This is a genomic window from Serratia sp. BFP-2025 (assembly GCF_050880365.1).
GTDB classification, from domain to species: Bacteria; Pseudomonadota; Gammaproteobacteria; order Enterobacterales; family Enterobacteriaceae; genus Serratia; species Serratia surfactantfaciens.
This window is the reverse complement of the sequence record NZ_JBPAFV010000001.1, coordinates 3,012,667-3,126,431: the sequence shown is the minus strand read 5'-3', so window position 1 is coordinate 3,126,431 and position 113,765 is coordinate 3,012,667. Positions and strand designations below refer to the sequence as shown.

Below are 113,765 nucleotides of genomic sequence, written 5' to 3'. Positions count from 1 at the left end.
AGTTCGTCGATACCGATCTGTTTATGCAGCAGGCGGCGCAGATGAGCGTGGCGGAAATGGTCGAGCGCGAAGGTTGGCTGGGGTTCCGCCGCCGCGAGACTATCGCGTTGCAGACCGTGACCAAACCGTCAACCATAGTTGCCACTGGGGGCGGCGCGATCCTGGCGGAGGAGAACCGTCAGTTTATGCGTCAGCATGGCACCGTTATCTACCTGCGCGCGCCGGCCAGCGTGTTGGCGCAGCGGTTGGAAGCCTATCCGGAAGATGCGCAGCGCCCGACGCTCACCGGCAGGCCGATCGCCGAGGAGATGCTCGAGGTACTGGCGGCGCGCGAAGCGCTGTATCAGGACGCCGCGCATTACGTGATGGATGCGGCGGCCGATCCGCAGCGGGTGGTGGAACAAATCCTCGCGGTGCTACCGCGTGAGACGGTGAAATAACCTTTTCTTCTCTTCGGGCGCCGTGCGCCCGTTTCCCTATTCCGTTAGCCGAACTGCCGCAAAGTAGGCGCCGGGCGTGACGCCGAAGCGGCGGCGGAAGGCGGCGATATAGGCGCTGACGTTGTCATAGCCACAGGCGTCGGCCACCTCGCCGACCGCTTCGCCGCGTGATAATCCCTCCAGTGAACGCAATACCCGCGCCTGCTGGCGCCACAGCGCGAAGCCGATGCCGGTTTCCTGCAGAAAGCGGCGGCTCAGGGTGCGCGGGCTGAGCCCGGCCCAGACGGCCCAGTCGCGCTGGCTGCGCAGGTTGGCGGGATCGTTCAGCAGCGCGCGGGCGATGTTCAGCAACCGGGCGTCCTGCGGGAGCGGCAGTTGCAAAGGGGCGCCGCTCGCCGCGTGCATTTCGTCCAGCAGCACCTGCAGCAGCCGCCGTTGCGGCGCACTCAGCGGGCCGGCAGGGAACTGCGCGATGCGTTCCACCAGCGCCTGCAACAGCGCAGAGGCCGTGAACAGCTGCGGCTGCAGCGGCATCTCCGGCGCGCTTTCCACCGGCAGATACAGACTCCAGCCCGCCACATCGCCGCAGGCCAGCGCCTGATGGGCGCACCCCGGCGGCAGCCAGCCCAGCGTGCCGCCGGTGATCGCCCATTGCCGGCCGGGCAGTTCCAGCGCCAGCATGCCGCGCGTCAAGAGATAGATCTGGCCGCCTTGGTGCTGATGCCAGGGCGTCAGGTGCTTTTTTTCATGCTGAAGGCGTTGGCTGCGGATCTGCATCGTGTTGGCCGTTTAACGTTATTGAAAGTCCTGATACGGTTATTATGCCATCACCCGACCGAGATAGGATCGCCATTCACCCTATTCGGAGAAACGTGATGACTCAACTTACCCCATTGAATCTGGTGCTCGATACGCTGCGGCAGATCGTCGCCAACCCGGAGCATCGGCCGGCCCAGCTCGCCGCCCGCTTCAGCGCGGACTACCGCCAGCAGGTGGATGGCAAGGTGCTGCACTTCGAGCAGTTTGAGCAGCATATGGCGCTGCTGAAGCGGCAAACCCGCCGCATGACGCTGAGCATCATCGCGGCGGCGGAGCAGGGCGAGGCGGTGCTGACCCACCATCTGGTCGAGGTGGAAAAGCGCGACGGCACCTGCAGCCGCGTGCGGGTGCTGGCGCACTTCACCGTGCGTGAAGGCCGCATTTGCGCCTGCGAAGAACTGACCGAGCTGCTGGCGGGCGATCCCAGCGATCGCGATCTTGGCTCGCGCGTGTCGGAATGAGGGCGGCTGCTATACTTGCTACTGTGTGAAACACACGGGAGAACGGCATGCGCGAAAATGATCAACCTGCTTATCCACGGAGTGCCCGCGTCGTAGAGGTGTTTCGAGGCGACCCGAACCTGCATCTGCGCCGCTTTGAGGTGCGCACCGACGACATTGAGCCGAATACGTTGCTCAGTGAACATGAAACCGAGCAGGAAGCGCTCGACGCCAAGCATCGCTATGAAGACGAGGCGTTAGAGCTCTGACCTGCAGCCCAGCGGAAACCGGCGTCAGGCCGGTTTCCTGTTTATCCCCGCCTTAGCACATATTTCCCAGAACAATATTGATAATGATAATCATTTATGTGATTTTTATCGCCCCTATTGGGTGTTTCACTTCTGGGAAAAGAGATGTCCAATTCCGAGTTGCAGGCGCTGTTTCTGCGCCATATGCGGCCGCTGCAAGCCTACTTGAACGCCAAACTGCGCGACCCTCAGCTGGCCGCGGATTTGGCGCAGGAAAGTTTTACCCGCCTCACCGAGCAATACCCGCAGGGCAATATTCTCGATATCGAGGCTTACCTGTATAAAACCGCCAAGAATCTGATGCTTGACCATCTTCGGCAACAGCAGCGGCGACAGACTGATGCGGTAGAGGATGACATTCTGGCGCAGTATCCCTCCGGCGAACCGGCGCTCGAGCAGCTGGCGATTGACAGCCAAATGCTGCAGCTGTTGCAACAGGCGCTGGCGGGCATGCCGCCGCGCACGCAGCAGATTTTCCGGCTCAACCGGCTCGACGGGCTGACCCAGGCGCAGGTGGCGGCTCAGCTGAGCGTATCGCTCAGTACGGTGGAGAAGCATCTGGCCAGCGCGCTGGAGCGGCTGATGACGTTGATGGACGATCAATAATGACAATTTTTTTACGGGTTTATCCGCCTTCAGACGTCTTAACCTATAACCAGAAAAAACAGGGGTCTATGCCATCATGAATCCGCTAACCGCGCAGTCGCGGCAACAGGCGGCCGCCTGGGCCGTGCGCCTGGCCGAAGGGGCGCTGGCCGCCGACCAGCGGCGAGCGTTGGAGGCCTGGCTGGCCGATGATCCGCAGCATCCGGCGGCGCTGCGTCAGGCTCGCTTGCTGTGGGCGACGCTGGGGCAACTGCCGCCAGAACAGCGACAGGCGCTGCAGCCGCAGGTAGCGGCGCTGAAAACGCCATTTCGCCGTAGAGGAGCCCGCTGGGCGATGGCGGCGGCGGTGGCGATCGCCGTTTCCTTCGGCGTTTATCGCGGGCCGGATATATGGATCGGCATGCAGGCGGATTATCAAACCGTTCGCGGCGAGGTGCGCGAAGTCACGTTGCCGGACGGCAGCCGGGTGGCGCTGGACAGCGGCAGCGCGATCGCGCTGGCCTATTCCGCCAACGAACGCAAGGTGCGGCTGCTGAGCGGCGCTGCCTATTTTATCGTCGCACCGGTGAACGGGCCGGAAAAGCGCCCGTTCAGGGTAGAGGCGGAAAACGGCGTCACCCAGGCGCTGGGCACCGAGTTCAGCGTGGCGCGCACCGGGCAGGGCGTCGACGTCAGCGTGCATCAGCACAGCGTGCGGGTGACGCTCGAGCGCGGTGAGCGCTCGCTGGTGGTCGCGCAACGCCAGGCGGCGCATTACCGCAGCGGCCTGCTGTGGCTGACGCGGCAAACGGCCGGCGATGATGCCTGGCGGCGCGGCTGGCTGGTGATCGACCGCCAACCGCTGACGCAGGCGCTCGCGCAGCTCAACCGCTATCGCGAGACGCGCATCGTGGCTGTCACCCCTGCGCTGAGAGCGCGCACGGTAAGCGGCGTGTTCGCGCTCAATAAACTCGACGACGGTGTCAGCGCCATTCGTCAGGAACTCGCCGCCCGCCAACTGAATCTCCCCGGCATCACGCTGCTTTACTGAGCGGCGCAGGTGGGCCGGGACGCCCGTTTCGCCGCTATTTTCACTTTCTGTAAAAAATCTTTACGGGTTTTCACCCTCCGGAACGTCCTTATGTTTAAACGAGATTGATTTCCATTATCACTTGGTTTGGCATTCTTTCGGGTGGAACACACACGCATGTTTATTCACAAGGGAACCACGCCGGCCGGCCGTTTGGCCACGGCGGTACGCGCTGCGTTGGCGGCGATGGTGCTGACTCAGCCTGTTGTGGCGATCGCCGCGCAGGCTGAAGCGAGCGGCGCGCAGGCCGCACAGCAAAAGAATTTCAACATTGAGGCGCAGCCTCTGCAGAGCGCCATGCTGCGCTTCGCCGAGCAGGCCGGCATGCAGGTGTTTTTCGACGAGGTGAAGCTCGACGGCATGCAGGCGGCGGCGTTGAACGGCAGCATGAGCGTTGAACAGGGCCTGCGGCGCTTGATCGGCGGCAATCCGGTGGCTTTCCGCCTGCAGCCGCAGGGGCAGATCGTATTGAGCCGGCTGCCGACGGCGAACGGCGATGGCGGCGCGCTGGCGCTGGATAGCCTGACGGTGCTGGGGGCCGGCGGCATGAGCGTCAACGACTGGGTTTACGACGAACCGCGCTCGGTCAGCGTCATCAGCCGCGAACAGATGGACAACCGCCCGGCGCGGCACGCGGCCGATATTCTGGAACAGACCACGGGCGCCTATTCCAGCGTCAGCCAGCAAGATCCGGCGCTGTCGGTCAACATCCGCGGCATACAAGACTATGGCCGGGTGAACATGAATATCGATGGCATGCGGCAGAATTTTCAAAAGAGCGGTCATGGCCAGCGTAACGGCACCATGTATATCGATTCCGAGCTGCTGTCCGGCGTAACCATCGACAAGGGCACCACCGGTGGCATGGGCAGCGCCGGCACGCTTGGCGGCATCGCGACGTTCAATACCGTCAGCGCGAGCGATTTCCTGGCGCCGGGCAAAGAGCTGGGCGGCAAGCTGCACGCCAGCACCGGCGATAACGGCACCCACTTCATCGGCAGCGGCATACTGGCATTGGGCAACGAAACCGGCGATATCCTGCTGGCCGCCAGCGAACGCCACCTCGGCGACTATTGGCCCGGCAATAAGGGCGACATCGGCAACATTCGTATCAATAACGACACCGGCAATTACGATCGCTACGCCGAGAGCATCAAGAACAACAAAATCCCCGACACTGATTACCGCATGCACTCGCGACTGGCCAAGGTGGGCTGGAACCTGCCCGCCAACCAGCGCCTGCAGCTGAGTTATCTGCAGACCCAGACCGCGTCGCCGATCGCCGGCACGCTGACCAACCTGGGCACCCGGCCGCCCTATGAACTGGGCTGGAAGCGCACCGGCTACAGCGACGTGATGGCGCGCAACGCGGCGTTCGACTATAGCCTGGCGCCGGAAGGCGTCGACTGGCTCGATTTTCAGGCCAAGCTGTATTACGTCGATACTCAGGACGACAGCGATACCTACAGCACCAGCACGCTGCTGAACAACGGCTACGCGACGCGCACTCGCCTGCGCACCTATGGCGCACAGGCGCAAAACACCTCGCGTTTCAGCCTGGCACCGGGGCATGACTTCCGCGCCAACTACGGGCTGGAGTTCTATTACGACAAGGCCACCAGCGACTCTTCCCGTCAGGGCATGGAAGGGGTAACACCGGCCGGCAACCGCTCGGTCGGCAGCCTGTTCGCCAACCTGACCTACGACTACGACGGCTGGCTGACGCTGGAAGGCGGGCTGCGTTACGACCGCTATCGCCTGCGCGGCCAGACCGGTCTGAGCTACGCCGACTTCCCGTATACGGCGGAGAATCCCTGTAAACAGCTGCGGCTGCGTAACTGTCTGGCGACCACCACGCAGCAGGAGTGGAACGTCGATCGCGATCAGGGCAAGCTGTCGCCGACGCTGGCGCTGGCGGTGCGTCCCGGCGTGGAGTGGCTGGAGCTGTATACCACCTACGGCAAATCCTGGCGGCCGCCGGCGATCACCGAAACGCTAACCAACGGCAGCGCTCACAGCACCTCTACGCAATATCCCAACCCCTTCCTGCAGGCCGAGCGCTCGCGCGCCTGGGAAGTGGGGTTCAACGTGCAGCAGCCGGATCTGTGGTTTGAGGGCGATCGATTGGCGGCCAAGGTGGCTTATTTCGACACCAAAGTGGATAACTACATCAACCTGGCAATTAACCGCGACAAGCCGGGGCTGGTGCAGCCGAGCATCGGCAACGCCGCCTACGTCAACAATCTGTCGAAAACCCGTTTCCGCGGGCTGGAGTACCAGCTCAACTATGACGCCGGGGTGTTTTACGCCGACCTGACCTACACCCACATGATCGGTAAAAACGAGTTTTGCTCCAGGAACGCCTGGCTGGGCAATCGCCTGCGTTACGGCGCCAACTCCCGGCCGGGCAACTTCTACGCGGAGCAGGATCCGACGGCGAATGACGCCGTGTCCTGCGACGGCGGCTCGCAGTTCGGCACCGCCGCTTACCTGCCGGGCGATCGCGGCTCGGTGACGCTGGGCGGCCGCGCTTTCGATCGCAAGCTGGACGCCGGGGTGACCGTGCGCTTCGCGCCGGGCTATCAGGACAGCTCGGTGCCGTCCAACTACCCGTATCTGGCCGACTGGCCGAAATACACCCTGTTCGATCTGTACGCCAGCTACAAACTGACCGACAGCCTGACGCTGCGCGGCTCGGTGGAGAACCTGACCAACCGCGCCTACGTCGTCAGCTACGGCGAGACGCTGGCCAATACCCTGGGGCGCGGCCGCAGCGTGCAGGGTGGGGTGGAGTACCGTTTTTAAGCAGTAAAAGGGCGTTGCTCATCGTTGAGCACAGAGGTCGCCTCGCAAGGGGCGCCGTTCATCAATGGAGATAGAGAAATGGCATTTTCAGTCAATTATGACAGCAGTTTCGGCAGCTACAGCATCCATAACTATCTGAACGAGTGGGCGTCGTCGTTTGGCGATATCAACCACACCAACGGTAATGTCACCGACTCCAACAGCGGCGGTTTCTACGGCGGCAGCCTGTCCGGCAGCCAATATGCCGTGACCAGCACCGCCAATAACATCACCTCGTTCGTGGCGGGCGGCAACCTGACCTACACCCTGTTCAACGCACCGGCGCACACCCTGTACGGTCAACTGGATTCCCTGTCGTTCGGCGACGGCCTGAACGGCGGCGGCTCTACGCCGTACAACATCCAGGTGCCTGACGTCAGCTTCGGCGGCCTGAATCTCAGCAGCCTGCAGGCGCAGGGCCACGATGGCGTGGTACACCAGGTGGTGTACGGCCTGATGTCCGGCGATACCGGCGCGCTGGAAACCGCGCTGAACGGCATCCTCGACGACTACGGTCTGAGCGTCAACTCCACCTTCGATCAGGTGGCGGCGGCGACGGCGGTGGGCGTGCAGCACGCCGACAGCCCGGAATTGCTGGCGGCCTGATCGCGGCCGTTTGCCCGCCGGCGCCGCGTGCCCCGGCGGGCGTTTTCTCGTTTTTAGCCGATGGAAAACGCCATGAAAAACGCCGTCAGGCGCGGAGAAGTGATGAGCGTGCTGGGCGCATACCGGCGCGGATTTTGGGGCATTGCGCTGTTTACCGCAGTGATCAACCTGCTGATGCTGGCCCCGGCGCTGTACATGCTGCAGGTCTACGATCGCGTGTTGCCGTCGGGCAACCGCATGACGCTGGCGATGCTGACCCTGATGGTGGTCGGCCTTTATCTGTTTATGGGGCTGCTGGAGTGGGTGCGCAGCCAGGTGGTGATCCGCCTTGGCGCCCAGATGGATATGCGCCTCAATCAGCGGGTCTACGACGCCGCCTTCGAAACCAACCTGAAAACCGGCAACCCGCTGGCGGGGCAGGCGCTGAACGATCTGACCAACCTGCGCCAGTTCGCCACAGGCAATGCGCTGTTCGCCTTTTTCGATGCCCCCTGGTTCCCGGTTTATCTGCTGGTGGTTTTTCTGCTCCATCCCTGGCTTGGCGCGTTGGCCAGCGCCGGGGTGATCGTGCTGGTGCTGCTGGCCTGGCTCAACCAGCGGGTGTCGCAGGCGCCGCTGGCGGAGGCCGGCCGCGTCGCGCTGAGCGCCACGCAACAGGCCAACGGCAACCTGCGCAATGCCGAAGCCATCGCCGCCATGGGCATGTTGACCGACTTGCGCCTGCGCTGGCTGCGGCAGCATCAGCAGTTCCTGCTGCTGCAGAACCGCGCCAGCGAGAAAATCGCCGCGGTCACTGCCTGGTCGAAAACCGTGCGGCTGGCGCTTCAGTCGCTGATGTTGGGCTGCGGCGCGCTGCTGGCGGTCAACGGCGACATTACGCCGGGCATGATGATCGCCGGATCGATCCTGATCGGCAGGGTGCTGGGGCCGATCGATCAGCTGATCGGCGCCTGGAAGCAGTGGTCATCGGCGCGCCAGTCCCTGCAGCGGCTGGAGGTGATGCTGGCCGCTAACCCGCCACGAATGCCGAGTCTGCCGCTGCCGGCGCCCGGCGGTACATTGGCCGTGAATCAGCTGACCGCCAGTGCGCCAGGCGGCACGGCGCCGGTGTTGCACGGCGTCAGTTTTCGTCTGGAGGCCGGCGAGGTGCTGGGCGTGATTGGCGCGTCCGGCTCCGGCAAAACCCTGCTAATGCGCCAACTGGTTGGCGCGCTGACGCCGCTCAGCGGCGACGTGCGGCTGGACGGTGCAGACATTCAGCAGTGGGACAAGCAACAACTCGGGCCGCATATCGGTTACTTGCCGCAGGATATCCAGCTGTTCGCCGGCACCCTGACGGACAACATCGCTCGCTTTGGGCAGGTCGACGCCGAGAAGGTGGTGGCCGCGGCGGCGCTGGCCGGCGTGCATCAGCTGATCCTGCATTTACCGAAAGGCTATGAGACCGAGCTGGGTGAAGGCGGCAGCGGCCTGTCCGGCGGCCAACGTCAGCGGGTGGCGCTGGCGCGCGCGCTGTATGGATCTCCGGCGCTGGTGGTGCTGGACGAACCGAACGCCAACCTCGATCGCGAAGGGGAAGGGGCGCTGCAGCAGGCGATCGAAGCGCTGAAGGCGCGTGGCACCACCATCGTGTTGGTGACCCACAAACCGGCGATCCTGGCGGCCACCGACAAATTGCTGGTGCTGAGCGCCGGCCAGATACAGCACTTCGGCCCCAGCGACGCCATCCTGAAAAAACTGCCTGGTTTTGCGCCCGCCGCTGCCGCTGCATCGGCCAATGCCGGGCGCAGCAACGGCGGCTTCAACGTCAATTACGCCAACTTCGCCAAAACGGCCAGCGGTGAACGAAAAGTATGAGCAATCAGAGTGTGATTCCCGGCGATATCGACACCCTTTCCCGGCAGTTCGACGAAGGTCGCTACCTGCGGCTGGGAGGCTGGCTGGTGGTGCTGGGGTTTGGCGGTTTCCTGCTGTGGGGGCTGTTGGCGCCGCTGGACAAAGGCGTGCCGGTTTCCGGCAGCGTGGTGGTGGCGGGCAATCGCAAGGCGGTGCAGCACCCGAGCGGCGGCGTGGTGTCGCAGATTCAGGTGCATGAGGGCGACCGGGTCAGCGCCGGGCAGGTGCTGTTGTTGATGGATACCGTCGACAGCCGCACCCAGCGCGATGCGCTGCGCAGCCAGCAGTTGAGCAATGCCGCACAGCAGGCGCGGCTGCAAGCCGAGCGCGACGGCCTGCAAGCGATCGCTTTCCCGCCATCGCTGCAAGCGCGGCGAGAAGAGCCGGAAGTGATGTCACTGATGCTGCTGCAACAGCAGCTGTTCACCAGCCGCCGTGCGGCACTGCAGAGCGAGCTGGCGGCGATCGCGGAAAGCATCGCCGGATCGCAGGCGATGTTGGAAGGGGTTCGGCAGTCTTATGCCAGCAAACAGCGGCAAAAGGCCATGCTGCAGGAGCAGCTGGGCGGCATGCGCAAGCTGGCGGCGCAAGGGTATGTGGCGCGCAATCGGCTGCTGGATCTGGAGGGGCAGCATGCGCAGATCGATGGCCAGGCGTCCGAGGACAGCGGCAATATCGGCCGTCTGGGGCGCCAGATCCTGGAGCTGAAACTGCGGGCGATCCAGCGGCGGGAAGAGTATCAGAAAGAGGTCAGCAGCCAGCTGGCCGAGGTGCGGATGAAACTGGACGAGCTGGATAACCGCCTGGCCAAGGCGGAAGCCGATTTGGGGCATACGCAGGTGAAAGCGCCGGTGGCGGGCACCGTGGTGGGGTTGAGCGTGTTCACCGAAGGCGGCGTGATCGGCGCCGGTCAGCAGCTGATGGAGATCGTGCCCAGCGATCGCGGGCTGCAGGTAGAAGCGCGCATCCCGGTCGAGTTGATCGATAAAGTGCAGGTGGGGTTGCCGGTCGAGCTGTTGTTCTCGGCGTTCAACCAAAGCACCACGCCGCGCGTCGAGGGAGAAGTGACGCTGGTCGGGGCCGATCGCCTGACCGACGAGAAAAGCGGCGCGCCTTATTACAGCGTGCGCGCCAAGGTCAGCGAAGAAGGATTGCGACGCTTGAGCGGGTTGGAAATCCGCCCGGGGATGCCGGTCGAAGGCTTCATCCGCACCGGTGAGCGTTCGATGATGAACTATCTGTTCAAACCGCTGACCGATCGCCTCCATTTGGCGCTGACGGAAGAGTGAGCATGTCGGTTTCGCCGCTGCCTTTCGCCGCGCCCGGTGCCACCATGCCCTGGCGCCGTTGTCTGGTGTTGGTGCTGGCGCTGCATCTGCTGGTTGTAGCGCTGCTTTGGCCCTGGCGAGACAAGGCCGAGCCGCCGTGGGTACCGCCACCGGCGGTGATGGTGCTGATGGCCGCCGCACCGCAGGCCCCGGCCGAGGCGAAACAACCGCCGGGACAAAGGACGCTGCCGCCTCAGGTTGAACCGCCGGCGCCACCGGAGCCGTTGCCGCTAGTGAAAGTGCCCGACGCCGCGCAGCCGAACATCGCCGTGCCGCCGAAACAGAAAAAACCGCCTAAGCCGGTGAAAAAAAACAACCTGCCCCGCACGCCGCCGCAGGAGAGAACCATCGCGCCGCCGAGGGTTCAGGATCACAACGTCGGCGCGCCGCCGCCGGGCCGCGCGGATAAAACGGCCGCGCCGCAAACTCGCCTGACTCCCTATGCTCAGGCGGGGGAGGACAACTGGCGCAGCCGCATCAGCAGCCGCCTGAATCGCTTTAAGCGTTATCCTAAAGACGCATTGCGGCTGAAGCGCCAGGGCGTCGGGCAGGTGCGTTTCACGCTGGACAGACAGGGCCACGTGCTGGCGGTGACGCTGGTCAGCAGCGCCGGGCTGCCGTCGCTGGATCGCGAAATCCAGGCGCTGGTCAAACGCGCTTCGCCGCTGCCCACGCCGCCGTCGGACGCCTACGTCAACGGCACGGTGGAATTGACGCTGCCGATCGATTTCAGTTTGCGCGGCGCGGGTTTTTGACGCGGTTGTTTCATGGCGATGGCCTGAGCGTGACGCACGGAAACCTTTGCCTCTGCGCCGCGATCGCATTTCGCGCGAAAAACCAGTGACAGATCAACCGCAATCCCCCAATATGGATTTTCCATCAAGATGATTACGCGGGTGCCAGTCTATGCTGAAAGTGAATGAGTATTTTGCCGGAAAAGTGAAGTCTATCGGTTTTGACAGTAGCAGCATCGGTCTTACCAGCGTGGGTGTGATGGAAGAGGGCGAATACACCTTCTCCACCGCGCAGCCGGAAGAAATGACAGTGATCACCGGGGCGCTGAAAGTGCTGCTGCCGGGAGCGCCGGACTGGCAAGTGTTTACGCCGGGCGAGAAGTTCTTCGTGCCGGGGCACAGCGAGTTCAACCTGCAGGTGGCCGACGCCACCGCCTATCTGTGCCGCTACCTGAGCAAATAAATTTTGTTCGCTAGGGGAACGCAGGGCTCAGCGGATGCTGGGCCCTAGTCATTTCTGAGGCGAGATTAACGCTGGGCTTCGCCGCCGAGCGCTTCGATGGTGTTTTTGATCAACGCCGCCAGCTCGCTGGTCATCAGGATAAAGTCGGCGTCAAAGCGCTGGGCGAAGTCGTCGCGATCGATGTCGTCGTTCTGTTCGCGCAGCGTGTCGGCGAACTTCAGGCGCTTGAGCGAGCCGTCGTCCGACAGCATCAGCTGGATGCGCTCTTGCCAGTCCACCGCCAGCTTGGTCACCAGCTTGCCGGCTTCGATGTGCACCGCGATTTCGTCGCTGATCAGATTCTGCTTCTTGCAGCGGATTACGCCGCCTTCTTCCAGAATCGCTTTCAATTCCGCTTCATCCTGAATGGCGAAGCCAGCCGGCATCTCACCGGAACGCACCCATTCGGTCAGCGTCAGTTCGATCGGGCTTTCCATGGTCAATGGCACCACCGGCAGCGAGCCGAGGCTCTTGCGCAGCAGCGCCAGCGTGTCTTCGGCGCGTTTGGCGCTGGCGGCGTCGACCATGATCAGATCGTTGACGGTGTCTATCCACATGAAGGTCTGGTTGAAGCGGCTGAACGCGCGCGGCAGCAGGCTGTGCAGCACTTCATCCTTCAGCGCGTCCTTCTCGGTTTTCTTCAGTTTGCGGTGTTGCTCCGCTTCCAGGCGCTCAATCTTGGCCTGCAGCTCTTGCTTGATCACCGGCGACGGCAGGATTTTCTCTTCCTTGCGCGCGCAGATGACGATCTGGCCGTTGACCGCGTGCGTCAGCGCATCGCTGTGCGAGCCCATCGGGGAGACCCAGCCGGTCTTCGCCATGTCCTGGCTGCCGCACGGCGTGAAGGCGAACGCGCTGAGTTGTTTTTCCATTTCATCCGCGTTTAACGCCACTTCGCGGCTCAAACGGTAAACCATCAAATTCTTAAACCACAGCATAATGTTATCCCTGGCTGGGCGTGCGTTCGGCACGCTGATTCGTCAAAAGCAGGGCGGCATGATAACGAATTGACGCTGAAAAATCGCCCCATTCTCTCCGAATTGCGTCGCTTTGCGCATCGGGAAAGGACGGGACGGAGAATGGGAAACAGGTGATTCATTCGCGCGCTTACATTAGGCTGTGACAACGCTGCGCGGCATCGAGGAGAAAAAATACGTGCGCATTGGCATCGACTTGGGTGGAACGAAAATTGAAGTGATCGCGTTGGCGAATGACGGGCGGGAGCTGTTTCGCCATCGCATCGCCACGCCGCGCCATGACTACCGGCAAACCCTGGCGGCGATCGCCGGACTGGTGAAACTGGCGGAGGATCATACCGGCGAACGAGGATCGGTCGGGATCGGCATTCCCGGCACGCTGTCGCCGTTTACCGGGCGAGTAAAGAACGCCAACTCGGTGTGGCTCAACGGCCAGCCGCTGGATAAGGATCTGTCGGCGCTGTTGGCGCGCGAGGTGCGTATCGCCAACGACGCCAACTGCCTGGCGGTGTCGGAAGCCACCGACGGCGCCGGCGCCGGCGCGAAAACCGTGTTTGCGGTCATCATCGGCACCGGCTGTGGCGCCGGCGTGGCGCTGAACGGCCAGGCGCATTCCGGCGGCAATGGCATCGCCGGCGAATGGGGCCACAATCCGCTGCCGTGGCAGGATGACGATGAGCTGCGCTATGCCCGCGAAGTGCCGTGCTACTGCGGCAAGCCGGGCTGCATCGAAACCTTTATTTCCGGCACAGGTTTCGCCACCGACTATGCGCGCCTGAGCGGCAACGCGCTGCAAGGGCATGAGATCATGGCGCTGAGTGAGCGGGGCGATGCGCTGGCGGTGCAGGCGATCGAACGTTACGAAATGCGCTTGGCGAAATCGCTGGCGCACGTGATCAACATTCTGGATCCGGACGTGGTGGTGCTCGGCGGCGGCATGAGCAACGTGGATCGTTTGTACCGCACGGTGCCCGCGTTGGTGAAAAGTTGGGTGTTCGGCGGCGAGTGTGAAACGCCGATCCGCAAGGCGGTCCACGGCGACTCCAGCGGCGTGCGCGGCGCGGCCTGGCTGTGGCCGCAACAGCAGCGCTAAGCGTTGCAACAAAGCGCGAGCAAGCTCGCGCTTTAAACCCTTCCCTGTACAAAAACTGGACGGCGCTTTATGCTTTAGCTAACTTAGCTAAGGAGGACGCGTATGGCAATTCAGGCCAATATGCACGAAGCAAAATCCAATCTGAGCCAGCTGGCGGACAGAGCCGCGGAGGGAGAAACCGTGATTATCGCAAAAGCAGGGAAGCCGTATGTACAGCTGGTCGCCATCAAGGGCGAAGCGCGCCGCCCTGGCGCCGCCAAGGGCAAGTTCACCGTGCCGGCGGATTTCAACGCGGGGGACGCGGCCATTGCGGCGCTGTTTGAGGGCGATGAATGAAGCGCTTGCTGCTGGATACCCACGCATTGCTGTGGTGGCTGATTGATGACGCCTGCCTGGGCGCGAACGCCAAAAGGCAGATCGCCGATCCGGGCAATGCGGTGTACGTCAGCGCGGCCAGCATTTGGGAGATCTCGATCAAGCAGGCGCTGGGTAAACTGGCGCTGCCGGAAGATATCTTTGCGATCATCGAGGCCGAAGATTTTCTGTCGCTGCCGATGGACGCCTTTCACTGCCAACAGGCCGGGCAGTTGCCGCCCTATCATCAGGATCCTTTCGATCGCATGCTGATCGCACAGGCGCAGGCCGAAGGGCTGACGCTGATCTCCGCCGACGCGGTGTTTCCGCAGTACGGCGTGCGGGTGGCGGACGCCCGCCGTTAAGCCGGCTTTTCCTCACTTTCGCTGCGAACCCGTTCGATATGAATGGTCAGGAACATCATCTCTTCCGTGGTGAGCTGATGCTGATAGTGCTTTTCGATGTGGCGGTTGATCTTGCCGGCGCAGGCGAAAGACTCGCGGTATTTCTCTTTCACCACCTGATACAGCGAGTCGTCGTCGCTGTCGACGTAGTTTTTCCCCAGCAGGCGCTGAGCGAAGAACTTCAAATGGGTGACGAAACGGTGGTAGCTCAGGGTTTCCTCGTTGTAATCAAAGCGGAAGTGGTATTTGACCAGGTTAAGGATCTCTTGCATCACGCGGGTGATGTGCAGCGTGTTGTGCATCTCGTCGTTAAGCTGGGCGTTGACCAGGTGCAGGGCGATAAATCCGGCTTCGTCTTCCGGCAGCACGGTATCCAGCCGTTGGGCGATCAGGGCCAGCGCCTCCAGCCCGACGGCGAACTCGGCCGGGTAGAGCTTTTTAATCTCCCACAGCAGCGCATTTTTGATATCCAGCCCTTGCGCATGGCGCTGCAGGGCGAAGTGGATGTGATCGGTCAGCGTGATGTAGACGATGTTATGCAATTTGCCCGGCAGGCGTTCGCGGGCGAGAGTGATAATCCTGTCGGCAGTGGTGACGCAGGCCAGCGGGATCTCGGCGAGCAGCTCTTTATAGCGCTCGGCGATTTCACCGCCGTTATGGGTGAATACCTTTTCGATCAGGCTTTCGTCCAGCGTATCGCCGGGCTTCTTTTTAAAGCCGATTCCTTTTCCCATCACCACCGTCTCTTCCTGACGGTCGTCCAGCGTAATCACCACGTTATTATTGAGTATTTTAGCGATTTTCATGGTTTTTCCCGGTGTTTCAGCATCCTGAAAACGAAAAAACCTGACGCCCGGAAGCGATCCCGGGCGTCAGGTTTTGCCTGTATTTTATGTTTCTGCCCTGCGGCCCTGAGCGGCGGAGGGGATACAGTAACAATCCTATTATGTTGGCATAATAACCCGTGCCCGCTGCGGCTCAACGCTTTTCACCGCGGAGTGCCGCCGCGGTCACACTTCTGCGCCGCGCGCCGCGGGATCATTCCAGCCTGAAGTGCGCTTCCAGCCGGCTGACGCCAAGCCCGTTAACCTTCTTCACCTTGATCTGCACCGGAATACGCTCTTTCATCGCCTCGACGTGGCTGATCACGCCGATGGTTTTGCCGGAGGCGTTCAGGCTGTCCAGCGCATCCAGCGCGGTATCGAGGGTTTCGGCGTCCAGCGTGCCGAAGCCTTCGTCGAGGAACAGCGAGTCGATGCTGGTTTTATGGCTGACCAGATCGGACAACGCCAGCGCCAGCGCCAGGCTGACCAGGAAGCTCTCGCCGCCGGACAGGGTGCGGGTATCGCGCAGCGCATCCGCCTGCCAGGTGTCGACCACCTGCAGTTCCAGCGCATCGCTGGTCTTGCGCTGCAGCAGATAACGTCCGTGCAGCCGGCCGAGCTGGTTGTTGGCCAGGTAAACCAGATGATCGAGCGTCAGCCCCTGAGCGAAGCGGCGGAACTTGTCGCCTTCTTTTGAGCCGATCAGCTGGTTGAGGTAGCTCCAGTCATCGTAGTCTTGCTGGCTGCGGGCGATCTGCTCGAACAGCGCCTGCTGATTGAGGCGGCGGGCGGCGTCGCTTTCCAACTGATTGCGCAGTTCGCCCTGGCGCAGCTGCAGCACCTTCAACTGCTGCGCCAGCTCGGCCAGCGATTGGGTGAGCGCGTCGATATCCGCGTTGGCTTCATCCAGCCCTTCAGGGCGGTTCTGCCGATGCTGCTCCAGCGTTTGCGTCGCCTGTGTCAGCAGGGCGGTGGCCTCTACCTGCCGCTGCTGCAACTGCTCTTTGCGCTGCTGCAATTCGCGGCGCAGGGCGTCGTCCAGCAGCGCGGCGGCGAAGGCGGTTTCATCGACGAATTCGCTGTCGGCCAGCGCCTGCTGCCACTGCTGCTGCGCCTGCTGCAGCCGTTCCTGCATTTGGGCGTATTGCTGTTGTAGCCCGGCCTGTTGGCCTGCCAGGCGTTCGCGCAGTTCCTGCGCCTTTTGCCACTGCTCGGCAGCCTGAACACTGGCCTGTTCGCAGGCGGTTTGTTTGGCGCGCAGCTGTTCGCGCACCTCGGCGATCCGCTGTTCGCCGAACAGCGCCAGCCGCTGCGCACGCCGTTCGGCGAGGATTTTCTCGCCTTCTTGCCAGCGTTGTTGCAGGTCTTGTTGCTGTTGCAGGCTATCGGCGTGGTTTTTTTGCAGCAGCGTAAAGCGCTCTTCGAGCAACGCCAGCTGTTGCTGCGCCTGCTGCTGCTGCGTTTGCAGCGCCGTGAGCGCGTCTTTCGCCTGCTGTACCGCCTGCGCCGATTGTTCATGCTGCTGCAGCGCCTGTTGCCCGCGCCGCTCTCCATCGTCGCAGCCACTCAGCCAGGCGCTGAGCGGCTCGTCATCCGCCAGCGTAAAGTCGAACGCCAGCGGCGCGCTGAGCTGCTGCCACTGCTGCTGTTGGCCGGCCAGCTGCTGTTCATCCTGCGCGATGGTTTGCTGCTGGCGCTGCTGCTGTTCCAGCAGGCTTTCGCAGCGGGTTCGCAGTTCGGTACCCTGGGTTTGCAGTTTCTCGGCCAGGGTGCGCATCTCAACCAACCGCTGCTCCGTCGCCGAAGGCTGCACCGCCTGATATTGCTCCACCGCCGGGTGGGTGGTCGAGCCACACAGCGGGCAGGGGGCGCCACTTTGCAGCAGGGCACGCTCCGCTTCCAGGCTGACGATGCGTTTTTCCAGCTCGTGGATCCGCTCTACTTCCTGCAGCTGCGTCTTGTGTTGTTTGAATTGATGGCGTGCGCTCTCCAGCTGTTGTTGCAGCTCGGCGAGTTGCGTTTGTCGTCCGGCGTGCTCCGCTTGTTGCCGGGTCAGCCGCTCGCGGGTCTGACGGTGGAGGGTGGCGAGCGTGGACAACTGCTGACGCGTTGGACGCAGATCCGCCAGGGCACTCAGGCGCTGGCGCAGCGGGGCCAGCGGCGTTTGCGCCTCCAGCGTTTGCTGCTGCTGCTGTTGAACGGCCAGCGCTTGGGTCAGCGCGTTCAATTGCTGCTGATGCTGTGCGCCCTGCGTCGTCAGTTGATTGCGTTGAACGGTGAGCTGCTCCAGCGCCGCCTGCTGTTGGGCGCACTGCTGCGCGGCAGCATCGCCGGCCTGTCGCCGTTCGGCCTGTGTCGATTGCAGTTGGGCGATCTGATGATCGAGCGGGGCGACCTGCTCATCGATCAGCTGTTGCTGTTGCCGCATGTGCTCGGCATGGGCTTGCTGCGCCAGGCGGGTCTTTTCTACCGCCTGCTGCAGCGGCGCCAGCTGCGCCGACTGCTGTTCCTGCTGCTGCGTCAGCAGGGCCGCTTGCTGCTGTATCGTCTGCAGCTCGGCGCGGCAGCGATCGCGTTCGCCGCGCAGCGGCCGCAATTTTTCGGCCGGTTCGCTGAGCGCCAGCCGGTGAAGCTGTGGGGCGGCCTCGGCCTGTTCGCGTTGGGCGTTTTCCAGCCGTTGCCGCCCCTCGTTTTGCTGTTGCCGGAATCGCTGCCATTGTTGTAACCAGCTCAGCGCCTGTTGCTGTTGCCGGGTTTGCTCGCCGAGAGCGCTTTCCTGCCCGCTCAGCGCCGTCAGCTGTTCGGCCAGGGAGTGGCGCTGTTCGTCGTTCAGCAGCTCGATACCGCTGGCGCGCTGATGCAGCCCATCCAGATCGGTTTTGGCCTGTTTGTGGGATTCGAACACCTGTTCGGACAATCGCCCGTAGATTTCGGTGCCGGTCAGTTCTTCCAACAGCTCGGCGCGATCGTTGGCGTCGGCGTTGAGGAAGGCGGCGAACTGCCCCTGAGACAGCATCATCGACTTGGTGAAGCGGCCGAAGTCCAGCCCGGTGATGGCGGCGGTGATCTCCAGCTTGTCGCGCACTTTGTCCGCCAGGATCTTGCCGTCTTCGCGGCGCGCCAGTTCGACTTTCGGCGCCTGCAGGTTGCCGTCCGGCGCGTTTTTGGCGCGGCGCTGACTCCAGAAGGCGCGATAGCCGACGCCCTTGACCTCGAACTCGACTTCCGCCAACGATTCGGCGGTATGGCGGGTCATCAGTTCATTCTGGCTTGGCGTGACGTTGAGGCGCGGCGTCTGGTGGTATAGCGCCAGGCAGATGGCGTCCAGCAGGGTGGTTTTGCCCGCGCCGGTCGGGCCGGTAATGGCGAACAGACCGTTGCTGGCGAACGGCTCGGCGGTGAAGTCAATCTTCCATTCGCCCTGCAGCGAGTTGAGGTTTTTTAAGCGCAGGCTGAGGATTTTCATGGGTTGTTCTCCTCGGCGTTGTGCTGCACCGCATCGACCACCTGGCGGAACATTTGGCGCATCCGCTGTTGGCGCGTTTCGGGCAGCTCAGTCTCCTGCGCCAGGCGCCGCTCGAACACCTCGTTGACGCTCAGTTCGTTGAGCGTTTCCTTATCCTGCTGTGCGATCGCCTGGCGGCGCTGTTCTTTGCTGCGCCGCAGCAGCACCACTTCCACCGGTAGCTCGTCCGCCAGCAGCTGAATGCGGCGCTGGATGTCGCTGAGGTAGTCCTGCGTCGCCACTTCGATATCCAGCCACACCGGCAGCTCACCGTCATAATCGGCAAACTGGCGCAGCTGCCGTTCGATCTCGGCCAGATCGCCTTTGATCAGCTGCATGGGCTGAAACTGCGGGATCGTTAACGCTTCCACCTGCTGCAAAGCGCCGTCGGCGAAATCGACCATAAAGACGCTTTTGGCTTTGCCCAGTTCATCGAAGCTGAGCGGGATCGGCGAGCCGCTATAGCGAATGTGCTCCGATTTGGCGACGTTCTGCGCGCGGTGGATGTGGCCCAACGCGATATAGTCGGCGGGAGGAAAGGCCTGCGCCGGAAAGGCGTCGAGGGTGCCGATATAGATGTCGCGCACCGAGTCGGAGGTGGTGACGCCGACGGTGGTCAGGTGGCCGGTGGCGACGATCGGCAGCGGCAGGCCCAATTGGTCGCGGCGCTCGCAGGCCGCCTGATACAGCGTTTGGTAATGTTCGGCGATGGCTTCCTGTAACGCCTGCTGTTTCTGCGCGCCGGATTCGCCGGCGCGGCTGGTGAGCAGATCGCGTGGCCGCAAGAACGGGATGGCGCACAGCACCGCGCCCGGCTGGCCGTCGCGCCGGTTCAGCACCAGGATCTGCTGTTCGGGGGCGCCTTGCGCGCTCGCGATCACCGTGGTGTTCAGGCAGGAGAGCAGTTCACGCGATTCGTTCAGCGTCGCCACCGAATCGTGGTTGCCGCCCAGCACCACCAGTTGGCAGCCGGTGCGCTGCAGTTCCACCACGAAGCGGTTGTACAGTTCGCGGGCGTAGCTGGGCGGCGAGCCGGTATCGAACAGATCCCCGGCGACGATCAGCGCATCCACCTGCTGCTGCTCTACCTGTTCGATCAGCCAGTTCAGAAAAGCCTGGTGCTCGGCGGCGCGGCTTTTGGTGAAAAAGTACTGGCCAAGGTGCCAGTCAGAGGTGTGGATCAGGCGCATGACACTCCCGGGTGCAAAGGTAATGGCGATGATTATAAAGGCCGCGGCGCCGGCTGTCCCGGCGCAATGGCGAGGGCAGCGGAATGATTTTTCTTTACTGCGGGAAATAATCGCTATGCTTACTGCCTATAACAGCCGCTTTTTTTCATAAAAGTGTCACAAAACTGACGCATAATGGCGCCCGCAAAGTCGCTAACACATTGGCAGGATTGACGATGGCAAGACGCATACTGGTGGTGGAAGACGAAGCGCCGATCCGTGAGATGGTGTGCTTTGTGTTGGAACAGAATGGTTACCAACCGTTGGAAGCCGAGGATTATGACAGCGCCGTGACGCGCCTGTCTGAGCCGTTCCCTGATTTGGTGTTGCTCGATTGGATGCTGCCCGGCGGTTCCGGCATTCAGTTTATCAAGCATATGAAGCGCGAAGCGCTGACCCGCGATATCCCGGTGATGATGTTGACCGCGCGCGGCGAAGAGGAAGACCGGGTGCGCGGCCTGGAAGTGGGGGCGGATGATTACATCACCAAGCCGTTCTCGCCCAAGGAGCTGGTGGCGCGCATCAAAGCGGTCATGCGCCGTATTTCACCGATGGCGGTGGAAGAAGTGATTGAAATGCAAGGGCTAAGCCTGGATCCGTCCTCTCACCGCGTGATGGCGAACGATCAGGCGCTGGACATGGGGCCGACCGAGTTCAAGCTGCTGCACTTCTTTATGACCCACCCGGAGCGGGTTTATAGCCGCGAGCAGTTGCTTAATCACGTCTGGGGCACTAACGTTTATGTGGAAGACCGTACCGTTGACGTGCATATCCGTCGGCTCCGCAAGGCGTTAGAAACCAGTGGGCATGATAAAATGGTTCAAACCGTTCGGGGCACCGGCTACCGGTTCTCAACGCGCTACTGATCGCGCCGCGCTGGAGAATATGCCGTGTTAGAACGTCTGTCGTGGAAGAGGCTGGCTCTGGAGCTGGCTCTTTTTTGTCTGCCCGCCTTACTGCTGGGGCTGATTTTCGGTTATCTGCCCTGGTTCCTGCTGGCCTCTGCGCTGGCTGCGCTGGTGTGGAATTTCTACAACCAGCTCAAACTCTCCCATTGGCTGTGGATCGACCGCAGCATGACGCCGCCGCCCGGCCGCTGGAGCTGGGAGCCGCTATTCTATGGCCTGTATCAGATGCAGCAGCGCAACCGCCGCCGCCGCCGCGAGCTGGCGCTGCTTATCAAGCGCTTTCGCAGCGGGGCCGAATCGCTGCCTGACGCGGTGGTGATGACCACCGTCGAAGGCAATATCTTCTGGTGCAACGGTCTGGCGCAGCATCTGCTCGGCTTCCGCTGGCCGGAAGACAACGGCCAGCACATCCTCAACCTGCTGCGTTATCCGGAGTTCAGCCACTATTTGCAACAGCAGGAGTTTTCGCGTCCGCTGACGCTGCAGTTGAACAACGAACATTACGTCGAATTCCGCGTGATGCCCTATTCCGAAGGGCAACTGCTGATGGTGGCGCGCGACGTCACCCAGATGCGCCAGCTGGAAGGGGCGCGGCGCAACTTCTTCGCCAACGTCAGCCATGAGCTGCGCACGCCGTTGACGGTGCTGCAGGGCTACCTGGAAATGATGGGCGACGAAGAGCAGGACGGCTCGCTGCGCAGCAAGGCGCTGAGCACCATGCAAGAGCAGACCCGCCGGATGGACGGGCTGGTCAAGCAGCTGCTGACGCTGTCGCGCATCGAGGCGGCGCCCAATGTCGACATGAACGAACGGGTGGATATCCCGCTGATGCTGCGGGTGTTGCAGCGCGAGGCGCAATCGCTGAGCGGCGGCAATCACGAGATCGCTTTCCGGGTGAACGAACAGCTCAAAGTGTTCGGCAATGAAGACCAGTTGCGCAGCGCGGTGTCTAACCTGGTGTACAACGCGGTCAACCACACGCCGAAGGGCACCCATATCGAAGTCAGCTGGCAGCAGACGGCACATGGTGCGCAGTTCCAGGTCAGCGACAACGGGCCGGGCATCGCCGCCGAGCACCTTCCGCGCCTGACCGAGCGTTTTTATCGCGTCGACAAGGCCCGTTCGCGCCAGACCGGCGGCAGTGGGCTGGGGCTGGCGATCGTCAAACACGCGCTCAGCCATCACGACGCGCGGCTGGAGATCCTCAGCGAACCGGGGATCGGCACCCGCTTTATCTTTACCTTACCCAACCGGTTGATTGTTCCGGCCGCTTTATCAGAGAATGCGGTGAAAAATTAACGCGAGACACCGGTATGACCCGAATTACCCGAGGGCTGTTGCTTTGCCTGGCGCTGCTGGCCGGACGTGGCGCACTGGCGCAGCCCGACGGCATGCTGGCGGGCAATCTGTCCAGCGTCGGCTCCGACACCCTGGCGAACCTGATGGCGCTGTGGGCGCAGGACTTCAGCCAGCATTACCCCAACGTTAATCTGCAGATCCAGGCCGCCGGTTCGTCGACCGCGCCGACCGCGTTGGCGGCGGGCGCCGCGCAGCTGGGCCCGATGAGCCGGCCGATGAAGGCGGCCGAGGTTTCGGCGTTCGAACATCGTTACGGCTATGCGCCGCTGGCGGTGCCGGTGGCGGTGGATGCGCTGGTGGTGTTGGTGCATCAGGACAATCCGCTGCGCGGCCTCAATTTGCAGCAACTCGATCGTATTTTCTCCGCCACCCGGCGCTGCGGTGAAAGCCAGCCGCTGACGCGCTGGGGCGAACTGGGTCTGAGCGGCGACTGGGCGACGCGCTCGCTGCAACGCTTTGGCCGCAACTCGGCTTCCGGCACCTACGGCTATTTCAAACTGCGCGCGCTGTGCGGCGGCGATTTTATGCCGCGCGTCAATGAGTTGCCCGGTTCGGCCTCGGTGGTGCAGGCGGTGGCCGGTTCGCTCAACGGCATCGGCTACGCCAGCATCGGTTTTCGCGCCAGCGGCGTGCGGCTGCTGCCGTTGGCGGAGTCGGGGGAGGACTATGTCGCGCCTACCGCCGCCAACGTGCGCAACGATCGCTACCCGCTGTCGCGCTACCTGTATATCTACATCAACAAAGCCCCCAATCAACCGCTGGAGCCGCTGACCGCGGCGTTCCTCGATCGCGTGCTGTCGACCGCAGGACAGAGCCTGGTCAACCACGACGGCTATCTGCCTCTGCCGCCGGCCGCTCTGCAGAAGACCCGCCAGGCGCTCGGGCTGCAGCCGCTTGCGCCGGCCATGATGCAATAAGCGACAAAAAGCGACGTAATTTTCGCCTTTTCTCACGCCGAAATGGAGCTTATGCCACGCGAAAACCGGGCTTTTATTGGCGTTTTCGCGCGGTAAAGTGATATATGCTTCACGTTTCGTGAATTGGCTGTTCAAAAATGATACAAATCATGTAGTGTATATTTATTGATAGCCAATATGATCGACTGGTGGCTAAAGTTTATATGGTCGATAGCTCTGCTTTTCGCCGTGCGTCTTGCCTAGAAGCGCTATAAACGTTTACCTTAGCCCTCGTTGTCGGATTAAACATCCATTTTTATAACTCCTAAAACTTTGCCCATCTTCATGAGCGGCCACTTTCGAATAGGGACATAAACGCCGGAACGATTGCGTTTAGGGTGCTTATTTGGCGCTGCGATGGTCGGGCATGCCGGCAACCGGGTGGGGCGTCACGCCACCACGCTATCGGACAATTTTTTTCATTTGAACAGGCAACACGACATCGTATGAGTCATCGTTTAACGTCAAAAGATATCCTGGCATTGGGCTTTATGACCTTTGCCTTATTCGTCGGGGCCGGGAACATCATCTTCCCGCCGATGGTCGGTTTACAGTCCGGTGAACATGTCTGGACTGCGGCGCTGGGCTTCCTGATCACCGCCGTCGGCCTACCGGTCATCACCGTCATCGCGCTGGCGCGCGTCGGCGGCGGCATCGACGCCCTCAGTTCGCCGATTGGCCGCGGCGCCGGCCTGCTGCTGGCGACCGTCTGCTACCTGGCCGTCGGCCCGCTGTTCGCGACGCCGCGCACCGCCACCGTCTCCTTTGAAGTGGGCATCGCCCCGCTGACCGGCGACGGCGCCATGCCGCTGTTCATCTACAGCCTGGTGTATTTCGCGCTGGTGATTGGCATCTCCCTGTATCCGGGCCGCCTGCTCGATACCGTCGGCCACGTGCTGGCGCCGCTAAAGATCGTCGCGTTAGCCGTACTGGGCATCGCCGCGTTGCTGTGGCCTGCCGGCGCGCCGATTCCGGCGACGGCGGCTTACCAGAGCGTGCCTTTCTCCTCCGGTTTCGTTAACGGCTATCTGACCATGGATACGCTGGGCGCGCTGGTATTCGGCATCGTTATCGTCAACGCGGCGCGCTCGCGCGGCGTGAAAGACGCCGGTCTGTTGACCCGTTACACCATTCTGGCCGGTTTGATCGCCGGCGTGGGCCTGACGCTGGTTTATCTGAGCTTGTTCAAGCTGGGTTCCGGCAGCGGCGCGCTGGTGCCGGACGCTACCAACGGCGCGGTGATCCTGCACGCTTACGTTCAGAACACCTTCGGCGGCCTGGGCAGCTTCTTCCTGGCGGCGCTGATCTTCATCGCCTGCATGGTGACTGCGGTAGGCCTGACCTGCGCCTGCGCTGAGTTCTTCGCGCAATACCTGCCGTTCTCCTACAAGACGCTGGTGTTTATTCTGGGCCTGTTCTCGATGGTGGTGTCCAACCTCGGTCTGAGCCACCTGATCCAGATCTCCATTCCGGTGCTGACCGCGATTTACCCGCCGTGCATCGTGCTGGTGGTGCTGAGCTTCACCCTGCGTTGGTGGCACAGCGCACCGCGCATCATCGCGCCGGTGATGCTTGTCAGCCTGTTGTTTGGTATCCTTGACGCAGTGAAAGCGTCCAGCTTCCAGCAGCTGCTGCCGGCCTGGACCACTCACCTGCCGCTGGCGGAGCAGGGGTTGGCATGGTTGCCGCCTTCGCTGCTGATGCTGGTGCTGGTCGCGATTTATGATCGGGTGTGCACGCGTTCTCAAGTAACCGCGCACTGATAATCCCCCGGCTTAATCTAGGGCCACGGACATGTCCGTGGCTTTTTTACGTTTAAAACTATGGGTCATCTTCATGCAACAACAGTCACCCACCACTGCCCCCGACAATAAGCTGAAACGCGGCCTCAGCACGCGTCACATCCGCTTTATGGCGCTGGGGTCGGCCATCGGCACCGGGTTGTTCTACGGCTCGGCGGACGCCATCAAAATGGCCGGCCCGAGCGTGCTGCTGGCTTACCTGATCGGCGGCATCGTGGCCTTTATCATCATGCGCGCGCTGGGGGAGATGTCGGTCAACAACCCGCAGGCCAGCTCGTTTTCCCGTTACGCGCAGGATTACCTCGGCCCGATGGCGGGCTACATCACCGGCTGGACTTACTGCTTTGAAATCCTGATTGTCGCCATCGCCGACGTGACTGCTTTCGGCATCTATATGGGCGTCTGGTTCCCGGAAGTGCCGCATTGGATCTGGGTGCTGAGCGTGGTGCTGATCATCGGCGCCATCAACCTGATGAGCGTCAAGGTGTTCGGCGAGCTGGAGTTCTGGTTCTCGTTCTTCAAGGTCGCCACCATCATCATCATGATCGCGGCCGGTATCGGCATCATCATCTGGGGTATCGGCAACGGCGGGCAACCGACAGGCATTCATAACCTGTGGTCGAACGGCGGCTTCTTCAGCAACGGTTTTATCGGCATGATCCTGTCGCTGCAGCTGGTGATGTTCGCTTACGGCGGCATTGAAATTATCGGCATCACCGCCGGCGAAGCCAAAGATCCGAAAAAATCGATTCCGAAGGCTATCAACTCGGTGCCATGGCGCATTCTGGTGTTCTACGTCGGCACGCTGTTCGTCATCATGTCGATCTACCCGTGGAACCAGGTGGGCACCAACGGCAGCCCGTTCGTGCTGACCTTCCAGCATATGGGCATCACCGTGGCGGCGGGCATCCTCAACTTCGTGGTGATCACCGCTTCACTGTCGGCGATCAACAGCGACGTGTTCGGCGTCGGTCGCATGCTGCACGGCATGGCCGAACAGGGGCACGCGCCGAAGATGTTCAGCAAGGTATCGAAACGCGGCATTCCTTGGGTGACGGTAGTGGTGATGATGCTGGCGCTGTTGCTGGCGGTGTACCTCAACTACATCATGCCGGAGAGCGTGTTCCTGGTGATCGCCTCCCTGGCGACCTTCGCCACCGTGTGGGTGTGGATCATGATCCTGTTCTCCCAAATCGCCTTCCGCCGCAGCCTGAGCAAAGAGCAGGTGAAGCAGCTGGCGTTCCCGCTGCGCGGCGGGGTGTTCACCTCGGTGGTGGCGATCGTGTTCCTGGTGTTCATCATCGGCCTGATCGGCTACTTCCCGACCACTCGCGTCTCGCTGTACGCCGGCCTGGTCTGGGTGGTATTGCTGCTGGCGGGATACTGGTTCAAGGTCAACCATCAGAAAAAACGCGCGCCGTTGGCGACGCAGCAAGACTAAATGGAAAACACCGGCTAAGGCCGGTGTTTTTTTAGGGTTTATCTTCCACTTCATCCTCCCCGGCGGCGCGCGCTTCGATGCGTATGCCGCCGTCGTTCAGGCGTTCCTCCTCTTCCTCGCCGGCGCAGCGCGCCAGCACTTCGCGAATGTCCTGCAGGTTGCTGCTCAGAGCGCTCAACGAAGGTTGCAGGTTGCGGGGCATGCGGCTTTCATCCAGCGAAGCGCTGTGCAGGCAGCCGATAAACAGCAGGGTGGCCATCAGGGTGAACAGCCGATGACGTAACCGTTTCAGCAAGGGCTTTCCCTCTCGGTGGTGAAGGTGATGGCGCATTAACGCCGTTTTCGCTGGGGAAAAGAAGGGGATGGAGATATCTGCTGGCAATTGAAAGGACATCATTACCAGCAGACATCTTTACGTCAGCCGATGTCAGGAAGCGTTCGCGCTTTGTAGCAGCATGCCGCGCAGATCGTTACCGGTTGGCGTCTGGTGCACGCGCAGGCCGAATTCGTCGATCACCGCCAGGATATGGTCGAAAATATCCGCCTGAATGCTTTCATACTCCGCCCAGACCGTGGTGTTGGTGAAGGCGTAGATTTCCAGCGGCAGGCCTTCCGGCGTCGGCGCCAGCTGGCGCACCATCAGCGTCATGTTCTGGTGAATGCGTGGGTGAGCGCGCAGATAGGCTTCCAGATAGGCGCGCAGCGTGCCGAGGTTGGTGAGGCGGCGGCCGTTGAGCGGCGAGGCCAGATCGATGGCGATCTCCTGGTTGTGCTGGCTCAGCTCCTGGGTTTTGTTATTCAGATAGCTGTGCAGCAGCGGGTTGCGCTGCAGGCGGCGCTGCTCTTCTTCCGACAGGAAGTGCACGCTGCCGGTGTCGATATTCAGGCTGCGCTTGATGCGGCGCCCGCCGGATTCCGACATCGACCGCCAGTTTTTGAACGAGTCGGAGATCAGCGCGTAGGTGGGGATGGTGGTGACGGTGTTGTCCCAGTTACGCACTTTGACCGTGGTCAGGCCGATGTCGGTGACCGCGCCGTCGGCGCCGTATTTCGGCATTTCCAGCCAGTCGCCGATCTTGAGCATATCGTTGGCGGAAAGCTGAATGCCGGCCACCAGCCCGAGGATCGGATCCTTGAACACCAACATCAAGACCGCGGTCATGGCACCCAGTCCGCTGAGCAGCAGCAGCGGCGATTTGCCCATCAGCAGCGAGACGATCATGATGCCGATCAGGATCGCCGCCACCAGTTTCAGGCCCTGGAAAATGCCGCGCAGCGGCAGCTGATTGGAAATCGGGCTTTGGCGCAGCAGCGCCAGCAGCGTATCCAGCAGCGAGAACAGCGACAGCAGGGTGAAGGCGAGGATCCACACCTGCGCGGCGGTGACGATCACCGCCTGGGTCTGGCTGCCACTTTGCAGCCACAGCGTGGCCTGGATGCTGATGATCACCCCTTGCAGCAGCAGCGCCACGCGCTGGAACAGTTTGTATTGGGTGATAGCCTGTTGCCAGACGCGCTGCGATTGCTGGCCACGGCGCTGAAGGGCAGCCAACACCACCCGATGCAGCACCAGGTGGATCGCCACCGAGATCAGAACAATCAACCCCAATACCATCAACAGCGACATCACTCCGCCGAATTCCAAACCAAATTGTTCCAGCCAGCGCGTTATCTGTTGTTGCATTACAGCTCCTTAAAAAATGCGCAAAAAATACCCTGTAAACTTAAAACGCGTTAGCCTAAGGGGTAACGTGCAGGATTTGTGCCTGTTTACCTTTTTTTACATCAAGTTAGCGTTATTTTTCAGTCTCCGCCCCCCGGCTCATCCCCGGGTTTTGCGGCCAGAGAGGAGGGGGAGTTGCACTTAACGTGGCATTGTTCGCTTCTTGAAGAACGCCGTCGATTTCGTTTGGTACAGTAGGAGAACAGTATGCTTAACGCCTGGCATCAACCGGTCCCGCCTTTTGTCGTGAAACAAGGGCAACGTTTGGATATCACGCTGTGGTTACAAGGGGATGAACTGCCGGAACGGGTATTTTTGCGCGCCGAACCGGACAACGAAGAGTGGCTGCTGGCGATGAAAGCGCAGCGCCACGAGGGGATGCGGCGCTACCAGGCCAGCCTGACGCTGAATGAGGGCGAGCCGACGCGGCGTTACTGTTTCAAGCTGCTGTGGGCCGATCGCCAACAGTGGTTCGGGCCGCAGGGCTGGTCGCCAACGCCGCCGGGCCAGCTGGCGCAGTTCGCCGTCGACGATCCTGACAATGGCCCCGAGTGGGTGGCGGATCAGCTGTTCTACCAGATTTTCCCCGATCGCTTCGCCAGCAGCGGCGGTGAGCACGGCATCCAGAGCGGCAGCTATCGCCATCACGCGGCCGGCGCAGAGGTGATTCGGCGCGACTGGCAGCATCCGCTGGAGGACCGCCACGCCGCCTCGACCTTTTACGGCGGCGATCTGGACGGCATTTGCGCCAAATTGCCATACCTGCAGCAGCTGGGCGTGACGGCGCTGTACCTGAACCCGATTTTTACCGCGCCGAGCGTGCACAAGTACGATACCGAGGACTACTACCAGGTCGATCCGCACTTCGGCGGCAACGCGGCGCTGCAGCGTTTGCGAGTGAGTACTAACAAGGTAGGCATGAAACTGGTGCTGGACGGGGTATTCAACCACACCGGCGACTCGCATCCGTGGTTCGACCGCCATCGTCAGGGTGAAAATGGCGCCTGCCACCATCCCGATTCGCCGTATCGCGGCTGGTTCAACTTCTACCCGGACGGCCGCGCGCTCGACTGGAAGGGCAACGCCAGCCTGCCGAAGCTCAACTTCGCCGAGCCGCAGGTGGCGGAAGCGATTTATCAGGGCGAAGGCAGCGTGGTGCGCCACTGGCTGCGCCCGCCGTACAGCATCGACGGCTGGCGGCTGGACGTGGTGCACATGCTGGGGGAGAACGGCGGCGCCGCCGGCAACCTGCGCCATCTGGCGGGCATCTATCAGGCGGTGAAACAGGAGAATCCGCAGGCCTACGTGTTGGGCGAGCATTTCGGCGACGCGCGTCGCTGGCTGCATGCCGGCGTGGAGGATGCGGCGATGAACTACATGGGATTCGCGCTGCCGGTGCGGGCATTTTTAGCGGGGCTGGACGTGGCCTATCACCCGGTGCGGCTGGACGCCGCCGGATGTGCACAGTGGATGGACGGCTACCGCGCCGGGTTGCCGCATGGCCGCCAGCTGATTCAGTTCAACCAGTTGGACAGTCACGATACCGCGCGTTTCCTCACGCTGTTGCAGGGGAACGCGGCGCGCATGCAGATGGCGGCGGTGTGGCTGCTGAGCTGGATCGGCGTGCCTTGCCTCTATTATGGCGATGAGATTGGGTTGGACGGCGGCAACGATCCGTTCTGCCGCAAGCCGTTCCCGTGGGACGTCGCCGACTGGGACCGGCCGCTGCTGGCGCTGTTCCAGCGCATGGCGGCGCTGCGTAAACAGAGCCTGGCCTTGCGCCGAGGCGGCTGCCAGGTGTTGTACGCCAGCGGCGAAACGCTGGTGTTCGTGCGCCTGTATCAGCAGGAGCAGGTGCTGGTGGCGTTGCAGCGCGATGGCAGCGGCCAGGCGCAGCTGCCGCATAACCCGCTGCTGGCGCGCGGCCCGTGGCGGCGTGTGGAAGGGCGGGGAGAGTTGAGTGAAACGGCGGGCGGGTTGCGCCTGCAGTTGGCAGAAGAGTCGGCCACCGTATGGCGCTGCGAAGGTTAAAGAAACTGCGGGGGCCAAAGGGCCCCCGCGATTAAGGTAAGTGGGCGTTTACATCAGTAACCGACCGCGGAGCCTGCCGGGCGGCGCACGTCGTTGGCGCCGTACAGATAGCCTTCGCGCACTTTGCCGGAAACCGCCGAATCGTTGCCGGAGTTGGCCGGTGTGACGCCCGCCGCGCCCGGCAAGCCGACCAGAATCAGTTCGGCGGCGCCCCACGGCGTTTGCTCGACCATCTTATAGCCCATGCCGCTCAGCAGCTTCAGCGTATCAGCGGAAACGCCGCGCTGTTCGTAGTACACCTCATCCGGCAACCATTGGTGATGGATGCGCGGCGCGTCCACCGCTTCCTGCGGCGCCATGCCGTGGTCGATCACGTTCAACGCGGTCTGCAGGGTGATGGTGATGATGCGCGAACCGCCCGGCGAACCCAGCACCATAAAGATCTTATTGTCCTTGGTCACCAGCGTCGGGCTCATCGACGATAGTGGGCGCTTACCGGGGGCAATGCTGTTGGCGGTGCCTTGCACCAGCCCGTACAGGTTTTTCTCACCCACTTTGACCGTAAAATCGTCCATCTCGTCGTTGAGGAAGAAGCCGGTGCCCGGTGCGATCACCACGGCGCCGAAGCGGCCGTTGACGGTATAGGTGGTGGAGACCGCGTTGCCGTCATGGTCGACAATCGAATAATGGGTGGTTTCCGGTTTCTCATGCGGCTCCATGCCGGGCTGCACGTTTTCCGACGGCGTGGCTTTGTCCGCGACGATTTTCTTGCGGATCTGCTCGGCGTAGCTCTTGCTCACCAGCCGATCGATCGGGTTCTTGATGAATGCCGGGTCGCCGAGATAGGTGTTGCGGTCCATGTAGGCATGGCGCATCGCCTCGGTCATGGTGTGAATGGCCGCCGCCGAGTTGAAGCCCATGCTTTTCAGGTCGTAGCCTTCCACCACGTTGAGGATTTCGCACAGCGTCACGCCGCCGGAGCTGGGAGGCGGCGCCGACACGAACTTGTAGCCGCGATAGCTGCAGGTAATCGGCGGGGTTTCGGTGACCTTGTAGTTGGCGAAGTCGGCCGCCGTCAGAATGCCGCCGCCCTGTTTGGCCGCCGCCTCCACCGCCTGCGGGATCTTGCCTTTGTAGAAAGCGTCGGTTCCCCCTTTGGCGATGGCTTCCAGCGTGTTGGCCAGATCGGTTTGCACCAGCTTATCTCCCGGCTGCAGCGGGCTGCCGTCCGGGCGCAGGAAGATTTTGGCCGACTCGGGATCCTGTTTGAAGCGCGCGATGGTGGTGTCGAAGATATCGGTGTCGGCGCGGGTCAGCACAAAGCCTTCCCGCGCGAGCTTGATCGCCGGTGCCAGCACCTGTTCGCGGCTCAGTTTGCCGTACTTCTCGCGCGCGGTTTCCATCCCCAGCACGGTGCCCGGCACGCCCGCCGCCAGATAGCCGTACAGGCTGGCGTCTTTCTTCACCTTGCCGTCGGCATCCAGATACATGTTGGCGCTGGCCGCGGCCGGCGCGGTTTCGCGGAAGTTGATGAAGGTGTCGGTGCCGTCCGCCAGGTGGACGGTCATAAAGCCGCCGCCGCCGATGTTGCCGCAGCAGGGGTTAACCACCGCCTGCGCATAGCCGACCGCCACGGCGGCGTCGATGGCGTTGCCGCCCATTTTCAGGATATCCACACCGACCTGCGAGGCCAGGTGCTGCGAGGTGACCACCATGCCGTTTTTGGCTTCCACCGCCGGGTTAGACGCCGCATACAGGCTGCCGCTGACCAGCAGCGCCGCCATGGTCAGGGGTTTGCTCCATTTCTGTAAAAACATAGTTATTCCTACCCTGTCAGTTTTTTATTGTGTTGTGTTTGCTTGCCGTTACTCGCTTGCAAAGCGCGAGCCAGCGTTATTGATAGTAGCCGCAGATGGGCGCACGCGCGGCGATCGGGATAGGAAATGTGAGCGGAAACAGGGAAATAAAGCACAGAAGGTGGGCATGTTGCCCCAAAAAGGGGCACAAAAAAACCGGCCCGTGGGCCGGTTGATTCACTATCAGGCTGAAATTACAGCTTGGCAGCGTTTTCAGACAGGTATTTTGCTACGCCGTCTGGGGAAGCGCCCATACCTGCTTTGCCTTTTTCCCACTGAGCCGGGCACACTTCACCGTGCTCTTCGTGGAATTGCAGCGCGTCAACGGTACGGATCATTTCGTCGATGTTACGGCCGATTGGCAGGTCGTTAACAACCTGAGCACGCACGATGCCGTCTTTGTCGATCAGGAAGGAGCCGCGCAGCGCAACGCCGGCTTCCGGGTGCTCGATGCCGTAAGCTTTCTGAATTTCACGCTTGATGTCAGCAACCATTGCGTATTTCACTTCACCGATGCCGCCTTTGTCGACAGGGGTTTTACGCCATGCGTTGTGAACGAATTCTGAGTCGAAGGAAACGCCAACCACTTCAACGCCACGCTTCTGGAACTCTTCATAGCGGTGATCGAAAGCGATCAGCTCGGAAGGGCATACGAAGGTGAAGTCCATTGGCCAGAAGAACAGGACGGCTGGTTTGCCGTTCAGGTGCTTCTTCAGGTTGAAGTTTTCAACGATTTCGCCGCTACCCAGTACGGCAGCTGCAGTGAAGTCAGGGGCTTGACGAGTTACCAGGACCATAATTACTCCTGTAATAGGTGTTAAAGGGTGGATGTAAAAACAAGGGCCAGTATAGGGGCCGTGACTTGGTGAATAAAGGGTAAAAGACCAATCGATGAGATAGCTTTCACCTATCAAAGTCGTTGATATAATTTATCGAGCTTTAAAAATAACCTTTTCCCACAAAAGGGCAAGCGGCAAAACGTAAATTCTTGCAAGGCGCTGCAATTTCAAACGCTTGGGCTTGACCTCAGAGCCTTTTATCCTTCGCCTGCCGCATCATTTGCGGGTAAAACTGCCAGAACTGTGTTTCAAGCTGATGATAATGTTGCTCGACGTCGGCGAACGAGCCGGCCAGCGCCTCAAGGCGCGGGCGGCGGCTGGCCATGCCCTGCAGCACTCGGGCGATGAACGGCAATTCGGCGTAGCGTTCCAGCCAGCGCTCCGGCCACAGATAGCCATTCAGGTTCTGAAAACGCGGCGGCGTGAGCGGCAGGTAAGGTTCGATCTGGCTGCGGGCTTCCTGGGTGAACTGGTGCAGATCGCGCGAGGGCTCCAGCTGCTGCCAGTGGCGCGCCAAAAAATGGTCCCACACCACGTCGAGGGTGATCGGCGCCACGCGGCGGTAAGGGGCGCTGAAATAGTCGCGGCAGGCTTTGACCTGCGGCAGGCTGTCGGTCAACACGTCGACGCGGCGATGCATCATGATGCCGGCCACCACGTCGGGCTGGTAGTCGGCGGCGGGGTTGCCGCGCACGAAATCGGCCAGCAGGTTGCCCAGCAGCGAGCTGTCCGCCAGCATGGCCAGATGGAGATGAGCGAGAAAATTCATCCCTCAACTATACCCGAAGTCAGGCAAATCCTCCTTATTTCTTGCCGCTGACCGCCCCCGGCTTTAGACTAGGCCGCCTGTTTTTTACCAACCAGCCTTAAATTGAAGAAGTGAATACCCATGCGCGTCGCTGATTTTTCGTTTGAACTTCCCGAATCCCTGATTGCCCACTATCCCCAGGCCGAGCGCAGCGCATGCCGCCTGCTGCAGCTGGACGGGCCGAGCGGGGCGCTGACGCACGGCGTATTCACCGATCTGCTGGACAAGCTGGAGGCCGGCGATCTGCTGGTGTTCAACAATACCCGCGTGATCCCGGCGCGCATGTTCGGCCGCAAGGTCAGCGGCGGCAAGATTGAAGTGCTGGTGGAGCGCGTGCTGGACGACCATCGTGTGCTGGCGCACGTGCGCGCGTCGAAAGCGCCGAAGCCGGGCGCCGAGCTGCTGCTGGGGGATGACGAGAGTATCGCCGCCACCATGGTGGCGCGCCATGAGACGCTGTTCGAGCTGCGTTTCAACGACGAGCGCGACGTATTCACCATTCTCAACGCGGCCGGCCATATGCCGCTGCCGCCGTATATCGCTCGCCCGGATGAAGACGCCGACCGCGAGCTGTATCAGACGGTCTACAGCGAGAAGCCGGGCGCGGTCGCCGCGCCGACCGCCGGCCTGCATTTCGACGAACCGCTGCTGGCGGCGCTGCGCGCCAAGGGCGTGGAAATGGCGTTCGTGACGCTGCACGTCGGCGCCGGCACCTTCCAGCCGGTGCGCGTGGAAACCATCGAAGATCACGTGATGCACGCCGAATACGCCGAAGTGCCGCAGGAGGTGGTCGATGCGGTGCTGGCCTGCAAAGCGCGCGGCAAGCGCGTGGTGGCGGTGGGCACCACCTCGGTGCGCTCGCTGGAGAGCGCCGCGGCGGCCAGCAAAGAGGCGCTGATTGCGCCGTTCTTCGGCGACACCAGCATCTTTATCTATCCGGGTTACCACTACCAGGTGATCGACGCGCTGGTGACCAATTTCCACCTGCCTGAGTCGACCCTGATCATGCTGGTGTCGGCCTTCGCCGGCTATAAAAATACCATGAACGCCTATCAGCAGGCGGTAGCCGAGCAGTATCGCTTTTTCAGCTACGGCGATGCGATGTTCATCAGCCGTAACCCGCAGGCGGAAAACGAATCCGTCGGCGGCTAAATTCCCGGGCTGCGCCTACGGCGTGGCCCCGTTTCAACGACATCAGACTGTTTCTCTGATGCTGGAGGCTTTGTGAAGTACGAATTACAAACTACCGATGGCCGCGCGCGTCGCGGCCGCCTGATCTTCGACCGCGGCGTGGTGGAAACCCCGGCCTTTATGCCGGTCGGCACCTACGGTACGGTCAAGGGCATGACGCCGGAAGAAGTGAAAGAGACCGGCGCGCAGATCCTGCTGGGCAACACCTTCCACCTGTGGCTGCGCCCGGGCCAGGAGATCATGAAACTGCACGGCGATCTGCACGACTTCATGCAGTGGCCGGGCCCGATCCTCACCGACTCCGGCGGTTTCCAGGTGTTCAGCCTGGGGGCGATGCGCAAGATCAAAGAGGAAGGCGTGTACTTCCGCAATCCGATCAACGGCGACAAGGTGTTCCTGAGCCCGGAAAAATCGATGGAAATCCAGTATGACCTGGGTTCCGACATCGTGATGATCTTCGACGAATGCACGCCGTACCCGGCCGACTGGGACTACGCCAAGCGTTCGATGGAAATGTCGCTGCGTTGGGCGCAGCGCAGCCGCCAGCGTTTCGACGAGCTGGAAAATAAAAATGCGCTGTTCGGCATCATTCAGGGCGGCGTTTACGAAGATTTACGTGATGTTTCAGTAAAAGGGCTGGTGGATATCGGCTTTGATGGGTACGCTGTGGGCGGCTTGGCTGTAGGCGAGCCGAAAGAGGATATGCATCGCATTCTTGAACACGTTTGCCCGCAAATTCCGGAAGATAAGCCACGCTATTTGATGGGCGTCGGCAAGCCGGAAGATTTGGTGGAAGGCGTGCGCCGTGGCATCGACATGTTCGACTGCGTCATGCCGACCCGCAACGCCCGCAACGGCCATCTGTTCGTGACTGACGGTGTGGTAAAAATCCGTAATGCCAAGCACAAGGATGATACTTCTCCGCTGGATAAGGACTGTGATTGCTACACTTGTCGCCATTACAGCCGCGCCTACTTGCACCATCTCGACCGTTGCAACGAAATATTGGGTGCTCGACTGAACACAATTCATAACCTGCGTCACTACCAGCGCCTGATGGCGGGTTTACGCCAGGCTATCGAAGAGGGTAAATTAGAGCAGTTTGTTGCGGATTTCTATGGTCGGATCGGCAAGCCGATTCCGCCTTTAAACGCTTGATCTAATAATTGATAACTTAATGAGGGAATTTCAATGAGCTTTTTCATTTCTGACGCCGTCGCATCCGCAGGGGCTCCGGCTCAGGGAAGCCCGTACTCTCTGATCATTATGCTGGTGGTGTTCGGCCTGATCTTCTACTTCATGATCCTGCGCCCACAGCAGAAACGCGCGAAAGATCACAAGAAGCTGATGGACTCCATCGGTAAAGGCGACGAAGTGCTGACCACCGGCGGCCTGATCGGTCGCGTGACCAAAGTGGCCGACACCGGCATCATCGCCATCGCGCTGAACGACACCACGGAAGTGATGATCAAGCGTGACTTCGTGGCGGCCGTTCTGCCGAAAGGTACCATGAAGGCCCTGTAATCTTTTTTCCCGAAGGGAATTGCCGTGCTAAACCGTTATCCTTTGTGGAAGTATCTGATGTTGATCGTCGTGATCCTCGTCGGTCTGCTTTATGCGCTTCCCAACATCTACGGTGAGGATCCGGCCGTACAAATCACTGGCGCGCGCGGTGTCGCCGCCAGTGAAACTACGCTGGACCAGGTCCGTACCGTATTAGAAAAAGACAACATCGCGAGCAAGTCGATTGCGCTGGAAAACGGCGCCATCCTGGCTCGCTTTAAAGATTCCGACGTTCAGCTGCGCGCCCGTGAAGCGCTGATGACCGAGCTGGGTGACAAATTCGTCGTGGCGCTGAACCTGGCGCCGGCCACGCCGACCTGGCTGGCCATGCTGGGCGCTGAGCCGATGAAACTCGGCCTGGACCTGCGCGGCGGCGTGCACTTCCTGATGGAAGTGGACATGGACACCGCGCTGAGCAAGCTGCAGGAACAGACCATGGATACCCTGCGCAGCGAGCTGCGTGAGAAGGGCATTCCTTACGCGTCTATCCGCAAGCTGGACAACAACGGCGTGGAAGTTCGTTTCCGCGACGATGCGGCCCGCGACCAGGCCATTAGCTACATCGGCCCGCGTCAGCGCGATCTGGTGCTGTCCGCCAACGGCGCCAACACCATGAAAGCCAGCCTGACGGACGCCCGTCTGAGCGAAGCGCGCGAATACGCCGTCCAGCAGAACATCACTATCCTGCGTAATCGCGTCAACCAGCTCGGCGTCGCCGAACCGCTGGTGCAGCGCCAGGGCTCCGACCGCATCGTGGTCGAGCTGCCGGGCATTCAGGACACCGCGCGCGCCAAAGAAATTCTGGGCGCCACCGCGACCCTGGAATTCCGTCTGGTGAACACCAATGCGGACGCCACTGCGGCGGCCAACGGCCGCGTGCCGGGCGATTCCGAGGTGAAGTACACCCGTGACGGCCAGCCGATCGTGCTGTACAAGCGCGTGATCCTGACCGGTGACCACATCACCGACTCCACCTCGAGCACCGACGAATACAACCAGCCGCAGGTTAACATCTCGCTGGACAGCGCCGGCGGCACGTCCATGTCCAACTTCACCAAGGACAACATCGGCAAGCCGATGGCGACCCTGTTCGTGGAGTATAAGGACAGCGGCAAGAAAGACGCCAACGGTCGCGCGGTGCTGGTGAAACAGGAAGAAGTGATCAACGTGGCGAACATTCAGTCGCGTCTGGGCAACAGCTTCCGTATCACCGGTATCGGCAACCCGAACGAAGCGCGTCAGCTTTCGCTGCTGCTGCGCGCGGGGGCACTGATCGCGCCGATTCAGATCGTTGAAGAGCGCACCATCGGTCCAACCCTGGGTCAGCAGAACATTACCCAAGGCCTGGAAGCCTGTCTGTGGGGCCTGGTGGCGTCCATCGTCTTCATGGTGGTCTGGTACCGTAAATTCGGCGTGATCGCCACCACGGCGCTGGTCGCCAACCTGGTGCTGATCGTCGGCGTGATGTCCCTGTTGCCGGGGGCGACGCTGACCATGCCGGGTATTGCCGGGATCGTGTTGACGCTGGCGGTGGCGGTCGACGCCAACGTACTGATTAACGAACGTATCAAGGAAGAGCTGAAGAACGGCAGGTCCGTTCAGCAGGCGATCCATGAGGGCTATAAAGGCGCGTTCTCCAGTATCGTCGACGCCAACATCACCACCCTGATCACCGCGGTCATCCTGTACGCAGTCGGCACCGGTTCGATCAAGGGCTTTGCGATCACCACCGCGATCGGTGTGGCGACGTCCATGTTCACCGCGATTGTCGGTACCCGTGCCATCGTCAACCTGCTTTACGGCGGCAAACGCATTAACAAGCTGTCTATCTGAGGAGTGCGTTGTGGCACAGGATTATACTGTTGAGCAACTCAACTACGGCCGTAAAGTCTACGACTTTATGCGCTGGGACTACGTGGCCTTCGGCATCTCGTTGGTGCTGTTGGTCGCGTCGATCGCCACCATGTCGGTGCGCGGCTTTAACTGGGGTCTGGATTTCACCGGCGGTACGGTGATTGAAATCAACCTGGAGAAGCCGGCTAACCTTGACCTGATGCGCGATACGCTGGAGAAGGCCGGGTTCCAGGATCCGATCATCCAGAACTTCGGCAGCAGCCGCGACGTGATGGTGCGCATGCCACCGGCGACCGGCACCGCAGGCCAGGAGCTGGGTAACAAGGTGATCGGCGTGATCAACGACTCGGTGGATAAGAACGCCACCGTGAAGCGCATCGAGTTCGTCGGCCCGAGCGTGGGCAGCGAACTGGCGCAAACCGGCGGCATGGCGCTGCTGGTGGCGTTGATCTGTATCCTGATCTACGTCGGTTTCCGCTTCGAATGGCGCCTGGCGCTGGGGGCGGTTATCGCGCTGGCGCACGACGTGATCATCACGCTGGGCGTGCTGTCGCTGTTCCACATCGAGATTGACCTGACCATCGTCGCTTCCCTGATGTCGGTTATCGGTTACTCGCTGAACGACAGCATCGTGGTATCCGACCGTATTCGTGAGAACTTCCGCAAGATCCGCCGCGGCACGCCTTACGAGATCATGAACGTGTCGTTGACCCAGACGCTGAGCCGTACGCTGATGACCTCCGGGACCACCCTGATGGTGGTGCTGATGCTGTACATCTTCGGCGGCGCGATGCTGCAAGGCTTCTCGCTGGCGATGCTGATCGGCGTGTCGATCGGTACCGTTTCCTCTATCTACGTCGCGTCCGCGCTGGCGTTGAAACTGGGGATGAAACGCGAACACATGCTGCAGCAAAAAGTGGAAAAAGAGGGCGCCGATCAGCCTTCGATTCTGCCTTAACCGCCGCAGTATTCAGCGAAATGAGAAGGAGCGCCGATGGGCGCTCCTTTTTTTTGCCTCGGTTTCAGCGCGGCTGCACCACCGCCGGCTGGGCGGTCGAAACCAGGCTGTGCAGACGGATGTAGCCCAATTGTTCCGGCGTCAGGCCGCTGAAGCGCAGCTCGAAGTCCTGGCCGGGTTTCGGCAGCAGCGAGTCGGCGCTGGCGATCGGTTGCGACAGCGCCTCGGCGGTCAACGGCCGGCCGGTAGCCTCGTCCAACTGGCCCCATTCCACCACCGCTTTGAACGGCGGCAGCGTGGCCTGTGAGAGGATGCGCACATGCAGTTGCGCCTGCGTGCCGTTGGCTTCGCTCTTGATGTGGCTCAGTGAAACGCTCAGCTCGCCGATGCCGCTTTGCAAACGGGCGGCGCTGCGGGCCGCCGGCAGCAGGTAGACGCCGTTGTCGGAGTGCTGATTGAGCAGATTCTGTCGCTCCAGCGCGGTGGTTTGGTCGGTCAGCACGCTCACTTTCTGGTTCAGTGCGGCGACCTGATGGCGCAGCTGTGGCACGGCGGGGTTGTGCGCGCAGCCCGCCAACAACAGGGCGATGGCGAGCAGGCCGATTTTGGGGTGACGGGTTGTCATGAGGGCGATGTCCTATGCTGAATCTCCTGCTATCAAGCTTAGCCCGCATGGAGGTGAAAGTCATATCGACGCCGCCTTCCCGCCGCCTGTCGCAACAAATCGCCGCCGCCCTTTGTTGTGGCTGCACTTCGGGTTAAACTGCATTTATCTATAAAAAAAGTTTATCAGGACGTGTTATGCATTGCCCTTTCTGCGCCGCCGTTGATACCAAAGTCATTGATTCCCGCCTGGTGGGGGACGGTTCGCAAGTGCGCCGCCGCCGCCAGTGTCTGGTGTGCAATGAACGCTTCACCACCTTCGAGGTGGCCGAGTTGGTGATGCCGCGAGTGATTAAAAGCGATGAGGTGCGCGAGCCGTTCAACGAAGACAAGCTGCGTCGCGGCATGCTGAAAGCGCTGGAGAAGCGCCCGGTAAGCTCGGACGACGTGGAAAACGCCCTTAACCATATCAAATCCCAACTGCGCGCCACCGGCGAACGCGAAGTGCCGACCAAATTAGTCGGCAATCTGGTGATGGACGCGTTGAAAAAGCTGGATAAGGTGGCCTACATTCGCTTTGCGTCGGTATACCGCAGCTTCGAAGACGTGCGCGAGTTCGGCGAAGAGATCGCCCGCCTGCAAGACTAAAGGATCTTTCATGCATCACGACGAATTTTACATGGCGCGCGCCTTCGAGCTGGCGCGGCTGGGGCGTTTCACCACTGCGCCTAATCCGAACGTCGGCTGCGTTATCGTGCGCGACGGCGAAATTGTCGGTGAAGGCTATCATCTGCGCGCCGGCGAGCCGCACGCGGAAGTGCATGCGCTGCGCATGGCGGGCGACAAGGCGCGCGGCGCCACCGCCTATGTCACGCTCGAACCGTGCAGCCATCACGGCCGCACGCCGCCCTGCGCCGATGCGCTGGTGGCCGCCGGCGTGACGCGGGTGGTCGCGGCGATGCAAGATCCCAATCCGCAGGTGGCGGGGCGCGGGCTGTACAAGCTGCAGCAGGCCGGCGTCGAGGTGCGTCATGGCCTGATGCTGGCCGAAGCCGAAGCGGTCAACCTGGGCTTCCTCAAACGCATGCGCACCGGTTTCCCCTATGTACAGCTGAAGCTGGGCGCGTCGCTGGACGGCCGCACGGCGATGGCCTCCGGCGAAAGCCAGTGGATCACTTCACCTGAAGCGCGTCAGGACGTGCAGCGCCTGCGCGCGCAAAGCGCCGCGATTCTCAGCACCAGCGCCACCGTGCTGGCGGACGATCCGTCGCTGACGGTGCGTTGGGATGAGCTGGACGCCGAAACCCAGCGCCTCTATCCGCGCGAAAATCTGCGTCAGCCGCTGCGCATCCTGCTGGACAGCCAGAATCGCATTACCCCGCAACACCGCGTGGTGCAGCAGCCGGGCGCCACCTGGCTGGCGCGCCTGCAGGCGGATGAACAGGCCTGGCCGCAAGACGTCGAGCAGTTCATCTGCCCGGCGCACGGCGGCGGGGTCGATCTGGTGGTGATGATGATGCTGTTGGCCAAGCGCCAGGTGAATTCAATCTGGGTGGAGGCGGGGGCGACGCTGGCCGGTGCGCTGCTGCAGGCCGGCCTGGTGGATGAGCTCATTTTGTACATCGCGCCAAAACTGTTGGGCGATAATGGCCGCGGCCTGTGTCATTTGCCGGGCCTGGAGCGTTTGGCCGACGCGCCGGAATTCGTCTTTAGCGACGTGCGGCAGGTTGGCCCCGATCTGCGTTTGCGCCTGCGGGCGAAACACTGAATCTCGCGCCCGCGCGCCGGTTTTACAAAAGCGCCGCGCAGGCGATGAAAGAATATGATAGAATCCGCCCCCCTGCGGGGTATTGAACCCATTTTTAAGGAAAGCCCATGAAAGTTATCGAAGGTGTTGTTGCTACTCCAAATGCCCGTGTGGCGATCGCAATTGCACGTTTTAACAATTTCATCAACGACAGCCTGCTGGAAGGTGCCATCGACGCGCTGAAACGCATTGGTCAGGTTGCTGACGACAACATCACCGTTGTCTGGGTCCCGGGCGCTTACGAGCTGCCGTTGACGGCGAGCGTATTGGCCAAAACCGGCAAATACGACGCGGTTATCGCGCTGGGCACCGTTATCCGTGGGGGCACCGCGCACTTCGAATATGTGGCGGGCGAAGCCAGCTCCGGCATCGGCAACGTTGCGATGAATGCCGAAATCCCGGTTGCCTTTGGCGTGTTGACTACCGAAAGCATCGAACAGGCGATCGAACGCGCCGGCACCAAAGCGGGCAACAAAGGCGCTGAAGCTGCGCTGACCGCACTTGAAATGATTAATGTTATCAAAGCTATTAAAGCCTGAATTTAGTTAAGGGGAATTCCGTGAAACCTGCTGCTCGTCGCCGCGCTCGTGAGTGCGCTGTTCAAGCGCTTTACTCTTGGCAGTTGTCTAAAAACGACCTTGCCGATGTTGAACACCAGTTCCTGACGGAGCAGGATGTCAAAGATGTTGACGTCGCCTATTTTCGCGAGTTGCTGTCCGGCGCGGCAGTGAATGCAGGTATGCTGGACGAACTGATGGCGCCATACCTGTCGCGTCAGCTCGAAGAGCTGGGCCAGGTGGAGCGCGCAGTGCTGCGCGTCGCGCTGTTTGAACTGAAAATGCGCGAGGATGTCCCTTACAAGGTGGCGATCAACGAAGCGATCGAACTGGCGAAAACCTTCGGTGCGGAAGACAGCCACAAGTTTGTGAACGGGGTGCTGGATAAAGTAGCGCCAACCCTTCGCAAGAAAAAGTAAAACATTAAGGCCGGTATCCCCGGCCTTAATTTCTTCTAGTGGAATATCGATATGGCATGCGGCGAATTTGACCTCATTGCCCGCTATTTTGACCGGTTTAAGCGCGTGCGCCGGGATGTACAGTTGGGCATTGGAGATGACTGCGCACTGCTGGCAGTGCCGGAAAAACAGCTGGTGGCCGTCAGTACCGATACGCTGGTGGCGGGCATTCACTTCCTGCCGGACATCGATCCGGCCGATCTTGGTTACAAAGCACTGGCGGTCAATCTCAGCGATCTGGCGGCGATGGGCGCCGATCCTGCGTGGCTTTCGCTGGCCCTGACGCTGCCGGAGGTGGACGAACCCTGGCTGAAGGCCTTCAGCGACAGCCTGTTCGATCAGCTCAACTATTACGGCATGCAGCTGATCGGCGGTGATACCACGCGCGGCCCGCTGAGCATGACCTTGACCATTCAGGGGCTGATCCCGGCCGGCCGGGCGCTGACCCGCAGCGGTGCGCGCATCGGCGACTGGATCTACGTGACCGGCACGCTGGGCGACAGCGCCGCCGGTTTGGCGATCCTGCAGGATCGTCTGGCGGTGACGGATACGGCGGCGCGCGATTACCTGATCGCTCGCCATCTGCGCCCGCAGCCGCGGGTGTTGCAGGGGCAGGCGCTGCGCGATCTGGCCAGCTCGGCGATCGACATCTCCGACGGCCTGATCTCCGATCTGAAACACATCCTGAAGGCCAGCGACTGTGGCGCACGCATCGTGCTGGACGAGCTGCCGATGTCGCAGGCGCTGAGCAGCCACGCGGATGCCGAGCAGGCGCTGCGTTGGGCGCTGGCGGGCGGCGAAGATTACGAGCTGTGCTTCACCGTGCCGGAAATCAACCGCGGCGCGTTGGAAGTGGCGCTGAGCCATCTCGGGGCCGACTACACCTGTATCGGCCAGATTGGCCCGCTGTCTGAAGGCATTCGCTATTATCGCAACGACGAGGCGGTGGAGCTGGACTGGGTCGGGTTCGACCATTTCAATGCGGAGCCGGGCAACCATGGATGAAGCCAAGCGTCGGCTGCGGATGAGCAATCCGTGGCACCTGCTGGCCACCGGCTTCGGCAGCGGTTTGTCGCCGATCATGCCGGGCACCATGGGATCGCTGGCGGCGATCCCGTTCTGGCTGTTGCTGATCCAACTGCCGTGGCAGCTCTACTCGCTGGCGGTGATGTTCAGCATCTGCATCGGCGTCTATATTTGCCATCGCACGGCGAAAGACATGAAGGTGCACGATCACGGCAGCATCGTCTGGGATGAGTTCGTCGGCATGTGGATCACGCTGATGGCGCTGCCGGTCAACGACTGGCGCTGGGTCGCCGCCGGTTTCGTCATCTTCCGCATTTTGGACATGTGGAAGCCGTGGCCGATCCGCTGGTTCGATCGCAACGTGCATGGCGGCATGGGCATCATGGTCGACGACATCATCGCCGGCGTGTTGTCCGCCGGCATCATCTACCTGATTGGGCACCACTGGCCGATCGGGTTGTTCTGACAGACGGGCGCGGTGTTTCGCGCCCGCTACTCTTTATTCAAACCCCGTCACCCGATGCGGCACGTAAGCCGTCTCCAGTTCTGCCACCTCTTGCGGTGACAAACTCAAATCGACCGCGGCGATGGCGTCGTCCAGCTGTTCGCTGCGCGAGGCGCCGACGATCGGCGCGCTGACCGCCGGTTTGTTCAGCAGCCAGGCCAGTGCGATCTGCGCCCGCGAGACGCCGCGTTCTTCGGCGAGGCTGGCGACGCGTTCGGCGATGATGGCGTCGATGCCTTCGGTTTCCTCATACAGGCTCTTGCCGAACTGGTCGGAAACCAGCCGCGCGGTGGTTTCGCCCCAGGGGCGGGTCAGGCGGCCGCGCGCCAGCGGGCTCCACGGCAGCACGGCGATGCCTTCGGCGGCGCACAGCGGGTGCATTTCGCGCTCTTCTTCGCGCTGGATAAGGTTGTATTGATCTTGCATGCTGACGAAGCGCGTCCAGCCGTGCAGATCGGCGGTGTACAGCGCCTTGGCGAACTGCCAGGCGTACATCGAGGAGGCGCCGATGTAACGCGCCTTACCGGCTTTCACCACCTCGTGCAGCGCTTCCAGCGTCTCTTCCAGCGGCGTTTCGTAATCCCAGCGGTGGATCTGCAGCAAATCGACATAGTCGGTGCCCAGGCGCCGCAGGCTGTCGTCGATGGACTGCATGATGTTGGCGCGCGATAAACCGCGCTTCAGATTGCTCAGCGGGAAATAGACCTTGGTGGCGACCACCACGTCTTCGCGCCGGGCATAGTCGCGCAGCGCCCGGCCGAGGATCTCCTCGCTGCTGCCGTCGGAATAGCTGTTGGCGGTGTCGAAAAAGTTGATGCCGGCTTCCAGCGCCTGTTTCAGCAGCGGGCGGCTGCTCTCTTCCGGCAGCGTCCAGGCGTGATTGCCGCGGTTCGGTTCGCCATAGGTCATGCAACCCAGACAGATGCGCGAGACGTTAAGATCGGTGTTGCCCAGTTTCAGGTACTTCATGCTTGCCTCCCATTCACAACTCAGACAGTAACTGTAGCGCGGATCCCGGAGGGCTGAAACGAAAACGCCCCCGGGAGCGGAGGCGTTTTTTCAGGCGCGGGCGGCGATTACTGCGCCAGCCAGGTTTCGATTTGGCGCTGAATGCCGGCGGCGTCCAGCCCCAGATCGGCGCGCAGCTCTTCCTGGGTGCCCTGCGAGACGAAGCTGTCCGGCAGGCCGAGGTTCAGCACCGGCACCGGACGGCGTTTGGCCATCAGCAGTTCGTTGACGCCGCTGCCGGCGCCGCCCATGATGGCGTTCTCTTCCAGCGTGACCAGCGTTTCATGGCTGGCAGCCAGTTCGAGCACCAGCTGCTCGTCCAGCGGTTTGACGAAGCGCATGTCGACCAGCGTGGCGTTGAGCGCTTCCGCCGCTTGCGCGGCCTCCGGCAGCAGGGTGCCGAAGTTGAGAATGGCGATCTTTTCCCCCTGGCGGCGCACCACGCCTTTGCCGATCGGCAGCAGGCTGAGCGGCTCCAGCGCCGCGCCGGTACCGGTGCCGCGCGGATAACGCACGGCGCTCGGGCCGGCATTGTAGTGATAGCCGGTATACAGCATCTGGCGGCATTCGTTCTCGTCGCTCGGCGTCATGATCACCATGGTCGGGATGCAGCGCATGAACGACAGATCAAACGCCCCCTGGTGGGTCTGGCCGTCGGCACCGACGATGCCGCCGCGATCGATGGCGAACATCACCGGCAGGTTTTGGATCGCCACGTCGTGGATCAACTGATCGTAGGCGCGCTGCAGGAAGGTGGAGTAGATCGCCACCACCGGCTTGTAGCCGCCGATCGCCAACCCGGCGGCGAAGGTGACCGCGTGCTGCTCGGCGATCGCTACGTCGAAGTACTGCTGCGGATAGTCGCGGGAGAACTGCACCATGCCGGAGCCTTCGCGCATCGCCGGGGTGATCGCCATCAGCGAGCTGTCTTTGGCGGCGGTTTCACACAGCCAGTCGCCGAAGATTTTCGAATAGGTCGGCAGACCGCCGGCGCTTTTCGGCAGCGTGCCGCTGGCGGGATCGAACTTCGGCACCGCGTGGAAGCTGATTGGGTCCTTTTCCGCCGGCGCGTAACCGCGGCCTTTCTTGGTCATGATGTGCAACAGCTGCGGGCCTTTCAGATCGCGCATGTTTTTCAACGTGGCGACCAGCCCTTGCACGTCGTGCCCGTCTACCGGGCCGATGTAGTTGAAGCCCAGCTCTTCGAACAGCGTGCCAGGCACCACCATGCCTTTCAGGTGCTCTTCGGTGCGTTTCACCAGCTCCTTGATCGGCGGCACGCCGGCCAGCACTTTTTTGCCGCCTTCGCGCAGGGTGGAGTAAAGTTTGCCGGACAGCAGCTGCGCCAGATGGTTGTTCAGCGCGCCGACGTTTTCCGAGATCGACATCTCGTTGTCGTTCAGCACCACCAGCATGTCCGGGTTGATGTCACCGGCGTGGTTCATCGCTTCGAACGCCATGCCGGCGGTGATGGCACCGTCGCCGATCACGCACACCGTGCGGCGGCCCTTGCCCTCACGCTCCGCCGCCACCGCCATGCCGAGGCCGGCGCTGATCGAGGTCGACGAGTGGCCGACCGACAGCACGTCGTATTCGCTTTCGGCGCGCCACGGGAAGGGGTGCAGGCCGTTCTTTTGCCGGATAGTGGCGATGCGGTCGCGGCGACCGGTCAGAATTTTGTGCGGGTAGGCCTGGTGGCCGACGTCCCACACCAGATGATCGAACGGCGTGTTGTAGACGAAATGCAACGCCACCGTCAGTTCGACGGTACCCAGCCCGGAGGCAAAGTGGCCGCTGGAACGACTGACGCTGTTCAGCAGGTATTGCCGCAGCTCATCGCACAGCTTCGGCAAGCTCTCTTTGGGCAGCGAACGGAGTTCCTCGGGGTTTTCCGCTAGCGCCAGGGTTGGGTATTTGGCTATATCAAGACTCATTCGATACTCATATCAGAGGAGTTAACGTCACACGTTAATTGTCGCGTTCAATAATGAAGCTGGCTAACGCTCGCAATGGCGCTGTGTTATAAGATTGCGCTGCCAAAGTGTCTAATGCAGCTAATGCTTCCTGATAGAGATCCCACGCTTTTGCTTTCGCGCTGTCAAGCCCGAGTAACGCCGGGTAGGTACTCTTTCCGTGTTGTTGGTCCGCTCCCTGGCGCTTGCCGATTTTCTCAGTTTCGCCGACAACGTCCAAAATGTCATCCTGCACCTGGAACGCCAGGCCGACCGCAGCGGCGTAACGATCCAGCTGCGGTAGCGCCGCTCGTCCGGCTTCGCCGGCGCTCAGCGCGCCCAGTCGCACCGCCGCGCGGATCAATGCGCCGGTTTTGTGGCGGTGGATCTGCTCCAGCGCCTGCAGGTCGACGTGCTTGCCTTCGGCTTCCAGATCCAACGATTGGCCGCCGCACATGCCGGCTACGCCGCTGGCGCTCGCCAGTTCGGAGACCATCGCCAGCCGATCGCGCAGCGCCACGTCGGGCATCTCGGCATCGGCCAGGATTGAAAATGCCAGCGTTTGCAGCGCATCGCCGGCCAGGATAGCGTTGGCTTCGCCGAATTTAATGTGACAGGTCGGCTGGCCGCGGCGCAGATCGTCATCGTCCATCGCCGGCAGATCGTCGTGGATCAGCGAGTAGGCGTGAATGCATTCCACCGCCGCCGCCGGCGCGTCCAGGTTGGTCAGCGACACGCCGAACATCTGGCCGGTGGTGTACACCAGGAACGGGCGCAGGCGCTTGCCGCCCAGTAAGGCGCCGTGACGCATCGCCGCCACCATGTTGCCGTCATTGAACGGCAGCGGGGCGATGAAATCCAGCAGCGCGCGATCGGCGCGCTGGCGGAACATCTGCAATTGATCGGCAAAAGCGGCCGATGGGGCGATCTCAGACATGTCGGTTACTCGGCATCCGGTGTGAAAGGCGCCAGCGCCGCGTCATCGGCGCTGTCGTTAAGGAGTATCTGCACACGCTGTTCCGCCTGCTGCAGTTTTTGCTGGCCTTGACGCGCCAGCTGCACGCCGCGTTCGAATTCGTTCAGCGCGTCTTCCAGCGGCAGTTCGCCTGACTCCAGACGCGTCACGATGCTTTCCAGCTCGCCGAGGGCGCTTTCAAAGCTGGCAGTTTGCTCTGTACTGGCTGATTGTGCTGGTTTTTTCGGCATAATTTTCTTTTTACGTCATCATGTGAACCGTGGCGCCAGAGCCTATCCTAGCGGATCTTGATTAGCAAATCATGGCGCTCATGTGTGGTTTTGTGCGCAGAGCACGGCGATATGGTGATATACTCCGCGCCGTAATTCTTATCTGACAACAAAGACCGCCATGAAGTTTATCATTAAATTGTTCCCGGAAATCACCATCAAGAGCCAATCTGTGCGCTTGCGCTTTATCAAGATTCTCTCGACCAATATTCGCAACGTCCTGAAGCAGTATGATGAAACGCTGGCGGTCGTCCGTCACTGGGATCATATCGAAGTTCGCGCCAAAGATGAAAACCAGCGGCCGATCATTGCCGACGCGCTGACGCGCATTCCCGGCATCCACCATATTCTGGAAGTGGAAGATCGTGCTTATACCGATATCCACCACATCTTCGAGCAGACGCTGGAAGCCTACCGCGCCCAGCTGGAAGGCAAAACCTTCTGCGTGCGCGTCAAGCGCCGCGGCAAGCAGGCGTTCAACTCGCAGGACGTGGAGCGCTACGTCGGCGGCGGTTTGAATCAGCATATCGAGAGCGCGCGCGTTAACCTGACCCGCCCGCAGGTCACGGTAAACCTGGAGATCGAAGACGACAAGCTGATGCTGGTCAAACGCCGTCTCGAAGGCATCGGCGGTTACCCGGTCGGCACCCAGGAAGACGTGATGTCGCTGATTTCCGGCGGTTTCGACTCGGGCGTGTCCAGCTATATGCTGATGCGTCGCGGTTGCCGCGTGCACTTCTGCTTCTTCAACCTGGGCGGCGCCGCGCACGAGATCGGCGTGAAGCAGGTGGCGCATTATCTGTGGAATCGCTTCGCCAGCTCGCACAAGGTGCGCTTCGTCGCCATCGACTTCGAGCCGGTGGTGGGTGAGATCCTGGAGAAAGTCGACGACGGTCAGATGGGCGTGGTGCTCAAGCGCATGATGGTGCGTGCCGCTTCGCAAGTGGCCGAACGCTACGGCGTGCAGGCGCTGGTGACCGGTGAGGCGCTGGGGCAGGTCTCCAGCCAGACGCTGACCAACCTGCGTCTGATCGATAACGCGTCCGACACCCTGATCCTGCGTCCGCTGATTTCGCACGATAAAGAGCACATCATCAAGCTGGCGCGCGAAATCGGCACTGAAGACTTCGCCAAAACCATGCCGGAATATTGCGGCGTGATTTCGAAGAGCCCGACGGTGAAAGCCGTCAAGGCCAAGATTGAAGAGGAAGAGAGCCACTTCGATTTCAGCATTCTCGATCGGGTGGTGAGCGAGGCCAAGAACGTCGATATTCGCTCTATCGCCGAGCAGGCGCAGGAGCAGGTGACCGAGGTGGAAACCGTCGCGGCCTTCGGTGCCGACGAGGTGATCCTGGATATCCGTTCCAACGACGAACAGGAAGAGAAGCCGCTGCAGCTGGAACAGGTTGAAGTGAAAGCGCTGCCGTTCTACAAGCTGAGCACCCAGTTCGGCGATCTGGATCAGAGCAAAACCTATCTGCTGTACTGCGAGCGCGGCGTGATGAGCCGTCTGCAGGCGCTGTACCTGCTGGAGCAGGGTTTCAGCAACGTGAAGGTTTATCGCCCGTAACGCGTGGAGCGCCATAAACGATAAGGGCTGAACCGGTGTTCAGCCCTTTTTTTATCGGCAAATCGTTCAGTCGCGGAAATCGTACATCCCAGGGATCAACACCAGCTGCGCGGCGATCTCCGCCGCCTTGGCCTTGCCAAGCAGCAGATCGATCAGTTTCAGCGCAAACTCCATTGCGGTACCCGGCCCCTGGCTGGTGAGCAGGTTAACGCGAGCGTCGTACACCACGCGGCGTTCCATCCATTTATCCGCCGGTATCTGGTCTTTCAGGCCCGGGAAGCCGGTCATGTTGCCGACCGGGAACAGATCGTGGTGCTGCAGCACCAGCGCAGGCGCTGCGCAGATGGCGGCGACGATGTTGCCCTGCAGGTGCATTTGCCGCACCTTTTCCACCAGCAGCGGGCTGTCGCGGAAGCATTCCGCCCCCTTCAGGCCGCCGGGCAGCACGATGGCGTCGAAAGGCTCATCGACGATCGCCACCAGCGGCGCATCGGCCAGCAGTTTGACGCCGCGCGAACAGACGATAGTCAACTCGCCGTCGCCGGCAACGCTGGCGGTGGTGACTTTTACGCCCGCCCGCACCAGCAGATCGATGGCGGTGACGGCTTCGGTTTCTTCACTACCAGGTGCCAGGCAGACCAGCGCCGATACGCTCATATTCATTTTCCTTTCGTTTAATCAGTTCAAACAGCCGCGCATTCTCCGGCAGCGTGAGGCCGTGGCTGCGCGCGCGGCGCAGCAGGTAGCCGGTGATGTAGTCGATCTCGGTGTGCCGCTGGCTGCGGATATCCTGCAGCATCGACGAAACGTTGTCGGCGGTGCTGTGGATCACGTCCATGACATATTGCATCAGGCCTTCGCAGGAGGTGTGGTAACCCTCCATCGCCATCACGCTGGCGACTTCACGACACAGCGTTTCGATCTGCTCCGGGTAGCGCTGCAGATCGCCGTTGCGGCAGCCGTACAGCGCCGTCAGCGGGTTGATCACGCAGTTGACCGCCAGCTTGCGCCAGTTGGCCGAGGCGATGTTGTTGTGCCAGGCGACGTCGGGCAGCGCCTGATGCAGCACTTCCGCCAGGTGGCTGAGGCGTTGGGCGGCCGGCGAGGTCGGCCCGATGTGGGTGATGCCGGTGGCGACGTGAATAATGGTGCTGCCTTCGTGGCGCGCGGCGTGGGTGGTGGTGCCCTGCAGAATGGGCTGGCTGTTCGGCGGCAGCTCCTCCTGAGTGCCCATGCCGTTGTGCAGCAGCAAGATGGCGCACTGGGGGTTAAGCTTCGGCAGCAGCGCGCTGACCGCGCTGGACACTTGCCAGGCTTTCAGCGTCACCAGCAGCAGCTCGCTTTGCGCCAGATGCTCCGGATCGTTGGTGGGCAGATTGCGATTGAACGAGACGCCTTCCGGCTCTATCACGTTCACGGCGCAAAAAGGCTGAGGCACTCTTAGCCATCCCTGTACATCGTGGCCCTGCTGATACAGCCGGGAGAGCCACAGTTGTCCGAGCGCGCCGCAACCAAGAATGGTTATTTTCATTCAGTCTCCTTGGAAACACGGGAATACCGCTCAATTACCGTGAATTAACTATAGGCTTTATGGCAGCCCGAAGCGCTATCCCTGCGTGCGTTCAGCAGATTTTGTCTGAGGCGGTAAAGCGGTTATCATGCTCGGCATCAAAATCGCCTAAGCTATTAGGCACTCATTCAGGAGGAAGAAGTATGCCATCTTTCGACATCGTTTCCGAAATTGATATGCAGGAAGTGCGTAACGCCGTTGAGAACGCCACCCGCGATCTCGGTACCCGCTGGGATTTTCGCAACGTGCCGGCCAGTTTTGAGCTAAACGAGAAAGACCAAAGCATCAAGGTTGCCACCGAGTCTGATTTCCAGGTGCAGCAGCTGCTCGACATTCTGCGCGAAAAGCTGAGCAAGCGCAGCATCGACGGCGCCGCGCTGGAGATCCCGGAAGAATTTACCCACAGCGGTAAAACCTACAGCGTGGAAGCCAAGCTGAAGCAGGGGATTGAAACCACCGTGGCGAAGAAAATCGTCAAGCTGATCAAAGACAGCAAGCTGAAGGTGCAGGCGCAGATCCAGGGCGAAGAAGTGCGGGTGACCGGCAAGTCGCGCGACGATTTGCAGAGCGTGATGGCGCTGGTGCGCGGCGGCGATCTGGGGCAGCCGTTCCAGTTCAAGAACTTCCGCGATTAATCTCTACAGGGCCGGCATTGCCGGCCCTGATTCTTTACAGCGAATTGACCAGCGCTTCCAGCTGACCGCGATTGGTCTGCTTGGTATCCACCTTGACGTAGGCGCTGCGCTCCTCCGGCACCACGATCGCCTCGGCCACGCCGGGCTGCGCCTTCAGGCGGCTTTCCAGCGCCGAATCCTTCACCGCCAGTTCCGACAGCGTAATGCGCAGGCTGCTGACATACGGCGGCTCTTTCATCGTGCTGCTGACCAGGAACCAGACTGCAGCCAATACGGCGCCGGCGATAAACACCAAGCCTGCCCCCTGCAAACCGTAAAGCCAGCCGCCAAGGCTGCCGCCGATCGCCACGCCGATAAACTGGCTGGTGGAGTAGACCCCCATCGCCGTGCCTTTGTAGCCGGCCGGTGATTCTTTGCTGATCAGCGAAGGCAGAATGGCTTCCATCACGTTGAAGGCCATAAAGAACAGCTGCACGCCGGCGATGATGCCCCACAGGTGCATGCCGGAGAGCCACAGCAGCACTTCGGCACAGAACAGCACCGCCACGCAGCCCATAAATACCTGCTTCATGCGGCGATATTTTTCGGCATAGATGATGAAAGGCACCACGGCAGCGAACGACACCAGCATGGTCACCAGATAGACGATCCAGTGCTCGCTGGCCGCCAGCCCGGCTTTTTCCATCGCCAGCGGCAGCGCCACGAAGCTGGACATCAGCAGGATATGCAGACACATGATGCCAAAGTTGAGCTTCAGCAGGCGCGAATTGCTCAGCACTTTGCGGAAGCTGCCGCGCACGATGCTGGACTCGCGATTCAACAGATGGGTGTCGGCGGAAGGCACCACCGTCAAGGTGATGACAATGCCGGCCAGCGCCAGCACGGCGATCATCCAGAACAGCGCGTGCAGGCCGAAAGCGTGGGTGATGACAGGCCCCACGACCATGGCGATGGCGAAGGTGATGCCAAAGCTGACGCCGATAAACGCCATCGCCTTGGTACGGTTCTGCTCGCGGGTCAGATCGGAGAGCAGCGCCATCACCGCGGCGGCGATGGCGCCGGAGCCCTGCAACGCGCGGCCGAGGATCACGCCCCAGATAGAGTCGGTGACGGCGGCGATCACGCTGCCGAGGGCAAAGATCAGCAGGCCGCCGACGATCAGCGGCTTGCGGCCGATGCGATCGGACACCAGGCCGAATGGGATCTGAAACACCGCCTGCGCCAGGCCGTAGATGCCGATGGCGATGCCGATCAGCGCTTCGCTGGCGCCGTTGAGCGCCATGCCGTAGGTAGTCAGCACCGGCAATACCATAAACATGCCGAGCATGCGCAGGGAAAATACGGTGCCCAATCCCCAGGTGGCGCGGCGCTCCTGCGGGGTCATTGAATTATCGTTCACATCAAACCTCGGTAAAAACCATGCCATCAGACGTTGAGACAGCGCCTGATGGCATGATTTCTGTAAAGCTGCGTCATTTTAGTGTGCAGGGCAGGGGGGGTAAATCGAATGTTGTTTAACAGATATTACAGTTCGAGCGCTTTTCGGCGTGACAAATAAAATGGGCCGCATACGCGGCCCATTCACAGATGATTTGGCTTACCAAACGTAGGTCACCAGCGCTTCAGGCGCCGCCGTGGCGCTGAAGTCGATCGACATCATCACGCTCAGCGAGGTGATGGCGACGATGGAGAACACGAACAGTTTACGCGCCCAGACGCTGTCGTTTTCGGTTTTGTAACCGCGCAGCGCCATGCCGAGCCACCATACGCTCACCGCCGCAGCGACGATCAGGTATTTGTAGCCGGCATAACCCACCAGAGTCAGCATCAGCGTGGCGATCATAAACGCCAGGATGTAGACCGTGATGTGGTTCTTGGCGACGGAAATGCCTTTCACCACCGGCAGCACCGGAATGTTGGCCGCCTGGTAATCTTTAAAGCGGAAGATAGCGATCGCATAAGAATGCGGCATCTGCCACAGGCTAAAGATAGCCAGCAAGATCAACGCGCCGGCGTCGAACTCGTTGGTCACCGCGCAGTAGCCGATAACCGGCGGCGCAGCGCCCGACAAGCTGCCGATCAGCGTGCCGTAGACCGAGTGGCGTTTCATGTACAGGCTGTAAACGCCGACATAAACCACGAAGCCCATCACCGCCAGCCACATGGCCAGCGGGTTGGCCGCGATATACAGCAACGCGAAGCCCACAATACCCAACACGGTCGCATAAACCAGGGTGACACTCGGCGCGATCAGGCCTTTTACCAGCACCCGATTCTTCGTTCTCTCCATTTTCTTGTCGATGTCGCGGTCGATGTAGTTGTTAAACACACAGCCCGACGCGACCACCAACGAGACACCCACCAGGGTGGCGAGAAACAGGGGATAGTCGATGCTCCCTTTGGAAGCGAGCAGGAATCCCCCAACGACAGAAATTAAATTGCCGAAAATAATTCCTGGTTTAGTGACTTGCAGGTATTGCTTAATCATCACGTGCAGCTCAGCTCTTAATCGACCATCATATTGATGTTGAGGTTGTACATAATCCAGAGTGAACCTACAACAACGATACCGATGATCATAGCGGTGAACAGCAATGCCACCAGGTTCCAGCGCTCTTCCGATGAGGTGTTCATGTGCAGGAAGTAAACCAGGTGAACAATCACCTGGATAACCGCCATACCGACAACAACCGCCAGGATGGTGGAATGAGAGGCTGTGCCGTTCATTACCATCGCAAATGGAATTACCGTCAGGATGATCGACAGGATAAAGCCGACCAGGTATGACTTCACGCTGCCGTGGCTTGCGCCGCCGTGAGAGGTTTCATGGGATGAATGGCTCATTACATAACCCCCAGCAGGTAGACAACGGTAAATACGCAGATCCAGACCACGTCCAGGAAGTGCCAGAACAGGCTCAGGCACATCAGGCGGGTTTTGTTGGTCGCGGTCAGGCCGAACTTGCTCACCTGAATCATCATCACGATGATCCAAATCAGGCCGGAAGTTACGTGCAGACCGTGGGTGCCGACCAGCGCGAAGAAGCTGGACAGGAACGCGCTGCGATCCGGACCGAAGCCTTCGGCGATCAGGTGATGGAATTCATAGATTTCCATCGCCACGAAGCCCAGACCAAACAGGAAGGTCAGGAACAACCAAGTGTTTACACCGCCAACTTTACCCTTGTTCATGGCGATCATCGCCATGCCGTAGGTGATGGAGCTGAACAACAGCAGGAAGGTTTCGACCAGGACAAACTTCAGGTCGAAGATGTCTTTGCCGGTAGGACCGCCCGCGGTCCCGTTCACCAGGACTGCATAAGTCGCGAACAAGCTCGCAAACAAAATACAGTCGCTCATCAGGTAGATCCAGAATCCGAAGACCTTGGTCTCACCCGCGTCGTGGTGCCCATGCTCTGCATGGGCTGCGTTATGATTGGTCAGAGTTTCAGTTGACATGGTTCACGCCTGCTTTACGGATTTGTTCGTAGTGTTGGTTCTCAATGCGCTCGATTTCATCAACCTGCACATAGTAGTCAACATCGTGATCGAAGCTCTTGCCGATCCAGACAACGATCATACCGATGAAGCCAGCCAGAGCCATCCACCAGATTTCCCAAATCATTGCGAAACCGAATACCAGGCTGAAGAAGGCGATGATAACGCCGGCGCCGGTGTTCTTAGGCATATGAATCGGTTCGTATTTAGCCGGTTTCTTATAGGCTTCGCCTTTTTCTTTCATGTCCCAGAACTCGTCACGGTCATGAATCTGCGGTACTACGGCAAAGTTATAGAACGGCGGTGGAGACGAAGTTGACCACTCCAGAGTACGAGCACCCCATGGGTCACCGGTCAGATCGCGGTTCTGTTCGCGGTCACGGATACTGACGAAGATCTGGGTCAGCTGGCACAGGATGCCGCAGGCGATCAGCGCCGCACCGCCGGCTGCAACCAGCAGCAGAGGGTGGAACTCAGGGTTGATGTTCTGGCTGATACGACGGGTCATGCCCATAAAGCCCAATGCGTACAGCGGCATGAAGGCGGTGAAGAAGCCGATGATCCAGAACCAGAACGCGCGGATGCCCCATTTTTCGTTCAGCGTGAAGCCGAAGGATTTCGGGAACCAGTAGGTCAGGCCCGCGAAGCAACCGAACACCACGCCGCCGATGATGACGTTGTGGAAGTGAGCGATCAGGAACAGGCTGTTGTGCAGCACGAAGTTCGCGCCCGGCACCGCCAGCAGAACGCCGGTCATACCACCCACGGAGAAGGTGATGATGAAGCCAACGGTCCACAGCATCGCGGAGTTGAGCTTGATGCGGCCCTGATACATGGTGAACAGCCAGTTGAAGATTTTCACCCCGGTCGGGATGGAAATGATCATGGTGGCGATACCGAAGAAGGCGTTAACGTTCGCGCCGGACCCCATGGTGAAGAAGTGGTGCAGCCAGACGATGAACGACAGAACGGTGATCGCGATGGTTGCCCATACCAGTGAGGTATAGCCGAACAGGCGTTTTCTGGAGAAGGTCGCGGTGACTTCGGAGAACACGCCGAACACCGGCAGAACCAGGATATACACCTCTGGGTGACCCCAGGCCCAAATCAGGTTGATGTACATCATCATGTTGCCGCCCATATCATTGGTGAAGAAATGGGTGCCCAGATAGCGATCCAGGGTCAGCAACGCGATGGTGACGGTCAGAATTGGGAAAGAAACGATGATCAGGACGTTAGTACACAGCGCCGCCCAGGTGAACACCGGCATCTTCATCATAGGCATGCCAGGGGCACGCATCTTCAGAATGGTGGCGAAGAAGTTCACGCCGGTCAGCAGGGTACCCAGACCGGAAATCTGCAGACTCCAGATCCAGTAATCGACCCCGACGCCAGGACTGTACTCTTTACCCGACAGCGGCGGATACGCCAGCCAACCGGTCTGAGCGAACTCACCGACCCCCAGGGAGATGTTGATCAGCACCACGCCCACCACGAAGAACCAGAAGCTCAGGGAGTTCAGGAACGGGAAGGCGACGTCGCGCGCACCGATTTGCAGCGGCACCACGACGTTCATCAGGCCGACCACGAAAGGCATCGCCATGAAGAAGATCATGATAACGCCGTGCGCGGTGAAGATCTGGTCGTAGTGGTGCGGCGGCAGGAACCCGGCTTCGCCGGCGGACGCCAACGCCTGCTGGCTACGCATCATGATGGCGTCGGCGAAGCCGCGCAGCAGCATGACCATCGCCACGATGATGTACATGATACCAATTTTTTTATGGTCGACCGAAGTCAGCCATTCGCTCCACAACCACTTCCATTTGCCGAAATACGTCAGCAGCGCCAGCACTGCCAGGCCCCCGACGATAATTGCGGCTACGGTGACCATGATGATCGGTTCGTGGTACGGAACCGCATCAAGTGTTAATTTTCCCAACATCAGTTATTCCTCGGCTCCGGCGTGAGCAGCATGTTCACCCATGTCCATACCTTGGCTCATGTCCATGCCTTCGTGCGCGCCAGCGCCCTTGTGCATATCCATGTCGCCCATGAATTTGGCAATTGTTTCTTTGAACAAATTCGGTTTGACAGCGGCAAAGTACTCAACCGGGTTGTTTTCACTCGGCTCTGCCAGTTTGTTAAAGTCGTCGGTGGTGTTCAGGTTTTTAGACGATGCCTTCACCTTGGCCACCCACTGATCGAAGTCGCCTTCGGTCGGGGTAACAATCGCGGTGAATTTCATACCGGAGAAGCCTGCGCCGCTGTAGCTGCTCGAGATGCCCTTGTAGGCACCGGCTTCGTTGCCGATCAGGTGCAGTTTGGTCTGCATGCCGGCCATCGCATAAATCTGTCCACCCAACTGCGGGATAAAGAACGAGTTCATTACCGAGTTAGAGGTGATCTTGAATTCGACTGGAACATCTTTCGGGAAAGCCAGCTCATTAACAGTCGCAATGCCTTGTTCCGGGTAGATGAACAGCCATTTCCAGTCGAGCGACACCACTTCGATCGTCATCGGCTTCTTGTCGGTGACAATCGGCTTGAACGGGTCGAGTTCGTGGGTGGTCTTCCAGGTAATGGTGCCAAGGATGGCGATGATAATGATAGGAATGGTCCAGACGACCGCTTCGATCTTGTTGGAGTGGGCCCAGTTCGGACTGTACTTGGCGTCTTTGTTGGAAGCGCGATACTTCCAGGCAAAGGCGAACGCCATGAAGATAACTGGCACCACCACGATCAACATCAACGCGATTGCAGTGATAATCAGTGTCCGTTGCTCAACACCAATTGCTCCTTTGGGATTCATCAAAACCATATCGCAGCCACTGAGCAATACAGTGCCTGCGATTAATGACAGCATCCCAATACTTTTATTGTATTTCTTAAGTCTCATCTAACGACCTCAATAACAAAGGCTCAATTGTCGTTTCATGTGTGCGGGCATTTTACGGGAAGGTTGCAGTACTGTAAACATGCTTAAGGGAGTGTCAGCGGCTTGTTGACACTTTCTGTTAAGGGGGTCACAGATGTAACCCTGCGTGACAATTTACCAATGACAACAACGCGTTGGCACGCTGAATCGTGACGAGCAGCCCGTATGTTAAGGAAAACTAAAGGTATGATGAATTTGGCGAAGAAATGCACGGCGGGGAAATACGCAGAAAAGGTTTATTTAATGTAAAATAATTGTGTCTTAAAGGTGAATTTAATTTTATTTCCGAGTGCGGCAGTCGGATAAAAAAATAATTTCCGCGCCGATTATCTTTTTTTACCAAAATAAATATACCCGCGGATCGCTTTTTTTTCGGCCGGCGCAATCGCCGGCCGGTCAGATTATGCCAAACGGGTGCGGCGCAGCGCCAGGTAATCCAACGTACTGCCCATTACGACGCCGAGCAGGCTCAGCGCAGCGCCGGCCTGCAGCAGCCGATCGGCCAACTGTGGGGCCTGGGTCCAGTCCAGCGCATTGGCGATCAGCAGCAGCAGCCACAGGCCCAGCAGCGAACAGCCCAGCGTCAGCAGGCGCAGCGCCCAGTGGTAAGACCCTGAAAACTCGGTGCGCGGCATAAAGTCGCCATGCTGCTGGGTGTGATCCAGCGTTTGGCGACAGACGCCGAGCAGCAGCAAGCCGGGCAGGGCGGCGGCGATCGAGAACAGGTAGAACAGCGGCCAGCCGTGAGCTTCGACGAACCAGCCGGCGATTGGGCCGACATAAACGCGGCCCACGGCGGACAGCGCCGACAGCAGCGCGAACTGGGTGGCGGAGAACGACCTGTTGCACAGCGTCATCAGCAGCGCGACGAAGGCTGCGGTGCCCATGCCGCCGCACAGGTTTTCGAGGAAAATGGCGCTGCCCATGGTGAGCAGGCTCTTGTCGGTCACCGCCAGGATCCAATACCCGAGGTTGGACACCGCCTGCAGGATGCCGAACAGCATCAGGGCGCGGAACAGGGTAAGGCGCTGCATCAGCACGCCGCCGAACAGGGCGCCGACGATGGTGGCGAACAGGCCGAGGGTCTTGTTCACCAGCCCCACTTCACCGGCGTCGAACCCCACGCCGCGGATCAGGAAGGTGGTACTCAGGCTGCCGGCGAAGGCGTCGCCCATTTTGTACATCACGATCAGCAGCAGGATCAGCCAGGCGTTGTTGCGGCCAAAGAAATCGCGCAGCGGCGCGACGACCGCCTGTTCCATGGTGCGCGGCGCCGGGATGCTTTCATCCGGCTCCGGCGCCAACAGCGTGGCGGCCACGCCGATCAGCATCAATCCGGCCATCAGCCAATAGGTGGTTTGCCAGCCGAAATAGCGATCCGCCAGCCACAGCGCCAGGCCGCCGGAAACCAGCATCGCCAGCCGGTAACCCAGCACCGAGATCGCCGCGCCCGCGCCGCGTTCTTCGGCTTTCAACAGATCGGTTTTATAGGCGTCGAACACGATATCTTGCGAGGCGGAGCAGAACGCCACCAGCACCGCCAACGCCGCCAGCCACCACAGATGCTGCGCGGGCTGCATAAAGCCCATCGCCACGATCGCCGCCACCAGCAGCAGCTGGCTGATCAGCAGCCAACCGCGCCTCCGCCCAAGGAACGGGGGGGTATAGCGGTCCATGAAGGGTGACCAGAGGAATTTGAAGACGTAGGCCTGGCCCACCAGCGAGAAGATGCCGATGGTTTTCAGATCGATGTTTTCGACGGTCATCCAGGCTTGCAGCGTGCCGGAGGTCAATGCCAGCGGCAGACCCGACGCGAAGCCCAGCAGCAGCAGAATGGCGGAGTTACGCTGGGTGAAGATGTTCAGATAGTGTTTCGACATGAGTTCCCTGTCTGCGCCGCCCGATCCGCCGGGCGGCGCAAGGCGCGTCGATTAACGCGCGTTTTGCTTGATAAAGTCGTTGACGCTGGTGTCCTGCGCCATGTCGGCGATCACGTCGCCCAGCACGGAGTTGACGGCGTCGGTGATCTTCTCATTGGTGGCCGTGAAGGCGCCCTGCACGTTATAGGTGGAGCGGTAATTTTTCACCTGCTTGTTGCCGTTCTTCGCCTGGGCGATGATCGAGATGTCGGCTTTGGTGGTGATGTTGTAGCGCAGGTTGCCTTCGGAGACGTCCGCGTACAGGTTATTGACGACGATCTGCAGCGCGACCGGGCCGTCGGCGCCGATCATGTAACCGCGAGCGCCCATCTGTTTCTCCAGCACTTCCTGCAGCAGGAAGCGCAGATCGCGCGATGGCGTCAGCGTGACCAGTTGGCCGTCGCGATTCACTTTGGCCAGCGCCTGATCGGTGCGCTGATCCGCGCCGTTGATGCTGATGGTGATGCCCTGCAGGGTAGGATCCTGCTGCGGCAGAACGATTTTCGGCGTGACGTTCAGGGTGTTGCTGCTGGTCGCGCAGCCGGCCAGCAGCAGGGCGGCCAGCAAAGGAAGACAAAGTTTCTTTAACATGTTTTCTGTCTCATTCTCGATGGATTTAGCAATAATCAGAGCGGGATAGCCGACAACAAATTGCCGACATCATAGCATCGCCGCCGTGCGGTGGAAGCGCGGAAGGCGCCTGAGTGACAAATTTTTACCTGCCGTTGATAAAAACACGCTTTTTTGGCCCGCTCAATCGGATAATCCCCCAAGCGGCGGGGATGGCGCTCATCCTCTGACCGCAGAAAAGAGAAATTTGTCCAGGTGATGGTCTAAACGGGGGAAAACCGGCTAATATTGAACTAGATGGGCACGGTCCTCTGCCGGTGTTGTAAGGAGATCCTATGATTCGCGAGCAAATAGAAGCAAAGTTAAGGGCGGCGTTTGAGCCCGCGTATCTGGAAGTCGTTGATGAAAGCTATCGTCATAACGTTCCGGCGGGTTCAGAAAGTCATTTCAAAGTGGTATTGGTCAGCGATCGCTTCGTCGGCGAACGGTTTCTGACGCGTCACCGCTCCATCTACGGCGTACTGTCGGAAGAGCTGGCCGATGGCGTACACGCGCTGGCGCTGCACACCTATACGCTCAAAGAGTGGGAAGGATTGCAGGATACCGTGCCGGCCTCGCCGCCGTGCCGCGGCGCCGGGACGCTGGCCTGAGGGGGAAATTTTCAGGTATCAGTGGAACTTTGCCCTCGAATTAGGGTATTACTACTGACGAATTTTGAAACGGCCTGCGGGCCGTTTCTGTTTTTGACGACGACGCGGCCGATGCGCAATATGGCCAACGTTCGGTCTGTTTTGGCGGCCTTTTGGCGATTGAATCGACAAAAGTGTGAGTTTTAGCGCGCCTGCGCCGCCTAGCTTTCCTCGACTCGCCATGCATGCGCCGCTATAATGTCGCGTCTTATTTTTCCGGAATGGTTTCGGGACGCTTCTGTCATCAGGGAACTCGGTTCTTATTTGTAGCCGTCCTGGTTCTTGGAACGGAGTTGACCGAGCACTGTGATTTTTTTGAGGTAACAAGATGCAAGTTTCAGTAGAAACCACTCAAGGCCTTGGGCGCCGTCTCTCTATTACTGTACCGGCTGATACTATCAAGCAGGCGGTGAAGAAAGAGCTGATCAACGCAGCGAAAAGCGTGCGTATCGACGGCTTCCGCAAAGGCAAAGTGCCGATGAACATCGTGGAACAGCGTTACGGCGCCTCTGTTCGTCAGGACGTGCTGGGCGAAGCGATGCAGCGCAGCTTCGTTGACGCGATCATCAAAGAAAAGATTAATCCGGCCGGCGCACCAAACTACGTGCCGGGCGAGTACAAAGAAGGTGAAGACTTCACTTTCGCCGTTGAATTCGAAGTGTATCCAGAAGTTGAGCTGAAAGGCCTGGAAAACATCGAAGTTGAAAAACCAGTGGTTGAAGTGAACGACGAAGACGTCGACGCGATGCTGGACACTCTGCGCAAGCAGCAGGCGACCTGGAAAGAAACCGATCGCGCAGCGGAAGCTGAAGATCGCGTGACCGTTGACTTCACCGGTTCTATCGACGGTGAAGAGTTCGAAGGCGGCAAAGCGTCCGACTTCGTGCTGGCAATGGGCCAGGGCCGCATGATCCCAGGCTTCGAAGAAGGTCTGGTCGGCCACAAAGCGGGCGAAGAGTTCTCCATCGACGTGAACTTCCCGGAAGATTACCACGCGGAAAACCTGAAGGGCAAAGCGGCCAAATTCGCTATCGTGCTGAAGAAAGTTGAAGAGCGCGAGCTGCCGGAACTGACCGAAGAGTTCATCAAGCGTTTCGGCGTGGCGGACGGTTCCGTTGCCGGCCTGCGCACCGAAGTTCGCAAGAACATGGAGCGCGAGCTGAAAGGCGCCGTGCGTAACCGCATCAAGTCTCAGGCGATCGAAGGCCTGGTGAGCGCGAACGAAATCGACGTGCCTGCTGCACTGATCGACGGCGAAATCGACGTGCTGCGCCGTCAGGCTGCACAGCGTTTCGGCGGCAACGAGAAGCAAGCGCTGGAACTGCCACGTGAGCTGTTCGAAGAGCAAGCGAAACGCCGCGTAGTGGTTGGCCTGCTGCTGGGCGAAGTGATCAGCACCAATGAGCTGAAAGCTGACGAAGACCGCGTGAAGACGCTGATCGAAGAAATGGCTTCCGCCTACGAAGATCCGAGCGAAGTCATCGAGTTCTACAGCAAAAACAAAGAGCTGATGAACAACATGCGCAACGTGGCTCTGGAAGAGCAAGCGGTTGAAGCCCTGCTGGCCAAAGCGAAAGTGACTGAAAAAGCCACTACCTTCAGCGAGCTGATGAACCAGACCCAACAGGCGTAATGCCTGCGTGACGGGCGCGATGAACGGCGCCCCCGGTTTCGCCTGGCGAACCGGCGCGCGATGAAAAAGCCCGCAACCCCAGGTTGCGGGCTTTTCTTTTGGCCACGTTGCTGATTAATCTCAGGTTAAGCGGGGCAATATGCACTATATTTACCCTGTTGCCTGGGGAACTGGCTGGCATGATAAAGGTCAGAATAACGGCATCGTTTCCGGCGCGCGGAGAAAATCGGCCTCTGGGCTTGAAATCGCGCCGGGCTCCCCCCATCTGTAAAGAATAATTCTGGGGCTGTTTGCCAAAGTGCGCGGGATGAAATAACCGTCGGGTACGTGTGGCGCGGGTCGAATGCTTGAGCATAGTCATCATGGCCGTTCTCAAGTAGAATCGGCGTATTAGGGTGACACCCTGGCCGCCAAGGCAATTTCTATTAGGAGACGGTAATGTCATACAGTGGCGAACGAGATCAATTTGCACCGAACATGGCGCTGGTGCCGATGGTGGTAGAGCAGACTTCACGCGGGGAGCGTTCTTACGACATCTATTCCCGCCTGCTGAAAGAGCGCATCATTTTCCTGACCGGCCAGGTGGAAGATCACATGGCCAACCTGATCGTGGCGCAAATGCTGTTCCTCGAGGCGGAAAGCCCGGAAAAAGACATTTTCCTCTATATCAACTCGCCGGGCGGGGTGATCACCGCGGGCATGTCGATTTACGACACCATGAAGTTCATCAAGCCGGACGTCAGCACCATCTGTATGGGCCAGGCGTGCTCGATGGGTTCCTTCCTGCTGACCGCAGGCGCCAAAGGCAAACGTTTCTGTCTGCCGAATTCGCGCGTGATGATTCACCAGCCGCTGGGCGGCTACCAGGGCCAGGCGACGGACATCGAAATCCACGCGCGCGAAATCCTCAAGGTGAAAGCGCGCATGAATGAACTGATGGCCGAGCATACCGGCCAGCCGCTGGAGCAGATCGAGCGCGACACCGAGCGCGATCGCTTTATGACCGCGGAAGAAGCCGTGGAATACGGCCTGGTTGACGGCATTCTGACACACCGCAGCTAGAACCACGCGGCGCCGATGGACTATAGTAATCAGAGTGGGCGGGGGCTCGCTCTGTTGTGGCCCCTCGGCGTTCCCGATATGAGTTTGGGCGCACTGCCGCCGTGATTTTCCTGCGGGACAAGACTAAAGAAGAGGTTTGACTGATGACAGATAAGCGCAAAGACGGTTCAGGAAAGCTGCTGTACTGCTCTTTTTGCGGCAAAAGCCAGCATGAAGTGCGTAAGCTGATTGCCGGGCCGTCAGTGTATATCTGCGATGAATGTGTCGATCTGTGTAACGACATTATTCGCGAAGAGATTAAAGAAGTTGCCCCGCATCGTGAGCGCAGTGCGCTGCCGACGCCGCACGAGATCCGCCACCACCTGGATGACTACGTCATCGGCCAGGAGCAGGCGAAGAAAGTGCTGGCGGTTGCGGTGTACAACCACTACAAACGCCTGCGCAACGGCGATACCAGCAACGGTATCGAGTTGGGCAAGAGCAACATCTTGCTGATCGGCCCGACCGGCAGCGGCAAGACCCTGCTGGCGGAAACGCTGGCGCGCTTCCTGGACGTGCCGTTCACCATGGCCGACGCCACCACGCTGACCGAAGCCGGTTACGTGGGCGAGGACGTGGAAAATATTATCCAGAAGCTGCTGCAAAAATGTGACTATGACGTGCAGAAAGCGCAGCGCGGCATCGTTTATATCGATGAAATCGATAAGATTTCCCGCAAGTCCGACAACCCGTCGATCACGCGTGACGTTTCGGGTGAAGGCGTGCAGCAGGCGCTGCTGAAGCTGATTGAAGGCACCATCGCCGCGGTTCCGCCGCAGGGTGGGCGCAAGCATCCGCAGCAGGAGTTCCTGCAGGTCGACACCTCCAAGATCCTGTTTATCTGCGGCGGCGCATTCGCCGGCTTGGATAAGGTGATCGGCCAGCGTGTCAACACCGGTTCCGGCATCGGTTTCGGCGCGACCGTCAAGGGCGAATCAGAGAAGGCCACCGAAGGCGAACTGTTGCTGCAGGCCGAGCCGGAAGACCTGATCAAGTTTGGTCTGATCCCTGAGTTCATCGGCCGTCTGCCGGTGGTGGCGACCCTGAGCGAGCTGAGCGAAGACGCGCTGATTCAGATCCTGAAAGAGCCGAAGAACGCCTTGACCAAGCAGTATCAGGCGCTGTTCAACCTGGAAGGCGTGGAGCTGGAGTTCCGCGACGAAGCGCTGAATGCCATCGCCAAGAAAGCCATGGCGCGCAAAACCGGCGCCCGCGGCCTGCGTTCCATCGTGGAAGGCGCGCTGCTCGACACCATGTACGATCTGCCGTCGATGGACAGCGTAGACAAAGTGGTGATCGACGAGTCGGTCATCGCCGGCCAATCCAAGCCGCTGCTGATTTACGGCAAGCCGGAAGCGCAGGCGTCTGGCGAATAATTAGCCAGTTAAACCAGAGCGTTATCAGCAAAATGGGGGATTTCATCCCCCATTTCTTTTTCCTGCATTCTTGCCGTTGAATGTAAGAGATTCATCCCCATATACTCATTAACCAGATTTTATGAAACGTTAGATGCTTGCGTCTCATGAGATTCCCCCTCAACCTGGCGGAAATTAAACTAAGAGAGAGCTCTATGAACCCTGAGCGTTCCGAACGCATTGAAATCCCCGTCTTGCCATTGCGCGACGTGGTGGTTTATCCGCACATGGTGATCCCGTTATTTGTTGGCCGGGAAAAATCGATTCGGTGCCTCGAAGCCGCAATGGATCACGATAAGAAGATCATGCTGGTGGCACAGAAAGAGGCCTCAACGGATGAACCTGGCATTAACGACTTGTTCTCGGTCGGCACCGTAGCGTCGATCCTGCAGATGCTGAAGCTGCCGGACGGCACGGTAAAAGTGCTGGTCGAGGGGCTGCAGCGCGCACGCATCACTACGCTGTCCGACAGCGGTGAGCATTTCGCCGCGCAGGCGGAATACCTTGAGTCGCCGGCTATCGACGAGCGCGAGCAGGAAGTGCTGGTGCGCACCGCGATCAATCAGTTTGAAGGCTATATCAAACTGAATAAAAAAATCCCGCCGGAGGTGCTGACGTCACTCAACAGCATCGACGACGCCGCGCGCCTGGCGGACACCATCGCCGCCCACATGCCGCTGAAACTCAGCGACAAGCAGTCGGTGCTCGAGATGTCCGACATCACCGAGCGTTTGGAATACCTGATGGCGATGATGGAGTCGGAGATCGACCTGCTGCAGGTTGAGAAACGCATCCGTAACCGCGTCAAGAAGCAGATGGAGAAGAGCCAGCGCGAGTACTATCTGAATGAGCAGATGAAGGCGATTCAGAAAGAACTGGGCGAGATGGACGACGCGCCGGACGAGCACGAAGCGCTGAAGCGCAAGATCGATGCGGCGAAAATGCCGAAAGAGGCGCGCGAAAAAACCGAAGCGGAACTGCAAAAGCTGAAGATGATGTCGCCGATGTCGGCGGAAGCGACCGTGGTGCGCGGCTACATCGACTGGATGCTGCAGGTGCCGTGGAATGCGCGCAGCAAGGTGAAAAAAGACCTGAACAAGGCGCAGGAAGTGCTCGATACCGATCACTACGGCCTGGAGCGCGTCAAAGATCGCATCCTCGAGTACCTCGCGGTGCAGAGCCGCGTCAGCAAAATCAAGGGGCCGATCCTGTGTCTGGTGGGGCCGCCGGGCGTGGGTAAAACCTCGCTGGGGCAGTCGATCGCCAAAGCGACCGGTCGCCAGTACGTACGCATGGCGCTGGGCGGCGTGCGTGACGAAGCGGAAATCCGCGGTCACCGTCGTACCTACATCGGTTCGATGCCGGGCAAGCTGATCCAGAAGATGGCCAAGGTTGGGGTGAAGAACCCGCTGTTCCTGCTGGATGAGATCGACAAGATGTCTTCCGACATGCGCGGCGATCCGGCCTCCGCTCTGCTGGAGGTGCTGGATCCGGAACAGAACGTGGCGTTCAACGACCACTACCTGGAAGTGGATTACGATCTGTCCGACGTGATGTTCGTCGCCACCTCGAACTCGATGAACATCCCTGCGCCGCTGCTGGACCGTATGGAAGTGATCCGCCTGTCGGGTTACACCGAGGACGAGAAGCTCAATATCGCCAAGCAGCACCTGCTGCCGAAGCAGCTCGAGCGCAATGCGCTGAAAAAAGGCGAACTGACGGTCGACGACAGCGCCATTATCGGCATCATTCGCTTCTACACCCGCGAAGCCGGGGTGCGCAGCCTGGAGCGCGAAATCTCCAAACTGTGCCGTAAAGCGGTGAAAACGCTGCTGATGGACAAAAAGCGCAAGCATATCGAGATCAACGGCGACAACCTGAAGGATTACCTGGGCGTGCAGCGCGTCGATTACGGCCGTGCGGATACCGAAAACCGCGTGGGCGAAGTCACCGGGCTGGCGTGGACGGAAGTGGGCGGCGATCTGCTGACCATCGAAACCGCCTGCGTGCCGGGCAAAGGCAAGCTGACCTATACCGGTTCTCTGGGTGAAGTGATGCAGGAATCGATTCAGGCTGCGCTGACCGTGGTGCGCGCGCGCGCGGAGAAACTGGGCATCAACGCCGATTTCTACGAGAAGCGCGACATCCACGTGCACGTGCCGGAAGGGGCGACGCCGAAAGACGGCCCGAGCGCCGGTATTGCGATGTGCACCGCGCTGGTCTCCTGCCTGACCGGCAACCCGGTACGCGCCGATGTGGCGATGACCGGCGAGATCACGCTGCGCGGTCAGGTGTTGCCGATCGGCGGCCTGAAAGAGAAGCTGTTGGCGGCGCATCGCGGCGGCATCAAAACCGTGCTGATCCCTTATGAGAACAAGCGCGATCTGGAAGAGATTCCGGACAATGTTATCGCCGATCTGGAGATTCATCCGGTGCAGCGAATCGATGAAGTTTTGAACATTGCGTTGCAAAACCCGGCCTTCGGCGCACTGCCGGTAGCGGCAAAATAGTGACGAATCGCAAAAACCATTGATAAAACTTATACTGGCAAGCCATTTCGGACTTGCCAGTATTTTTTTGTACCGCTAAGTTAGATCTCTGTCGGCCCGCGTTTTGCCACCCAGTCGGTGGCTTGCCAAGGTTCGATGGGATTGATATAACAGCTGCGCTGTCGCAACCGTAGGGATTTTTCGGTGCGACGATAGAATTCTAGAGGGGATGATAGAGTGAATAAGTCACAACTGATCGACAAGATTGCCGCAGGTGCTGATATTTCCAAAGCGGCAGCTGGACGTGCTTTAGACGCAGTAATCGCTTCCGTTACCGACTCTCTGAAAGCAGGGGATGACGTGGCTCTGGTAGGTTTCGGTTCCTTCACCGTGCGTGAACGTTCGGCTCGTACCGGCCGTAACCCGCAGACCGGTAAAGAAATCAAGATCGCGGCAGCCAAAGTACCGGCCTTCCGTGCAGGGAAAGCGCTGAAAGACGCTGTAAACTGATTTGGCGTCTAACCGTTTAGCGTAACAGGGTTTTGTAATAAACAATCACCTGACGCAGCGGTGCTGGTAAGGTAAGATACAAGGCGCATCGGACTGATGCGCTTTTTTTATTTTTGTCGCAGGGAACGCGCCTGCACAAGGGTTGTTAATCCACATCACAGCGGAGTGTTGTCACACTATGATGGACAATTTACGCGCGGCTGCTAATCACGTCGTGCTCAAAATCATCCTGGCCCTGATCATCCTGTCATTCGTTCTGACCGGGGTGGGTAACTACCTGATCGGCGGCTCCGGCGATTATGCTGCGAAAGTAAATGGTCAGACGATCGAACGCGCTCAGCTGGAACAGGCTTTCCAGAGCGAACGCAGCCGCATGCAGCAGCAGCTGGGTGACCAGTTCTCCGCGCTGGCCGGCAACGAAGGCTACATGCAGCAGATGCGCCGTCAGGTGTTGTCCCAGTTGATCGACAACATGCTGCTCGACCAGTACGCCAAGAAGCTGGGCCTGGCGGTCAGCGACGATCAGATCAAGGACGCCATCCGCAAGGCGCCTTACTTCCAGACCAACGGCCAGTTCGATAACGCCAAATACCTCGACCTGATCGGCCGCATGGGCTACACCGCCGACAACTTCGCGCAGTCGATGCGCCAGCAGTTGGTCAATCAGCAGCTGATCCAGGCCTTCGGCGAATCCGGCTTCGTGCTGCCGTCCGAATCGCAAGCCATGGCGGCGCTGGTGCTGCAGGAGCGCGACGTGCGCCTGGCGACCATCGATCTGAAGGCGCTGCAGGCGAAACAGAGCGCCGGCGACGACGAACTGAAGGCGTATTACGATCAGAACAAAAACAGCTTCATCGCACCGGAGCAGGTGAAGGTGAGCTATATCCCGCTGGACGCCGCGTCCATGCAGGACAAGGTGAAAGTGAGCGAAGAGGACATCAGCGCTTACTACGACCAGCACAAGAGCAGCTACGGCCAGCCGGAGCGTAAAAACTACAGCGTGATCCAGCTGAAAACCGAGGCGGAAGCCAACGCGGCGCTGGATGAGCTGAAGAAGGGCGCCGATTTCGCCACCCTGGCGAAAGAAAAATCCACCGACATCATCTCACGCCGCACCGGCGGCGAGCTGGGTTGGCTGGAGCCGGAAACCACCGCCGACGAGCTGAAGCAGGCCAACCTGACCGAGAAAGGGCAGCTGTCTGGCGTAGTGAAATCCTCCGTCGGTTACCTGATCGTGCGTTTGAACGACATCGAACCTGAGAAACTGAAGCCGCTGAGCGAAGTGCACGACGCTATCGCCAAGCAGGTGCAGCAGGAGAAAGCGGTAGACGCCTATTATGCGCTGCAGCAGAAGGTGAGCGAAGCGGCGACCAGTGATAACGAATCTCTGGCCTCGGCCGAAGAAGCGGCCGGCGTGAAAGCGGCGCAAAGCGACTGGTTCACCCGCGACAACATCCCTACCGCGCTGAACTTCAAGCCGGTGGTGCAGGCGATCTTCGACGGCTCGCTGATCGGCGAGAACGGCGCGCCGGGCAGCAACTCCGACGTGATCACCGTAGACGGCGACCGCGCCTTCGTGGTGCGCGTGAGCGGCCACAAGCCGGAAGGCATTGAGCCGTTCGACCAGGTGAAAGATCGCGTAGCGGATCTGGTGAAACGCAACAAGGCAGTGCAGGAAGCGAAGCTGCAGGGCGAGAAGTTGCTGGTTGAGCTGAAGCAAGGCAAGGGCGATGAGGCGATGAAAGCCGCCGGCCTGAGCTTTGGCGCCGTGCAGAAGATGGCGCGCGCACCGGAAGACAGCCAGCTGGTGGAAAGCGTGTTCGCGCTGCCGCACCCGCAGGACGGTAAGCCGGTTTACGGCATGTCGCAGGATCGCCAGGACAACGTGGTGTTGATCGCACTCGATGCGGTGAAGCCAGGCACGCTGCCGGAAGACGAAATGAAAACCTTCGTCGGCAAGATGGAAGAGGGCGCGACCGGCGTCTCCTTCGATTCGCTGCTGGCGAGCCTGCGTAAAGAAGCCAAGATCAAAATGGGCGCCGCTGAGCAACAGCCGCAGTAATCGCCGCATTTTTCTGCAACGCAGTGCAACAAACAAAGGCCGCTTTCGCGGCCTTTTCCACATCTGGCATCCGCCGATTGCTGAATATCCCCCGCCGCGGCAAGGTAGCCGTGCTGTCACACACAAGGAGGATACAGCATGCAACCTACAGAGAAAAAAACGCTTTCCGGTTACCGTCATCACGTTGCAGCCGCGCTGACCGCGCTGTTGTTATGTCTGGCCGCAGGGCCGGCCGCCGCGGCGGAAAAAGCCGAAGCGCCGGCGCCGATGCTTTCGGCCCCGGCGAGCAACGGCGGGCAACCGGCGATAACCAAGGCGGCTGAAGAGGCGGCGGTCAGCATCAATCAGGCCACCGCCGAGCAGTTGGCCGCCGCCTTGAGCGGCGTCGGCCTGAAGAAGGCGGAAGGCATCGTGCGCTATCGCGAGCAGAATGGGCCGTTCACTCAGGTGGAACAATTGCAGGAGGTACCGGGCATCGGGCCGGCGCTGTTTGAGAAGAATCGCACCCGGTTGAAAATGTGATCCCGGTCGCGGCTGCGTGGCAAAATACCGCTGAGGCCGCGCGTCCTCTGCTACATTTTACAGGTCTTACCAGTTTGGCGCATTGACCAAACGGGCGAGGGAGCCAGCGCGGCTCCCTTTTTCTGTAATCACCAGGCAGGAGCGATCGTTCCCTATGCAAACCTTTATCAAAGTTCGCGGTTATCACCTTGATGTCTATCAGCACGTCAACAACGCCCGCTATCTGGAGTTTCTGGAAGAAGCGCGCTGGGAGTGGCTGGAGAACGAGGCCGGGTTCCGCTGGATGACGGAAAACAACATCGCTTTCATCGTGGTGAACATCAATATCAACTACCGCAGCCCGGCGGTATTGGGGGATAAGCTGCGTATCGACAGCCAGATGGTACAGCTCAATGGCAAGAGCGGGGTGCTAAGCCAAAAGGTAACGCAGGATCCGGCCGGGACGGTGGTGGCCGACGCGCTGCTGACTTTCGTGTGCGTCGATCTGAAAACGCAGCGGGCGCTGCCGATTGAAGGGGAGCTGCGCGAGCACCTGGAAGCGCTCACGCCAAGATAACATTCGCAATCAACTCACCGGCGGCAGGGGCTGCCGCCGTCACTGCCTCAGGCCAGACCGGCCTTCTGTTTCAACGCCGCCATCACTTCCGCCTGGTTGGCTCGATACTGCGTCAGGCCATTGGCGCGCAGGTTGCAGGCGGCGCATTCGCCGCAGCCGTCGCCCTTGATGCCGTTGTAGCAGGTCAGCGTATCCTGGCGCACGCGATCCAGCTGGTGGTAATAATCCGCCAACGCCCAGGTTTCAGCCTTGTTCAGCCACATCAGTGGCGTTTCGAAGCGGATATCGCGGGCGATGCCCAGCACTACCGCCTGGTTCAGCGCTTTGACGAACTCGTCGCGACAGTCCGGGTAGCCGGAGAAATCGGTTTCACACACGCCGGTGATCACCGCTTCCGCTTCCACCTGGTAAGCGTAGATCGCTGCCAGCGTCAGGAACAGGATGTTGCGGCCCGGCACAAAGGTGCTCGGCAGCGCGTTTTTCTGGTTGGGATCGTAGGCGGGAACCGGGATATTGTCGCGCGTCAGGCTGCTGACGGCCAGCTCATTGAGCAGCGTGACGTCCAGCACCTTATGCGCTTTGGCGCCGAGAGCCACCGACAGCTCTTGAGCCACTTCAATTTCGGCGCGATGACGCTGGCCGTAATCGAACGTGACGCAGTGAACTTCGTCATATTGTTGCAATGCCTGGATCAGGCAGGTCGTAGAGTCTTGTCCACCGCTGAAAACGACAACCGCGCGCTTCATAAAATCACCTTTTTGGACTTTGGCCATTCCCGATACACATTCGGGCGGCAGAATAAAAATTGCGTTGCGGCGACAATAGTAGCAGAAAGGGCCGCCAGACGCAGGGCGGTTCGGTTCAGGCCGCTCCGTCGTCCACCGGCGGCGGCAGCCACGCCTGGCAAAAATCGAACCAGCCGTGGGCGGTCAGCGTCACGCCATGCATGCGCGGCGGCGCGCTGATCTGATACTGGTAGTGAAACAGCGGCGTGATGATGGCGGCGGCCATCAGCTGTTGATAATAGGCCTGCAGCCTCTCGAAGCGCGGTTGCTGCGCTTGCAGCTGCTGGATCTGCCGCAACGTATCCTGTTGCTGCTGCCAGCGGCTTTCCGTCAGGATGCCGCGCCACAGCGTATCCTGCCGCAGCCAGCTCTCCAGCGTCGCCTCCGGCGCCTCGCCGATCAGGTTGTCCGCCAGCAGCAGGTCGGCTTGGGCGATCTGCGCCTCGCTTTGCCAGCGCTTGCCGGCATAGTAGCGCACCTCCAGCTCGCAGCCGTGCTGCGCCAGCAGCCGTTGCAGCGCGACCGTCACCGTTTCCAGCTCGACCGGCGGCCGATACAGCAGCGTCAGCCGCGCGGGCAGAGGGACGTCCTCCTCGATCCGTTGGCTGGGAATACGCCAGCCGGGCAGCATTTCATGGCTTGGGATGATCACGCTGTTGGGAATCGGCAAATGGCTTAGCAGGCCGGACTGCTGGATCAGCATCAGCAGTTTTTGCCCCTGGGCTTCGCTCAGCACGCCGTGGCGCAGGTTCAGCGCCAGGTAACACCAGCCCAGGCTCATGCTGCGCTGCACCGGCCGGGCCTGCGCCAAATCCTCTTGTTGGCCGATGGTGATGCGCACCGGATGCTGGCAGCTGGTGTCGGAACCGGCGGTGGGCAAATCGGGAGTGATCCAGTATTCGATGGTGTCCAGATACGGATGTTGCAGATGGTAACCGGCGTGCTGCTCCAGCCGCACCAGCTGCGGTTCATTCAATGCCAGTTTGAACGGACCGGCGCCGATGGCGGGCAGTTCCGGGTGCGTCATCAGACAAGGCAGTTCCGCCAACCGGTGGGCCAGCCAATAGTCCGGCAGGCGCAGATCGAACTGAAGGCACAGCGGATGCGGCAAACTGATGTTGGCGACGTTGGCCAGGCTGGGTTGGCTGCGCGGGTGGTGCTGCAGTTTTTCCAGCGTTTGCAGCAGCTGTTGGCCGGTTAACAGTTCGCCGTTGTGCCAGCGCAGCTGGCTGCGCAAAAAGAAGCGCCAGCGTAGGCCGTGCTCGCCAATCTGCCAGTGGTGCGCCAGATCGGGCTGTGGTTCCGGGTTGCCGGTCATCAGGCGCGTCAGCCCGGCGTGCAGGGTCGACACCAGATGTTGTTCGGCACGGCCGGTCAGCGTAAGCGGGTCGAGCGCCTCCAGCGTGCGGTAATAGGGAATGCGCAGCGTCGGGCTGCCGGCCTGCCATTGCCCGCCGAGGTGCGGGCTGAGCAGATCCTGCAGGTGCTGCGGATCGAGCTGCGCCATCTCCAACGCCCCCTGATGGTTGCCCTGTTGCAGCAGCTGTTGCAACAGCTGGGCGCGCAACTCATCCGGGGTTTTCAGGCAGTGCAGGCTGGCGCGTTTGCCGCGGCCCGGCTGCGAATGCCAGCTCAGCCAGCCCTGATCCTGCAACTGCTGCACCAGCGTGCGGGCGTGGCGTTCGCTGCAGTAGAACATCGCCGCCAGCTCGCCGATGGTCACGGCGACCGGCGCGCTGCCGAGCTGTTGGTACAGACGTTGATATTGGCTGAGACGGTGAACCAGGCGCATGAGCAGAAATCCGGAACAGTTTTCTCAAATTGTTCACTATTACTTCCGCAAATACCATCTCATACTGCACGGATTGTAATCGCGTTCACATCCAAGAGGTCTTTATGTATCGCCTGGCAGCTTTCGACATGGACGGCACGCTGTTGATGCCGGATCACCGGGTTGGCCCGGAAACGCTGGCGGTATTGAACCAGCTGGTGGAGCGGGAGATGGTGGTGACGTTCGCCACCGGGCGCCACTACCTCGATGCGCAACCGATCATGGCACAGCTGGGGTTGCAGGGCTATCTGATCACCGGCAACGGCACGCGGGTGTACGACAATCGAGGTCAACAGCTGCACGCCACCGATCTGCCGGCGGCGGTCGCCGAAGAGGTATTACATCACCATTGGCGCACCAGCGCCAGTATGCACGTGTTTCGCGACGAAGGTTGGCTGACCGAATTTCCCGTGCCGGAAGAGATGCTGCGGGCGCATCACCTGAGCGGCTTTCGTTTTCAGCTGGCCGAGGTGCGCCGCCTGCCGGCGTTCGGCAACAGCAAGGTGTGCTTTGTTGCGCCGCATGAGGAATTGCTGGCGTTACAGCTGCAGCTGCGGGCGCAGCTGGGCGGCGAGGCCGATCTGTGCTTCTCCGCCTACGACTGCCTGGAAGTGTTGCCGCTCGGCTGCAACAAGGGCGCGGCGCTGGAGCGGCTGAGCCGCCATCTGGGGCTGACGATGGCCGACTGCATGGCGTTCGGCGACGCGATGAACGACAAAGAGATGCTGGGGGCGGTGGGGCATGGCGTGGTGATGGGCAACGCCCTGCCGCAGCTGAAATCCCTGTTGCCGCAGCTGCCGGTTATCGGCCATTGCCAACAGCAGGCGGTGGCCCACTATTTACAACATTGGCTGCGTTCACCTTGCCTCACCTATTCCCCCGAAGAATGAGGTTCTCCTTACAGCCGGCCGGGTATGACTACCCGGCTTTTTTTTATCCGGAGCCTGGCGTTATAAATCCGCCAGCTGCGCCAGATAGGGTTGCAGGTCGCCGATGTTGTTGCTGACCCACTCCGGGTTGTAGTAGGTATCCAGGTAACGTTCGCCGCTGTCGCACAGCAGGGTGACGATCGCCCCTTGCTCGCCGTTTTCCCGCATCTGTTTCGCCAGCTGCAGCGCACCCCAGACGTTGGTGCCGGTGGAAGCGCCAACCTTGCGGCCGAGCACGCCTTCCAGCCAGTGAATGGTGGCGACGCTGGCGGCGTCCGGCACCCGCAGCATGTTGTCGACCACCGATGGGATGAACGACGGCTCGGCGCGCGGGCGGCCGATGCCTTCGATACGGCTGCCGCAGCTGCCGATCAGGGTGCGATCGCCGTGGTGGAAGCAGTCATAGAACACCGAGTTTTCCGGATCGACCACCGTCAATTGAGTGTCGTGCCCCTGATAGCGGATGTAGCGCCCCAGCGTGGCGGAGGTGCCGCCAGTGCCGGCGCTCATCACGATGTGCTTCGGCACCGGGAAGGGCTCGCGCGCCATCTGGCGGAAAATGCTGTCGGCGATATTGTTGTTGCCGCGCCAGTCGGTGGCGCGTTCGGCGTAGGTGAACTGATCCATATAGTGGCCGTTCAGCTCTTTCGCCAGCTGTTCGGAGGCGGCGTAGATCTGGGCGGCGTGATCGACGAAGTGACAGCGGCCGCCATAGAAGGCGATCTGCTCTACCTTGCGGCGCGCGGTGCAGGACGGCATCACCGCGATGAACGGCAGGCCGATCAGCCGCGCGAAGTAGGCTTCGGACACCGCCGTACTGCCGGAAGAGGCCTCGATGATGGTGGTGTTCTCGGTGATCCAGCCGTTGCACAGGCCATAAAGGAACAGCGAGCGGGCCAGGCGGTGTTTCAGGCTGCCTGTCGGGTGAGTGCTCTCATCTTTCAGGTACAGACAGATGCCGGGAAACGCCGGCAGATTCAGGCGGATCAGGTGCGTATCGGCGGAGCGCTGAAAATCCGCTTCTATTTCGCCGATAGCATATTTTACCCAAGAGTTTGTCATGATTTGGCCTCAGAATAGGGGGCAGGTTTATGGCGTAGCATAGCCTGTCGGCAGGAAAAAAGGATTGCCATTTTCCCTGTTTAATCGCCTAATGGGAGAAAAATTTTCTCCTGGTGGCCGCTATGTTAGATAAAACAGACCGTAAGCTGCTGTGCATGCTGCAGCAAGATTGCACCCAGTCGCTGCAGGCGTTGGCCGATGCGGTCAATTTGACCTCCACGCCGTGCTGGAAGCGTCTGAAGCGCCTGGAAGACGAAGGCTATATTCGCGGCCGGGTGGCCTTGCTGGATAACGAAAAGCTCGGGCTGGGGCTGACGGCGTTCGTGCTGATCAAGACCCAGCAGCACAGCAGCGAGTGGTATCAGGCGTTTGTACAGCTGACCAGCCAGATGCCCGAGGTGCTGGCGTTCTACCGTATGGCGGGAGAGTACGATTACCTGATGCAGGTCGAAGTGGCGGACATGAAAAGCTACGACGGCTTTTATAAGCGCCTGGTGAACGGCGTACCGGGCCTCATCGATGTCACCTCGAGCTTTGCCATGGAAAAAATCAAATACACCACCGCGCTGCCGGTGCCGGAGTGAAAAGTTCACCAGACGGGCGGGGCAACGGTGGTATCCTGCTCCGCTAAAGCAGAAAAAGAGACAAATCCCATAAAACCCTGGAATCAAACTGCGTGAGATTATTTGCACAAATCGGCTGGTACTTCCGCCGGGAGTGGCGCCGCTACCTGGGCGCGGTGGTATTGCTGATCGTCATCGCCATCCTGCAACTGCTGCCGCCTAAGCTGGTCGGCATTATCGTGGACGGCGTCACCGGAAAACAGATGTCTACCGGCGTGCTGATGGCCTGGCTTGGGCTGATGATCGGCACCGCGATCGTCGTTTACCTGCTGCGCTATGTGTGGCGGGTGCTGCTGTTCGGCGCCTCCTACCAGCTGGCGGTCGAGCTGCGGGAAAACTTTTACCGCCAGCTCAGCCGGCAAAACCCGGCGTTTTACCTGCGCCACCGCACCGGCGATCTGATGGCGCGGGCCACCAACGACGTGGACCGCGTGGTGTTCGCCGCCGGTGAAGGCGTGCTGACGCTGGTGGATTCGCTGGTGATGGGATTGGTGGTGCTGGTGGTGATGAGCACCCAAATCAGCTGGCAGCTGACGCTGCTGGCGTTGATCCCGATGCCGCTGATGGCGATCGCCATCAAATATTACGGCGACCAGCTGCACCAGCGTTTTAAATCGGCGCAGGCGGCGTTTTCCAGCCTGAACGATCAGGCGCAGGAAAGCATGACCAGCATCCGCATGATCAAGGCCTTCGGGCTGGAAGATCACCAATCCAACCGTTTCGCCGAGGTGGCGGCGCAGACCGGCGCCAAAAACATGCACGTGGCGCGGGTGGATGCGCGCTTCGATCCGACCATTTATATCGCCATCGGCGCCTCCAATCTGCTGGCCATCGGCGGCGGCAGCTGGATGGTGGTGAACGGTTCGCTGACGCTCGGGCAACTGACCAGCTTTGTGATGTACCTCGGCCTGATGATCTGGCCGATGTTGGCGCTGGCCTGGATGTTCAACATTGTCGAGCGCGGCAGCGCGGCCTACGGCCGTATCCGCAGCCTGCTCGACGAGGCGCCGGCGGTGCAGGACGGCCCGCAGGCGTTGCCGGCCGGGCGCGGCGTGCTGGAAGTGGATATCCGCGCGTTCCACTATCCGGAAAATCTGCACCCGGCGCTGCATGACGTGGCGCTGACGCTGAAACCGGGGCAGATGCTGGGGCTGTGCGGGCCGACCGGGGCCGGCAAGTCGACGCTGCTGTCGCTGATCCAGCGTCAGTTCGACGTCGATGAAGGGCAGATCCGCTATCACGGTCTGCCGCTGCCGCAGGTCAAACTCGACGATTGGCGTTCACGGCTGTCGGTAGTGAGCCAGACGCCGTTCCTGTTCTCCGATACCGTGGCGAACAATATCGCGCTGGGCCAGCCGGGGGCGACGCAGGCGCAGATCGAACAGGCGGCGCGGCTGGCCAGCGTCCATGAGGACATTCTGCGGTTGCCGCAGGGCTATGACACCGAAGTTGGCGAACGCGGCGTGATGCTGTCGGGCGGGCAGAAACAGCGCATCTCCATCGCGCGCGCGCTGCTGCTGGATGCGGAAATCCTGATCCTCGACGACGCGCTGTCGGCGGTGGACGGCCGTACCGAACATCAGATCCTGCACAACCTGCGCAGCTGGGGACAGGATCGCACGGTGATCATCAGTGCGCACCGGCTGTCGGCATTGACCGAAGCCAGCGAGATCCTGGTGATGCAGCACGGCGGCGTGGCGCAGCGCGGCGATCCGGCGTCGCTGGCTGCGCAGCCGGGCTGGTATCGCGATATGTACCGTTATCAGCAGTTGGAAGCGGCGCTGGACGAAGCGCCGGAAAACGGTGAGGAGGCGTTGGCCGATGAATAAAGTGCAAAAGCTGTGGCCGACGCTGAAGCGGCTGCTGGCCTATGGCTCGCCGTACCGCAAACCGCTGGGGCTGGCGGTGCTGATGCTGTGGGTGGCGGCGGCGGCGGAAGTCGCCGGGCCGATCCTGGTGAGTTATTTTATCGATAACTACGTTGCCAAAGGGCAACTGCCGATGATGATCGTCGGCGGTCTGGCGGCGGCTTATATTCTCCTGGAGCTGTTGGCGGCGGCGCTGCACTACTTTCAGGCGCTGCTGTTCAACCGGGCGGCGGTGGGCGTGGTGCAACGGCTGCGCACCGACGTGATGGACGCTGCGCTGCGCCAGCCGCTCAGCGCTTTCGACACGCAACCGGTCGGTCAATTGATCTCGCGCGTTACCAATGACACCGAAGTGATCAAGGATCTGTACGTGATGGTGGTCTCCACCGTACTGAAAAGCGCCGCGTTGATCGGCACCATGCTGGTGGCGATGTTCAGCCTCGACTGGCGCATGGCGCTGGTGGCCATCTGCATCTTCCCTGCGGTGTTTGTGGTGATGGGCATCTATCAATACTACAGCACGCCGATCGTGCGCCGGGTACGCAGTTATCTGGCGGACATCAACGATGGCTTCAACGAAGTGATCAACGGCATGGGCGTGATTCAGCAGTTCCGCCAGCAGGTGCGCTTCGGCGAGCGCATGAGCGCCGCCAGCCAGTCGCACTACCTCGCGCGCATGCAGACTCTGCGGCTCGACGGTTTCCTGTTGCGGCCGCTGCTCAGCCTGTTTTCGGCGCTGGTGCTGTGCGGCTTGCTGATGTTGTTCGGCTTCAGCGGTGAAGGCGTGATTGGCGTCGGCGTACTCTACGCTTTCATCAACTACCTGGGGCGCTTGAACGAACCTCTGATCGAGCTGACGTCACAGCAGTCGATTCTGCAGCAAGCGGTGGTGGCCGGCGAACGTATTTTCGAACTGATGGATCGCAGCCAGCAGAGTTACGGCGCCGACGATCGCCCGTTGGCCGGCGGGCGTATCGACATCACCGACCTGAGCTTCGCCTACCGTGCGGACAAAAAGGTGCTGCAGCATATTTCGCTGGCGGTGCCTTCGCGCGGCTTTGTGGCGCTGGTCGGTCACACCGGCAGCGGCAAGAGCACGTTGGCCAACCTGCTGATGGGCTATTACCCGGTCAGCGAGGGGGAAGTGCGCCTCGACGGTCGCCCGCTTGCCAGCCTGTCGCATCGCACGCTGCGCCAGGGCGTGGCGATGGTGCAACAGGATCCGGTGGTGATCGCCGATTCGGTGCTGGCCAACGTGACGCTGGGGCGCAACATCGATGAAGAGGCCGTTTGGCGGGCGCTGGAAACGGTGCAGCTGGCGGATCTGGTCCGCGGCTTCCCGCAGGGGATCCATACCCGACTGGGGGAACAGGGCAATAACCTGTCGGTCGGGCAGAAACAGCTGCTGGCGATGGCGCGAGTATTGGTGCAGGCGCCGCAGATCCTGATCCTCGATGAGGCGACCGCCAATATTGACTCGGGCACTGAACAGGCGATTCAGCGGGCGCTGCGCGTGATCCGCGAGCACACTACGCTGGTGGTGATCGCCCACCGGCTGTCGACCATCGTCGACGCCGATTCCATTCTGGTGCTGCATCGCGGCCAGGCGGTGGAGCAGGGCAACCATCAGCAGCTGCTGGCGCAACAGGGACGCTACTACCAGATGTACCAACTGCAGCTGGCGGGCGAGCAGCTGGCGGAAGCGGTGCGTGAGGAGAGCCAACCCGCCTGAACATGGGCCGCGATCGCGGCCCATCTTTCTTCCTAACGCACCACCAGCAGGCAACTCGCCAGCGCCATGCCCTCTTTCTGCACTTTTTCGACGCGATGCGCACCAAATCAGTGCGCATTATTTAACCCATTCAAGGTATCGGTGCCGCGCTGCGTCGCGGCGGCACCCGCCTGCCCGCTAATCTGCTGAATCGCCATGGAAAATTAAATTTGGCACAGCCCTTGCTACATATGACGCGTACCAGGGGTGAGTTTGGGCTTAATTCGTGGAGGGGCAATATGAAGCTGGTGACCGTGGTAATCAAACCGTTCAAGTTGGAGGACGTGCGCGAGGCCCTGTCCTCCGTGGGCATTCAAGGGTTGACCGTAACCGAAGTGAAGGGCTTTGGCCGCCAGAAGGGGCATGCCGAGCTGTATCGCGGCGCCGAATATAACGTCAACTTCCTGCCCAAGGTCAAAATCGATATCGCCATCGCCGACGATCAGTTGGATGAAGTGGTTGATGTGATTAGCAAAGCCGCCTACACCGGCAAAATCGGCGACGGCAAAATTTTCGTTGCCGAGTTGCAACGCGTGATCCGCATTCGCACTGGCGAAACCGACGAATCGGCACTGTAACCGCGAACTCAGTTAAGTAATGGGGATGGATTGATAATGAAAAGACTGTTATCCATGTTGGGCCTGAGTTCGGTAACCCTGGTTCCTTCTTTGGCTCTGGCCGCCCCGGCGGTCGCCGATAAGGCCGACAACGCCTTTATGATGATCTGCACCGCGTTGGTGCTGTTCATGACGCTGCCGGGCATCGCGCTGTTTTACGGCGGCCTGCTGCGCGGCAAAAACGTGCTGTCGATGCTGACGCAGGTCACCGTTACCTTTGCGCTGGTCTGCGTGCTGTGGGTGCTGTATGGCTACAGCCTGGCGTTCAGCGAGGGCAATGCGGTGTTCGGCGGGTTCGAAACCGCGATGCTGAAAGGCATCGGCATCGACAGCGTTACCGGCAGCATCAGCCAGATGATCCACGTCGCCTTCCAGGCCTCCTTCGCCTGCATTACCGTGGCGCTGGTGGTGGGGGGCTTCGCCGAGCGCATTCGCTTCTCGGCGGTGCTGATCTTCGCGATTGTGTGGTTCACCCTGTCTTATCTGCCGATCGCGCACATGGTGTGGGGCGGCGGCTACCTGGCCACCGACGGTGCATTGGACTTCGCCGGCGGCACCGTGGTGCACATTAACGCCGCCAGCGCCGGGCTGATCGGTGCCTACCTGATCGGCAAACGCGCCGGCTTCGGTAAAGAGGCGTTCAAACCGCACAACCTGCCGATGGTGTTTACCGGGGCGTCCATCCTGTATATCGGCTGGTTCGGCTTCAACGCCGGCTCCGCCAGTGCGGCTAACGGCATTGCGGCGCTGGCGTTCCTCAACACCGTCGTCGCCACCGCAGGCGCCATTCTGTCCTGGACCTTCGCCGAGTGGGTGTTGCGCGGCAAGCCTTCGCTGCTGGGCGCCTGCTCCGGTATGATCGCCGGACTGGTTGCGGTGACGCCGGCGGCGGGCACCGTGGGCGTGGGCGGGGCGTTGATCATCGGCCTGGTGGGCGGCGTCGCCGGCCTGTGGGGCGTGGTGACGCTGAAGAAATGGCTGAAGGTGGACGACACCTGCGACGTGTTCGGCGTGCACGGGGTGTGCGGAATCGTCGGCTGCCTGCTGACCGGCGTGTTCACCGCCTCTTCGCTGGGCGGCACCGGCTATGCCGAAGGGGTGACGATGGGCCATCAGGTCTGGATCCAGCTGGTGAGCGTGCTGATCACGTTGGTGTGGTCGAGCGCCGCCGCCTTTATCGCCTTCAAGATAGCGGGCGCCATGGTGGGGTTGAGAGTACCGGAAGAGCAGGAACGCGAAGGACTGGACGTCAACAGCCACGGCGAGAGCGCCTACAACCAGTAAGACTCGAAGCAGGGCAGTGCGCTAAACAGTAAAATAATGATGAAGCAAAAAGGGGCGATGGAAACATCGCCCCTTTCTTTATGTCATGTCGCGGTTCAAGCGTCGCGCTGGCGAATTACCCCTTCCTGCACGGTAGTGGCGACCAGCACGCCGTCGCGGGTGTAGATCTGGCCGCGCACGAAACCGCGTGCGCCGGAAGCGGAAGAGCTCTCCACCGCATACAGCAGCCAGTCATCCATGCGGAACGGACGGTGGAACCACATCGAGTGATCGATAGTAGCAACCTGCATCCCCGGCTCGAGGAAGCCGACGCCGTGCGGCTGCAGCGCCGTCGGCAGGAAGTTAAAGTCCGACGCGTAGCCCAGCAGATATTGGTGGATGCATTGATCGTCCGGCATGCTGCCGTTGGCGCGGAACCACACGTAGCGATGCGGTTCCTCCACGCTGCCTTTCAACGGGTTGTGGAATTTTACCGGGCGCATTTCAAGCGGCTTCTGGCCGATAAATTTATCGCGCACTTTTTCCGGCAGCATATGCGCCAGCTTCTGGGCGATCTCTGATTCGGACAGCAGCCCTTCCGGCGGCGGCACTTCCGGCATCTGGTTCTGGTGTTCGAAACCTTCTTCCGGGCTCTGGAAGGAGGCGGTCATATAGAAGATGGGTTTGCCGTGCTGAATGGCGCTGACGCGGCGTGCGCTGAAGCTGTTGCCGTCGCGCAGGGTTTCCACGTCGTAGACGATCGGCCTGCTGCTGTCGCCCGGACGCAGGAAGTAGCTGTGGAACGAATGCACGCTGCGCTCATCCGGCACCGTCTGTTTGGCGGCGTAGAGCGCCTGGCCAACCACCTGCCCGCCGAACACCTGGCGCAACCCCAGATCTTCACTCTGGCCGCGGAACAGCCCTTCTTCGATTTTCTCCAGATCCAGCAGATCGAGGAGGTTTTGCAATGCCTGGCTCATAAAATTGTTACCTTTCTAATAATCATTTTGTTCAGTGTGCGGAATATCACGGCGCGGCGTCAACATCCGGCGTTAAAGCGGTGATGAGAATGCTCTTAATAGTGAGCGTTTTCGGCGGGCTAAGTGATTAATAGGTGGGGCAAAGTGGATTTATCAGTGTTTTGTGCTAAGTTTAATGGGTGCGGTGGTTAAAGCCACCAACATGTTGATAATAAAAAAGGAGACCGATCCATGAAACTCTGGCAAATCGTAGGCGGTGCCGCGGCACTGACGATCACGCTGGCAGGATGCGCGCAAAAGAGTGCTGATGTGCCTACACAGACGGCCGGCAACCCGGCGGCTGCGCAAACGCAGATTCAGGGCCCGGCGGTGACAGGTTCGGTTAATATACGTCAGCGCATTGCGCTGCCGCCGGACGCCGTACTGACGGTCACCCTCTCTGATGCCTCGCTGGCGGATGCGCCGTCTAAAGTGATTGCACAGCGCGCGGTACGCACTGAAGGGCAACAGGCGCCGTTCAGCTTTACGCTGCCGTATAACCCGTCCGACATTCAACCGAATGCGCGCATCATTCTGAGCGCGGCGGTGACGGTCAACGGGCGACTGATGTTTATTACCGACACCATCCAGGAAGTGGTCAATCGCAACGGCACCCGTGCCGATCTGTTGCTGGTTCCGGTTCAGGGTGTGCCGATTCAGGCTGCGCCAACCGCCATGCAGTAATCTTACTGCAGTACAGCAAGATGAAATCAACAGCCTTTGCGCTTCGGCCAAAGGCTGTTTTGTTTTACCAGCGCCAGCCGTAGCGATCGAAATCGACCGTGCTGTGCGGGCCGAAAATGATGCCCTCCGCCAGCAAGGCCTGCCGCTGCCGTTGAAAATCCTCTCCCTGCTGCGAGATCTGGCCGTGGCGGTTGATCACCCGGTGCCAGGGCAGGGTGCTGCCTTCCGGCAAACGGCGCAGTACGCCGCCGACCTGACGCGCGGCGCGCGGTGAACCGGCCAGCCGGGCGACTTCGCCGTAGGTGGTGACTTTGCCGAAAGGAATGGCGGCCACGATATGGAATACCCGCTGGCTGAAAGAGGCGTCTTCTGGTTGCATGTTGCTGTTCCTGCGCGAATCAAAATCCAGGCGAAGAGTGTGCCACAATGCAGGTGGGCAAGAAAACAGCGGTTGGCCCCGGTTGGCTTGCTATTTGGTGGGGCATCGCCGATAATGCCCACCGCTTCGGAGTACAGAAGCCGTCAATGGGGGCCCTGTTGGTTCTCCCGCAACACTAACTTGTGAACTCGGTCAGGTCCGGAAGGAAGCAGCCGCAGCAGGTGACGTGTGTGCCGGGATGTAGCTGGCAGGGCCCCCACCCATTTGAGCTTCTGCTCGTTGTCTGTTCCTCGTGAATCGCTTCATTTCTCCATGCCCTTTTCCGCCTGGCAGTGAGCGTGCGTTACTTTCCGCCGTTGCCTCCGGCACTTTCCAGATAATGAATGAGTGGCTATTAGGCGAGAGCATATTGGGGCACAGTGACATAACACGCCCTATTTAAAAGAAAATTGTTTCTATTCATTATTACTGACGAGCGGGAACGTAAATGACATTTTGTTGTCAATAGGAAAAATACGTATTCAGTTTTGACATTGAGGCCGATAAAGGCATCGGCTCAACGCGTTGGGGGCTGATTATCTGACATATTTCCAAACGGAGGTGGGGATTTTGTCATACAGTTTGTTCATGGTGAGCTCTGCCAGACGGTGATCGGCGGCTGAGTAAAACAGCTCCAGTTCATCATCGGAAAGCTCGTACTTATTTTTCTCGATAACACGTTCGAGAGTATCAATCGTGGTGCATTTACGTAAACGCATCAGATAGTCGGTTTTAGTCATGATAGCCTTTTAGTTTAATAACCGTAAAATAGCTCGGGAATAATTATCCCCTAAGTTTTCATTGTCGTACAGATGTCCTCTCCTGAGAACATTCTGAATAATCTCGCCTTGGTTTTTTGCCAACGGCGCAGGTCGGAATCATTGATACCGTAGCTGCTGAACAACGTATAGGTATCGTCGAGATATTCTTCGACTAACTCCGACAGATCGGATTCGTCCATGTATTTAATTTTATAGCTCATCACAAACGAAGCGATATGTTCAATCAACTCATTCAGCTGCAGGTTGACGGAAGATGTCGGATCGTTAACCCAGCCATGGTGACTGTCTCCCAGGGTGGCGATACCTTCATCATACAAATTTTCGCACAAGAATTTGAGCTGAGCAATATCGTGTCGCTTAGGCGAATACTCATCCATATCATCCCCTCCGTAAGTCTTAATTGCGGTGTGATAACACTATGTGAGTAAGCTGATTTACATCATGAACGGAGGCAGCTTAACGGTGGTTAAATAAACTTCCCGTAAAATTAATATAAATCATTTTTTCGCGTTTGGCCTGCAGTTATTACGTAAACTTACAATTCATCCGCAGTTGATGGCCGTGAGTTATCAATGATGTCGAAGATTAAACCCCGCTCTGTCACACTGAACCGGACGCTATCGCTGAGAGTGTCTTCGCTGTTGATATCCAGGCAGGCATTAAAAATTCCCCACTTATAGCGATAACGCATTGAATAATCGCTCTCGCTTTGTCGCACTATATCAAGTATTTCTAATGAATCTTCGGCGTAACGTGCGCTTTCGGAATAAAAATCGAGTCCGCTGGTCAGCGCAGGTACTAACTCCGCAATATTGTCATTAATCACTTTCTTTAATTCTTTAACAGAAAGTGCGTTGACGTCCAGGTTACAGGCAAGGGTAACACGCATTAATCTTGGCCAACAGCAATGTTATCCGCTTATCTTACTCCTTTTCCGCTCTCGTCGGTAAAATTTTCGATTTACTTCGGTTTTTTACCTTAAAACAACATTTGCGCAGAATGGGAATATCCCTGTTTTTGATATGGATGACAGTGGCGGAGGGCGGTGTCTCGTCGGTTGTTACGTTCCGTTGCATTAATGGGCACGGTAGGACTTGAGGCGTCACGGTGATTGTGATGTTATATTATAACTATTAACTTGCCTTGCTGGCCACGACATTGACCCCCACTTCGCAAGATGACGCCGCGCCGTCACTGAATTCACTGTTTACCACTTCCGCTGCTGTGCGTTGTGCGGGTGCCGCTGTTTTATTGGCTCTGTTGTGGCTCGGCATTTTTTGGGCGGTGTCGCTGCCATGATCACATTACGCCAACTGGCGATAGGTTATGGCACTACGCCGCTTTTCCCGCCGCTGAACGGGCAGTTTAGCGCCGGTTCGTTAACCGCGGTGGTGGGCGTCAACGGGGCCGGGAAGTCGACGTTGCTGAAAACCCTCGCCGGTTTGTTGCCGCCGTTGGCGGGCTGCCTGAGTTTTAACGACGCAAAGCCGCCGCGCAGGGCTTATTTACCGCAGCAGGCGGAACTGGATCGGCAATTCCCGATAGCGGTGAGCGATCTGGTGGCGATGGGCTGTTGGTCGCAAAGCGGCATGTTCGGCGGCATGAACAAGCGCGCCGCGAGTCTGGTTAATGAGGCGTTGGCGAACGTCGGCATGAGTGCGCTGGCGCACAGCCCTGTGGGCGAGCTGTCTGGCGGCCAGTTGCAGCGGGTGCTGTTTGCGCGTCTGCTGGTGCAGCAGGCGCCGTTGATCCTGCTGGATGAGCCTTTTACCGGCATCGACAGCGCCACCACGCAGATCCTGCTGCAGGCGATTGCGCAATTGCACCGGCAGGGGAGAACGGTAATCGCCGTTCTGCACGATATGTCGATGGTTGCCGAGCATTTTCCGCAGGTGCTGTTGCTGACCCCGCAGGCGTGCCATTGGGGCGCGGCCGAGCGCGTGCTGGAACAGGTGCCGCGCTATCAGGCCGCCGAACGGCAGCCGGGTCTGCGGGCGGTGGCGCCATGATGCTGTTGCATGGGCTTATCGATCCTTTCCTCTCTTTCGGTTTTATGCGCCGCGCGCTGATGGCGTGCCTGGCGCTGTCGCTCAGCGCAGCCCCGCTGGGGGTGTTTCTGCTGTTGCGCCGCATGAGCCTGGTGGGGGATGCGTTGTCCCACGCGGTGTTGCCTGGCGCGGCGATCGGTTATCTGATTTCCGGCATGTCGCTGGTGGCGATGGGCGTGGGCGGTTTTATCGCCGGGCTGGCGGTGGCGATGCTGTCCGGCCTGGTGAGCCGCCGCACGCCGCTGAAAGAGGACGCCAGTTTCGCCGGGTTCTATTTGGGGTCGCTGGCGCTCGGGGTCACGCTGGTCTCGCTGCGCGGTTCCAGCGTGGATCTGCTGCACGTGCTGTTTGGTTCGATCCTGGCGGTGGATGCGCAGGCGATGCTGATGGTCGGCGCGATCGCCACGGTTTCGCTGCTGGCGTTGGCGGCGCTGTACCGCGCGTTGGTGATCGAATCTTTTGACGTCACCTTTCTGCGCGTCAACGCGCCGCGCCGGTTAGCGTTGATCCACGGCCTGTTTTTGGCGCTGGTGGTGGTCAATCTGGTGGCGGGGTTCCAGATCCTCGGTACCCTGATGTCGGTCGGTCTGATGATGCTGCCCGCCGCCAGCGCGCGCTTCTGGGCGCGCAACCTGCCGCAGACGCTGGCGGCGGCGATGGGCATCGGCGCGCTTTCCAGCCTGATTGGGCTGGTGTGGTCCTATTACGCTTCGCTACCCGCCGGCCCGGCGATCGTGCTCAGCGCCAGCGTCATCTTTTTCGTTTCGATCCTGTTTGGAACGCGCGGCGGCATTTACGCCTTCGCGCGCCGTTGAGAAGTGCCATTTGCAAGGAGAAAGTATGAAACGTTTACCTATATCGCTGGCGGTCGCTGCTCTGCTGGCCAGCCCATGGGCGATGGCGAAGACCGTTGACGCCGTCGCCAGCTTTTCCATTTTAGGGGATATCGTCAAGCAGGTGGGGGGCGATCACGTCAAGGTCAGCACGCTGGTGGGGCCGGATGGCGATCCGCACAGCTTCGAGCCTTCGCCGCAGGACGGCAAAAAGCTGGCGCAGGCCGATGTGGTGTTCGTCAGTGGCCTGGGGCTGGAAGGGTGGATCGATCGTCTGGTCGGGGCATCGGGCTATAAAGGGCAGGTGATCACCGCTTCACAGGGCATCAATACCCGCCAGATGGAGGAGGACGGCAAACCGATCACCGATCCCCATGCCTGGAACAGCATGAAAAACGGCGTGCAGTACGCCACCAATGTGATGAACGCCCTGATTGCCGCCGATCCCGAGGACGCCAACTATTTCCGCCAGCGCGGCGCGGAATACATCCAGCAGTTGCAAAAGCTCGACCTGTGGGCCAAAAACCAGTTCGCCGCAGTGCCGCCGCAGAAACGCAAGGTGCTGACCAGCCATGATGCCTTTGGTTACTTTGGACAAGAGTATGGCGTCACTTTCCTCGCCCCGGTCGGATTTTCCACCGAAGCGGAAGCCAGCGCCAGCGACGTGGCGAGCCTGATTAAGCAGATTAAACAGGAGAAGGTTAACGCTTACTTTATCGAAAACCAGACCGATCCGCGGCTGGTAAAACAGATCGCTGCCGCGACCGGTGCCAAGGCGGGCGGTGAGCTGTACCCGGAAGCGCTCTCCCGCGCCGGCGGCCCGGCGGCCACCTATGAGCAGGCGTTCAAACACAATGTCGACACGCTGCTGAGCAGCATGAAGTAATCACTGCCCCCGCCCGCGGGTGGGGGACAGCTTGCAGGCACCTTCTCGTCATAAAAAAAGCCCCGTTGAGCAGCAACGGGGCTTTGCGACAGATGACACTTTGGAGTTAACGCTTTTTCTTACGTCCCTGTACCGCTTTGAATCGCGGATTGCTTTTACAGATCACATAGATGCGGCCACGACGACGCACGACTTTGCAATCCGGGTGGCGGTTTTTCGCCGAACGCAATGAACTCAATACCTGCATGGGGTTTCCTTGTTACTTATTGCCGATAAAGCGGCCAAAGCGCTGCTGGAAGCGCGCCGTGCTGCCTTCTTTGGAGTAGTCTTTCTGCTTGCCGGTGTAATACGGATGCGAAGCGGAAGAGACGTCGAGGGTGACATACGGCCAGCTTTCACCGTCCAGTTCGATGGTGCGATCGGTTTTGATGGTCGATCCCACTTTGAAGTAGGCGTTGGCGCTGACGTCGTGGAATACCACGGTGCGGTAATCGGGATGGATGCCGGGTTTCATGATGGCTCTCTCGTGTAATGTTATACTATAACAATAATTATGCGCCGACCTGACATCACGATCAAGCGTAAATTGCACTCACGAGTGAATTAATGAGAACGGTTTGCATTAAGCAACTGAAGCAAAAGAAAAAGGCCGCATGCGCGGCCTTTTCGATTATCGGGTGGAGCTCACATCACTGAGCGATCAGTGGTGCTCTACCGGATGGCTGTGTTCCAGATCTTCGCTCTTCTTGCTGAAGCGGCGGCGAACCACCACGAAGAACACCGGTACGAAGAAGATCGCCAAGACGGTAGCGGTGATCATCCCGCCCATTACGCCGGTACCCACCGCGTTCTGTGCGCCGGAGCCCGCACCGCTGCTGATAACCAGCGGCAGAACCCCGAGGATGAAGGCCAGAGACGTCATCAGGATTGGACGCAGACGCATACGCACCGCTTCCAACGTCGCTTCGATCAGGCCTTTGCCTTCTTTCTCCATCAGATCCTTGGCGAATTCCACGATCAGGATGGCGTTCTTCGCCGATAGACCTATGGTGGTCAGCAGCCCCACCTGGAAGTACACGTCGTTGTTCATGCCGCGCATCGTCGCGGCCAACAAGGCACCGATAACCCCCAGCGGCAATACCAACATGACCGAGAACGGCACCGACCAGCTTTCATACAGCGCCGCCAGACACAGGAACACCACCAGAATCGAGATGGCGTACAGCGCCGGCGCCTGGTTGCCCGACAGACGTTCCTGATAGGACATGCCGGTCCAGTCGTAACCGATGCCGCTTGGCAGTTTGGACGCCAGCTGTTCCATCAGGTTCATCGCTTCACCGGTACTCTTGCCCGGTGCGGCCTGGCCGAGAATTTCCATCGACGGCAAGCCGTTATAGCGTTCCAGACGCGGTGAGCCGTATTCCCATTTCGCCGAAGAGAAGGCGGAGAATGGTACCATCTGGCCGCTGGTTCCGCGCACGTACCACTTGTTGATGTCTTCCGGCAGCATGCGGAACGGCGCCTCGGCCTGTACGTACACCTTCTTCACACGACCGCGGTCGATGAAGTCGTTGACGTACGAACCACCCAGCGCGGTGCTCAGCGTGCTGTTGATGGTGGTGATGCTGACGCCCAGCGCCTTGGCTTTCTCCTGATCGACGATCAGTTTGAACTGCGGCGTATCTTCCAGGCCGTTCGGGCGCACACCCACCAGCACGTCCGGATGCTGAGCAACCATGCCCAACAGCTGGTTACGCGCTTCGGTCAGTTTTTCGTGCCCCAGGCCGCCCTGGTCGATCAGTTCGAAGTCGAAGCCGGTTGCGGTACCGAGTTCGATGATCGCCGGCAGGTTGAACGGGAACACCAGGCCTTCTTTAATCTGCGAGAACGCACCCATTGCGCGACCCGCGATCGCTTCGACCTTGTTTCCGGCCCCTGGGCGCTCGCCCCAGTCTTTCAGGCTGACGAACGCCAGACCGTTGTTCTGGCCGTTACCGTTGAAGCCGAAGCCCGCGACGGTAAACACCGAGACCACGTTGTCCTTTTCCTTGTTCAGGAAGTAGTCGGAGACTTCTTCCAGCACTTTGTTGGTGCGGGATTCGGTGGCGCCGGCAGGCAGCTGCACCATGGTCAACAGGATGCCCTGGTCTTCATCCGGCAGGAACGAGGAAGGCAGGCGCAGGAACAGCAGGCCCATGCCAACCACGATCAGCAGGTAGATGATCAGGTAGCGACCGGTGCTGCGCAGGATGTTGCCCACGCTGTCGGTGTAGTGATGCGTGCTCTTCTCGAACATGCGGTTAAACCAGCCGAAGAAGCCTGTTTTAACCCCGTGATCGCCTTTCGGGATCGGTTTGAGCATGGTGGCGCACAGCGCCGGCGTCAGGATCAAGGCCACTAGCACTGACAGCGCCATCGCGGACACGATGGTGATCGAGAACTGGCGATAGATGGCGCCGGTTGAACCGCCGAAGAACGCCATCGGCACGAATACCGCCGACAGCACCATGGCGATACCCACCAACGCGCCCTGGATCTGGCCCATCGATTTACGGGTGGCTTCTTTCGGCGGCAGCCCCTCTTCGGACATCACGCGCTCGACGTTTTCCACCACCACGATGGCGTCATCCACCAGCAGGCCGATCGCCAACACCATACCGAACATCGTCAGGGTGTTTATCGAGAAGCCGAACGCCGCGAGTATCGCAAAGGTCCCCAGCAGTACTACCGGCACCGCGATGGTTGGGATCAACGTCGCGCGGAAGTTCTGCAGGAACAGATACATCACCAGGAACACCAGGATGATGGCTTCGATCAGCGTTTTCACCACTTCGTTGATGGAGATTTTAACGAACGGGGTGGTGTCGTACGGATAAACCACTTTCATCCCTTGCGGGAAGAATGGTGCCATCTTGGCCAGCTCGTCTTTCACACCTTTGGCGGTGTTCAAGGCGTTGGCACCGGTAGCCAGTTTGATACCCAGACCGGCGGCAGGCTTGCCGTTATAGCGAGCGGTAACGGCGTAGCTTTCCGCGCCGCGCTCGATGTGAGCGACGTCGCGCAGGCGCACCTGGGAACCGTCGGTATTGACCTTCAGCAGGATCTTGCCGAACTCTTCCGGCGAAGTCAGACGGGTCTGCGCGATGATCGAGGCGTTCAACTGCTGCCCCGGCACCGGCGGCAGGCCGCCCAGCTGCCCTGCGGCGATCTGGTTGTTCTGCTCGGTGATGGCGGAAGTCACGTCCGTGGTCGTCAGCTGGTAGTTGTTCAGCTTGTTCGGGTCCAGCCAGATACGCATCGCGTACTGGGCACCGAACAGCTGCACTTCACCCACGCCGGACGAACGGCTGATCGGGTCCTTGATGTTGGACGCCACGTAGTCCGCAATATCGTCCTGAGTCATGTTCGGATCGTCGGAAACGAAGCCGGCCACCATCAGGAAGCTGCTGCTGGATTTTTCTACTTTCAGGCCCTGCTGCTGAACTTCTTGCGGCAGCAGCGGGGTGGCCAACGACAGTTTGTTCTGGACCTGAACCTGCGCGATGTCAGGATCGGTGCCGGATTCAAACGTCAGGGTAATGGTGACGCTACCAGAGGAATCACTGGTGGAGGACATGTACATCAGGTTATCGATACCGTTCATGTTCTGTTCGATAATCTGCGTGACGGTATCCTGCACCGTTTTGGCATCTGCGCCCGGGTAGTTGGCGGAAATGCTCACCGCCGGCGGTGCAATAGTGGGATACTGCGCAATTGGCAGTTTCATTATTGCAAGCACCCCCGCCAACATGACGATGATGGCGATAACCCAGGCGAAAATTGGGCGATCTATAAAGAACTTAGCCATGTATTACCGGCTCCTTTTTATGACTTCTGCGCTTCAGACTGCGGCTGTTTTTGCGCCTGAGTGTCAACTTCCTGCACTTTTACCTGCGCGCCCGGATGCACTTTCATCAGGCCGGTGACGATCACGCGATCGCCGGCTTTCAGGCCATCGGTAACCAGCCATTTGTCGCCAATCGCCTGGTCCGCCTTCAGCGTGCGCAGTTCAACTTTGTCGTCTGCCCCTACCACCAGCGCCGTCGCGTCGCCGCGCGGGTTGCGGGTTACGCCTTGCTGAGGTACCAGCAGCGCATCGCTGCGCACGCCTTCGTCCAGACGAGCGCGCACGAACATGCCCGGCAGCAGCGTATCGTTCGGGTTAGGGAACAGAGCGCGAATGGTGATGGAACCGGTGGTCTCATCGACGGTGACGTCAGAGAACTCCAGCGTGCCTTCCTGCGCGTATTCGGCGCCGTTTTCCAGCATCAGTTTCACTTTAGCCTTGCCGTTTTCCTGTTTCAGCGCGCCGCTGGCCAATTCTTGCTTCAGGCGCAGGAAGTCGGTGCTCGACTGGGTGACGTCGACATACATCGGATCCAGCTGCTGCACGGTGGACAGGGCGGTCGCCTGGCCGTTGCTGACCAGCGCGCCTTCGGTCACGGCGGATTTGCCGATGCGGCCGGAGATCGGAGAGGTCACCTTGGTGTACGCCAGGTTGATGCGCGCGGTTTCCACGGCGGCCTTGGCGGCCACGACGGCGGCATCCGCCTGCTGCAGCGTGGAGACGGCGTTGTCGTAGTCCTGCTTACTGATATAGCTGGTACCCAGCAATGGTTTGTAGCGGTTTACCGTCACGCGCGCGATCGAAGCGCTGGCCTGCGCTTTGGCCAAATCGCCTTTCGCGCTGTCGTAGCTGGCCTGATAGGTGGCGGGATCGATTTGGTACAGGGACGTCCCGGCCTTGATATCGCTGCCTTCAACGAAGTTGCGCTTCAGGATGATGCCGCTGACCTGAGGGCGAACTTCGGCGATACGATACGCAGCGGTGCGGCCAGGAAGATCGGTAGTGATGTTGAGAGGCTCGGCTTTCAAGGTCACTACGCCCACTTCAGGTGCCTGTTGATGAGCGCCTTGCTGTTGGGTTTCTTTATCGTTACATCCTGTTAGCACTAAGCTGCCTGAAAGCATCAGAACGGCCGCCAGAGGCGTTAACCCTCTGTTTTTGTTCATAGAAAAACCTCAAGTGTCCGATTTCAAAATGATCAATGGATCACAAGCTTTAAAACCCATTGCTGCGTTAATTATATGTGCGTGCTATGGTACATACATTCGCGAATGTATGTAAATCACACTCCCCCTAAATAACAATGCCATGGCACGAAAAACCAAACAGCAGGCACAAGAAACCCGACAGCAAATACTTGATGCTGCGGTGAGAGAGTTCTCTGAACGTGGCGTTGCTGCAACGTCACTGACAGATATTGCCACCGCTGCTGGGGTTACGCGTGGAGCTATTTACTGGCACTTCAAGAATAAGGTAGACCTGTTTAATGAAGTTTGGGAATCTACCGAGCCGAAAATTGACCAGCTCGAGACAGAGTATCAGGCAAAGTTTCCCGATAATCCACTGCGGGTTATCCGAGAAATTCTGATTTACATTCTGACGTCTACGGTGGAAGACTGCCGCAGGCGGGCGTTGATGGAAATTATATTCCACAAATGCGAGTTTGTCGGTGAAATGATGCCGCTGCTGGATTCGCGCAAAGTGCTGTATCTCGCCGGTTATGAACGCATCGAGGCCGTGCTGTATAACTGCATACATCACGGGCAATTGCCCAGCGATCTGCACACTCGCCGGGCGGCGATCATCCTGCGCGGTTATATCACCGGCCTGATGGAAAACTGGCTGTTTATGCCGGAAAGTTTTGATCTGCGGGCCGAGGCCGAAGCGTTGGTGGACGCGTTCCTGGACATGCTGCAGTTTTGCCCCACCCTGCGCCTCAAACCCGATGCGCCGACGCTAACAACGCCAGACGCCGGCCGCCTTCCTTTATAATAAGTCTTGATAAATATAAGGAGAGACTTCATGTCATCAGTCGTTCTTATCGCCAACGGCGCCGCCTATGGCCATGAATCCTTGTTCAATGCGCTGCGGTTGGCTATCGCGATGAAAGAGCAGCAGAGCAGCCTCGACCTGCGGCTGTTTCTGATGTCCGATGCGGTGGTGGCCGGGCTGGCCGGGCAGCAGCCGCACGAAGGATACCATCTGCAGCAGATGTTGGAGATCCTCACCGCGCAGCAGGTGCCGGTCAAGCTGTGCAAGACCTGCGCCGACGCGCGCGGCGTCAGCCGCCTGCCGCTGGCGGACGGCGTGGCGATCGGCACGCTGGTCGAGCTGGCGCAGTGGACGCTGGCGGCGGAGAAAGTGCTGACTTTCTGATTTCGCGACAACGGGACATCACCGGCAACGTTTTTGTTGTTCGTTGCCCGCCGGCGATCGTGATAATCTTCAGGCATCTTTACCGATCCGAAGCTAAATCATGCATCGCTGGTTGACTCTGCCTTCTCTGGCGCCGCTCTCGTTTGTCGGCGCATGCCGGCGGCGCATCGCCGCCGCGACACTCCTTTTCCTGATTTGCGCGTTCATCTTTCCGGCGCAGGCGGCGCTGAACGGCGATCTGCCGCAGCGTAGCGAAGTGCAAAGCCAGTTGGAAGCGCTGAACAAACAGAAAGCTCTGACGCCGGTCGAAAAGCTCTCCCAACAGGATTTGACCCGTACGCTGGAGCTGCTGGACGCCATCGAGCGCAACCGGCAGGACGCTGCGCAGCTCAAACAGCAGGTGCAGCAGGCGCCGGCGAAGCTTAATCAGGTCACCGCCGAGCTGGATGCGCTGAAACGGCCTGAAGACAGCGCTGCGGCGCGCGCCGCCCTATTGCCGCTGTCGCTGCGCCAGTTGGAAAGCCGGCTGTATCAAACGCTTGATGAACTGCAAAGCGCGCAGGAGAGCCTCTCCACTTACAACAGCCAACTGGTGTCGCTGCAAACTCAGCCTGAACGGGTGCAGAGCACCATGTATGCCGCTTCGCAGCGTCTGCAGGAGATCCGCAGCCAACTCAGCGGCCAGACGCCGGGGCAAGATTCGCTGCGCAACAGCCAACAGGTCATGCTGGCCACCGAACAGGCGCTGCTCAACGCGCAGCTGGAGCTGCAGCGCAAAAGCCTGGAAGCCAATACCACTTTGCAGGATCTGCTGCAAAAGCAGCGCGACTACACGACGGCGCATATCGACGCGCTGGATCGCTCGGTGCAGCTGCTGCAGGAGATCGTCAACAGCAAGCGGTTGACGCTGTCTGAAAAGACCGCCAAAGAGGCGCAGAACCCGGAAGACGCCACCGATATCCAGCACGATCAGCTGGTCAGCAAGCAGCTGGACGTCAACCGTCAACTGAGCCAGCGGCTGATCGCCGCTACCGAAGAGAGCAACACGCTATTCCAGCAGAACATTCGGGTCAAAAACTGGCTCGATCGCGGGCTGCAGGCGGAGCGCAACCTGAAAGAGCAGATCCAGGTGCTGAAGGGCAGCTTGGTGTTGTCGCGCATTTTGTATCAGCAGCAGCAAAGTTTGCCGCAGGGCACGCTGTTGGCGGACATGGACACGCGCATCGCCGATCTGCGGCTGGAACAGTTCGACATTAATCAGCAGCGCGACGATCTGTTCAAGGGCGAGGATTACATCAACCAACTGGTGACCGAGAGCAAGGAAAAGGCCGGCCCGGAGGTGATCGACGCGCTGAACGAAATTATCGATATGCGCCGCGAGCTGCTGGATCAGCTGAATAAGCAGCTCAGCAACCAGCTGTCGCTGTCGATCAATCTGCAGATCAACCAGCAGCAGCTGACCAGCGTCTACGGTTCGTTGCAGGATACGCTGACCCAGCAGATTTTCTGGGTCAACAGCAACAAACCGGTCGATCTGGCGTGGCTCAAGGCGATGCCCGAGGCGGTGCGCGATCAGCTCGCCGGGCTCGATATCAAATTTGACGGCGGCAAGCTGGTGCAGGGCGGGTTGAATGCGCTGGTGTTCCTGATCCCGCTGCTGTTGGCGATCGGCGTGTTGCGCTGGCGCTACCGGCTGATCGACAACCATTTGCAAAAGCTGGCCAACGACGTGGGGCAACTGAAGCGCGACAGCCAACTGCACACGCCGAAGGCCATCGCGCTGACCTTGTTGAAGGTACTGCCAGGCGCCGCGCTGCTGCTCGGCATCGGTTTCTGGATGTATCGCGCCGATTTCGGCATCAGCGACTTTATCTGGGCGCTGTCGCAGCAGCTGGCGCTGTCGTGGCTGGTGTTCGGCTTCAGCTATCGGATGCTGAAACCGGGCGGTATCGCCGAGCGGCATTTCAACTTCGGGGCCAATCTGTGCGCGCATTACCGCCGTCAGACGCTGCGTCTGGGGCTGGCGCTGCAGCCGTTGATCTTCTGGTCGGTATTGGGCGAGAAGGCGCCGCTGCGCCTGGTGGAAGACGTCATCGGCCAGATCGTGGTGATGCTGACGCTGGCGCTGCTCGCGGTGCTGGTGTTCCCGCTGTGTCGCGACAGCTGGCGCGAAAAGGGCTCGCACGCCGTGCGGCTGGTGGTGGTTACCGCCATCGCCGCCACGCCGCTGATCCTGCTGGGGCTGATGTTCGCCGGTTACTTCTATACCACGCTGCGATTGGCCAGCCGTTGGATAGACAGCCTGTATCTGTTCTTCCTGTGGAATATCGTGTATCTGACCGCGCTGCGCGGCCTGAGCGTGGCGGCGCGGCGCCTGGCCTACCGGCGCGCGTTGGCGCGGCGGCAAAACGTGGCGAAAGAGGGGGCTGAAGGTGGCGAACCGGTGGTGGAAGAGCCGCCGCTGGCGCTCGATCAGATCAACCAGCAATCGCTGCGCCTGACCACCCTGGTGCTGTTCGCCATCTTCGCCAGCGCCTTCTACGCCATTTGGTCGGATTTGGTGACGGTTATCGCTTACCTGGACAGCATCACGCTGTGGCATTACACCAGCACCGTGGCGGGCAGCAGCGTGGCGCAGGCGGTGACGCTGGGCAATATGATGGTGGCGATCGCCGCGGTGATCGTCGCTTATGTTCTCACCCGCAACCTGCCCGGTCTGCTGGAAGTGGTGGTGCTGTCGCGGCTGCAGCTGCGGCAGGGGACTTCCTACGCCATCACCACCGTGCTCACCTACCTGATTACCGCCGTGGGGGCGGTGGTCGCTCTGGGATCGCTCGGCGTAGCCTGGGACAAACTGCAGTGGCTGGCCGCCGGTTTGACGGTCGGGTTAGGCTTCGGGTTGCAGGAGATCTTCGCCAACTTCGTCTCCGGTCTGATCATTCTGTTCGAACGCCCGATCCGTATCGGCGATACCATCACTATCGGCACTTTCTCCGGTTCGGTCAGCCGGATCCGCATTCGCGCCACCACCATTACCGACTTCGATCGCAAAGAGGTGATCATCCCGAACAAGGCGTTCGTCACCGAGCGGCTGATCAACTGGTCGCTGTCCGACACCATCACTCGCGTGCTGATCAAGGTGGGGGTGGCTTACGGCTCCGATCTCGATAAGGTGAAAAAGGTGTTGCTGCAGGCGGCGCACGACAATCCGCGGGTGATGACCGATCCCGAACCGCAGGTGTTCTTCCTCAACTTCGGTGCCAGCACGCTGGATCACGAACTGCGGCTGTATGTGCGCGAACTGCGCGATCGCAGCTATACCGTGGACGAATTGAACCGCTCAATCGATCGCCTGTGCCGGGAAAACGGCATCGATATTGCCTTCAATCAGCTGGAGGTGTATCTGCATAACCAGCAGGGCAATGAAGTGCAGGAAGTGAAGAGAACGCTGTCGCCGGATGAAGGCGGCCAGACGGCGGGCTGATGAAGAAAGAAGAGGCGAAAGGGACAGCGGCGCTGTCCCTTATTACTGTCCGGCGGGCAGATAGGGGGAGGTGACGCCGGCGCGCTGCAGCTTTTCCTGATAATCCCGTTTGACGATATCCAGCGCCGCCAGTGCGGTAGCCGGATCGATTTCGTTGCATTCCAACAGGTAGATCAAGTCTACCGCCAGCTGCAGTTCGGGTGAGGCGTTTTCCAGAGACATGGCACCTGCGCTTATTGATTAATGAGATGAAAAATTCACGTATCGGCAAAGTATAGTGAACCCGGCGCGCAACCGGGAATAATCATTAAAATATTGTGATAAATCTTCAAAAACCGTTTTCTTTGCGTTCGATATTGCGCTCGATGCGCGCCAGCGCCTGACGACAGCGCATCAGCCGCCCCTCCAGCGCCGCCAGCTCGTGCTGCAGCTTTTGCTGCGCCGCCAGCGTGGTCTGGCGCCCCAGCAGGCTTTCCCGATCCTGAATCATGGCGATCAGCCGGCGTTCGTAGTCCTGATGCTCGGCCAGCTTGTGGTACAGATCGGCCTCGGGGGCTTCTTTCGGCTGGTTCTTGCGCCGCAGCGCCTGGGTCGCCAGTTCGCGCTGCAGGGCGGCGATCTGGGCTACCAGCTTTTCGGCCAGAAAGGCCACCTGACTGGCGCGGCTGTCGTTGGCTGCGTGTTGCAACTGGGCGAAGTTTTTCTCCACCTCGGCCAGATAGTCGCGCAGCCGCGTGCCGCGGTTGGCGAACAGGGCGGCGTCGAAGCGCGCCTGCGGGATCGGAACATCGCCGCGCGGGGTGACCTCGGCCGCCAGCGCCGCGATCTGCTGTGCCAACACCTGTAATAGACGCTGAGTGCTCACATAAGCTCCCTCTTGATTTCAACAGGCGTAAGCTTGCCCGCGATCCTGCCGTGAAACAAGCGCCGCACGCATATTCCGCCGGCGCGGCGCCGATGCTACAGTAGGCGGCAACCGATTGAGGAGCGAAGAGCCGCATGACGCGTGGGTTATTGATCATTTTAGGCTGGCTGGCGGTGGTGCTGGCGACGTTGGGCGTGGTGCTGCCGCTGCTGCCGACCACGCCGTTCCTGCTGTTGGCCGCTTGGTGCTTCGCCCGCTCTTCGCCGCGCTTTCATCACTGGCTGCTGCACCGCTCCTGGTTCGGTCCTTACCTGCGCCACTGGCAGCAGCATCGCGCGCTGCCGCCGGGGGCGAAGTGGAAGGCGGTGCTGGTGATCGTGCTCACCTTCGCCTGTTCGCTGTGGCTGGTGAAAATCTGGTGGGTGCGCGGGCTGTTGCTGCTGATGCTGGCTATTTTGCTGACCTTTATGCTGCGCCTGCCGGTTATTGACCTGTCGCAACAAAAACAGCGCTGATTGTGCGCCGCCGGTTGCATTTGTCCGCCAGTTTGCATAGATTTGGGCGTTTTCGTGCGCGGATCGCCTACCATTTCTTCTCCGGTGTGTTTCTCCCGGAGGCGGTGGGTGAGCGGCGCACCGGTTTTCAGGCAGTTTTATCAGGCAACAATTATGACCGCTACTGCGCAGCAGCTTCAGTTTATTAAAGACAGTATCAAAACCATCCCGGATTATCCGAAGCCGGGCATCCTGTTCCGCGACGTGACCAGCCTGCTGGAAAACCCGTTGGCCTACGCCGCCAGCATCGAGCTGCTGGTTGAGCGCTATCGCGAAGCGGGCGTGACCAAGGTGGTGGGTACCGAAGCGCGTGGTTTCCTGTTCGGCGCGCCCGTCGCGCTGGCATTGGGCGTCGGTTTCGTGCCGGTGCGCAAACCGGGCAAACTGCCGCGCGCCACGCTCAGCGAAAGCTATGAGCTGGAGTACGGCACCGACAAGCTGGAGATCCATACCGACGCCATCACCGCGGGTGACAAAGTGCTGGTGGTGGACGATCTGCTGGCGACCGGCGGCACCATCGAAGCGACCACCAAACTGATCCGCCGCCTGGGCGGTGAAGTAAAAGACGCCGCGTTCATCATCAACCTGCCGGATCTGGGCGGGGAAGCGCGTCTGAACAAGCTGGGCATCGATTGCTACTGCCTGGTGGATTTCGCCGGTCATTGATGCGGCATCGCCCCTCGGGCACAACGGCCTCGCGGATCGCCGCGGGGCTGTGTTAGCATGACCCTCCAGATTACTCGACTTCTCCGGTATTAATGAGCTATCAGGTTCTCGCCCGTAAGTGGCGCCCTCAAACGTTCGCAGACGTGGTCGGCCAGGAACATGTCCTGACCGCGCTGGCCAACGGCCTCTCGCTGGGGCGGATCCATCACGCCTATCTGTTCTCGGGCACGCGCGGCGTGGGGAAAACCACCATCGCGCGCTTGCTGGCCAAAGGCCTGAACTGTGAAACCGGCATCACCGCCACGCCGTGCGGCCAATGCGACAACTGCCGCGAGATCGAGCAGGGCCGCTTCGTCGATCTGATCGAGATCGACGCCGCTTCACGAACCAAGGTGGAAGATACCCGCGATCTGCTGGACAACGTCCAGTACGCGCCGGCGCGCGGCCGCTTCAAGGTCTATCTGATCGATGAAGTGCACATGCTCTCGCGCCACAGCTTCAACGCCTTGCTGAAGACGCTGGAGGAGCCGCCAGCACACGTCAAATTCCTGTTGGCCACCACCGATCCGCAAAAATTGCCGGTGACCATTCTTTCCCGCTGCCTGCAGTTTCACCTCAAAGCGCTGGACGTCGATCAGATCCGTCAGCAGCTGGAAACGGTGCTGACGGCGGAACAGATCACCAGCGACGCCCGCGCGCTGCAGCTGCTGGCGCGCGCCGCCGACGGCAGCATGCGCGATGCGTTGAGCCTGACCGATCAGGCGATCGCCATGGGGCAGGGGCAGGTGACCGCCGCCACCGTCAGCCAGATGCTCGGCACGCTTGATGACGAGCAGCCGCTGGCGATCCTCGAAGCGCTGGTCAGCGCCGACGGCGAAAAGGTGATGGCGCAGGTCGCGCAGGCCGCTTCGCGCGGCGTGGACTGGGAAAATCTGCTGGTGGAGACGCTGGCGCTATTGCACCGCATTGCGATGGTGCAGCTACTGCCTTCGATGCTCGACAACCACTACGCCGCCGTGGAACAACGGCTGCGTGAGCTGGCGCGCACCCTGCCGCCGGCCGATGTGCAGCTCTATTACCAGACGCTGTTGGTGGGCCGCAAAGAGCTGGCCTATGCGCCGGATCGCCGCATGGGGGTTGAGATGACCCTGCTGCGCGCGCTGGCGTTTCATCCGAAAGCGGTGATCCCGGAGCCGGTGGCGTTGGTGCAGACCGCGCCGGCGCCGATGGCGCAGCCGCAGGCCGCCGCATCGCAACAGCCGCCGCAGTTTCAGGACGCACCGCCGCCGCTAGGGCAGCCGGCCGCGCCACAGCGACAATCATCGACTCCGTTACCGGATGCCACCGCCCAGCTGTTGAAAGCGCGGTCCCAGCTGCAACGGCAGCAGGGAGCATCCACACCAAAAAAGAATGAGCCGGCGGCGCCAGGAATAGCGCGGCCGGCAAACTCGGCGCTGGGGCGTTTGGCTTCCGTGACCGAGCGTAGCCAGCAGCGCCTGGCGGAGAAGAAGGTGCCGGAAAAACCGGCGAAGCCGGAAGCCTATCGCTGGCGCGCGCAGACCGAGCCGGAAGCGGCGCCGGAACCGCTGGCGACGCCGAAAGCGCTGCGCACGGCGTTGGAACACGAGAAAACGCCGGAGCTGGCCGCCAAGCTGGTGGTGGAGTCGCTGGAGCGCGATGCCTGGGCGGCGGAAATCGATAAGTTGAAGATCCCGAAACTGGTGCAGCAGCTGGCGTTAAACGCCTTCAAGCAGCAGCCGGAGCCGGGCAAAATTAGCCTCCATCTGCGGTCTTCGCAGCGCCATCTGAATTCGCCTTCGGCGCAGAAGACGCTGGCCGACGCGCTCGGGGAGCTGTATGGCAACCCGGTTGAGCTGACCGTGGTGGAGGACGATAATCCGGCGGAGCGCACCCCGCTGGAATGGCGACAAGCCATCTATGAAGAAAAACTGGCGCAGGCGCGCCAGTCCATCGATGCGGATACCAACATTCAGACGTTGCGCCGGTTCTTCGACGCGGACCTGGATGAAGAGAGTATTCGCCCCCTTTAAACGCTGCGCAACGTGCGCGGCCCTAGCGACGAGAGACGACTATGTTTGGTAAAGGCGGTCTGGGCAACCTGATGAAGCAAGCCCAGCAAATGCAAGAAAAAATGCAGCAGATGCAGGAAGAAGTCGCCAAATTGGAAGTGACCGGCGAGTCTGGCGCGGGCCTGGTGAAAGTGACCATCAACGGCGCGCACAACTGCCGCCGTGTGGAGATCGATCCAAGCCTGATGGAAGACGACAAAGAGATGCTGGAAGATCTGATCGCCGCTGCGTTTAACGACGCCGCGCGCCGCATCGAAGAGACTCAGAAAGAGAAAATGGCCTCCGTTTCCAGCGGCATGCAGTTGCCGCCTGGCTTCAAGATGCCGTTCTGATGCAAACCAGCCCGCTCCTTGAATCCCTGATGGAGGCGCTGCGCTGCCTGCCGGGCGTCGGCCCGAAATCGGCGCAGCGCATGGCGTTCCAACTGCTGCAGCGCGATCGCAGCGGCGGCATGCGCCTGGCGCAGGCGTTGACGCGCGCGATGTCGGAGATCGGCCACTGTGCCGACTGCCGCACCTTCACCGAACAGGACGTCTGCACTATCTGCGCCAATCCGCGCCGTCAGCAAAACGGCCAGATTTGCGTGGTAGAAAGCCCGGCGGATATCCACGCCATCGAGCAGACCGGCCAGTTCGCCGGGCGCTACTTTGTGCTGATGGGGCATCTGTCGCCGCTGGACGGCATCGGGCCGGGCGATATCGGTCTGGATCGCCTGGAGCAACGGCTGGAAAAGGAAAGCATCACCGAAGTGATCCTCGCCACCAACCCGACGGTGGAAGGGGAGGCGACCGCCAACTACATCGCCGAGATGTGCGGCCAGTATGGCGTGCTCGCCAGCCGCATCGCCCACGGCGTGCCGGTGGGCGGCGAGCTGGAGATGGTCGACGGCACCACGCTGTCGCATTCTCTGGCCGGGCGCCACGCCATCAAGTTCTGATGTTTTCCCGGGTGGGGCCATTCGGCCCCGTCCTATCGCGAACAAAGGAGGAAAAACCACGTTTTTCCTCCTTTGTTGTTATCAGCCGAACATCAATAATTGGGCGCGGTCGTTCGGCCCCAGCGTTTTTTGCCAAAAATTTCCCACCGTCCGCTTGAAAAACAACACCCTGACCCTCATCTGATCCTCATTGTTCGATTTTGGTAGCCATTGTCTTTTGAGGTAATCAATGAGTATGAAAGGTCAAGAAACCCGCGGGTTCCAGTCTGAAGTAAAACAGCTGCTTCATTTGATGATCCATTCGCTGTACTCCAACAAAGAAATTTTCCTGCGCGAGCTGATTTCCAACGCCTCTGACGCTGCCGACAAGCTGCGCTTCCGCGCCCTGTCCGCGCCAGAGCTGTACGCCGGCGACGGCGAGCTGCGCGTACGCTTGTCCTTCGATAAAGAGCAGCGCACCCTGACCATCGCCGACAACGGCATCGGCATGCGCCGCGAAGAAGTGATCGAGAACCTCGGCACCATCGCCAAGTCAGGCACCAAAGCATTCCTGGAATCCATCGGTTCCGACCAGGCGAAAGACAGCCAGCTGATCGGCCAGTTCGGCGTCGGTTTCTACTCGGCGTTCATCGTGGCGGACAAAGTGACCGTGCGCACCCGCGCCGCCGGCGCCGCCGATGACGAGGGCGTGTTCTGGGAGTCCGCCGGCGAAGGCGACTACACCATCGCCGACATCACCAAAGAGACCCGCGGCACCGAAATCACCCTGCATCTGCGCGAAGGCGAAGATGAGTACCTCGACGCCTGGCGCTTGCGCTCGGTGATCGGCAAATATTCCGATCACATCGCTTTGCCGGTGGAGATCGAAAGCAAGAACGAAGAAGACGATACCGTCACCTGGGAGAAGATCAACAAGGCGCAGGCCCTGTGGACCCGCAGCAAGGCTGACGTGACCGACGAAGAGTACAAAGAGTTCTACAAACATATCGCTCACGACTTCACCGATCCGCTGAGCTGGAGCCACAACCGGGTGGAAGGCAAGCAGGAGTACACCAGCCTGCTGTATATTCCTGCCCAGGCGCCGTGGGACATGTGGAACCGCGATCACAAGCACGGCCTGAAGCTGTACGTGCAGCGCGTGTTCATCATGGACGACGCCGAGCAGTTCATGCCGAACTACCTGCGCTTCGTGCGCGGCCTGATCGATTCCAACGATCTGCCGCTGAACGTGTCGCGCGAGATCCTGCAAGACAGCCGCGTGACGCAAAACCTGCGCGGCGCGCTGACCAAGCGCGTGCTGCAGATGCTGGATAAACTGGCCAAAGACGACGCCGAAGGCTACCAGAAATTCTGGCAGCAATTCGGTCTGGTGCTGAAAGAGGGGCCGGCGGAAGACAACGGCAATCAGGAAGCGATCGCCAAACTGCTGCGCTTCGCCACCACTCACGGCGACAGCTCGGCGCAGACCGTGTCGCTGGAAGAGTACGTCGGCCGCATGGCGGAAGGGCAGGAGAAGATTTACTACATCACCGCCGACAGCTACGCCGCCGCCAAGAGCAGCCCGCACCTGGAGCTGTTCCGCAAGAAAGGCATCGAAGTGCTGCTGCTGTCCGATCGCATCGACGAGTGGATGATGAGCTACCTGACCGAGTTCGACGGCAAGGCGTTCCAGTCGGTCAGCAAAGCGGATGAAGCGCTGGACAAACTGGCGGATGAAACCGAAGAGCAGAAAGCCGCCGAGAAGCAGCTGGAACCGTTCGTCGAACGCGTGAAAACCCTGCTGGGCGAGCGCGTGAAGGATGTGCGCCTGACGCACCGCCTGACCGATACGCCGGCGATCGTGGTGACCGACGCCGACGAAATGAGCACCCAGATGGCCAAGCTGTTCGCCGCCGCCGGTCAACAGGCGCCGGAAGTGAAGTACATTTTCGAGCTTAATCCCGAGCATGCGTTGGTCAAACGAGCATCCGACGTGGGCGATAACGAACATTTCGCCGAATGGATCGACCTGTTATTGGATCAGGCGCTGCTGGCTGAACGCGGCACGCTGGAGGATCCGAACCTGTTCATCCGTCGCATGAATAAGTTGTTGTCCGCCTAAAGTTGAAGATATGCGCCCTTAACGGCACAGTTAGGGGCGCATTTTCGTTTTTTTCCCGCATTTTCTCGCCTTTTGTTCGTCTGTTTTTTTGCACATTCCGCAATCGATTTCCTTCGCGCGCCTTGAGCCTGCCCCCCCTGAAATGGTATCGTTGAGCGTTTTCGCAATTTTATAAAAACTACATAGCAAGGGGATTTACGCAATGCGTATCATTCTGCTGGGCGCTCCGGGCGCTGGTAAAGGTACTCAGGCTCAATTCATCATGGAGAAATACGGCATTCCGCAAATCTCCACCGGTGATATGTTGCGCGCAGCCGTGAAGGCCGGCAGTGAACTGGGCAAGCAGGCGAAAGAGATCATGGACGCCGGCAAGCTGGTGACCGATGAGCTGGTGATCGCGCTGGTCAAAGAGCGCATCGCTCAGGAAGATTGCCGCAAGGGCTTCCTGCTGGACGGTTTCCCACGCACTATTCCGCAGGCTGACGCGATGAAAGAAGCCGGCATCAACGTGGACTTCGTGCTGGAGTTCGACGTGCCGGACGAGCTGATCGTTGACCGCATCGTTGGCCGCCGCGTGCACGCGCCGTCCGGCCGCGTATACCACGTGAAGTTCAATCCGCCGCAGGTGGAAGGCAAAGACGACGTGACCGGCGAAGAGCTGACCACGCGCAAGGACGATCAGGAAGAGACCGTGCGCAAGCGCCTGGTGGAATACCATCAGATGACCGCGCCGCTGATCTCTTACTACAGCAAAGAAGCGGCGGCGGGCAACACCCAATACCGCAAAATCGACGGCACCCGCAAGGTTGCCGAAGTGAGCGCAGAGCTGGCGACCATCCTCGGTTGATCGCAAGCGGGTTGTGCATGACGCCGGGCCAGTGGCCCGGCGTTTTTTTTGGCCGTTTTCCCGCCAAACTGTGATCGCGGCGGCTTGTTGCGGCCGTGCCCATTAATCGCCCGTGCCAAATGGCGTATAACAAGCCTGCGTTTTCACCACCAGCAGGGAGCCGGCCATGCTCAGACAAACCAATCTTCTGGCGGAAGCCACCGCGCGCCAGATCGTCCAGCGGGCGATGGGCATCATCAGCCATTCCGTCAACGTGATGGACAGCAACGGCGTGATCATCGCCTCCGGCAATCCGCAGCGTCTGTTTCAGCGCCATGAGGGCGCGGTGCTGGCGTTGGCGGAGAATCGGGTGGTGGAGATCGATCGCGCCACCGCCGAGCATCTGAAAGGGGTGCGGCCCGGCATCAACCTGCCGTTCAGCTTTCGCAATCAGCGGGTGGGAGTGATCGGCATTTCCGGTGAGCCGGCCGAGGTGCGCGCTTACGCCGAGCTGGTCAAGATGGCGGCGGAGATGATGGTGGAGCAGGCGGCGCTGCTGGATCAGCATCAGTGGGAAAAACGCTACCGGGAAGAGCTGGCGAATCAGCTGCTGCAGCCACAGCCGAACACCGCATCGCTGGAAGCGATGGCGGCGTATCTGGGGTTGGATCTGCGCCAGGCGCGCATGGTGTGGATCGTCGAGCTGCAAGAGGCGCAGCCGCACCTGCTGCGTGAGCTGCTGGCGGAGCTGGAAGCCACCCAGCGCGATGCGTTGATCGCCATTACCGGCTTCAATGAGATGACCCTGCTGCGCCCGGCCTGTATGGCGCAGGGCGAATGGAGCCTGAAGCTGGAGCGCCAACAGGCGCAGCGTTTGCAAAACCAGCTTAAACACCGTTTTCGGGTGCGGCTGATCGTCGGCGGTTTTTATGACGATCCGCAAAGCGCCTACCGCTCCAGCCTGACGGCGCGCGCCACCCAGGCGATGGCGCAGCGCCTGAAACTGCGCCATGCCACGCTGTTCTACCACGACTATCCGTTGCCGTCGCTGTTGTGCGATCTGGGGGAGGACTGGCGTGCTCAGGAGCTGGGGCGCCCCTGGCGAACGCTGGGCGAACAGGACGAAAAAGGCGTGCTGCGCGGTACGCTGCGCCACTATTTTTCGCAGAATTGTGATCAGACGCAGACCGCCGCGCAGCTGCATATTCACGTCAATACCCTGCGTTATCGCCTGCAGCGCATCGAGGCGATAACCGGCATGAAAATCAATCAATTAACCGATGCTCTGCGGCTGTATATCGGCATGCTGATGCACGACTGAATTGTGCCAACCCACAAATTCCGCGCCGTTCCGCCGGCGATTTTTTGTTGTTTTCCCTCAGGTCTGCGCCGGGCGCGCGCGATATGTTGGCCTGCACATCAACCACGGAGAAAACAACAATGACAACCGTATCCACTCTGGGGGCGCTGGTGGCGTTAGCCGTCGCCATCGTCCTGATTCTACGCAAGGTTCCGCCGGCTTACGGCATGATTGCCGGCGCGCTGGCGGGCGGGCTGTGCGGCGGCGCCGATCTGGTGCAGACCGTGACGCTGATGATTGGCGGGGCGCAGGGCATCACCAACGCCGTGATGCGCATTCTGGCGGCGGGTGTGCTGGCCGGGGTGCTGATCGAATCCGGCGCGGCGCACACCATCGCCGAAACCATCGTGCGCAAGGTGGGCGAAACCCGCGCGCTGCTGGCGCTGGCGGTGGCTACACTGATCCTGACGGCGGTGGGGGTGTTCATCGACGTGGCGGTGATCACCGTCGCGCCTATCGCACTGTCGATCGCCCAGAAGGCCGGTATTTCACGCGCGGCGATCCTGCTGGCGATGATCGGCGGCGGCAAGGCCGGCAACGTGATGTCGCCCAACCCGAACACCATCGCGGCAGCGGACAATTTCCACGTGCCGCTCACCTCGGTGATGATGGCCGGCATCGTGCCGGGGCTGTGCGGCCTGGTGGTGGCCTATCTGCTGGCGCGCCGCCTGAGCGATAAAGGCAGCAGGGTGATGGCCGAAGAGTTGACTCAGCATGCCGAAGGGGCGCGGCCGGGCTTTGCCGCGGCGATCAGTGCGCCGCTGGTGGCGATCCTGCTGCTGTCGCTACGGCCGATCGCCGGGATCGCCGTCGATCCGCTGATCGCGTTGCCGGCCGGCGGTTTGGCGGGCGCGCTATTGATGGGGCGCATTCGCCAGTGCAATCAGTTTATGGTCTCCGGCCTGTCGCGCATGGCGCCGGTGGCGATCATGCTGCTCGGCACCGGCACGCTGGCAGGCATCATCGCCAACTCGGCGCTGAAGGATGTCCTGATTAACGGCTTAACGCATACCGGGCTGCCGGCCTGGTTGCTGGCGCCGCTATCCGGCGCGCTGATGTCGATGGCAACCGCGTCGACCACCGCCGGCACCGCCGTAGCGTCCGGGGTATTCAGTTCCACGCTGCTGGAACTGGGGGTGAGCGGGTTGGCCGGCGCGGCGATGATCCATGCGGGCGCGACGGTGCTGGATCACCTGCCGCACGGCAGCTTCTTCCACGCCACCGGCGGCAGCGTCAATATGGCGGTGCACGAGCGGCTGAAGCTGCTGCCGTATGAGACGCTGGTGGGGTTCACCATCGCGGCAATCTCGGCGCTGATGTTTGGCGTATTTAACCTGGCGGGATAAGGAACAGTGATGAAAACGCTGAAAAAAGTGGTTATTGCCCCGGATTCTTTCAAAGAGAGCCTGAGTGCGCTCGGCGTCGCCGACGCTATCGAGCGGGGATTCCGTCAAATCTACCCGCAGGCGCACTACGTGAAGTTGCCGATGGCGGACGGCGGTGAAGGGACTGTGGAGTCGATGGTGGCGGCCACCGGCGGCGAAATCGTCCAGGTGACGGTCACCGGGCCGCTGGGCGAGCCGGTGCAGGGATTTTATGGCCTGCTGGGCGACGGTGAAACCGCGGTGATTGAAATGGCCGCCGCTTCCGGGCTGCATCTGGCGTCGCCTAATCGGCGCGATCCGCGCATCACCACCAGTTACGGCACCGGTGAACTGATGTTGGCGGCGTTGGAGCGCGGCGTGAAGGCGATCATTCTCGGCATCGGCGGCAGCGCCACCAACGACGGCGGCGCCGGGATGATGCAGGCGCTGGGCGTCAAACTGCTGGATCGGGATCGCCGGCCGTTGCCGGTGGGCGGGGCGGCCCTGGCGCAGCTGGCGCATCTCGATCTCGCCGGGCTGGATGCGCGTTGGCAACGGGTGAGCGTGACCGCCGCCTGCGACGTCGATAATCCGCTGTGCGGCGAAAAGGGCGCGTCGGCGGTGTTCGGGCCGCAGAAGGGGGCGACGCCGGAGATGGTGGCGCAGCTCGATGCGGCGTTGCATCACTATGGCGAACTGCTGGAGCGGGAAACCGGCCGCGCCGTGCTCACCCAGCCGGGCGCGGGGGCGGCGGGCGGCATGGGGGCGGCGCTGCTCGGCATGCTCGATGCGCGCTTGCGGCCGGGCATCGAGATCGTCACCGAAACCCTGCGCCTGGATGAGGCGGTGCGCGATGCTGACTTGGTGATCACCGGCGAAGGGCGGTTGGACAGCCAGTCGATCCACGGCAAAACGCCGATTGGCGTGGCGCGGGTGGCCAAGCGTCACGGCGTGCCGGTGATCGCCATCGCCGGTAGCCTGACGCCGGATTATCAGGTGGTGCATCAGCACGGCATCGATGCGGCGTTTTCGGTGCTCGATCGCATCGTGACGCTGGAAGAGGCGTTGGCGGACGCCGATCGCAATCTGCAGGTGACGGCGCGCAACGTGGCGGCGGTATGGCAGCTGGCGCAAGGGAGAGGCTCACAGGCATAGCCTGTTGCTGTTATCGGTTTCGACGCAGGACTTTTCCGTTACAATAGCCGGCATTAATGGCTGCTGACATCCCGACCCAGAACGGAATGCCGGCCGGAAAGGAAATGAGGGGAACTGAGATGAAGCAAGAGAAACACGGCGTATTGCTGGTGAACCTGGGCACGCCAGATGCGCCGACCTCGTCGGCGGTCAAACGCTATCTGAAGGAATTCCTCAGTGACGATCGCGTGGTCGACACGGCGCCGCTGATCTGGTGGCCGATCCTCAACGGCGCGATCCTGCCGATCCGTTCGCCGCGCGTGGCGAAGCTCTACCAATCGGTGTGGATGGCAGAAGGCTCACCGCTGCTGGTGTACAGCCGCCGCCAACAGCGGGCGCTGGCGGCGCGCATGCCGAATACGCCGGTGGAGCTGGGCATGAGCTATGGCTCGCCGAGCCTGGCGGAAGCCATCGACAAGCTGCTGGCGCAGGGCGTGACTAACCTGGTGGTGTTGCCGCTCTATCCGCAATATTCCTGCTCCACCAGTGCGGCGGTATGGGATGGCGTAGCGCGGGTGCTGAAAGGCTATCGCCGCTTGCCGTCGGTGGCTTTCATTCGCGATTATGCCGAACACCCGGCCTATATCGCCGCGCTGCAGCAAAGCGTGGAGCGTTCATTCGCCGAACACGGCCAGCCGGATCGGTTGGTGCTGTCATTCCATGGCATCCCCAAACGCTATGCGCGTCTGGGCGACGACTACCCGCAGCGCTGCGAGGATACGCTGCGTGCGCTGAGCGCCACGCTGCCGCTGGCGCCGGAGCGAGTGATGATGACCTACCAGTCGCGCTTCGGCCGCGAGCCGTGGTTGACGCCGTACACCGATGAAACCCTGAAGGGGTTGCCGGCGCAGGGCGTGAAGCACATTCAGCTGATCTGCCCCGGTTTTTCGGCGGACTGCCTGGAAACGCTGGAAGAGATCAAAGAGCAGAACCGCGAGATCTTCCTCAAGGCCGGCGGCGAAAAGTTTGAGTACATCTCTGCGCTGAACGATGAACCGGCGCATATCGATATGATGCAGCAGTTGGTGGCGCAGCGTCTGTAATCATTCATAATCTGTATATTAGGTGCATCATGATCGGGCGGGGATGTGTTAACATTCTCCGCTTGTTAAACCGTCACCACCGCCAATCACATGAAATTTCCTGGTAAACGCAAGTCCAAACACTATTTTCCGGTGAGCGCCCGCGATCCGCTTCTGCAGCAGGCCCAGCCCGAAAGTGAAATCAGCACCTCGTATATCGTCGGCATCGACCAGACGCTGGTGGATATCGAGGCGAAAGTGGACGACGCTTTTGTCCAGCGCTACGGCCTGAGTCTGGGCCACTCTCTGGTGATCGAAGACGACGTCGCCGAGGCGCTGTATCAGGAACTGAACGAAAATAATCTGGTCACCCATCAGTTCGCCGGCGGCACCATCGGCAATACCATGCACAACTATTCGGTGCTGGCGGACGACCGTTCGGTGCTGCTCGGCGTGATGTGCAGCAACGTGAAAATCGGCAGCTACGCCTACCGTTACCTGTGCAATACCTCCAGCCGCACCGATCTTAACTATCTGCAGGGCGTAGACGGCGCCATCGGCCGCTGCTTCACGCTGATCGGTGAAAGCGGCGAGCGCACCTTCGCCATCAACCCCGGCCAGATGAATCAGCTGCGCCCGGAAAGCATTCCGGAAGAGGTGATCGCCGGCGCGTCGGCGCTGGTGTTGAGCTCTTATCTGGTGCGCTGCAAGGAGGGCGAGCCGATGAAGGCCGCCACCCTGCAGGCGATCGAATACGCCAAAAAACACGATGTGCCGGTAGTGCTGACCCTGGGCACCAAGTACGTGATCGCCGACAACCCGCAGTGGTGGCGCGACTTCCTGAAGGAAAACGTGTCGATTCTGGCGATGAACGAAGACGAAGCGCTGGAGCTGACCGGGCTGAGCGATCCGCTCACCGCCTCGGACATGGCGCTGGACTGGGTGGATTTGGTGTTGTGCACTGCCGGGCCGAGTGGCCTGTATATGGCGGGCTATACCGAAGAAGCCAACAAACGCCAGACGCAGCACCCGCTGCTGCCGGGGCATATCGCCGAGTTCAACCGCTACGAGTTCAGCCGCGCCATGCGCCGCGAGCACTGTGAAAATCCGCTGCGCGTTTATTCGCACATCGCGCCGTATATGGGCGGGCCGGAGAGGATCATGAACACCAACGGCGCCGGCGACGGCGCGCTGTCGGCGTTGCTGCACGATATCGCCGCCAACGGCTACCACCGTCACAACGTGCCGAACTCCAGCAAGCATGTGCGCAGTTACCTGACCTATTCCTCATTGGCGCAGGTGTGCAAATATGCCAACCGCGTCAGCTACCAGGTGCTGAACCAGCATTCGCCGCGCCTCACGCGCGGCCTGCCGGAGCGCGAAGACAGCCTGGAAGAGTCCTACTGGGAACGTTAACCCATTGAAAAGAAAAGGTCCGGCATGCCGGACCTTTTTTTATGCGCGCGCGGCGCTTCAGATCGGGCAGCCGCCCATTTTTTCTTCTTCGCTCAGGGTATCCA

General features: G+C 60.3%; 107 protein-coding genes, 1 other RNA gene and 1 other annotated feature (2 of these 109 only partly in view). Of the genes, 68 read left to right on the top strand and 40 right to left on the bottom strand.

Features of this window, described 5'->3' with window-relative positions:
- Positions 1-440, top strand: the 3' portion of a protein-coding gene (aroL, locus tag ACRAWE_RS15000; RefSeq protein ID WP_063918821.1) for a shikimate kinase AroL. The gene continues 85 nt to the left of window position 1, outside the view; only the last 440 of its 525 coding nucleotides appear in the window; its start codon lies off the left edge, out of view; its stop codon occupies positions 438-440.
- A 36-nt stretch (positions 441-476) separates the two neighbouring features.
- Here the strand turns inward: aroL and ACRAWE_RS14995 are convergent, their stop codons facing one another.
- Positions 477-1,217: a helix-turn-helix domain-containing protein gene (locus ACRAWE_RS14995; protein WP_063918822.1), complete on the bottom strand. Its 741-nt coding sequence runs from the start codon at positions 1,215-1,217 to the stop codon at positions 477-479.
- A 98-nt stretch (positions 1,218-1,315) separates the two neighbouring features.
- On the opposite strand from ACRAWE_RS14995, the gene ACRAWE_RS14990 reads away from it, so the two are divergent.
- The 10 genes from ACRAWE_RS14990 (at position 1,316) to ppnP (ending at position 11,553) form a co-directional block, all read left to right on the top strand.
- The gene (locus ACRAWE_RS14990; RefSeq protein WP_211129671.1) at positions 1,316-1,720 is read left to right on the top strand and encodes a nuclear transport factor 2 family protein; all 405 of its coding nucleotides are present in this window, start codon (positions 1,316-1,318) and stop codon (positions 1,718-1,720) included.
- Positions 1,721-1,767: 47 nt separating this feature from the next.
- Positions 1,768-1,968, top strand: coding sequence for a YaiA family protein (locus ACRAWE_RS14985; protein WP_004940491.1), 201 nt, complete (start codon positions 1,768-1,770; stop codon positions 1,966-1,968).
- Positions 1,969-2,112: 144 nt separating this feature from the next.
- Complete coding sequence (locus tag ACRAWE_RS14980; protein WP_019454234.1) at positions 2,113-2,613, top strand: RNA polymerase sigma factor; 501 nt, start codon at positions 2,113-2,115, stop codon at positions 2,611-2,613.
- 76 nt (positions 2,614-2,689) lie between these two features.
- The gene (locus tag ACRAWE_RS14975) at positions 2,690-3,643 is read left to right on the top strand and encodes a FecR family protein (protein ID WP_019454233.1); all 954 of its coding nucleotides are present in this window, start codon (positions 2,690-2,692) and stop codon (positions 3,641-3,643) included.
- A 156-nt stretch (positions 3,644-3,799) separates the two neighbouring features.
- Positions 3,800-6,487: a TonB-dependent receptor gene (locus tag ACRAWE_RS14970; RefSeq protein WP_063918824.1), complete on the top strand. Its 2,688-nt coding sequence runs from the start codon at positions 3,800-3,802 to the stop codon at positions 6,485-6,487.
- Positions 6,488-6,565: 78 nt separating this feature from the next.
- Positions 6,566-7,132 carry a heme acquisition protein HasA gene (locus ACRAWE_RS14965; RefSeq protein WP_004940479.1) on the top strand — a complete coding sequence of 189 codons (567 nt, stop codon included), beginning with the start codon at positions 6,566-6,568 and terminating at the stop codon, positions 7,130-7,132.
- 72 nt (positions 7,133-7,204) lie between these two features.
- The gene (locus tag ACRAWE_RS14960) at positions 7,205-8,989 is read left to right on the top strand and encodes a type I secretion system permease/ATPase (RefSeq protein WP_432525528.1); all 1,785 of its coding nucleotides are present in this window, start codon (positions 7,205-7,207) and stop codon (positions 8,987-8,989) included.
- Positions 8,986-10,317, top strand: coding sequence for an HlyD family type I secretion periplasmic adaptor subunit (locus tag ACRAWE_RS14955; protein WP_019454230.1), 1,332 nt, complete (start codon positions 8,986-8,988; stop codon positions 10,315-10,317). The genes ACRAWE_RS14960 and ACRAWE_RS14955 overlap by 4 nt, the downstream gene beginning before the upstream one ends.
- Before the next feature lie 2 nt (positions 10,318-10,319).
- Positions 10,320-11,111: an energy transducer TonB gene (locus ACRAWE_RS14950; protein ID WP_432525527.1), complete on the top strand. Its 792-nt coding sequence runs from the start codon at positions 10,320-10,322 to the stop codon at positions 11,109-11,111.
- 151 nt (positions 11,112-11,262) lie between these two features.
- Positions 11,263-11,553 carry a pyrimidine/purine nucleoside phosphorylase gene (gene ppnP / locus ACRAWE_RS14945; RefSeq protein WP_004940463.1) on the top strand — a complete coding sequence of 97 codons (291 nt, stop codon included), beginning with the start codon at positions 11,263-11,265 and terminating at the stop codon, positions 11,551-11,553.
- 65 nt (positions 11,554-11,618) lie between these two features.
- On the opposite strand, the gene rdgC is transcribed toward ppnP, so the two are convergent.
- Positions 11,619-12,530, bottom strand: a complete 912-nt coding sequence (gene rdgC, locus ACRAWE_RS14940) for a recombination-associated protein RdgC (protein ID WP_004940461.1) — start codon at positions 12,528-12,530, stop codon at positions 11,619-11,621.
- A gap of 217 nt (positions 12,531-12,747) precedes the next feature.
- Between rdgC and mak the strand changes: the two genes are divergently transcribed.
- The 3 genes from mak (at position 12,748) to ACRAWE_RS14925 (ending at position 14,381) form a co-directional block, all read left to right on the top strand.
- A complete protein-coding gene (gene mak / locus ACRAWE_RS14935; RefSeq protein ID WP_063919577.1) occupies positions 12,748-13,662 on the top strand; it encodes a fructokinase in 915 nt (304 codons plus the stop codon).
- 102 nt (positions 13,663-13,764) lie between these two features.
- Entirely contained in the window at positions 13,765-13,998 is a 234-nt protein-coding gene (locus ACRAWE_RS14930) for a type II toxin-antitoxin system Phd/YefM family antitoxin (RefSeq protein WP_019454227.1), read from the top strand.
- Entirely contained in the window at positions 13,995-14,381 is a 387-nt protein-coding gene (locus ACRAWE_RS14925; RefSeq protein ID WP_019454226.1) for a type II toxin-antitoxin system VapC family toxin, read from the top strand. The genes ACRAWE_RS14930 and ACRAWE_RS14925 overlap by 4 nt, the downstream gene beginning before the upstream one ends.
- On the opposite strand, the gene licT is transcribed toward ACRAWE_RS14925, so the two are convergent.
- The 3 genes from licT to sbcD all read right to left on the bottom strand — a co-directional run bounded on the left by licT (position 14,378) and on the right by sbcD (position 19,939).
- Entirely contained in the window at positions 14,378-15,226 is an 849-nt protein-coding gene (licT, locus tag ACRAWE_RS14920) for a BglG family transcription antiterminator LicT (protein WP_432525526.1), read from the bottom strand. The genes ACRAWE_RS14925 and licT overlap by 4 nt on opposite strands.
- Positions 15,227-15,458: 232 nt before the next feature.
- On the bottom strand, positions 15,459-18,710 hold the full coding sequence (gene sbcC / locus ACRAWE_RS14915) for an exonuclease subunit SbcC (protein WP_432525525.1): 3,252 nt from the start codon (positions 18,708-18,710) through the stop codon (positions 15,459-15,461).
- Positions 18,707-19,939, bottom strand: coding sequence for an exonuclease subunit SbcD (gene sbcD, locus ACRAWE_RS14910; RefSeq protein WP_019454223.1), 1,233 nt, complete (start codon positions 19,937-19,939; stop codon positions 18,707-18,709). Before sbcD ends, sbcC begins: the two co-directional genes overlap by 4 nt.
- 215 nt (positions 19,940-20,154) lie before the next feature.
- On the opposite strand from sbcD, the gene phoB reads away from it, so the two are divergent.
- The 5 genes from phoB (at position 20,155) to proY (ending at position 26,444) form a co-directional block, all read left to right on the top strand.
- A complete protein-coding gene (gene phoB / locus ACRAWE_RS14905; RefSeq protein WP_004940438.1) occupies positions 20,155-20,844 on the top strand; it encodes a phosphate response regulator transcription factor PhoB in 690 nt (229 codons plus the stop codon).
- A 24-nt stretch (positions 20,845-20,868) separates the two neighbouring features.
- The gene (phoR, locus tag ACRAWE_RS14900) at positions 20,869-22,185 is read left to right on the top strand and encodes a phosphate regulon sensor histidine kinase PhoR (RefSeq protein WP_019454221.1); all 1,317 of its coding nucleotides are present in this window, start codon (positions 20,869-20,871) and stop codon (positions 22,183-22,185) included.
- 14 nt (positions 22,186-22,199) lie between these two features.
- Positions 22,200-23,162 (top strand): PstS family phosphate ABC transporter substrate-binding protein, encoded by a 963-nt coding sequence (locus ACRAWE_RS14895; RefSeq protein ID WP_019454220.1) that lies wholly within the window; start codon positions 22,200-22,202, stop codon positions 23,160-23,162.
- Positions 23,163-23,647: 485 nt separating this feature from the next.
- Positions 23,648-24,964, top strand: coding sequence for a branched-chain amino acid transport system II carrier protein (gene brnQ / locus ACRAWE_RS14890; RefSeq protein WP_038873241.1), 1,317 nt, complete (start codon positions 23,648-23,650; stop codon positions 24,962-24,964).
- A gap of 73 nt (positions 24,965-25,037) precedes the next feature.
- Positions 25,038-26,444, top strand: a complete 1,407-nt coding sequence (proY, locus tag ACRAWE_RS14885) for a proline-specific permease ProY (protein WP_019454218.1) — start codon at positions 25,038-25,040, stop codon at positions 26,442-26,444.
- A gap of 31 nt (positions 26,445-26,475) precedes the next feature.
- On the opposite strand, the gene ACRAWE_RS14880 is transcribed toward proY, so the two are convergent.
- Both ACRAWE_RS14880 and ACRAWE_RS14875 read right to left on the bottom strand, forming a co-directional pair.
- Entirely contained in the window at positions 26,476-26,739 is a 264-nt protein-coding gene (locus ACRAWE_RS14880; protein WP_063918830.1) for a hypothetical protein, read from the bottom strand.
- A gap of 132 nt (positions 26,740-26,871) precedes the next feature.
- On the bottom strand, positions 26,872-28,128 hold the full coding sequence (locus ACRAWE_RS14875) for a mechanosensitive ion channel family protein (protein ID WP_063918831.1): 1,257 nt from the start codon (positions 28,126-28,128) through the stop codon (positions 26,872-26,874).
- Positions 28,129-28,374: 246 nt separating this feature from the next.
- Here ACRAWE_RS14875 and malZ point away from each other — a divergent pair, with 246 nt between their 5' ends.
- Positions 28,375-30,198, top strand: coding sequence for a maltodextrin glucosidase (gene malZ, locus ACRAWE_RS14870; protein ID WP_019454214.1), 1,824 nt, complete (start codon positions 28,375-28,377; stop codon positions 30,196-30,198).
- A 53-nt stretch (positions 30,199-30,251) separates the two neighbouring features.
- On the opposite strand, the gene ggt is transcribed toward malZ, so the two are convergent.
- The 3 genes from ggt to ACRAWE_RS14855 form a co-directional block, all read right to left on the bottom strand.
- A complete protein-coding gene (gene ggt / locus ACRAWE_RS14865) occupies positions 30,252-32,015 on the bottom strand; it encodes a gamma-glutamyltransferase (protein WP_432525524.1) in 1,764 nt (587 codons plus the stop codon).
- 233 nt (positions 32,016-32,248) lie between these two features.
- Entirely contained in the window at positions 32,249-32,851 is a 603-nt protein-coding gene (locus ACRAWE_RS14860) for a peroxiredoxin C (protein WP_019454212.1), read from the bottom strand.
- A gap of 229 nt (positions 32,852-33,080) precedes the next feature.
- The gene (locus ACRAWE_RS14855; protein ID WP_019454211.1) at positions 33,081-33,662 is read right to left on the bottom strand and encodes an ACP phosphodiesterase; all 582 of its coding nucleotides are present in this window, start codon (positions 33,660-33,662) and stop codon (positions 33,081-33,083) included.
- Positions 33,663-33,782: 120 nt separating this feature from the next.
- On the opposite strand from ACRAWE_RS14855, the gene queA reads away from it, so the two are divergent.
- From queA to secF, 5 genes are all read left to right on the top strand, one after another.
- Entirely contained in the window at positions 33,783-34,853 is a 1,071-nt protein-coding gene (gene queA, locus ACRAWE_RS14850; RefSeq protein WP_004940394.1) for a tRNA preQ1(34) S-adenosylmethionine ribosyltransferase-isomerase QueA, read from the top strand.
- Positions 34,854-34,925: 72 nt separating this feature from the next.
- Entirely contained in the window at positions 34,926-36,050 is a 1,125-nt protein-coding gene (gene tgt / locus ACRAWE_RS14845) for a tRNA guanosine(34) transglycosylase Tgt (protein ID WP_016928877.1), read from the top strand.
- Positions 36,051-36,083: 33 nt separating this feature from the next.
- A complete protein-coding gene (yajC, locus tag ACRAWE_RS14840; protein ID WP_004940391.1) occupies positions 36,084-36,416 on the top strand; it encodes a preprotein translocase subunit YajC in 333 nt (110 codons plus the stop codon).
- Positions 36,417-36,440: 24 nt separating this feature from the next.
- Positions 36,441-38,288, top strand: coding sequence for a protein translocase subunit SecD (secD, locus tag ACRAWE_RS14835; protein ID WP_025160068.1), 1,848 nt, complete (start codon positions 36,441-36,443; stop codon positions 38,286-38,288).
- A 10-nt stretch (positions 38,289-38,298) separates the two neighbouring features.
- Positions 38,299-39,267 carry a protein translocase subunit SecF gene (secF, locus tag ACRAWE_RS14830; protein WP_019454209.1) on the top strand — a complete coding sequence of 323 codons (969 nt, stop codon included), beginning with the start codon at positions 38,299-38,301 and terminating at the stop codon, positions 39,265-39,267.
- Between the two features lie 64 nt (positions 39,268-39,331).
- Here secF and ACRAWE_RS14825 read toward each other — a convergent pair whose 3' ends face one another.
- Positions 39,332-39,892, bottom strand: coding sequence for a DUF3251 domain-containing protein (locus ACRAWE_RS14825; protein WP_432525523.1), 561 nt, complete (start codon positions 39,890-39,892; stop codon positions 39,332-39,334).
- 176 nt (positions 39,893-40,068) lie between these two features.
- On the opposite strand from ACRAWE_RS14825, the gene nrdR reads away from it, so the two are divergent.
- The 6 genes from nrdR (at position 40,069) to pgpA (ending at position 44,184) form a co-directional block, all read left to right on the top strand.
- A complete protein-coding gene (nrdR, locus tag ACRAWE_RS14820) occupies positions 40,069-40,518 on the top strand; it encodes a transcriptional regulator NrdR (RefSeq protein WP_004940387.1) in 450 nt (149 codons plus the stop codon).
- Between the two features lie 10 nt (positions 40,519-40,528).
- On the top strand, positions 40,529-41,638 hold the full coding sequence (gene ribD / locus ACRAWE_RS14815) for a bifunctional diaminohydroxyphosphoribosylaminopyrimidine deaminase/5-amino-6-(5-phosphoribosylamino)uracil reductase RibD (protein WP_033642057.1): 1,110 nt from the start codon (positions 40,529-40,531) through the stop codon (positions 41,636-41,638).
- A gap of 107 nt (positions 41,639-41,745) precedes the next feature.
- Positions 41,746-42,216, top strand: a complete 471-nt coding sequence (gene ribH, locus ACRAWE_RS14810) for a 6,7-dimethyl-8-ribityllumazine synthase (RefSeq protein ID WP_004940385.1) — start codon at positions 41,746-41,748, stop codon at positions 42,214-42,216.
- A 20-nt stretch (positions 42,217-42,236) separates the two neighbouring features.
- Positions 42,237-42,653 (top strand): transcription antitermination factor NusB, encoded by a 417-nt coding sequence (gene nusB / locus ACRAWE_RS14805; protein ID WP_004940384.1) that lies wholly within the window; start codon positions 42,237-42,239, stop codon positions 42,651-42,653.
- 51 nt (positions 42,654-42,704) lie between these two features.
- The gene (gene thiL, locus ACRAWE_RS14800) at positions 42,705-43,697 is read left to right on the top strand and encodes a thiamine-phosphate kinase (RefSeq protein WP_019454206.1); all 993 of its coding nucleotides are present in this window, start codon (positions 42,705-42,707) and stop codon (positions 43,695-43,697) included.
- On the top strand, positions 43,690-44,184 hold the full coding sequence (gene pgpA, locus ACRAWE_RS14795) for a phosphatidylglycerophosphatase A (protein ID WP_019454205.1): 495 nt from the start codon (positions 43,690-43,692) through the stop codon (positions 44,182-44,184). Before thiL ends, pgpA begins: the two co-directional genes overlap by 8 nt.
- A gap of 33 nt (positions 44,185-44,217) precedes the next feature.
- On the opposite strand, the gene ACRAWE_RS14790 is transcribed toward pgpA, so the two are convergent.
- The 4 genes from ACRAWE_RS14790 to xseB form a co-directional block, all read right to left on the bottom strand.
- Positions 44,218-45,192 (bottom strand): aldo/keto reductase, encoded by a 975-nt coding sequence (locus ACRAWE_RS14790; protein ID WP_154747578.1) that lies wholly within the window; start codon positions 45,190-45,192, stop codon positions 44,218-44,220.
- A 107-nt stretch (positions 45,193-45,299) separates the two neighbouring features.
- A complete protein-coding gene (gene dxs, locus ACRAWE_RS14785) occupies positions 45,300-47,165 on the bottom strand; it encodes a 1-deoxy-D-xylulose-5-phosphate synthase (RefSeq protein ID WP_055316790.1) in 1,866 nt (621 codons plus the stop codon).
- A gap of 34 nt (positions 47,166-47,199) precedes the next feature.
- Positions 47,200-48,120: a (2E,6E)-farnesyl diphosphate synthase gene (gene ispA / locus ACRAWE_RS14780; protein WP_019454202.1), complete on the bottom strand. Its 921-nt coding sequence runs from the start codon at positions 48,118-48,120 to the stop codon at positions 47,200-47,202.
- Between the two features lie 5 nt (positions 48,121-48,125).
- Positions 48,126-48,389 (bottom strand): exodeoxyribonuclease VII small subunit, encoded by a 264-nt coding sequence (xseB, locus tag ACRAWE_RS14775; protein WP_015376838.1) that lies wholly within the window; start codon positions 48,387-48,389, stop codon positions 48,126-48,128.
- Between the two features lie 160 nt (positions 48,390-48,549).
- Here xseB and thiI point away from each other — a divergent pair, with 160 nt between their 5' ends.
- Positions 48,550-49,998 carry a tRNA uracil 4-sulfurtransferase ThiI gene (gene thiI, locus ACRAWE_RS14770; RefSeq protein WP_004940377.1) on the top strand — a complete coding sequence of 483 codons (1,449 nt, stop codon included), beginning with the start codon at positions 48,550-48,552 and terminating at the stop codon, positions 49,996-49,998.
- Positions 49,999-50,064: 66 nt separating this feature from the next.
- On the opposite strand, the gene yajL is transcribed toward thiI, so the two are convergent.
- Entirely contained in the window at positions 50,065-50,655 is a 591-nt protein-coding gene (yajL, locus tag ACRAWE_RS14765; RefSeq protein WP_063918839.1) for a protein deglycase YajL, read from the bottom strand.
- A complete protein-coding gene (gene panE / locus ACRAWE_RS14760; RefSeq protein WP_432525522.1) occupies positions 50,618-51,529 on the bottom strand; it encodes a 2-dehydropantoate 2-reductase in 912 nt (303 codons plus the stop codon). Before panE ends, yajL begins: the two co-directional genes overlap by 38 nt.
- A 182-nt stretch (positions 51,530-51,711) precedes the next feature.
- Between panE and ACRAWE_RS14755 the strand changes: the two genes are divergently transcribed.
- A complete protein-coding gene (locus ACRAWE_RS14755; protein WP_019454198.1) occupies positions 51,712-52,203 on the top strand; it encodes a YajQ family cyclic di-GMP-binding protein in 492 nt (163 codons plus the stop codon).
- Positions 52,204-52,237: 34 nt separating this feature from the next.
- On the opposite strand, the gene ACRAWE_RS14750 is transcribed toward ACRAWE_RS14755, so the two are convergent.
- The 8 genes from ACRAWE_RS14750 to ACRAWE_RS14715 form a co-directional block, all read right to left on the bottom strand.
- Positions 52,238-53,602, bottom strand: a complete 1,365-nt coding sequence (locus ACRAWE_RS14750; RefSeq protein WP_063918841.1) for an MFS transporter — start codon at positions 53,600-53,602, stop codon at positions 52,238-52,240.
- A 198-nt stretch (positions 53,603-53,800) separates the two neighbouring features.
- A complete protein-coding gene (gene cyoE, locus ACRAWE_RS14745; protein WP_019454196.1) occupies positions 53,801-54,691 on the bottom strand; it encodes a heme o synthase in 891 nt (296 codons plus the stop codon).
- Between the two features lie 17 nt (positions 54,692-54,708).
- Complete coding sequence (locus ACRAWE_RS14740) at positions 54,709-55,047, bottom strand: cytochrome o ubiquinol oxidase subunit IV (protein WP_019454195.1); 339 nt, start codon at positions 55,045-55,047, stop codon at positions 54,709-54,711.
- A complete protein-coding gene (locus tag ACRAWE_RS14735) occupies positions 55,047-55,661 on the bottom strand; it encodes a cytochrome o ubiquinol oxidase subunit III (protein WP_154747581.1) in 615 nt (204 codons plus the stop codon). Before ACRAWE_RS14735 ends, ACRAWE_RS14740 begins: the two co-directional genes overlap by 1 nt.
- A complete protein-coding gene (gene cyoB / locus ACRAWE_RS14730; RefSeq protein ID WP_004940366.1) occupies positions 55,651-57,642 on the bottom strand; it encodes a cytochrome o ubiquinol oxidase subunit I in 1,992 nt (663 codons plus the stop codon). The genes ACRAWE_RS14735 and cyoB overlap by 11 nt, the downstream gene beginning before the upstream one ends.
- A 3-nt stretch (positions 57,643-57,645) precedes the next feature.
- The gene (gene cyoA / locus ACRAWE_RS14725) at positions 57,646-58,596 is read right to left on the bottom strand and encodes a cytochrome o ubiquinol oxidase subunit II (protein ID WP_004940365.1); all 951 of its coding nucleotides are present in this window, start codon (positions 58,594-58,596) and stop codon (positions 57,646-57,648) included.
- A 440-nt stretch (positions 58,597-59,036) separates the two neighbouring features.
- Positions 59,037-60,515, bottom strand: a complete 1,479-nt coding sequence (gene ampG / locus ACRAWE_RS14720) for a muropeptide MFS transporter AmpG (protein WP_432525521.1) — start codon at positions 60,513-60,515, stop codon at positions 59,037-59,039.
- 51 nt (positions 60,516-60,566) lie between these two features.
- Positions 60,567-61,145: a lipoprotein gene (locus ACRAWE_RS14715; protein ID WP_025160064.1), complete on the bottom strand. Its 579-nt coding sequence runs from the start codon at positions 61,143-61,145 to the stop codon at positions 60,567-60,569.
- A 314-nt stretch (positions 61,146-61,459) separates the two neighbouring features.
- On the opposite strand from ACRAWE_RS14715, the gene bolA reads away from it, so the two are divergent.
- The 9 genes from bolA (at position 61,460) to ACRAWE_RS14670 (ending at position 72,101) form a co-directional block, all read left to right on the top strand.
- Positions 61,460-61,774, top strand: coding sequence for a transcriptional regulator BolA (gene bolA, locus ACRAWE_RS14710; protein WP_004940361.1), 315 nt, complete (start codon positions 61,460-61,462; stop codon positions 61,772-61,774).
- Between the two features lie 367 nt (positions 61,775-62,141).
- Complete coding sequence (gene tig / locus ACRAWE_RS14705) at positions 62,142-63,446, top strand: trigger factor (RefSeq protein WP_025160063.1); 1,305 nt, start codon at positions 62,142-62,144, stop codon at positions 63,444-63,446.
- Positions 63,447-63,884: 438 nt separating this feature from the next.
- Complete coding sequence (clpP, locus tag ACRAWE_RS14700) at positions 63,885-64,508, top strand: ATP-dependent Clp endopeptidase proteolytic subunit ClpP (protein ID WP_016928858.1); 624 nt, start codon at positions 63,885-63,887, stop codon at positions 64,506-64,508.
- Between the two features lie 143 nt (positions 64,509-64,651).
- On the top strand, positions 64,652-65,923 hold the full coding sequence (gene clpX, locus ACRAWE_RS14695; RefSeq protein ID WP_004940354.1) for an ATP-dependent protease ATP-binding subunit ClpX: 1,272 nt from the start codon (positions 64,652-64,654) through the stop codon (positions 65,921-65,923).
- 194 nt (positions 65,924-66,117) lie between these two features.
- On the top strand, positions 66,118-68,472 hold the full coding sequence (lon, locus tag ACRAWE_RS14690) for an endopeptidase La (protein ID WP_004940352.1): 2,355 nt from the start codon (positions 66,118-66,120) through the stop codon (positions 68,470-68,472).
- Between the two features lie 216 nt (positions 68,473-68,688).
- The gene (gene hupB, locus ACRAWE_RS14685; RefSeq protein WP_004940351.1) at positions 68,689-68,961 is read left to right on the top strand and encodes a nucleoid-associated protein HU-beta; all 273 of its coding nucleotides are present in this window, start codon (positions 68,689-68,691) and stop codon (positions 68,959-68,961) included.
- A gap of 178 nt (positions 68,962-69,139) precedes the next feature.
- The gene (gene ppiD, locus ACRAWE_RS14680; RefSeq protein ID WP_063918843.1) at positions 69,140-71,023 is read left to right on the top strand and encodes a peptidylprolyl isomerase; all 1,884 of its coding nucleotides are present in this window, start codon (positions 69,140-69,142) and stop codon (positions 71,021-71,023) included.
- Positions 71,024-71,161: 138 nt separating this feature from the next.
- Positions 71,162-71,545 (top strand): ComEA family DNA-binding protein, encoded by a 384-nt coding sequence (locus ACRAWE_RS14675; protein WP_019454187.1) that lies wholly within the window; start codon positions 71,162-71,164, stop codon positions 71,543-71,545.
- A gap of 154 nt (positions 71,546-71,699) precedes the next feature.
- Positions 71,700-72,101: an acyl-CoA thioesterase gene (locus ACRAWE_RS14670; RefSeq protein ID WP_019454186.1), complete on the top strand. Its 402-nt coding sequence runs from the start codon at positions 71,700-71,702 to the stop codon at positions 72,099-72,101.
- 47 nt (positions 72,102-72,148) lie between these two features.
- Here ACRAWE_RS14670 and queC read toward each other — a convergent pair whose 3' ends face one another.
- Both queC and ACRAWE_RS14660 read right to left on the bottom strand, forming a co-directional pair.
- Positions 72,149-72,847, bottom strand: coding sequence for a 7-cyano-7-deazaguanine synthase QueC (queC, locus tag ACRAWE_RS14665; protein ID WP_063919579.1), 699 nt, complete (start codon positions 72,845-72,847; stop codon positions 72,149-72,151).
- Between the two features lie 115 nt (positions 72,848-72,962).
- Positions 72,963-74,678: an SgrR family transcriptional regulator gene (locus tag ACRAWE_RS14660; protein ID WP_432525520.1), complete on the bottom strand. Its 1,716-nt coding sequence runs from the start codon at positions 74,676-74,678 to the stop codon at positions 72,963-72,965.
- A gap of 104 nt (positions 74,679-74,782) precedes the next feature.
- Here ACRAWE_RS14660 and cof point away from each other — a divergent pair, with 104 nt between their 5' ends.
- Positions 74,783-75,607 carry an HMP-PP phosphatase gene (cof, locus tag ACRAWE_RS14655; protein WP_019454183.1) on the top strand — a complete coding sequence of 275 codons (825 nt, stop codon included), beginning with the start codon at positions 74,783-74,785 and terminating at the stop codon, positions 75,605-75,607.
- A 60-nt stretch (positions 75,608-75,667) separates the two neighbouring features.
- On the opposite strand, the gene ACRAWE_RS14650 is transcribed toward cof, so the two are convergent.
- Positions 75,668-76,708: a PLP-dependent cysteine synthase family protein gene (locus tag ACRAWE_RS14650; protein ID WP_004940335.1), complete on the bottom strand. Its 1,041-nt coding sequence runs from the start codon at positions 76,706-76,708 to the stop codon at positions 75,668-75,670.
- 122 nt (positions 76,709-76,830) lie between these two features.
- Between ACRAWE_RS14650 and ACRAWE_RS14645 the strand changes: the two genes are divergently transcribed.
- The 5 genes from ACRAWE_RS14645 (at position 76,831) to amtB (ending at position 82,871) form a co-directional block, all read left to right on the top strand.
- Entirely contained in the window at positions 76,831-77,292 is a 462-nt protein-coding gene (locus ACRAWE_RS14645) for an Lrp/AsnC family transcriptional regulator (protein ID WP_004940330.1), read from the top strand.
- Between the two features lie 92 nt (positions 77,293-77,384).
- Positions 77,385-79,160, top strand: a complete 1,776-nt coding sequence (gene smdA / locus ACRAWE_RS14640; protein ID WP_211129840.1) for a multidrug efflux ABC transporter permease/ATP-binding subunit SmdA — start codon at positions 77,385-77,387, stop codon at positions 79,158-79,160.
- Positions 79,153-80,931, top strand: coding sequence for a multidrug efflux ABC transporter permease/ATP-binding subunit SmdB (gene smdB / locus ACRAWE_RS14635; protein ID WP_019454180.1), 1,779 nt, complete (start codon positions 79,153-79,155; stop codon positions 80,929-80,931). Before smdA ends, smdB begins: the two co-directional genes overlap by 8 nt.
- Before the next feature lie 278 nt (positions 80,932-81,209).
- Entirely contained in the window at positions 81,210-81,548 is a 339-nt protein-coding gene (glnK, locus tag ACRAWE_RS14630; RefSeq protein WP_004940327.1) for a P-II family nitrogen regulator, read from the top strand.
- 36 nt (positions 81,549-81,584) lie between these two features.
- The gene (gene amtB, locus ACRAWE_RS14625) at positions 81,585-82,871 is read left to right on the top strand and encodes an ammonium transporter AmtB (RefSeq protein ID WP_063918847.1); all 1,287 of its coding nucleotides are present in this window, start codon (positions 81,585-81,587) and stop codon (positions 82,869-82,871) included.
- 95 nt (positions 82,872-82,966) lie between these two features.
- On the opposite strand, the gene tesB is transcribed toward amtB, so the two are convergent.
- The gene (gene tesB, locus ACRAWE_RS14620) at positions 82,967-83,830 is read right to left on the bottom strand and encodes an acyl-CoA thioesterase II (RefSeq protein WP_063918848.1); all 864 of its coding nucleotides are present in this window, start codon (positions 83,828-83,830) and stop codon (positions 82,967-82,969) included.
- A 231-nt stretch (positions 83,831-84,061) separates the two neighbouring features.
- Between tesB and ACRAWE_RS14615 the strand changes: the two genes are divergently transcribed.
- On the top strand, positions 84,062-84,553 hold the full coding sequence (locus ACRAWE_RS14615) for a YbaY family lipoprotein (RefSeq protein WP_004940318.1): 492 nt from the start codon (positions 84,062-84,064) through the stop codon (positions 84,551-84,553).
- A gap of 64 nt (positions 84,554-84,617) precedes the next feature.
- Here ACRAWE_RS14615 and ACRAWE_RS14610 read toward each other — a convergent pair whose 3' ends face one another.
- A complete protein-coding gene (locus ACRAWE_RS14610) occupies positions 84,618-84,932 on the bottom strand; it encodes an MGMT family protein (RefSeq protein WP_033647296.1) in 315 nt (104 codons plus the stop codon).
- Between the two features lie 156 nt (positions 84,933-85,088).
- Here ACRAWE_RS14610 and ffs point away from each other — a divergent pair.
- Positions 85,089-85,185: signal recognition particle sRNA small type (gene ffs / locus ACRAWE_RS14605), an RNA gene on the top strand.
- A gap of 322 nt (positions 85,186-85,507) precedes the next feature.
- On the opposite strand, the gene ACRAWE_RS14600 is transcribed toward ffs, so the two are convergent.
- The 3 genes from ACRAWE_RS14600 to ACRAWE_RS14590 all read right to left on the bottom strand — a co-directional run bounded on the left by ACRAWE_RS14600 (position 85,508) and on the right by ACRAWE_RS14590 (position 86,642).
- Positions 85,508-85,711, bottom strand: a complete 204-nt coding sequence (locus ACRAWE_RS14600; RefSeq protein WP_004940313.1) for an HHA domain-containing protein — start codon at positions 85,709-85,711, stop codon at positions 85,508-85,510.
- 50 nt (positions 85,712-85,761) lie between these two features.
- Positions 85,762-86,130, bottom strand: a complete 369-nt coding sequence (gene tomB / locus ACRAWE_RS14595) for an Hha toxicity modulator TomB (RefSeq protein WP_004940312.1) — start codon at positions 86,128-86,130, stop codon at positions 85,762-85,764.
- Positions 86,131-86,288: 158 nt separating this feature from the next.
- On the bottom strand, positions 86,289-86,642 hold the full coding sequence (locus ACRAWE_RS14590) for a hypothetical protein (RefSeq protein WP_019454176.1): 354 nt from the start codon (positions 86,640-86,642) through the stop codon (positions 86,289-86,291).
- A gap of 406 nt (positions 86,643-87,048) precedes the next feature.
- Between ACRAWE_RS14590 and ACRAWE_RS14585 the strand changes: the two genes are divergently transcribed.
- The 3 genes from ACRAWE_RS14585 to ACRAWE_RS14575 are packed head-to-tail and all read left to right on the top strand — an operon-like array spanning position 87,049 to position 89,520.
- Complete coding sequence (locus ACRAWE_RS14585) at positions 87,049-87,762, top strand: metal ABC transporter ATP-binding protein (RefSeq protein WP_063918849.1); 714 nt, start codon at positions 87,049-87,051, stop codon at positions 87,760-87,762.
- On the top strand, positions 87,759-88,616 hold the full coding sequence (locus tag ACRAWE_RS14580) for a metal ABC transporter permease (RefSeq protein ID WP_019454174.1): 858 nt from the start codon (positions 87,759-87,761) through the stop codon (positions 88,614-88,616). Before ACRAWE_RS14585 ends, ACRAWE_RS14580 begins: the two co-directional genes overlap by 4 nt.
- Before the next feature lie 25 nt (positions 88,617-88,641).
- Positions 88,642-89,520: a metal ABC transporter substrate-binding protein gene (locus ACRAWE_RS14575; protein ID WP_019454173.1), complete on the top strand. Its 879-nt coding sequence runs from the start codon at positions 88,642-88,644 to the stop codon at positions 89,518-89,520.
- A 106-nt stretch (positions 89,521-89,626) separates the two neighbouring features.
- On the opposite strand, the gene ykgO is transcribed toward ACRAWE_RS14575, so the two are convergent.
- From ykgO to sdeX, 4 genes are all read right to left on the bottom strand, one after another.
- The gene (gene ykgO, locus ACRAWE_RS14570) at positions 89,627-89,767 is read right to left on the bottom strand and encodes a type B 50S ribosomal protein L36 (RefSeq protein WP_004940304.1); all 141 of its coding nucleotides are present in this window, start codon (positions 89,765-89,767) and stop codon (positions 89,627-89,629) included.
- A gap of 12 nt (positions 89,768-89,779) precedes the next feature.
- Positions 89,780-90,034, bottom strand: coding sequence for a type B 50S ribosomal protein L31 (locus ACRAWE_RS14565; protein WP_004940303.1), 255 nt, complete (start codon positions 90,032-90,034; stop codon positions 89,780-89,782).
- Between the two features lie 186 nt (positions 90,035-90,220).
- A complete protein-coding gene (gene sdeY, locus ACRAWE_RS14560; RefSeq protein ID WP_019454172.1) occupies positions 90,221-93,367 on the bottom strand; it encodes a multidrug efflux RND transporter permease subunit SdeY in 3,147 nt (1,048 codons plus the stop codon).
- Positions 93,368-93,384: 17 nt separating this feature from the next.
- Entirely contained in the window at positions 93,385-94,572 is a 1,188-nt protein-coding gene (sdeX, locus tag ACRAWE_RS14555) for a multidrug efflux RND transporter periplasmic adaptor subunit SdeX (protein ID WP_025160059.1), read from the bottom strand.
- Positions 94,573-94,714: 142 nt separating this feature from the next.
- Between sdeX and acrR the strand changes: the two genes are divergently transcribed.
- The 3 genes from acrR to mscK all read left to right on the top strand — a co-directional run bounded on the left by acrR (position 94,715) and on the right by mscK (position 99,266).
- Positions 94,715-95,398, top strand: coding sequence for a multidrug efflux transporter transcriptional repressor AcrR (gene acrR, locus ACRAWE_RS14550; RefSeq protein ID WP_432525519.1), 684 nt, complete (start codon positions 94,715-94,717; stop codon positions 95,396-95,398).
- Positions 95,399-95,428: 30 nt separating this feature from the next.
- Positions 95,429-95,782, top strand: a complete 354-nt coding sequence (locus ACRAWE_RS14545) for a DsrE/DsrF/TusD sulfur relay family protein (RefSeq protein ID WP_004940282.1) — start codon at positions 95,429-95,431, stop codon at positions 95,780-95,782.
- A 100-nt stretch (positions 95,783-95,882) separates the two neighbouring features.
- Complete coding sequence (mscK, locus tag ACRAWE_RS14540) at positions 95,883-99,266, top strand: mechanosensitive channel MscK (protein WP_019454169.1); 3,384 nt, start codon at positions 95,883-95,885, stop codon at positions 99,264-99,266.
- Positions 99,267-99,308: 42 nt separating this feature from the next.
- Here the strand turns inward: mscK and rsmS are convergent, their stop codons facing one another.
- Positions 99,309-99,488 carry a pleiotropic regulatory protein RsmS gene (gene rsmS / locus ACRAWE_RS14535; protein WP_016928837.1) on the bottom strand — a complete coding sequence of 60 codons (180 nt, stop codon included), beginning with the start codon at positions 99,486-99,488 and terminating at the stop codon, positions 99,309-99,311.
- A gap of 106 nt (positions 99,489-99,594) precedes the next feature.
- Positions 99,595-100,131, bottom strand: a complete 537-nt coding sequence (priC, locus tag ACRAWE_RS14530) for a primosomal replication protein PriC (RefSeq protein WP_025160057.1) — start codon at positions 100,129-100,131, stop codon at positions 99,595-99,597.
- A 134-nt stretch (positions 100,132-100,265) separates the two neighbouring features.
- Here priC and ACRAWE_RS14525 point away from each other — a divergent pair, with 134 nt between their 5' ends.
- The 12 genes from ACRAWE_RS14525 to ACRAWE_RS14470 all read left to right on the top strand — a co-directional run bounded on the left by ACRAWE_RS14525 (position 100,266) and on the right by ACRAWE_RS14470 (position 113,661).
- Positions 100,266-100,646 carry a DUF454 family protein gene (locus ACRAWE_RS14525; RefSeq protein ID WP_019454167.1) on the top strand — a complete coding sequence of 127 codons (381 nt, stop codon included), beginning with the start codon at positions 100,266-100,268 and terminating at the stop codon, positions 100,644-100,646.
- Positions 100,647-100,799: 153 nt separating this feature from the next.
- The gene (apt, locus tag ACRAWE_RS14520) at positions 100,800-101,351 is read left to right on the top strand and encodes an adenine phosphoribosyltransferase (RefSeq protein WP_019454166.1); all 552 of its coding nucleotides are present in this window, start codon (positions 100,800-100,802) and stop codon (positions 101,349-101,351) included.
- A gap of 92 nt (positions 101,352-101,443) precedes the next feature.
- Positions 101,444-103,402 (top strand): DNA polymerase III subunit gamma/tau, encoded by a 1,959-nt coding sequence (gene dnaX, locus ACRAWE_RS14515; protein ID WP_154747592.1) that lies wholly within the window; start codon positions 101,444-101,446, stop codon positions 103,400-103,402.
- Positions 102,735-102,799 (top strand) — a sequence feature (DnaX frameshifting element). It overlaps the preceding gene by 65 nt.
- A 41-nt stretch (positions 103,403-103,443) precedes the next feature.
- On the top strand, positions 103,444-103,773 hold the full coding sequence (locus ACRAWE_RS14510; RefSeq protein WP_004940264.1) for a YbaB/EbfC family nucleoid-associated protein: 330 nt from the start codon (positions 103,444-103,446) through the stop codon (positions 103,771-103,773).
- Positions 103,773-104,378: a recombination mediator RecR gene (gene recR / locus ACRAWE_RS14505; RefSeq protein ID WP_004940263.1), complete on the top strand. Its 606-nt coding sequence runs from the start codon at positions 103,773-103,775 to the stop codon at positions 104,376-104,378. Before ACRAWE_RS14510 ends, recR begins: the two co-directional genes overlap by 1 nt.
- Before the next feature lie 235 nt (positions 104,379-104,613).
- Positions 104,614-106,479: a molecular chaperone HtpG gene (gene htpG, locus ACRAWE_RS14500; RefSeq protein ID WP_019454163.1), complete on the top strand. Its 1,866-nt coding sequence runs from the start codon at positions 104,614-104,616 to the stop codon at positions 106,477-106,479.
- 202 nt (positions 106,480-106,681) lie between these two features.
- The gene (adk, locus tag ACRAWE_RS14495) at positions 106,682-107,326 is read left to right on the top strand and encodes an adenylate kinase (protein WP_004940261.1); all 645 of its coding nucleotides are present in this window, start codon (positions 106,682-106,684) and stop codon (positions 107,324-107,326) included.
- A gap of 166 nt (positions 107,327-107,492) precedes the next feature.
- A complete protein-coding gene (locus tag ACRAWE_RS14490) occupies positions 107,493-108,626 on the top strand; it encodes a sugar diacid recognition domain-containing protein (protein ID WP_063918852.1) in 1,134 nt (377 codons plus the stop codon).
- A gap of 119 nt (positions 108,627-108,745) precedes the next feature.
- Entirely contained in the window at positions 108,746-110,011 is a 1,266-nt protein-coding gene (locus ACRAWE_RS14485; protein WP_016928831.1) for a GntP family permease, read from the top strand.
- A 9-nt stretch (positions 110,012-110,020) separates the two neighbouring features.
- Positions 110,021-111,184, top strand: coding sequence for a glycerate kinase (locus ACRAWE_RS14480; protein ID WP_432525518.1), 1,164 nt, complete (start codon positions 110,021-110,023; stop codon positions 111,182-111,184).
- Between the two features lie 119 nt (positions 111,185-111,303).
- On the top strand, positions 111,304-112,266 hold the full coding sequence (gene hemH, locus ACRAWE_RS14475; protein ID WP_019454160.1) for a ferrochelatase: 963 nt from the start codon (positions 111,304-111,306) through the stop codon (positions 112,264-112,266).
- A gap of 90 nt (positions 112,267-112,356) precedes the next feature.
- Positions 112,357-113,661 carry an inosine/guanosine kinase gene (locus ACRAWE_RS14470; protein WP_019454159.1) on the top strand — a complete coding sequence of 435 codons (1,305 nt, stop codon included), beginning with the start codon at positions 112,357-112,359 and terminating at the stop codon, positions 113,659-113,661.
- A 57-nt stretch (positions 113,662-113,718) separates the two neighbouring features.
- On the opposite strand, the gene ybaL is transcribed toward ACRAWE_RS14470, so the two are convergent.
- A protein-coding gene (ybaL, locus tag ACRAWE_RS14465) for a YbaL family putative K(+) efflux transporter (RefSeq protein WP_025160055.1) crosses the window boundary here: on the bottom strand, positions 113,719-113,765 show its end. The gene runs 1,645 nt beyond the window's last position; only the last 47 of its 1,692 coding nucleotides appear in the window; the start codon falls outside the window, past its right edge — the gene reads right to left on this strand; the stop codon is at positions 113,719-113,721.

Bases quoted from the DNA above. Each gene is read 5' to 3' on its own strand.
- ACRAWE_RS14995 (WP_063918822.1), bottom strand. From the start codon at position 1,217: ATGCAGATCCGCAGCCAACGCCTTCAGCATGAAAAAAAGCACCTGACG.
- ACRAWE_RS14990 (WP_211129671.1), top strand. From the start codon at position 1,316: ATGACTCAACTTACCCCATTGAATCTGGTGCTCGATACGCTGCGGCAG.
- ACRAWE_RS14985 (WP_004940491.1), top strand. From the start codon at position 1,768: ATGCGCGAAAATGATCAACCTGCTTATCCACGGAGTGCCCGCGTCGTA.
- ACRAWE_RS14980 (WP_019454234.1), top strand. From the start codon at position 2,113: ATGTCCAATTCCGAGTTGCAGGCGCTGTTTCTGCGCCATATGCGGCCG.
- ACRAWE_RS14975 (WP_019454233.1), top strand. From the start codon at position 2,690: ATGAATCCGCTAACCGCGCAGTCGCGGCAACAGGCGGCCGCCTGGGCC.
- ACRAWE_RS14970 (WP_063918824.1), top strand. From the start codon at position 3,800: ATGTTTATTCACAAGGGAACCACGCCGGCCGGCCGTTTGGCCACGGCG.
- ACRAWE_RS14965 (WP_004940479.1), top strand. From the start codon at position 6,566: ATGGCATTTTCAGTCAATTATGACAGCAGTTTCGGCAGCTACAGCATC.
- ACRAWE_RS14960 (WP_432525528.1), top strand. From the start codon at position 7,205: ATGAAAAACGCCGTCAGGCGCGGAGAAGTGATGAGCGTGCTGGGCGCA.
- ACRAWE_RS14955 (WP_019454230.1), top strand. From the start codon at position 8,986: ATGAGCAATCAGAGTGTGATTCCCGGCGATATCGACACCCTTTCCCGG.
- ACRAWE_RS14950 (WP_432525527.1), top strand. From the start codon at position 10,320: ATGTCGGTTTCGCCGCTGCCTTTCGCCGCGCCCGGTGCCACCATGCCC.
- ppnP (WP_004940463.1), top strand. From the start codon at position 11,263: ATGCTGAAAGTGAATGAGTATTTTGCCGGAAAAGTGAAGTCTATCGGT.
- rdgC (WP_004940461.1), bottom strand. From the start codon at position 12,530: ATGCTGTGGTTTAAGAATTTGATGGTTTACCGTTTGAGCCGCGAAGTG.
- ACRAWE_RS14930 (WP_019454227.1), top strand. From the start codon at position 13,765: ATGGCAATTCAGGCCAATATGCACGAAGCAAAATCCAATCTGAGCCAG.
- ACRAWE_RS14925 (WP_019454226.1), top strand. From the start codon at position 13,995: ATGAAGCGCTTGCTGCTGGATACCCACGCATTGCTGTGGTGGCTGATT.
- licT (WP_432525526.1), bottom strand. From the start codon at position 15,226: ATGAAAATCGCTAAAATACTCAATAATAACGTGGTGATTACGCTGGAC.
- sbcC (WP_432525525.1), bottom strand. From the start codon at position 18,710: ATGAAAATCCTCAGCCTGCGCTTAAAAAACCTCAACTCGCTGCAGGGC.
- sbcD (WP_019454223.1), bottom strand. From the start codon at position 19,939: ATGCGCCTGATCCACACCTCTGACTGGCACCTTGGCCAGTACTTTTTC.
- phoB (WP_004940438.1), top strand. From the start codon at position 20,155: ATGGCAAGACGCATACTGGTGGTGGAAGACGAAGCGCCGATCCGTGAG.
- ACRAWE_RS14895 (WP_019454220.1), top strand. From the start codon at position 22,200: ATGACCCGAATTACCCGAGGGCTGTTGCTTTGCCTGGCGCTGCTGGCC.
- brnQ (WP_038873241.1), top strand. From the start codon at position 23,648: ATGAGTCATCGTTTAACGTCAAAAGATATCCTGGCATTGGGCTTTATG.
- proY (WP_019454218.1), top strand. From the start codon at position 25,038: ATGCAACAACAGTCACCCACCACTGCCCCCGACAATAAGCTGAAACGC.
- ACRAWE_RS14875 (WP_063918831.1), bottom strand. From the start codon at position 28,128: ATGCAACAACAGATAACGCGCTGGCTGGAACAATTTGGTTTGGAATTC.
- malZ (WP_019454214.1), top strand. From the start codon at position 28,375: ATGCTTAACGCCTGGCATCAACCGGTCCCGCCTTTTGTCGTGAAACAA.
- ggt (WP_432525524.1), bottom strand. From the start codon at position 32,015: ATGTTTTTACAGAAATGGAGCAAACCCCTGACCATGGCGGCGCTGCTG.
- ACRAWE_RS14860 (WP_019454212.1), bottom strand. From the start codon at position 32,851: ATGGTCCTGGTAACTCGTCAAGCCCCTGACTTCACTGCAGCTGCCGTA.
- ACRAWE_RS14855 (WP_019454211.1), bottom strand. From the start codon at position 33,662: ATGAATTTTCTCGCTCATCTCCATCTGGCCATGCTGGCGGACAGCTCG.
- queA (WP_004940394.1), top strand. From the start codon at position 33,783: ATGCGCGTCGCTGATTTTTCGTTTGAACTTCCCGAATCCCTGATTGCC.
- yajC (WP_004940391.1), top strand. From the start codon at position 36,084: ATGAGCTTTTTCATTTCTGACGCCGTCGCATCCGCAGGGGCTCCGGCT.
- ACRAWE_RS14825 (WP_432525523.1), bottom strand. From the start codon at position 39,892: ATGACAACCCGTCACCCCAAAATCGGCCTGCTCGCCATCGCCCTGTTG.
- nrdR (WP_004940387.1), top strand. From the start codon at position 40,069: ATGCATTGCCCTTTCTGCGCCGCCGTTGATACCAAAGTCATTGATTCC.
- ribD (WP_033642057.1), top strand. From the start codon at position 40,529: ATGCATCACGACGAATTTTACATGGCGCGCGCCTTCGAGCTGGCGCGG.
- ribH (WP_004940385.1), top strand. From the start codon at position 41,746: ATGAAAGTTATCGAAGGTGTTGTTGCTACTCCAAATGCCCGTGTGGCG.
- thiL (WP_019454206.1), top strand. From the start codon at position 42,705: ATGGCATGCGGCGAATTTGACCTCATTGCCCGCTATTTTGACCGGTTT.
- pgpA (WP_019454205.1), top strand. From the start codon at position 43,690: ATGGATGAAGCCAAGCGTCGGCTGCGGATGAGCAATCCGTGGCACCTG.
- ACRAWE_RS14790 (WP_154747578.1), bottom strand. From the start codon at position 45,192: ATGAAGTACCTGAAACTGGGCAACACCGATCTTAACGTCTCGCGCATC.
- dxs (WP_055316790.1), bottom strand. From the start codon at position 47,165: ATGAGTCTTGATATAGCCAAATACCCAACCCTGGCGCTAGCGGAAAAC.
- ispA (WP_019454202.1), bottom strand. From the start codon at position 48,120: ATGTCTGAGATCGCCCCATCGGCCGCTTTTGCCGATCAATTGCAGATG.
- xseB (WP_015376838.1), bottom strand. From the start codon at position 48,389: ATGCCGAAAAAACCAGCACAATCAGCCAGTACAGAGCAAACTGCCAGC.
- thiI (WP_004940377.1), top strand. From the start codon at position 48,550: ATGAAGTTTATCATTAAATTGTTCCCGGAAATCACCATCAAGAGCCAA.
- yajL (WP_063918839.1), bottom strand. From the start codon at position 50,655: ATGAGCGTATCGGCGCTGGTCTGCCTGGCACCTGGTAGTGAAGAAACC.
- panE (WP_432525522.1), bottom strand. From the start codon at position 51,529: ATGAAAATAACCATTCTTGGTTGCGGCGCGCTCGGACAACTGTGGCTC.
- ACRAWE_RS14755 (WP_019454198.1), top strand. From the start codon at position 51,712: ATGCCATCTTTCGACATCGTTTCCGAAATTGATATGCAGGAAGTGCGT.
- cyoE (WP_019454196.1), bottom strand. From the start codon at position 54,691: ATGATTAAGCAATACCTGCAAGTCACTAAACCAGGAATTATTTTCGGC.
- ACRAWE_RS14740 (WP_019454195.1), bottom strand. From the start codon at position 55,047: ATGAGCCATTCATCCCATGAAACCTCTCACGGCGGCGCAAGCCACGGC.
- ACRAWE_RS14735 (WP_154747581.1), bottom strand. From the start codon at position 55,661: ATGTCAACTGAAACTCTGACCAATCATAACGCAGCCCATGCAGAGCAT.
- cyoB (WP_004940366.1), bottom strand. From the start codon at position 57,642: ATGTTGGGAAAATTAACACTTGATGCGGTTCCGTACCACGAACCGATC.
- cyoA (WP_004940365.1), bottom strand. From the start codon at position 58,596: ATGAGACTTAAGAAATACAATAAAAGTATTGGGATGCTGTCATTAATC.
- ampG (WP_432525521.1), bottom strand. From the start codon at position 60,515: ATGTCGAAACACTATCTGAACATCTTCACCCAGCGTAACTCCGCCATT.
- ACRAWE_RS14715 (WP_025160064.1), bottom strand. From the start codon at position 61,145: ATGTTAAAGAAACTTTGTCTTCCTTTGCTGGCCGCCCTGCTGCTGGCC.
- bolA (WP_004940361.1), top strand. From the start codon at position 61,460: ATGATTCGCGAGCAAATAGAAGCAAAGTTAAGGGCGGCGTTTGAGCCC.
- tig (WP_025160063.1), top strand. From the start codon at position 62,142: ATGCAAGTTTCAGTAGAAACCACTCAAGGCCTTGGGCGCCGTCTCTCT.
- clpP (WP_016928858.1), top strand. From the start codon at position 63,885: ATGTCATACAGTGGCGAACGAGATCAATTTGCACCGAACATGGCGCTG.
- clpX (WP_004940354.1), top strand. From the start codon at position 64,652: ATGACAGATAAGCGCAAAGACGGTTCAGGAAAGCTGCTGTACTGCTCT.
- lon (WP_004940352.1), top strand. From the start codon at position 66,118: ATGAACCCTGAGCGTTCCGAACGCATTGAAATCCCCGTCTTGCCATTG.
- ppiD (WP_063918843.1), top strand. From the start codon at position 69,140: ATGATGGACAATTTACGCGCGGCTGCTAATCACGTCGTGCTCAAAATC.
- ACRAWE_RS14675 (WP_019454187.1), top strand. From the start codon at position 71,162: ATGCAACCTACAGAGAAAAAAACGCTTTCCGGTTACCGTCATCACGTT.
- ACRAWE_RS14670 (WP_019454186.1), top strand. From the start codon at position 71,700: ATGCAAACCTTTATCAAAGTTCGCGGTTATCACCTTGATGTCTATCAG.
- queC (WP_063919579.1), bottom strand. From the start codon at position 72,847: ATGAAGCGCGCGGTTGTCGTTTTCAGCGGTGGACAAGACTCTACGACC.
- ACRAWE_RS14660 (WP_432525520.1), bottom strand. From the start codon at position 74,678: ATGCGCCTGGTTCACCGTCTCAGCCAATATCAACGTCTGTACCAACAG.
- cof (WP_019454183.1), top strand. From the start codon at position 74,783: ATGTATCGCCTGGCAGCTTTCGACATGGACGGCACGCTGTTGATGCCG.
- ACRAWE_RS14650 (WP_004940335.1), bottom strand. From the start codon at position 76,708: ATGACAAACTCTTGGGTAAAATATGCTATCGGCGAAATAGAAGCGGAT.
- ACRAWE_RS14645 (WP_004940330.1), top strand. From the start codon at position 76,831: ATGTTAGATAAAACAGACCGTAAGCTGCTGTGCATGCTGCAGCAAGAT.
- smdB (WP_019454180.1), top strand. From the start codon at position 79,153: ATGAATAAAGTGCAAAAGCTGTGGCCGACGCTGAAGCGGCTGCTGGCC.
- glnK (WP_004940327.1), top strand. From the start codon at position 81,210: ATGAAGCTGGTGACCGTGGTAATCAAACCGTTCAAGTTGGAGGACGTG.
- amtB (WP_063918847.1), top strand. From the start codon at position 81,585: ATGAAAAGACTGTTATCCATGTTGGGCCTGAGTTCGGTAACCCTGGTT.
- tesB (WP_063918848.1), bottom strand. From the start codon at position 83,830: ATGAGCCAGGCATTGCAAAACCTCCTCGATCTGCTGGATCTGGAGAAA.
- ACRAWE_RS14615 (WP_004940318.1), top strand. From the start codon at position 84,062: ATGAAACTCTGGCAAATCGTAGGCGGTGCCGCGGCACTGACGATCACG.
- ACRAWE_RS14610 (WP_033647296.1), bottom strand. From the start codon at position 84,932: ATGCAACCAGAAGACGCCTCTTTCAGCCAGCGGGTATTCCATATCGTG.
- ACRAWE_RS14600 (WP_004940313.1), bottom strand. From the start codon at position 85,711: ATGACTAAAACCGACTATCTGATGCGTTTACGTAAATGCACCACGATT.
- tomB (WP_004940312.1), bottom strand. From the start codon at position 86,130: ATGGATGAGTATTCGCCTAAGCGACACGATATTGCTCAGCTCAAATTC.
- ACRAWE_RS14590 (WP_019454176.1), bottom strand. From the start codon at position 86,642: ATGCGTGTTACCCTTGCCTGTAACCTGGACGTCAACGCACTTTCTGTT.
- ACRAWE_RS14585 (WP_063918849.1), top strand. From the start codon at position 87,049: ATGATCACATTACGCCAACTGGCGATAGGTTATGGCACTACGCCGCTT.
- ACRAWE_RS14580 (WP_019454174.1), top strand. From the start codon at position 87,759: ATGATGCTGTTGCATGGGCTTATCGATCCTTTCCTCTCTTTCGGTTTT.
- ACRAWE_RS14575 (WP_019454173.1), top strand. From the start codon at position 88,642: ATGAAACGTTTACCTATATCGCTGGCGGTCGCTGCTCTGCTGGCCAGC.
- ykgO (WP_004940304.1), bottom strand. From the start codon at position 89,767: ATGCAGGTATTGAGTTCATTGCGTTCGGCGAAAAACCGCCACCCGGAT.
- ACRAWE_RS14565 (WP_004940303.1), bottom strand. From the start codon at position 90,034: ATGAAACCCGGCATCCATCCCGATTACCGCACCGTGGTATTCCACGAC.
- sdeY (WP_019454172.1), bottom strand. From the start codon at position 93,367: ATGGCTAAGTTCTTTATAGATCGCCCAATTTTCGCCTGGGTTATCGCC.
- sdeX (WP_025160059.1), bottom strand. From the start codon at position 94,572: ATGAACAAAAACAGAGGGTTAACGCCTCTGGCGGCCGTTCTGATGCTT.
- acrR (WP_432525519.1), top strand. From the start codon at position 94,715: ATGGCACGAAAAACCAAACAGCAGGCACAAGAAACCCGACAGCAAATA.
- ACRAWE_RS14545 (WP_004940282.1), top strand. From the start codon at position 95,429: ATGTCATCAGTCGTTCTTATCGCCAACGGCGCCGCCTATGGCCATGAA.
- mscK (WP_019454169.1), top strand. From the start codon at position 95,883: ATGCATCGCTGGTTGACTCTGCCTTCTCTGGCGCCGCTCTCGTTTGTC.
- rsmS (WP_016928837.1), bottom strand. From the start codon at position 99,488: ATGTCTCTGGAAAACGCCTCACCCGAACTGCAGCTGGCGGTAGACTTG.
- ACRAWE_RS14525 (WP_019454167.1), top strand. From the start codon at position 100,266: ATGACGCGTGGGTTATTGATCATTTTAGGCTGGCTGGCGGTGGTGCTG.
- apt (WP_019454166.1), top strand. From the start codon at position 100,800: ATGACCGCTACTGCGCAGCAGCTTCAGTTTATTAAAGACAGTATCAAA.
- dnaX (WP_154747592.1), top strand. From the start codon at position 101,444: ATGAGCTATCAGGTTCTCGCCCGTAAGTGGCGCCCTCAAACGTTCGCA.
- ACRAWE_RS14510 (WP_004940264.1), top strand. From the start codon at position 103,444: ATGTTTGGTAAAGGCGGTCTGGGCAACCTGATGAAGCAAGCCCAGCAA.
- recR (WP_004940263.1), top strand. From the start codon at position 103,773: ATGCAAACCAGCCCGCTCCTTGAATCCCTGATGGAGGCGCTGCGCTGC.
- htpG (WP_019454163.1), top strand. From the start codon at position 104,614: ATGAAAGGTCAAGAAACCCGCGGGTTCCAGTCTGAAGTAAAACAGCTG.
- adk (WP_004940261.1), top strand. From the start codon at position 106,682: ATGCGTATCATTCTGCTGGGCGCTCCGGGCGCTGGTAAAGGTACTCAG.
- ACRAWE_RS14490 (WP_063918852.1), top strand. From the start codon at position 107,493: ATGCTCAGACAAACCAATCTTCTGGCGGAAGCCACCGCGCGCCAGATC.
- ACRAWE_RS14485 (WP_016928831.1), top strand. From the start codon at position 108,746: ATGACAACCGTATCCACTCTGGGGGCGCTGGTGGCGTTAGCCGTCGCC.
- ACRAWE_RS14480 (WP_432525518.1), top strand. From the start codon at position 110,021: ATGAAAACGCTGAAAAAAGTGGTTATTGCCCCGGATTCTTTCAAAGAG.
- hemH (WP_019454160.1), top strand. From the start codon at position 111,304: ATGAAGCAAGAGAAACACGGCGTATTGCTGGTGAACCTGGGCACGCCA.
- ACRAWE_RS14470 (WP_019454159.1), top strand. From the start codon at position 112,357: ATGAAATTTCCTGGTAAACGCAAGTCCAAACACTATTTTCCGGTGAGC.